The 115012-nt window shown below is 62.8% G+C and carries 102 protein-coding genes, 1 tRNA gene and 2 pseudogenes; 57 read left to right on the top strand and 48 right to left on the bottom strand.

Annotation, left to right across the window (positions count from 1 at the left end; all coding sequences use genetic code 11):
- The coding region (locus tag A3AI_RS43430) for a cbb3-type cytochrome c oxidase subunit I (protein WP_036049552.1) at positions 1-433 on the bottom strand (433 nt) is incomplete at its 3' end.
- Between the two features lie 57 nt (positions 434-490).
- Here A3AI_RS43430 and A3AI_RS0125430 point away from each other — a divergent pair.
- Both A3AI_RS0125430 and A3AI_RS50290 read left to right on the top strand, forming a co-directional pair.
- Positions 491-1069, top strand: a complete 579-nt coding sequence (locus tag A3AI_RS0125430; RefSeq protein ID WP_156927936.1) for a hypothetical protein — start codon at positions 491-493, stop codon at positions 1067-1069.
- A 125-nt stretch (positions 1070-1194) separates the two neighbouring features.
- On the top strand, positions 1195-1452 hold the full coding sequence (locus A3AI_RS50290; RefSeq protein ID WP_502685765.1) for a ubiquitination-like system serine protease family protein: 258 nt from the start codon (positions 1195-1197) through the stop codon (positions 1450-1452).
- Positions 1453-2259: 807 nt separating this feature from the next.
- Here the strand turns inward: A3AI_RS50290 and A3AI_RS0125435 are convergent.
- On the bottom strand, positions 2260-3591 hold the full coding sequence (locus A3AI_RS0125435) for a tyrosine-type recombinase/integrase (RefSeq protein ID WP_024518297.1): 1332 nt from the start codon (positions 3589-3591) through the stop codon (positions 2260-2262).
- Positions 3592-4193: 602 nt separating this feature from the next.
- Between A3AI_RS0125435 and A3AI_RS0125440 the strand changes: the two genes are divergently transcribed.
- From A3AI_RS0125440 to A3AI_RS0125455, 3 genes are all read left to right on the top strand, one after another.
- Positions 4194-4490, top strand: a complete 297-nt coding sequence (locus A3AI_RS0125440) for a type II toxin-antitoxin system RelE/ParE family toxin (protein WP_024518298.1) — start codon at positions 4194-4196, stop codon at positions 4488-4490.
- A gap of 1 nt (position 4491) precedes the next feature.
- On the top strand, positions 4492-4800 hold the full coding sequence (locus A3AI_RS0125445; RefSeq protein WP_024518299.1) for an addiction module antidote protein: 309 nt from the start codon (positions 4492-4494) through the stop codon (positions 4798-4800).
- A 447-nt stretch (positions 4801-5247) separates the two neighbouring features.
- Positions 5248-6954 (top strand): hypothetical protein, encoded by a 1707-nt coding sequence (locus A3AI_RS0125455; RefSeq protein WP_024518301.1) that lies wholly within the window; start codon positions 5248-5250, stop codon positions 6952-6954.
- 105 nt (positions 6955-7059) lie between these two features.
- Here A3AI_RS0125455 and A3AI_RS48840 read toward each other — a convergent pair whose 3' ends face one another.
- Entirely contained in the window at positions 7060-7200 is a 141-nt protein-coding gene (locus tag A3AI_RS48840; protein WP_198030206.1) for a hypothetical protein, read from the bottom strand.
- A gap of 204 nt (positions 7201-7404) precedes the next feature.
- Between A3AI_RS48840 and A3AI_RS0125465 the strand changes: the two genes are divergently transcribed.
- On the top strand, positions 7405-7614 hold the full coding sequence (locus tag A3AI_RS0125465; protein WP_024518302.1) for a hypothetical protein: 210 nt from the start codon (positions 7405-7407) through the stop codon (positions 7612-7614).
- Between the two features lie 78 nt (positions 7615-7692).
- On the opposite strand, the gene A3AI_RS0125470 is transcribed toward A3AI_RS0125465, so the two are convergent.
- A complete protein-coding gene (locus A3AI_RS0125470) occupies positions 7693-8208 on the bottom strand; it encodes a hypothetical protein (RefSeq protein WP_024518303.1) in 516 nt (171 codons plus the stop codon).
- Positions 8209-8418: 210 nt separating this feature from the next.
- Positions 8419-9966, bottom strand: a complete 1548-nt coding sequence (locus A3AI_RS0125475; RefSeq protein WP_024518304.1) for an acetolactate synthase large subunit — start codon at positions 9964-9966, stop codon at positions 8419-8421.
- A 252-nt stretch (positions 9967-10218) separates the two neighbouring features.
- Between A3AI_RS0125475 and A3AI_RS0125480 the strand changes: the two genes are divergently transcribed.
- The 3 genes from A3AI_RS0125480 to A3AI_RS0125490 all read left to right on the top strand — a co-directional run bounded on the left by A3AI_RS0125480 (position 10219) and on the right by A3AI_RS0125490 (position 12962).
- Entirely contained in the window at positions 10219-10797 is a 579-nt protein-coding gene (locus tag A3AI_RS0125480; protein WP_156927938.1) for a L,D-transpeptidase, read from the top strand.
- Between the two features lie 41 nt (positions 10798-10838).
- Positions 10839-11597 carry a DUF2927 domain-containing protein gene (locus A3AI_RS0125485; RefSeq protein ID WP_024518306.1) on the top strand — a complete coding sequence of 253 codons (759 nt, stop codon included), beginning with the start codon at positions 10839-10841 and terminating at the stop codon, positions 11595-11597.
- Positions 11598-11831: 234 nt separating this feature from the next.
- Positions 11832-12962: a patatin-like phospholipase family protein gene (locus A3AI_RS0125490; RefSeq protein WP_024518307.1), complete on the top strand. Its 1131-nt coding sequence runs from the start codon at positions 11832-11834 to the stop codon at positions 12960-12962.
- Between the two features lie 231 nt (positions 12963-13193).
- Here A3AI_RS0125490 and A3AI_RS0125500 read toward each other — a convergent pair whose 3' ends face one another.
- The gene (locus A3AI_RS0125500; protein WP_024518308.1) at positions 13194-14366 is read right to left on the bottom strand and encodes an isovaleryl-CoA dehydrogenase; all 1173 of its coding nucleotides are present in this window, start codon (positions 14364-14366) and stop codon (positions 13194-13196) included.
- Positions 14367-14676: 310 nt separating this feature from the next.
- On the opposite strand from A3AI_RS0125500, the gene A3AI_RS0125505 reads away from it, so the two are divergent.
- The 4 genes from A3AI_RS0125505 (at position 14677) to A3AI_RS0125520 (ending at position 18590) form a co-directional block, all read left to right on the top strand.
- Positions 14677-15948 carry a cytochrome P450 gene (locus A3AI_RS0125505; protein ID WP_024518309.1) on the top strand — a complete coding sequence of 424 codons (1272 nt, stop codon included), beginning with the start codon at positions 14677-14679 and terminating at the stop codon, positions 15946-15948.
- A gap of 24 nt (positions 15949-15972) precedes the next feature.
- Positions 15973-17247: a cytochrome P450 gene (locus A3AI_RS0125510; protein ID WP_024518310.1), complete on the top strand. Its 1275-nt coding sequence runs from the start codon at positions 15973-15975 to the stop codon at positions 17245-17247.
- Positions 17248-17451: 204 nt separating this feature from the next.
- Entirely contained in the window at positions 17452-18000 is a 549-nt protein-coding gene (locus A3AI_RS0125515; protein ID WP_024518311.1) for a thiamine pyrophosphate-binding protein, read from the top strand.
- Positions 18000-18590 carry a thiamine pyrophosphate-dependent enzyme gene (locus A3AI_RS0125520; protein ID WP_036049557.1) on the top strand — a complete coding sequence of 197 codons (591 nt, stop codon included), beginning with the start codon at positions 18000-18002 and terminating at the stop codon, positions 18588-18590. Before A3AI_RS0125515 ends, A3AI_RS0125520 begins: the two co-directional genes overlap by 1 nt.
- 1 nt (position 18591) lies before the next feature.
- On the opposite strand, the gene A3AI_RS0125525 is transcribed toward A3AI_RS0125520, so the two are convergent.
- Complete coding sequence (locus A3AI_RS0125525; protein WP_024518313.1) at positions 18592-19515, bottom strand: LysR family transcriptional regulator; 924 nt, start codon at positions 19513-19515, stop codon at positions 18592-18594.
- 99 nt (positions 19516-19614) lie between these two features.
- Here A3AI_RS0125525 and A3AI_RS0125530 point away from each other — a divergent pair, with 99 nt between their 5' ends.
- The 4 genes from A3AI_RS0125530 (at position 19615) to mdlC (ending at position 24511) form a co-directional block, all read left to right on the top strand.
- On the top strand, positions 19615-20790 hold the full coding sequence (locus A3AI_RS0125530; RefSeq protein ID WP_036049560.1) for an acyl-CoA dehydrogenase family protein: 1176 nt from the start codon (positions 19615-19617) through the stop codon (positions 20788-20790).
- Positions 20791-20799: 9 nt separating this feature from the next.
- Positions 20800-21927, top strand: a complete 1128-nt coding sequence (locus tag A3AI_RS0125535; protein ID WP_024518315.1) for a CaiB/BaiF CoA transferase family protein — start codon at positions 20800-20802, stop codon at positions 21925-21927.
- Entirely contained in the window at positions 21924-22778 is an 855-nt protein-coding gene (locus tag A3AI_RS0125540) for an HTD2 family dehydratase (RefSeq protein WP_024518316.1), read from the top strand. Before A3AI_RS0125535 ends, A3AI_RS0125540 begins: the two co-directional genes overlap by 4 nt.
- A 113-nt stretch (positions 22779-22891) precedes the next feature.
- Entirely contained in the window at positions 22892-24511 is a 1620-nt protein-coding gene (mdlC, locus tag A3AI_RS0125545) for a benzoylformate decarboxylase (RefSeq protein WP_024518317.1), read from the top strand.
- A gap of 200 nt (positions 24512-24711) precedes the next feature.
- On the opposite strand, the gene A3AI_RS0125550 is transcribed toward mdlC, so the two are convergent.
- Positions 24712-25098 carry a helix-turn-helix domain-containing protein gene (locus A3AI_RS0125550; protein WP_245286951.1) on the bottom strand — a complete coding sequence of 129 codons (387 nt, stop codon included), beginning with the start codon at positions 25096-25098 and terminating at the stop codon, positions 24712-24714.
- A gap of 444 nt (positions 25099-25542) precedes the next feature.
- Positions 25543-25698 carry a hypothetical protein gene (locus A3AI_RS48845; protein WP_198030207.1) on the bottom strand — a complete coding sequence of 52 codons (156 nt, stop codon included), beginning with the start codon at positions 25696-25698 and terminating at the stop codon, positions 25543-25545.
- A 226-nt stretch (positions 25699-25924) separates the two neighbouring features.
- Here A3AI_RS48845 and A3AI_RS0125560 point away from each other — a divergent pair, with 226 nt between their 5' ends.
- Complete coding sequence (locus A3AI_RS0125560) at positions 25925-27274, top strand: winged helix-turn-helix domain-containing protein (protein ID WP_024518319.1); 1350 nt, start codon at positions 25925-25927, stop codon at positions 27272-27274.
- A gap of 20 nt (positions 27275-27294) precedes the next feature.
- On the opposite strand, the gene A3AI_RS0125565 is transcribed toward A3AI_RS0125560, so the two are convergent.
- The 3 genes from A3AI_RS0125565 to trhA all read right to left on the bottom strand — a co-directional run bounded on the left by A3AI_RS0125565 (position 27295) and on the right by trhA (position 29398).
- Positions 27295-27759: a GNAT family N-acetyltransferase gene (locus A3AI_RS0125565; protein ID WP_024518320.1), complete on the bottom strand. Its 465-nt coding sequence runs from the start codon at positions 27757-27759 to the stop codon at positions 27295-27297.
- A 122-nt stretch (positions 27760-27881) separates the two neighbouring features.
- Positions 27882-28676: an SDR family oxidoreductase gene (locus A3AI_RS0125570; RefSeq protein ID WP_024518321.1), complete on the bottom strand. Its 795-nt coding sequence runs from the start codon at positions 28674-28676 to the stop codon at positions 27882-27884.
- Positions 28677-28702: 26 nt separating this feature from the next.
- On the bottom strand, positions 28703-29398 hold the full coding sequence (gene trhA / locus A3AI_RS0125575; protein WP_024518322.1) for a PAQR family membrane homeostasis protein TrhA: 696 nt from the start codon (positions 29396-29398) through the stop codon (positions 28703-28705).
- Between the two features lie 178 nt (positions 29399-29576).
- On the opposite strand from trhA, the gene A3AI_RS0125580 reads away from it, so the two are divergent.
- Both A3AI_RS0125580 and A3AI_RS0125585 read left to right on the top strand, forming a co-directional pair.
- Positions 29577-31046 (top strand): YcjX family GTP-binding protein, encoded by a 1470-nt coding sequence (locus A3AI_RS0125580; protein WP_024518323.1) that lies wholly within the window; start codon positions 29577-29579, stop codon positions 31044-31046.
- A complete protein-coding gene (locus A3AI_RS0125585) occupies positions 31043-32071 on the top strand; it encodes a YcjF family protein (RefSeq protein WP_024518324.1) in 1029 nt (342 codons plus the stop codon). The genes A3AI_RS0125580 and A3AI_RS0125585 overlap by 4 nt, the downstream gene beginning before the upstream one ends.
- 121 nt (positions 32072-32192) lie before the next feature.
- Here A3AI_RS0125585 and A3AI_RS0125590 read toward each other — a convergent pair whose 3' ends face one another.
- Positions 32193-33701 carry a glycosyltransferase family 39 protein gene (locus A3AI_RS0125590; protein ID WP_051382496.1) on the bottom strand — a complete coding sequence of 503 codons (1509 nt, stop codon included), beginning with the start codon at positions 33699-33701 and terminating at the stop codon, positions 32193-32195.
- 249 nt (positions 33702-33950) lie between these two features.
- Here A3AI_RS0125590 and A3AI_RS0125595 point away from each other — a divergent pair, with 249 nt between their 5' ends.
- The 5 genes from A3AI_RS0125595 (at position 33951) to putA (ending at position 41182) form a co-directional block, all read left to right on the top strand.
- Positions 33951-35687, top strand: a complete 1737-nt coding sequence (locus tag A3AI_RS0125595) for an adenylate/guanylate cyclase domain-containing protein (protein WP_024518326.1) — start codon at positions 33951-33953, stop codon at positions 35685-35687.
- Positions 35688-35832: 145 nt separating this feature from the next.
- The gene (gene sorA, locus A3AI_RS0125600) at positions 35833-37032 is read left to right on the top strand and encodes a SorA family sulfite dehydrogenase catalytic subunit (protein ID WP_024518327.1); all 1200 of its coding nucleotides are present in this window, start codon (positions 35833-35835) and stop codon (positions 37030-37032) included.
- A 12-nt stretch (positions 37033-37044) separates the two neighbouring features.
- Complete coding sequence (gene sorB, locus A3AI_RS0125605; RefSeq protein WP_024518328.1) at positions 37045-37353, top strand: SorB family sulfite dehydrogenase c-type cytochrome subunit; 309 nt, start codon at positions 37045-37047, stop codon at positions 37351-37353.
- A 343-nt stretch (positions 37354-37696) separates the two neighbouring features.
- Positions 37697-37897, top strand: a complete 201-nt coding sequence (locus A3AI_RS0125610; protein WP_024518329.1) for a cold-shock protein — start codon at positions 37697-37699, stop codon at positions 37895-37897.
- Between the two features lie 195 nt (positions 37898-38092).
- Positions 38093-41182, top strand: a complete 3090-nt coding sequence (putA, locus tag A3AI_RS0125615; protein WP_024518330.1) for a bifunctional proline dehydrogenase/L-glutamate gamma-semialdehyde dehydrogenase PutA — start codon at positions 38093-38095, stop codon at positions 41180-41182.
- A 3-nt stretch (positions 41183-41185) separates the two neighbouring features.
- Here the strand turns inward: putA and A3AI_RS0125620 are convergent, their stop codons facing one another.
- Positions 41186-43348 carry a tetratricopeptide repeat protein gene (locus A3AI_RS0125620; protein ID WP_024518331.1) on the bottom strand — a complete coding sequence of 721 codons (2163 nt, stop codon included), beginning with the start codon at positions 43346-43348 and terminating at the stop codon, positions 41186-41188.
- Between the two features lie 324 nt (positions 43349-43672).
- Here A3AI_RS0125620 and A3AI_RS0125625 point away from each other — a divergent pair, with 324 nt between their 5' ends.
- Positions 43673-44878 carry a CaiB/BaiF CoA transferase family protein gene (locus A3AI_RS0125625; RefSeq protein ID WP_024518332.1) on the top strand — a complete coding sequence of 402 codons (1206 nt, stop codon included), beginning with the start codon at positions 43673-43675 and terminating at the stop codon, positions 44876-44878.
- 9 nt (positions 44879-44887) lie between these two features.
- On the top strand, positions 44888-45532 hold the full coding sequence (locus A3AI_RS0125630; RefSeq protein WP_024518333.1) for a glutathione S-transferase family protein: 645 nt from the start codon (positions 44888-44890) through the stop codon (positions 45530-45532).
- Between the two features lie 107 nt (positions 45533-45639).
- Here the strand turns inward: A3AI_RS0125630 and A3AI_RS48850 are convergent, their stop codons facing one another.
- The 4 genes from A3AI_RS48850 to A3AI_RS0125650 form a co-directional block, all read right to left on the bottom strand.
- Entirely contained in the window at positions 45640-45810 is a 171-nt protein-coding gene (locus A3AI_RS48850) for a hypothetical protein (protein ID WP_198030209.1), read from the bottom strand.
- A gap of 16 nt (positions 45811-45826) precedes the next feature.
- A complete protein-coding gene (locus A3AI_RS0125640; RefSeq protein WP_024518334.1) occupies positions 45827-47224 on the bottom strand; it encodes an MFS transporter in 1398 nt (465 codons plus the stop codon).
- 118 nt (positions 47225-47342) lie between these two features.
- On the bottom strand, positions 47343-48914 hold the full coding sequence (locus A3AI_RS0125645) for a hypothetical protein (RefSeq protein WP_024518335.1): 1572 nt from the start codon (positions 48912-48914) through the stop codon (positions 47343-47345).
- A 100-nt stretch (positions 48915-49014) separates the two neighbouring features.
- The gene (locus tag A3AI_RS0125650) at positions 49015-50283 is read right to left on the bottom strand and encodes a superantigen-like protein SSL4 (RefSeq protein WP_245286952.1); all 1269 of its coding nucleotides are present in this window, start codon (positions 50281-50283) and stop codon (positions 49015-49017) included.
- A 285-nt stretch (positions 50284-50568) separates the two neighbouring features.
- Here A3AI_RS0125650 and A3AI_RS0125655 point away from each other — a divergent pair, with 285 nt between their 5' ends.
- From A3AI_RS0125655 to A3AI_RS47910, 6 genes are all read left to right on the top strand, one after another.
- On the top strand, positions 50569-50943 hold the full coding sequence (locus A3AI_RS0125655; RefSeq protein ID WP_024518337.1) for a Crp/Fnr family transcriptional regulator: 375 nt from the start codon (positions 50569-50571) through the stop codon (positions 50941-50943).
- Positions 50940-51755 (top strand): MBL fold metallo-hydrolase, encoded by an 816-nt coding sequence (locus A3AI_RS0125660; RefSeq protein WP_024518338.1) that lies wholly within the window; start codon positions 50940-50942, stop codon positions 51753-51755. The genes A3AI_RS0125655 and A3AI_RS0125660 overlap by 4 nt, the downstream gene beginning before the upstream one ends.
- 111 nt (positions 51756-51866) lie before the next feature.
- Complete coding sequence (locus tag A3AI_RS0125665) at positions 51867-52481, top strand: glutathione S-transferase family protein (RefSeq protein ID WP_024518339.1); 615 nt, start codon at positions 51867-51869, stop codon at positions 52479-52481.
- A gap of 489 nt (positions 52482-52970) precedes the next feature.
- Positions 52971-54296, top strand: coding sequence for an MFS transporter (locus A3AI_RS0125670; RefSeq protein ID WP_024518340.1), 1326 nt, complete (start codon positions 52971-52973; stop codon positions 54294-54296).
- Between the two features lie 371 nt (positions 54297-54667).
- The gene (locus A3AI_RS0125675; protein ID WP_024518341.1) at positions 54668-55717 is read left to right on the top strand and encodes an alpha/beta fold hydrolase; all 1050 of its coding nucleotides are present in this window, start codon (positions 54668-54670) and stop codon (positions 55715-55717) included.
- Positions 55718-55726: 9 nt separating this feature from the next.
- On the top strand, positions 55727-55876 hold the full coding sequence (locus A3AI_RS47910) for a hypothetical protein (RefSeq protein WP_156927941.1): 150 nt from the start codon (positions 55727-55729) through the stop codon (positions 55874-55876).
- Positions 55877-55930: 54 nt separating this feature from the next.
- On the opposite strand, the gene A3AI_RS0125685 is transcribed toward A3AI_RS47910, so the two are convergent.
- The 7 genes from A3AI_RS0125685 to A3AI_RS0125715 form a co-directional block, all read right to left on the bottom strand.
- On the bottom strand, positions 55931-56788 hold the full coding sequence (locus A3AI_RS0125685; protein WP_024518342.1) for a D-amino-acid transaminase: 858 nt from the start codon (positions 56786-56788) through the stop codon (positions 55931-55933).
- Between the two features lie 170 nt (positions 56789-56958).
- Positions 56959-57690, bottom strand: coding sequence for an amino acid ABC transporter ATP-binding protein (locus A3AI_RS0125690; protein ID WP_024518343.1), 732 nt, complete (start codon positions 57688-57690; stop codon positions 56959-56961).
- 10 nt (positions 57691-57700) lie between these two features.
- The gene (locus A3AI_RS0125695) at positions 57701-58393 is read right to left on the bottom strand and encodes an amino acid ABC transporter permease (RefSeq protein WP_024518344.1); all 693 of its coding nucleotides are present in this window, start codon (positions 58391-58393) and stop codon (positions 57701-57703) included.
- A gap of 2 nt (positions 58394-58395) precedes the next feature.
- Entirely contained in the window at positions 58396-59127 is a 732-nt protein-coding gene (locus A3AI_RS0125700; RefSeq protein WP_024518345.1) for an amino acid ABC transporter permease, read from the bottom strand.
- A gap of 94 nt (positions 59128-59221) precedes the next feature.
- Positions 59222-60139 (bottom strand): amino acid ABC transporter substrate-binding protein, encoded by a 918-nt coding sequence (locus A3AI_RS0125705; RefSeq protein ID WP_024518346.1) that lies wholly within the window; start codon positions 60137-60139, stop codon positions 59222-59224.
- 95 nt (positions 60140-60234) lie between these two features.
- Positions 60235-61539: an MFS transporter gene (locus A3AI_RS0125710; RefSeq protein WP_024518347.1), complete on the bottom strand. Its 1305-nt coding sequence runs from the start codon at positions 61537-61539 to the stop codon at positions 60235-60237.
- A gap of 2 nt (positions 61540-61541) precedes the next feature.
- Entirely contained in the window at positions 61542-62936 is a 1395-nt protein-coding gene (locus tag A3AI_RS0125715) for a M20 family metallopeptidase (protein ID WP_024518348.1), read from the bottom strand.
- Between the two features lie 153 nt (positions 62937-63089).
- Here A3AI_RS0125715 and A3AI_RS0125720 point away from each other — a divergent pair, with 153 nt between their 5' ends.
- The gene (locus tag A3AI_RS0125720) at positions 63090-64475 is read left to right on the top strand and encodes an LLM class flavin-dependent oxidoreductase (RefSeq protein WP_024518349.1); all 1386 of its coding nucleotides are present in this window, start codon (positions 63090-63092) and stop codon (positions 64473-64475) included.
- Positions 64476-64768: 293 nt separating this feature from the next.
- Here the strand turns inward: A3AI_RS0125720 and A3AI_RS47915 are convergent, their stop codons facing one another.
- The 4 genes from A3AI_RS47915 to A3AI_RS0125735 all read right to left on the bottom strand — a co-directional run bounded on the left by A3AI_RS47915 (position 64769) and on the right by A3AI_RS0125735 (position 69334).
- Positions 64769-64984, bottom strand: coding sequence for a hypothetical protein (locus tag A3AI_RS47915; protein ID WP_156927942.1), 216 nt, complete (start codon positions 64982-64984; stop codon positions 64769-64771).
- Between the two features lie 353 nt (positions 64985-65337).
- Entirely contained in the window at positions 65338-66999 is a 1662-nt protein-coding gene (locus A3AI_RS0125725; protein WP_024518350.1) for a thiamine pyrophosphate-binding protein, read from the bottom strand.
- Between the two features lie 109 nt (positions 67000-67108).
- The gene (locus A3AI_RS0125730; RefSeq protein WP_502685766.1) at positions 67109-67624 is read right to left on the bottom strand and encodes a GFA family protein; all 516 of its coding nucleotides are present in this window, start codon (positions 67622-67624) and stop codon (positions 67109-67111) included.
- A 213-nt stretch (positions 67625-67837) separates the two neighbouring features.
- Entirely contained in the window at positions 67838-69334 is a 1497-nt protein-coding gene (locus A3AI_RS0125735; protein WP_024518352.1) for an aldehyde dehydrogenase family protein, read from the bottom strand.
- Between the two features lie 191 nt (positions 69335-69525).
- On the opposite strand from A3AI_RS0125735, the gene A3AI_RS0125740 reads away from it, so the two are divergent.
- Positions 69526-70377: an SDR family NAD(P)-dependent oxidoreductase gene (locus A3AI_RS0125740; RefSeq protein ID WP_024518353.1), complete on the top strand. Its 852-nt coding sequence runs from the start codon at positions 69526-69528 to the stop codon at positions 70375-70377.
- Between the two features lie 54 nt (positions 70378-70431).
- Here the strand turns inward: A3AI_RS0125740 and A3AI_RS0125745 are convergent, their stop codons facing one another.
- The 3 genes from A3AI_RS0125745 to A3AI_RS0125755 all read right to left on the bottom strand — a co-directional run bounded on the left by A3AI_RS0125745 (position 70432) and on the right by A3AI_RS0125755 (position 73257).
- Positions 70432-70845, bottom strand: a complete 414-nt coding sequence (locus tag A3AI_RS0125745; RefSeq protein WP_024518354.1) for a Rieske (2Fe-2S) protein — start codon at positions 70843-70845, stop codon at positions 70432-70434.
- Positions 70846-71060: 215 nt separating this feature from the next.
- Positions 71061-72173: an amidohydrolase family protein gene (locus A3AI_RS0125750; protein WP_024518355.1), complete on the bottom strand. Its 1113-nt coding sequence runs from the start codon at positions 72171-72173 to the stop codon at positions 71061-71063.
- A 22-nt stretch (positions 72174-72195) separates the two neighbouring features.
- Positions 72196-73257, bottom strand: coding sequence for an amidohydrolase family protein (locus A3AI_RS0125755; protein WP_024518356.1), 1062 nt, complete (start codon positions 73255-73257; stop codon positions 72196-72198).
- 275 nt (positions 73258-73532) lie between these two features.
- Here A3AI_RS0125755 and A3AI_RS0125760 point away from each other — a divergent pair, with 275 nt between their 5' ends.
- From A3AI_RS0125760 to A3AI_RS0125790, 8 genes and pseudogenes are all read left to right on the top strand, one after another.
- The gene (locus A3AI_RS0125760) at positions 73533-74018 is read left to right on the top strand and encodes a hypothetical protein (protein WP_024518357.1); all 486 of its coding nucleotides are present in this window, start codon (positions 73533-73535) and stop codon (positions 74016-74018) included.
- Between the two features lie 248 nt (positions 74019-74266).
- Positions 74267-74656: a MarR family winged helix-turn-helix transcriptional regulator gene (locus A3AI_RS0125765; protein WP_349509697.1), complete on the top strand. Its 390-nt coding sequence runs from the start codon at positions 74267-74269 to the stop codon at positions 74654-74656.
- 100 nt (positions 74657-74756) lie between these two features.
- Positions 74757-74966, top strand: a pseudogene (locus tag A3AI_RS50120) (isochorismatase family protein); the annotation flags it as partial.
- Positions 74897-75235: an isochorismatase family protein gene (locus A3AI_RS50125; RefSeq protein ID WP_349509699.1), complete on the top strand. Its 339-nt coding sequence runs from the start codon at positions 74897-74899 to the stop codon at positions 75233-75235. The pseudogene A3AI_RS50120 and the gene A3AI_RS50125, both read left to right, overlap by 70 nt.
- 27 nt (positions 75236-75262) lie before the next feature.
- A complete protein-coding gene (locus tag A3AI_RS0125775) occupies positions 75263-75592 on the top strand; it encodes a hypothetical protein (RefSeq protein WP_024518359.1) in 330 nt (109 codons plus the stop codon).
- A 5-nt stretch (positions 75593-75597) separates the two neighbouring features.
- Positions 75598-76821: an MFS transporter gene (locus A3AI_RS0125780; protein ID WP_024518360.1), complete on the top strand. Its 1224-nt coding sequence runs from the start codon at positions 75598-75600 to the stop codon at positions 76819-76821.
- A gap of 107 nt (positions 76822-76928) precedes the next feature.
- The gene (locus A3AI_RS0125785) at positions 76929-77504 is read left to right on the top strand and encodes an alpha-ketoglutarate-dependent dioxygenase AlkB (protein WP_024518361.1); all 576 of its coding nucleotides are present in this window, start codon (positions 76929-76931) and stop codon (positions 77502-77504) included.
- A gap of 90 nt (positions 77505-77594) precedes the next feature.
- Complete coding sequence (locus A3AI_RS0125790; protein WP_024518362.1) at positions 77595-79196, top strand: EAL domain-containing protein; 1602 nt, start codon at positions 77595-77597, stop codon at positions 79194-79196.
- A gap of 9 nt (positions 79197-79205) precedes the next feature.
- Here A3AI_RS0125790 and A3AI_RS0125795 read toward each other — a convergent pair whose 3' ends face one another.
- The 5 genes from A3AI_RS0125795 to A3AI_RS0125815 form a co-directional block, all read right to left on the bottom strand.
- A complete protein-coding gene (locus tag A3AI_RS0125795; RefSeq protein WP_156927943.1) occupies positions 79206-79640 on the bottom strand; it encodes a CHRD domain-containing protein in 435 nt (144 codons plus the stop codon).
- 133 nt (positions 79641-79773) lie between these two features.
- Positions 79774-80334 carry a DUF488 domain-containing protein gene (locus A3AI_RS0125800; protein ID WP_024518364.1) on the bottom strand — a complete coding sequence of 187 codons (561 nt, stop codon included), beginning with the start codon at positions 80332-80334 and terminating at the stop codon, positions 79774-79776.
- 9 nt (positions 80335-80343) lie between these two features.
- The gene (locus A3AI_RS0125805) at positions 80344-80559 is read right to left on the bottom strand and encodes a hypervirulence associated TUDOR domain-containing protein (protein WP_024518365.1); all 216 of its coding nucleotides are present in this window, start codon (positions 80557-80559) and stop codon (positions 80344-80346) included.
- Positions 80560-80685: 126 nt separating this feature from the next.
- Positions 80686-81411, bottom strand: coding sequence for a nitroreductase (locus A3AI_RS0125810; RefSeq protein ID WP_036049565.1), 726 nt, complete (start codon positions 81409-81411; stop codon positions 80686-80688).
- Positions 81390-82616 carry an ABC transporter substrate-binding protein gene (locus A3AI_RS0125815; protein WP_024518367.1) on the bottom strand — a complete coding sequence of 409 codons (1227 nt, stop codon included), beginning with the start codon at positions 82614-82616 and terminating at the stop codon, positions 81390-81392. The genes A3AI_RS0125810 and A3AI_RS0125815 overlap by 22 nt, the downstream gene beginning before the upstream one ends.
- 490 nt (positions 82617-83106) lie before the next feature.
- On the opposite strand from A3AI_RS0125815, the gene A3AI_RS47920 reads away from it, so the two are divergent.
- Both A3AI_RS47920 and A3AI_RS46420 read left to right on the top strand, forming a co-directional pair.
- The gene (locus tag A3AI_RS47920; protein ID WP_156927944.1) at positions 83107-83265 is read left to right on the top strand and encodes a hypothetical protein; all 159 of its coding nucleotides are present in this window, start codon (positions 83107-83109) and stop codon (positions 83263-83265) included.
- 1189 nt (positions 83266-84454) lie between these two features.
- Positions 84455-84688 (top strand): annotated as a pseudogene (locus A3AI_RS46420) (DUF3551 domain-containing protein); the annotation flags it as partial.
- 353 nt (positions 84689-85041) lie between these two features.
- On the opposite strand, the gene A3AI_RS0125840 reads toward A3AI_RS46420, so the two are convergent.
- Positions 85042-85305 carry a hypothetical protein gene (locus A3AI_RS0125840; RefSeq protein WP_156927945.1) on the bottom strand — a complete coding sequence of 88 codons (264 nt, stop codon included), beginning with the start codon at positions 85303-85305 and terminating at the stop codon, positions 85042-85044.
- A gap of 453 nt (positions 85306-85758) precedes the next feature.
- On the opposite strand from A3AI_RS0125840, the gene A3AI_RS0125845 reads away from it, so the two are divergent.
- A complete protein-coding gene (locus A3AI_RS0125845; RefSeq protein WP_024518370.1) occupies positions 85759-86808 on the top strand; it encodes a hypothetical protein in 1050 nt (349 codons plus the stop codon).
- A 203-nt stretch (positions 86809-87011) separates the two neighbouring features.
- Here A3AI_RS0125845 and A3AI_RS0125850 read toward each other — a convergent pair whose 3' ends face one another.
- Positions 87012-87794, bottom strand: coding sequence for a hypothetical protein (locus A3AI_RS0125850; protein ID WP_156927946.1), 783 nt, complete (start codon positions 87792-87794; stop codon positions 87012-87014).
- An 895-nt stretch (positions 87795-88689) separates the two neighbouring features.
- Between A3AI_RS0125850 and A3AI_RS0125860 the strand changes: the two genes are divergently transcribed.
- Positions 88690-91926 (top strand): adenylate/guanylate cyclase domain-containing protein, encoded by a 3237-nt coding sequence (locus A3AI_RS0125860; protein ID WP_024518373.1) that lies wholly within the window; start codon positions 88690-88692, stop codon positions 91924-91926.
- 461 nt (positions 91927-92387) lie between these two features.
- Here the strand turns inward: A3AI_RS0125860 and A3AI_RS0125865 are convergent.
- Positions 92388-92462: transfer RNA gene (locus A3AI_RS0125865), tRNA-Val, on the bottom strand.
- Between the two features lie 117 nt (positions 92463-92579).
- A complete protein-coding gene (cpdR, locus tag A3AI_RS0125870) occupies positions 92580-92939 on the bottom strand; it encodes a cell cycle two-component system response regulator CpdR (protein WP_024518374.1) in 360 nt (119 codons plus the stop codon).
- Between the two features lie 290 nt (positions 92940-93229).
- Between cpdR and A3AI_RS0125875 the strand changes: the two genes are divergently transcribed.
- The 3 genes from A3AI_RS0125875 to A3AI_RS0125885 all read left to right on the top strand — a co-directional run bounded on the left by A3AI_RS0125875 (position 93230) and on the right by A3AI_RS0125885 (position 96496).
- Complete coding sequence (locus A3AI_RS0125875) at positions 93230-94117, top strand: N-formylglutamate amidohydrolase (RefSeq protein WP_024518375.1); 888 nt, start codon at positions 93230-93232, stop codon at positions 94115-94117.
- A gap of 569 nt (positions 94118-94686) precedes the next feature.
- A complete protein-coding gene (gene hisN, locus A3AI_RS0125880; RefSeq protein ID WP_024518376.1) occupies positions 94687-95469 on the top strand; it encodes a histidinol-phosphatase in 783 nt (260 codons plus the stop codon).
- Positions 95470-95527: 58 nt separating this feature from the next.
- Positions 95528-96496, top strand: coding sequence for a Bug family tripartite tricarboxylate transporter substrate binding protein (locus A3AI_RS0125885; RefSeq protein WP_024518377.1), 969 nt, complete (start codon positions 95528-95530; stop codon positions 96494-96496).
- Between the two features lie 9 nt (positions 96497-96505).
- On the opposite strand, the gene A3AI_RS0125890 is transcribed toward A3AI_RS0125885, so the two are convergent.
- Positions 96506-97396: a LysR substrate-binding domain-containing protein gene (locus tag A3AI_RS0125890; protein WP_024518378.1), complete on the bottom strand. Its 891-nt coding sequence runs from the start codon at positions 97394-97396 to the stop codon at positions 96506-96508.
- Between the two features lie 87 nt (positions 97397-97483).
- On the opposite strand from A3AI_RS0125890, the gene A3AI_RS0125895 reads away from it, so the two are divergent.
- Positions 97484-98239, top strand: coding sequence for a sulfite exporter TauE/SafE family protein (locus A3AI_RS0125895; RefSeq protein WP_024518379.1), 756 nt, complete (start codon positions 97484-97486; stop codon positions 98237-98239).
- A gap of 201 nt (positions 98240-98440) precedes the next feature.
- Entirely contained in the window at positions 98441-100240 is a 1800-nt protein-coding gene (locus A3AI_RS0125900; RefSeq protein WP_024518380.1) for a tetratricopeptide repeat protein, read from the top strand.
- Positions 100241-100253: 13 nt separating this feature from the next.
- Here A3AI_RS0125900 and A3AI_RS0125905 read toward each other — a convergent pair whose 3' ends face one another.
- Both A3AI_RS0125905 and A3AI_RS0125910 read right to left on the bottom strand, forming a co-directional pair.
- Positions 100254-100898: a LysE family translocator gene (locus A3AI_RS0125905; RefSeq protein ID WP_024518381.1), complete on the bottom strand. Its 645-nt coding sequence runs from the start codon at positions 100896-100898 to the stop codon at positions 100254-100256.
- Between the two features lie 6 nt (positions 100899-100904).
- Positions 100905-101852 (bottom strand): alpha/beta fold hydrolase, encoded by a 948-nt coding sequence (locus A3AI_RS0125910; protein WP_024518382.1) that lies wholly within the window; start codon positions 101850-101852, stop codon positions 100905-100907.
- Positions 101853-102095: 243 nt separating this feature from the next.
- Here A3AI_RS0125910 and A3AI_RS0125915 point away from each other — a divergent pair, with 243 nt between their 5' ends.
- On the top strand, positions 102096-102563 hold the full coding sequence (locus A3AI_RS0125915; RefSeq protein ID WP_024518383.1) for an Hsp20 family protein: 468 nt from the start codon (positions 102096-102098) through the stop codon (positions 102561-102563).
- Positions 102564-102712: 149 nt separating this feature from the next.
- Here A3AI_RS0125915 and A3AI_RS0125920 read toward each other — a convergent pair whose 3' ends face one another.
- A complete protein-coding gene (locus tag A3AI_RS0125920; RefSeq protein ID WP_024518384.1) occupies positions 102713-103438 on the bottom strand; it encodes a hypothetical protein in 726 nt (241 codons plus the stop codon).
- Between the two features lie 442 nt (positions 103439-103880).
- Here A3AI_RS0125920 and gltB point away from each other — a divergent pair, with 442 nt between their 5' ends.
- Both gltB and A3AI_RS0125930 read left to right on the top strand, forming a co-directional pair.
- Entirely contained in the window at positions 103881-108614 is a 4734-nt protein-coding gene (gene gltB, locus A3AI_RS0125925; protein ID WP_024518385.1) for a glutamate synthase large subunit, read from the top strand.
- 129 nt (positions 108615-108743) lie between these two features.
- Positions 108744-110198 carry a glutamate synthase subunit beta gene (locus A3AI_RS0125930; protein WP_024518386.1) on the top strand — a complete coding sequence of 485 codons (1455 nt, stop codon included), beginning with the start codon at positions 108744-108746 and terminating at the stop codon, positions 110196-110198.
- Between the two features lie 191 nt (positions 110199-110389).
- Here A3AI_RS0125930 and A3AI_RS0125935 read toward each other — a convergent pair whose 3' ends face one another.
- A complete protein-coding gene (locus A3AI_RS0125935; protein WP_024518387.1) occupies positions 110390-112129 on the bottom strand; it encodes an outer membrane beta-barrel protein in 1740 nt (579 codons plus the stop codon).
- Between the two features lie 202 nt (positions 112130-112331).
- Between A3AI_RS0125935 and A3AI_RS0125940 the strand changes: the two genes are divergently transcribed.
- Positions 112332-113339 carry a KpsF/GutQ family sugar-phosphate isomerase gene (locus tag A3AI_RS0125940; RefSeq protein ID WP_024518388.1) on the top strand — a complete coding sequence of 336 codons (1008 nt, stop codon included), beginning with the start codon at positions 112332-112334 and terminating at the stop codon, positions 113337-113339.
- Positions 113340-113561: 222 nt separating this feature from the next.
- Here A3AI_RS0125940 and A3AI_RS0125945 read toward each other — a convergent pair whose 3' ends face one another.
- Positions 113562-114104 (bottom strand): carboxymuconolactone decarboxylase family protein, encoded by a 543-nt coding sequence (locus A3AI_RS0125945; RefSeq protein WP_024518389.1) that lies wholly within the window; start codon positions 114102-114104, stop codon positions 113562-113564.
- Between the two features lie 72 nt (positions 114105-114176).
- On the opposite strand from A3AI_RS0125945, the gene A3AI_RS0125950 reads away from it, so the two are divergent.
- Entirely contained in the window at positions 114177-114503 is a 327-nt protein-coding gene (locus A3AI_RS0125950) for a winged helix-turn-helix transcriptional regulator (RefSeq protein ID WP_024518390.1), read from the top strand.
- 8 nt (positions 114504-114511) lie between these two features.
- Here the strand turns inward: A3AI_RS0125950 and A3AI_RS0125955 are convergent, their stop codons facing one another.
- The gene (locus tag A3AI_RS0125955) at positions 114512-114958 is read right to left on the bottom strand and encodes an NfeD family protein (protein WP_024518391.1); all 447 of its coding nucleotides are present in this window, start codon (positions 114956-114958) and stop codon (positions 114512-114514) included.
- Positions 114959-115012 lie beyond the last annotated feature (54 nt).

The raw sequence follows: 115012 nt of genomic DNA on the forward strand, positions 1-115012 counted from the left end.
CCAGGACATTGCCGCCGAAGGCAAAGATCACCGCCGAGGTGTGTAGCGGGCGCAGCCGGCCAAAGCTGATCCATGGCAGGTCGAAGTTGAGCGCGGGCCACGCCAGCTGCGAGGCGATCACGAGGCCGGCCAGGAATCCGGCAATGCCCCAGAACATCGCCATGACNGTCGCGAATTTGATCGGCCCCAGATTGTAATTCGGCCGGCCGTTGATCTCCTTCGGCGGCAGCGCGGCGGGCCGATCGAAATAGCGGTTGAGGATGGCGAACACTGCCGCGACGCTGGCGGCGGCGGCAAGGGAAGCATGGAAGGCAAAGGGCGCATCGACTGCCTTGGCCGCGCCGATCAGGCAAAGAAAGGCGGTGGCGGCGAAGATGAGCGCCAGACCGCTTTCACCGATGGTCATCGCTTTTGAACTCGAGGGCTGGCTCATGCGGATTCTCGCTGGAAAGACACGCTGGCCAACAACCACGCTGCGACAATATGCTCATTGATCGAGATCAACCGTGCTTTGCGCAGTGGACAAATCGCACAACCATCTCGCGCAGGCTCCATTTGCAGGCGTCATCTTTTGAATCGGCTTGCCGCATTCTGTGTGCTGCCGTACTTCGACGTTGGCGTAAAACTGGAGGCAGACGGTCAGGGCGGCATTCAGGAAGCCTGCGGGGCGGTTCACTACGTCCGTCCCGACGGCGCGACACTCCAAGATCGCAAGGTCTATACCCTCGGCCAGTTGAAAGCCGCCGGCTTGCGCCGCACGGATCCAAAGGCTTACCGCGAGCAGGTGAAGGCCGGATATATTCGCGGAGTAGCAGAGGACCGTCCTGCGGTGATTAGCATCAAAATGCAAATGGCGAGCACCGCCGTGAACGAGTTTCTCGCGCGACTTCATCCCTATCATTACGACGACAACGCTGATTCGGCGGTCATCAGAACGAGTTTCATCCAAGGTGTTCAGTACCGAGAGGCCGAGAGCGTCGCGTCTGGCACATTCTCGATGCACGTCGGAAAGGCCGATGTCCGCTTTTTTCTTTCTATGCCTGAAAGCGAACCGGAGGACACGGAGTGAACTGGTCGGTCACACTCCCAATTCTGTCCGTTCTCCTTGTTCTACTCGGGGCTGCGGTTGCGCTTCGGGTGCGGTCGGGAGTGCTTTGGCCCTGGAGCAAACCACGCCCGTTTCGCTCCGCCAGAGTGGAGGAGTTCGCCGACAAGCTTCAGAAGGCAATCATCTTTCTGGCTGGAGAAGGTGAAAATCTGTGGGCCGCTGCGATGATATGCCCCTGCGGCTGTGGTGAAGTCATCGAGCTGAACTTGTTGAGGCAAGCGCGCCCATGCTGGAGCGCGGTGGAGCACCCCGATCGAACGGTCACGCTCACTCCGTCAGTCTGGCGCCAAAAGGGCTGTCGAAGCCACTTCATCGTCCGACACAGAGAAATTGTCTGGTGTTAGGCGGAGCGCAGATCTGGATGCCGGCGTGCGGCAACGACTCCCAAACCCAGAGACTGTGTAAATATCGGCCGGTTTGTAGCGTGAACAAAACCGGTTTTGCGCGCGATTTTTTGTGCCAGTTTTGTGCCATGGAGCTTCTTGCAATTCTTGGAAATCGCGCACCGAATTCGGGTAACAGATTGATAAAGAACGTGTTCTCTTGGGAAGGTCTGGTAAGCAATAAAAAAGCCCGCCAGAGGCGGGCTAATTCATTGATCCAACTCATAAAAGGTTGGTTGCGGGGCAAGATTTGAACTTGCGACCGTCAGGTTATGAGGCGCAAGGCCGGAATGATATCGGATAAAGGCTCTTGGCCGCGTCCCGAGTCAACCGAACCGATACGTCCTATTTGTACGCCACAGATACCTGGCGGCCATACCCGCGGACCTGATCTCTTTCTTGCCGGAGAAGCCCACTATCTTATTGCCCAACCAATGGTGGTTTGGGGTAGAGGCATGCGTGGCAACGACGAAAAGACTCGGATTGAGTCATTGGGGTCGGCAGACAGTCGGGAAATGCCGCGTGCGATGAAGTGCCATCGGAAGAACCGTAGCGTCCCGCCGCCCGCGACGTTCGATATCGATACGCTGCCAAGCAGCTCTAATTTAACGGCATTAGAGGCGGCCGCGGTCATCCGGCGTACGCCCGGAGCGCTGGAACAGTGGCGGCGCAATCCGAACCACCCCCTGAAATGGCGCTACGTCGATGGCCGCCCCCTCTATCGTGTCGATGCCGTGCGCAACTATCTGGCCGGGTGCGATCAGTCCACTAAGCGCCCTCAGCCGCGTAATGCTCGCGAAGACGGCCGAGCAGCTCGGCCTTGATGGGGTCGAGCGGATTCGTCCGCTGCAGGCGCACGACCTTGCCGGCCCGTTTCGCGCCGACCAACTCCGCGATGTAGTCATGAGCAGCTTCGAACGCCATCTTGCGGATGATCCACTGTTCGTCGTGATTGTAGACCTGATCGATTCCGCTTGGCTTTTGTCCGACACATACCCGCTGGATTTCGTTGTCGTAGCCGCAGCGCGACATGACCGTGCGCAAGCTGCGCCTTAGGTCATGCATGGTAAACTTGGCGACACCCGCTTCCTTGACCAGGCGGTTTACCATCTTGGTGAAGCCCGACATCTGGTCGCCGGTCTTCGGCGACGGGAAGACATAGTCAGACGTCGCACGCTGGAAATGTTTCGCGGCCGCGAGTACCTCGTCAACGAGGTGAGTGCGCGGTACGTCGTGGTGCAGGCCCATCTTAGTCCATGCCGCGTCGAAGGTGATGCGGTCCTCCATGACGTGCCTCGACCACTTGATCATGGTGGGCTCGCTGCGACGCGGGCCGCCCAGCAGGCACATACGCGTCAGAAGCCCGAAGGCACCGAGCTTGCCAGACGCCTGCCAGACCTTGATGACCTCGTCATCGGTCAGCGCGCGTCCCTTGGTGCGGCGCCGGACCCGCTGCGCTCGGGTTTCCTTGGGCTCGCGATAGCCAGCGAGCACATTGTGGTCGACATAGCCCTCGCCGACGCACCATTCGAGGAAGGTGTGAGTGTGCTTGCGCAGGTCCTTGGCCGCCCCACGCTTGCCCGTCTTGATAATCTTGTCGACGGCCGCCATGATCTGCCGCCGCGTCAGGTCCCCCACGCTGCTCTCGGCGTGTTCCTTGAGCCCGCGCCGCAGCGCCGACATTGCTGGCTTCCAGTTGACGACTTGGCGTCCGGTCAAGGACGTCTGGTAGGGACCATCTTCAACAATGAGGGTGACCAGCGTGGCGCGCTGCTTCTCGGCTGCCTGTTGCCGCCTCGCCTCGCGCTTGGCGTCGTTCGGATCCACGCCCTTGAAGACCTCGCCTGCGGCGATGGTGGCGGCCTTGCGCGCTGCCTTCTCATTATATTTGGGCCACGCACCGAGGGTCTTGCGTTGGGTCCCCCTCACCCCCGGTTTGGTGAAAAGATAGACCCAGGTCCGGCCGCCGGTGGCGCGCATGCGCAGGGCGAGGCCGGGCAGCTTGTCGTCGTGCAGATAATGCTGCGCCTTCCCCGCCGGCAACGTGGCGTTGCGGATCACCGCATCGGTGAGTGTCAGCTGGTTGGTCGGCTCCGGCATGATCCCTGCGCTCCCTGTCGCGGTGTGCCCCGCAGCCGCCCGGATCATCGAAGCAAGGGGAAAGTGGTCATTGACTTTCCTTCGCTTTTGCCGCCTCGGGCACACCAGCGTGGAAGGACGGCCCTTGAAGAACAGAGGGGGCACAGACCCTCCCCGATTTGTGTGCCCCAAGGGAAGATGGCGCGGGGGCACAATGGGGGCATACAAAATGTAGTTAGGTCAGCTATGGTCTATTGTGGCCACATATGGAGAAAACCACTGTACTGCAGTGGCCTACCCCCTTTTTACTATGGTTGGCTCAGGTTGGCTAGGGACTATGGATTGTGATTCACACGGGAGAGGTCCAAGGTTCGATCCCTTGTGCGCCCACCATATAATTCACTGAAATCACTGACAAATTTCCCATCGCTCTGAATGCCAAAGGCCGCCGAAAGGCCTTAAAGGGGCAGAACGGAGTAAGAATATCCGTGCAAAATCCGTGCATGGCTCGTGCATTCTGTTTCCCCCATGTTCACAGAAGTAAGGTCTCGGCGACACTGAATTTGTAATCCATGGATTACATTTTTGCTTGCGAATTGTAATCTATGGATTACATATGACCGGTGATCGAAGTTCGCGAAACACCCGAGTTCACCCGCTGGCTTGCAGCCCTGAGAGATCAGCGCGCCGTCCTTCACATTGTCCGCCGGCTCAGCCGCGTGGCTGCTGGGAACACCGGGGATGCGAAATCAGTCGGCGGGCCGGTATCTGAACTTCGGATCGACTACGGTCCTGGATACCGCGTCTACTTCACCCGACGCGGGCAGGCCCTCGTTATCCTGCTCTGCGGTGGCGACAAGCGCTCTAAGAACCGGGACATTCGGAAAGCAATGGAGATCGCGGACAAATTGGAGGACTGAGATGAAAGTCAGCAAACTAAAGAAATTCGATGCCGCCGAGCACCTTCGCACTCCGGAGGCGCGCGCGGAGTACCTAAGCCTCGTTCTTGCCGATGGCGACCCTGCCGAGGTCCGCGACGCCCTGAATGTCGTCGCCAGAGCACAGGGCATGAGCGAAGTCGCTAAGGCCGCAGGCGTGACCCGTGAGGGTCTTTACAAGACGCTCGGCGAAGGTGGGAACCCGGAGTTCGCGACCATCCTGCGAGTCATCGGAGCCTTGGGAATCCGCCTTTCAGCGCAGGCCAAGGAGAAGAAAAAAAAGATAGCGTGATTGGTCCATGGCGACGGCAGCAAAAAGCCCGCTCGGTTTCCCCTCCGCCTCAACGGCAGATGCCATCAGAGTACCCATTCAGAGCTCGCTGACATGACCATTCGAGTAGCCCTTGCCGCCGTTGTCCTGAGCCCGGGATCGCGTCCGCGCAGGCTGATCGATTGGAGAGCGAGCAAAGCGGGGTTCTTACAGCGACCGTACTGGCCTGCCCCACGCGCGAAGGGCTGGCGAATGTATTGAAGACCGCAGACAGCATTTTTGACACTGGTATCTCCGAAGGCGCAGTCGGGGCGCTACTGAGGTCAGCGCTTAACCCCTGCTTTGGTTTGAACAAGCTGTATATGCCTCTGGCGATTTCGCTTGCCGTTACAGATGTAGTCTTGATAGCCGCGACAGACGGGTCTGCGCCAATCTACAGTATCGTCCATCTGAAGATGGAGTATCCTCATGGCGGGAATTGGCGGAATCGATTCTGATATCGAAGCTGACGTTGAGGGTTCGCTCACGCCACACGGGACGTCAGTCGCGAATTCGGAATTCGAAGAACATGCGCTGGGTATCAGCGCAGGCAATTCAGCCGCGGCTGAGGACCAGAGGTTGCCTCACAAGATATTCCCTCGCGAGATAATCGAGGACGAGATCCTGCGCCGGCTCGGGACGGACGAACTCCGGGACGTGCAAGGCGTATCCAGCGGTTGGGACAGCATGATCGCGAGCCTTATCGACAAGCGACGTGGCGAGATCGAGAGTTTCATAGCCAAAATAAACACTGTGACCAATGGCTCAGATCATCAGCGGGCACCCGCAGCTCTGATGTTATTGGGCGCCATTCGCGAAAGGCTTGATGACCTAAGCAAGACGGAACGTACCAAGCTTGCATCCTTCCTGATGGGCCTGCCAGATGATCAGATTTTTGCCGCATCGCTCAACGTCATCGGACCCGGCGTGCGACACTTCAGCGTCGCAGACCAGACTCGCCTGATCGACAAAGCACAACAGATTTCGAGCGAGTCAGACTTCTTTTCCGCGATGTCGGCGCAGCAGGCAACGATGCGGCTCGTGCCCCACCTCTCCGACGGGCCCCGGCAGAGGGCATTCGATGCCTCCCTTAGTCAGGTACCGCCTTATTCGCGTGGGATTGCGCTCAAAACAGTCGCCGAGCGATCCCAACTGATGTCTGAGAGCGAATTGGATAAAGCGATCAACATCGTGATCAACCCTGATGATCACTACTATCGAATCATGAGGCCGGAGCAGGCAACCGCGATCGAAGCTCTCGGGCGCGGCCAGGGACTATCCGGTCGACAGAGAGACGTCCTACTCCGGACTGCGCTGGCGTTTGAAGACGACGCACATGTCAGTCGGGCGTCCGCCGGCATCCTGGATGGTGCTTCATCGACTGCCGGCTGGCCCGCCCCTAAGCTCCTCGGGGCGCTCGTAGCTCGCGCCAAGCGTATGCGAATGCCCGCCGACAAGGCGAAATTGATGACTGCCATTTCCAGCGCAGCAACGCACCCGCCACAAGACGCCGTCGATGCCATCAAGGGCCTCACGGCCGATCCGGCAGACGAGGCGCTGTACATGTACCTGTTCGAGAGTCTGAACAACTTGCGTGTGTCTCCGATGGCGAAGATGTCCGAGGACGACAGGGAGCATGTGATCACAAGCATCTTAGACTATAATGCCCGCTTGCATCCGTCTGTCGCCTTGATCCGCAACCGATCGATTGCGAAAAGTGTGAGCCAACTCGATCCCTTGTCGTTGACGCCGATCGACAAGCGTCTTTACGACGCGGCTATCAACCTGCCTGATGAGGTGGACAGAGCCCTTGCACTCAGCGAAGCAGCCCCGCCGATCGCCGAGCGCATGCGGGATGCGACACCGTCTACGCGTACAGAGTTGGCACGACGTGCGGACGACCTGGTCAAGCGGGCGCTCGAGCTGCGTAACGACACTTTTCGCAAGAGCCTTTGGGGGTTGAGCTCGGTGCTGCCCTACGTCTCGGATCAGCGACGCGAGGCCCTTGTCGAGCGTGTCCTGGAGTGGCCGCAGGACGATCCGAACCGCGTACCGGCTATCGCGTTCCTGTTGCGGAGCCGGACCGCCCTGGGTGAGGACCTGACCAACCGCCTGATCGAGGGAACAGGAATATAACCCGTCGGGCTCTGGGCGGCGCTGGCAAGGTCGAGGTTCCGCCTGCAATTATCGAGCAATCTACACAAGCTTGGCGGGGTAAGTCGGCCATATCAGCCGACTCAATCAGATCGCAAACAGCCACACCGCGATAATGGTGCCGAGTGTCGCCAGGCCGCTGATGGTCCAGCCGGCGGCGTAGGCCGCCTCTTCCTCGCGCGTGACCGGCGGTGATTCGACACGAATCATGTCCGTTCGCCAATCCATGGTCGCTCTCCGAACGCTTTGTCCCAACAAGGGAATTAGCGAAGGACCTAACCGGAACGACCGCGCTTTGGTTCCACTTCATTCGAAAAAGACAAATGCATGGCCTACGCTCTCACAAATATCTGATTGTCGAGGAGGAACCGTTCGGGGTCGGGTTCCATTATGGTGCTGCGACAAACCAGCACACCTACGGAGGTTCTCCCAATGCGCAAACTGATCATCGCCACGGCCGCTCTCGCCTTCCTGTCCTCGACTGCCATGGCCCAGGACAAGGCTGGGAGCACCTCCACGGCGCCCGCGGCCACGAGCGGTGACACCATGAGCAAGGGCGAGATGTCCAAGACGAGCAAGGCCAAGAAGTCGAAGAAGTCGGCTGCAAAGAAGACCGGCGACGACGCCATGCAGAAGCAGTAAGGCGCGGCTCTCTCGCCAACGACCCGGCCGCCTCTCGCAGGCGGCCTTTTCGTTTGGGCTTGTTGTTCGGGGTCGAAGCTACGGCGCGCCCAGCTTCTCGTCGGCCAGCCGCGCGGCGAGCCACCGCGTCAGGTCCGGCTCGAGCTTGCCGGCGACATAGACCTCGCACATTGCGACATTCTGTTTTGCAAGCGTCAGCAGCACACCGATCCCCCAGGCGAACCAGACCAGCGGATCGGTCATCGCCTTGAGCTTCTGCTGGTCATGCTCGATCGGCTGGTGGTTGGTGGCCTTCCTGACCTCGACCGCGAGCAAATTATCGGGAACGGCGCGCTGATGAACGACGATGTCGGGGAAGATCGATTTGCCGAGCGCGTCGTCGGTCGAGACGATCGTGCCGTGCGGCAGGCGCAGCATGCGCTCGCCCAGCCGGTTATAGTCGCAATCGACCTGCCATCCCGGATACTGCTTCTCCAGATAGACCGCGAGCCGATGGGTCAGCGCGCGCTCGCCGGCGTCCTTGTCAAGGAGAAAGGCCTCCCGGGCATAAAACTCCTGCAGTGCGGCGACTAGCTTGTTCAGTTCGGTCTGCATCCGCCCTCCGACTGTAGACCGTCATTTCACTCCGTCCCTCGTCATTCCACGGCGCCTCGAAACGGCGAACACGGAATCTCCGGGTTCGATGCTTGGCATCGCCCCGGAGTGACTCAAATACGGTTTGTGATTCTGGATCGCTTCGCTGGCGCTCGCAATGTCGTTCTTGTCGCGCACACCACGTCGACAACCACAATGGTGCCGTGGCCCTTAGAACTGCACCTCGATCAGGCGCGGCCCCTTCTCGCGCACGGCTTCTTCCAGCGCCTTGTTGAACTCGTCGGCGGTGGTGACCGCGCGACCCGGCACACCCATGCCCTTGGCCATCGCGACGAAGTCCAGCGTCGGGCGGTCGAGCTTGAGCATGTCCTGGGCGCGCTTGCCCGGCTCGCCGGCGCCGACGCCGTCGAACTCGCCGCGCAGGATCTGATAGATCTTGTTGGCGAAAACAATGGTAACCACGTCGAGGCCCTCGCGCGCCTGCGTCCACAGCGACTGGATCGTATACATGGCGCTGCCGTCGCCGACCATGCACATGACTTTTCGGTCGGGACAGGCAACTGCGGCGCCGGTGGCGATAGGGGTCGAGAAACCGATCGAACCGCCCATGTTCTGCAGCCAGTCATGCGGCGCAGAGGCCGCCGTCGGCGGAAAAAAGCCGCGGCCGGTGGTGATGGATTCATCGACCACGATGGCGTTTTCCGGAATCGCGCACGCGATCGCCTGCGCGATCGAGGTGAGATTGAGCGCGCCGGTCGGCTTGTTGAGTTCGATAAGTTTCTGCGGCTTGACGTCGGACGGTTTGGCGCCGACCGCGCCCGCAAGCGCCTCCAGCGCCGCGACCGAGTTCTCGCCCCAGGAGGTCATGCGATGCACGTCGCAGCCCTCGGGCTTTAGCATGCTCGGCTTGTTCGGATAGGCGAAGAAGGCGATCGGATCGTTGGCCTCGACCAGCACGATGTGCTTGAAGTCTTTCAGGATCGGCAGCGCCTGCTCGATCACGTAAGGGATACGGTTGATGGAGAAACGACCACGGCCGCGCGCCATCCGGGGGTGAAAGGTCTGGCCCATCACGGTGCACCCGGTCTTCCCGGCGATCTGCTGGGCCAGCGCCAGGGCCTGCTCGGTCAGCGCATTTCCGGTAACAAGCAGCAGCGTATGAGCGGCATCCTCATGCAGTATGCGCGCGGTCTTCTCCACCGCCTGCGGCGAATAGCTGATGCGCTGGTTGCTCTCGGGAACCTGCGCAATGCCGTCGGCCTCGTTCCAGGCGGTGTCGGCGGGCAGGATCAGGGTCGCGATCTGCGGCGGCGCGCTTTTGGCGGCAGCGATCGCAGCGGCGCCGTCGGCGGCGACCGACCGGGCATCCGGCGAGGTGCGCACCCAGGCCGACATCGGTCGCGCCAGCCCCTCGATGTCGGAGGTCAGCGGCGCATTGTAGCCGATGTGATAGGTCGCGTGCTGACCGACGATGTTGACGATGCCGGAATGGGCCTTCTTGGCGTTGTGCAAATTGGCAAGGCCGTTGGCGAGGCCGGGGCCGAGATGCAGAAGCGTCGAGGCAGGCTTTCCCTTCATACGGAAATAGCCGTCGGCTGCCCCGGTCACCACGCCCTCGAACAGACCAAGCACACAGCGCATGCCCTCGACCCGGTCGAGCGCCGCGACGAAGTGCATCTCTGACGTGCCCGGGTTGGTGAAGCAGACGTCGACGCCGCCTGCAACCAGGGTTCTGACCAGACTTTCCGCGCCGTTCATTCGTTCCGCTCCGCTTGCCAAAAAAGTTTTTGAGTACAATGACGATCAACCATTGTTCACAGCATTCGTCAAAGGCCACCACGGCATTGCTGCCATCGCCGGCGCCCCCGCCCTCGACCTCGCGCGGTCATGGTGCGAATTCGGTAACTCCAATGGGTGAATTTTCCGCTGTCACAAGGCCGTGGCTTGCACAAAATACCAAGCTGTGGCTCCTGTTGCAGATCGGGTCCGTTTTAGCTGAGGAAACCAGTGATGCGGGTGATTGCCGGAATAGTTGCAGTGCTGCTGTTGGCCGTGACGAGCCAGGCTCAGGCCCAGTTTCAAACCCCGTTTTACGATAGCCGTGACATCATGGGCGGCGGCCCGAATTTCTTCGGCGGCGGCGCGAGCCCAATCCCCCGCCAGACCGTGATGTATCCGACCAGCTATGCCCCCGGCACCATCGTGATCAACACCGCCGAGCGGCGGCTGTATCTCGTGCAGGGAGGCGGAGAAGCGCTGCGCTACGGCATCGGCGTGGGACGTGACGGCTTCCGCTGGGGCGGGGTGCACCGCGTCTCGGCGAAGCGCGAGTGGCCGGACTGGACGCCGCCGCGGGAGATGCTGGCGCGCCGGCCTGACCTGCCGCGCCACATGAGAGGCGGTATCGAAAACCCGCTCGGGGCCCGGGCGCTCTATCTCGGCTCGACGCTCTATCGCATTCACGGCTCCAACGAGCCGGAGACGATTGGACAGGCCGTCTCCTCCGGCTGCTTCCGCATGACCAATGAGGACGTGGTCGATCTTTATAACCGGGTCTCCGTCGGCGCCACGGTGGTGGTGATGAACTGAACCAGCATCTGCAGCGGCCGCTCGTCGCGGCCATCGCGGTGCTGGTCGCGGTCCTCGCTGTGCCGACGCTGCGAGCGGCATCGGCCGAGAATGCCACCGTCGCCGCCAAGCAGCGTGCCGAGCGAAAGACCTTCACCGACGCCGAGATCGCTGAGGGCTTTCTGAAGACGACCTTCGGTACCGAATTCCACCTCGCAGGCCGGGTCGACCGCATCCGCAAATATGCGGTGCCGGTGCGCGTATTCGCTGAGGGCGGGAGCCGCGAGCGCAAGGCTCAGCTTGCGCGCGTCGTCGCCGACATCGCGACGCATGTTCAGCATCTCGACATCGGAATGACGACAAGCCGGGCGGCCGCGACTATCGAGGTGCGGCTGGTGCGCGACCGCGACCTCTATCCAACCATCAAGAAACTCTATGGCAGCGAGCGGGCGCGCGAGATCAAGGCCTCGCTTGACCCGCAATGCCTGTCGGGCTTCCGCAAGAACGATGCCTACGAAATCCAGCATTCCGACGTGATCCTCGCGACCGACGTCAGCGATTTCACCTTCCTCGATTGCGCCTATGAGGAACTGTTGCAGGCGCTGGGCCCGATCAACGATACGGATACGGTGCCCTGGACCATGTTCAACGACGAGGTCTCGATGGGCTTCTTCGATGTCTACGACCAGTACATCCTCAATCTGCTCTACGATCCACGCGTCACGCCGGGCATGACTGTCGAGCAGATCAAGGCCGTGCTGCCTGAAGCGCTCGCGGACGCGCGCGCCTTCGTGCGCAAGGTCAACGATCTGCCGGAATAGTCGATCATTTCGATCAGACGACGCGGCCGGGCCGCGACCGGCGATGGTGGCGGAAATGCGACGCTGAACAAAATGTGATCTGGCGCTCCAGTCTTCCCTTAATCAAAACGAAACAGTATAGTTCTATTCCCCCTTGATAGTGTCCCGGGGCCGCCGCGACGGTCAGCAATGATCCTAGCCGCGGCCCCGGCAGCTCGGTCTGCCTCTCCCTTCTTGAAAGCGCGCGTAGCGGCAATGAGTTTTCGCCTGGTCCGGTGGATCGCGTTGGCCTGTGCCCTGGCGCTGACGCTCGTGGGCTGCACGACGCTGCCGCGCACGCCCTATACCACGTCCGACGCGAGCGCCTCCCGCGTGCTCGATGTCGACGGCTTGCGGCGCTACGCGGACGAGCCGGCGTCGAAATTCCTGGCCGACAAGGACGACACCGCACCCATCAGGACCTATCTCGCGCTGTCCGGCGGCGGCGCCGACGGCGCCTATGGCGCGGGCATCCTCAACGGCTGGACCGCCGCCGGCAGCCGCCCCAACTTCTCCATCGTCTCAGGCGTGAGCACCGGCGCCATCATCGCGCCCTTTGCCTTTCTCGGCCCGCAATATGACGACACGCTGCGCGAGATCTACACCTCGGGCATAGCCGAAAGCCTGCTCGAGAGTCCAAAAATCTTCCAGGCGGTGTTCGGCTCCGGCCTGTTCGGCAATGCCCGCCTGCGCGAATTGGTCGCGCGCTATGTCGGCTCCGACCTGTTGGCGCAGATCGCGCGCGAACATGCCAAAGGTCGTCGGCTGCTCGTCGTCACGACCGATCTCGATACGCAGCGCACCGCGATCTGGGACATGGGCAAGATCGCCGCCATCGGCACGCCCGAGGCGTTGAAGCTGTTTCGCGACGTCGTCGCCGCCTCCGCCAGCATTCCCCTGGTGTTTCCGCCGATCCTCATCGAGGCCGAGGCGGAAGGCAGACGGTTTCAGGAGATGCATGTCGACGGCGGTGTGATGACCCCGGTGCTGACGCTGCCGGACGCGATCCTGTTCCAGGGGCACGCGCTGCCGAAGAACAGCCGGTTCGACATCTATATCCTGGTCAACAACAAGCTCGAGCGCGATTTCGAGGTGGTCCCGAACGGCACGATCGACGTGGCCTCACGCAGCCTCGGATCGATCACGAAAGCACAGACGCGCTCCGTCGTGCTATCGACCTACGAGTTCGCTCGGCGCAATCGCGTGGGCTTCAACCTGTCCTATATTTCCCGCGACTATCCCGCAGCGGACTCCGACGGCTTCAACACGGCCTATATGCGCAGGCTCTACCAGTTTGGCTTTGAGAAAGCCTCCGGCGGGCATGCCTGGACGGGAACGCCGCCCTAACACGACGCGCCTCAAATCTTCGAATTGCAGATCGCCTTGAGTGCCTTCCATTCCGCGGCCGTCAAGAGCGGCGGGCCGCTCGGCGAGATGTCCGCTTCGCTCATGCGCTTCAACCGCTCCTCGGTGAGCGCATGGCTCGCCAGAACCTGTTGTCGCCGCGAAGGCAATCCCCGTTCGAGCGCTAACGAAGTGCTGGCGGACTCGTGATGAACCGCCGGCTCCGATTAACGGTCAGGCGGTCTTCTCGAACAGCTCCCGCCCGATCAGCATCCGCCGGATTTCGCTGGTGCCGGCGCCGATCTCGTAGAGCTTGGCGTCGCGCAACAGCCGCCCGGTCGGATAGTCGTTGATATAGCCGTTGCCACCGAGCAGCTGGATCGCATCCAGCGCGCATTGGGTGGCCTTTTCCGCCGCGTACAGGATGGCGCCGGCGGCGTCCTCGCGAGTGGTCTCGCCCCGGTCGCAGGCTTTTGCGACCGCATAGACATAGGCGCGCGAGGCGTTCATCGTGGTGTACATGTCGGCGAGCTTGCCCTGCACGAGCTGGAAGGCGCCGATCGGCTGGCCAAACTGCTTGCGCTCATGCACATAAGGCAGCACCGCGTCCATGCAGGCCTGCATGATGCCGAGCGGACCTGCCGCCAGCACCGCGCGCTCATAATCGAGGCCCGACATCAGGACGTTCACGCCGCGGCCGACCTCGCCCAGCACGTTCTCCTCCGGCACCTCGCAATCCTCGAACACGAGCTCGCACGTGTCGGAGCCGCGCATACCGAGTTTGTCGAGCTTCTGCGCGGTGGAAAATCCCTTCATGCCCTTTTCGATGATGAAGGCGGTGATGCCGCGCGGGCCGGCCTCCGGATCGGTCTTGGCATAGACCACCAGCGTCTCCGCCACGGGCCCGTTGGTGATCCACATCTTGGAGCCGTTGAGCACGTAGCGGTCGCCCTTCTTGTCGGCGCGCGTCTTCATCGACACCACGTCCGAGCCCGAGCCCGGCTCGGACATTGCGAGCGACCCGACATGGTCGCCGGAAATCAGCTTGGGCAGATATTTGCGCTTCTGCGCCTCGTTACCGTTGCGGCGGATTTGGTTGACGCAGAGGTTGGAATGGGCGCCGTAGGACAGCCCGACGGCAGCGGAGGCGCGCGAGATCTCCTCCACCGCGATGCAATGCTCGAGATAGCCGAGCCCCGCCCCGCCATATTCCTCTTCGACCGTGATGCCGTGCAGGCCGAGCGCGCCGATCCTGGGCCAGAGATCGCGGGGGAATTGGTTGGACTTGTCGATCTCGGCCGCGCGCGGCGCGATTTCGTGGCTCGCGAAACTGTGCACGGTCTCGCGGATGGCATCCGCCGTCTCGCCAAGATCGAAATTGAAAATGCGATGGGCGTTGGGGATCATGGCGGCCTTCTCTCCCGGCAAAATTCCTGAGGCATTGCCACAGGCTTATTCCCTGCGTAAGCGCTTGTCACGGGCTGAAATTCCGCCCCAAGCGAGGTTTCGTGATGGTTTCGCGCCCTAAAGCGCGTTGGCTTCGGGCCTTTGAAGGAGCATGATCTTTCCGGAAATCCGCTACACGCTTTTCCAGATCGTGCACAGCGCCTAAACGCAACCCGTTGCGGCCAAATGCAGCTTGCCCCGGCGCACGCAACGGGCTGTAATCGCGAAAAATACCGCCCTGAATCGCGGATGAACCGGAGGGAGCTAGCACATGCACGGAGCGATGGATCTCGCGCGACCGATGAGCCTGGACGCAGCGCGCGAACGCGCAATGTCGTTGCCGCTTGCGGATTTCGATCCCGGCGACCCCGAATTGTTCCGCGCCGACACGCACTGGCCGTATTTCGACCGGCTGCGCAAGGAAGACCCGGTCCATTACTGCAAGGACAGCATGTTCGGCCCGTACTGGTCGGTGACCCGGTACAACGACATCATGGACATCGAGACCAACCACGCGGTGTTCTCCTCGGCGGCCTCGCTCGGCGGCATTACCATCCGCGATGTTCCAACGGACTTGCGCCGCGAAAGCTTCATTGCCATGGACCAGCCGCGCCACAGTGCGCAGCGCAAGACCGTGGCGCCGATGTTCACGCCGACCCATCTCGACCAGCTCGCGATCAGCATTCGCAAGCGCTCGGCCGAATGCCTCGACAACCTGCCGGCAGGAGAGGTGTTCGACTGGGTGGACAAGGTCTCGATCGAGCTCACCACCCAGATGCTGGCCGTGCTGTTCGACTTCCCCTGGGAGGACCGGCGCAAGCTGACGCGCTGGTCGGATATCGCAACCACCCTCCCCGGCGTCGGCGGCCTGGTTGCGACCGAGGACGAGCGGCAGGCCGAACTCATGGACTGCGCGAGCTATTTCGCAAGGCTCTGGAAGGAGCGCATCGACCAGCCGCCAAAGAGCGACCTGTTGTCGATGATGGCGCATGGCGAGGCCACGCGCGACATGGACCCGAAGAATTTTCTCGGCAATCTGATCCTTCTGATCGTCGGCGGCAACGATACCACGCGCAACACCATGTCGGGCAGCATCTTTGCCCTGAACCAGCATCCCGACCAATACCAGAAGCTGCGCGACAACCCGGCGCTGATCGACAGCTTTGTCTCCGAGGTGATCCGCTGGCAGACGCCGCTGGCGCATATGCGGCGCACGGCGCTCGACGACATCGAATTCCGCGGGCGCAAGATCAAAAAGGGCGACAAGGTCGTGATGTGGTACGTCTCGGGCAATCGCGACGAGCAGGCGATCGAACGTCCCTACGACTTCCTGATCGACCGCGCGCGGCCGCGGCAGCATCTGTCGTTCGGCTTCGGCATTCACCGCTGCGTGGGCCTCAGGCTGGCCGAGCTGCAGCTGAAGATCATCTGGGAAGAAATCCTCAAGCGTTTTGAGCATATCGAGGTGGTGGGCGAACCTAAGCGGGTTTATTCGAGCTTTGTGAAGGGCTACGAGACCTTGCCGGTCCGTATCAATGCGTAAGTCCGACCGAACAGGATATCGAGAATGAACGTCCAGGCTCCCGTCAAGGCCGATATGGCCGAGCGCCTGCGCCTCGCGCGGCGAGAGGCCTATGCCACACCGCTGAAGGATTTCCATCCCGGCGCTCCGCGACTGTTCCGTGACGACACGCTGTGGCCGTGGTTCGAGCGACTGCGCAAGGAGGAGCCGGTGCATTACTGCACCAATGCGCCGATCGAGCCCTATTGGTCCGTGGTGAAATACAACGACATCATGCACGTCGACACCAATCATGGCATCTTCTCCTCCGATGCAAGGCTTGGCGGCATTTCGATCAAGGACAACCCGCCCGGCTATGACTGGCCGAGCTTCATCGCGATGGACCAGCCCAGGCACGCCGAGCAACGCAAGACGGTGTCGCCGATGTTCACGCCGACGCATCTCGACGAGCTTGCGGTCCTGATCCGCCAGCGCTCGGCCAAGGTGCTGGACAGCCTGCCGCGCAACGAGACCTTCAATTTCGTCGAGAAGGTCTCGATTGAGCTCACCACGCAGATGCTGGCGACGCTGTTCGATTTCCCTTTCGAGGAACGGCGCAAGCTGACCCGCTGGTCGGACGTGTCGACCGCGCTGCCCAAGAGCGGCATCGTGGAGTCGCGGGAGCAGCGCCGCCGGGAAATGGACGAGTGTCGCGAATATTTCGCGCGTCTGTGGAATGAGCGCATCAATAGCGAGCCGCGCAACGATCTCCTGTCGATGATGGCCCACAGCGAGGCCACGCGGCACATGGACCCGGACAATCTGATGGGCAACATCATCCTGCTCGTCGTCGGTGGCAACGATACCACCCGCAACACCATGAGCGGCTCGGTGCTCGCGCTGAACGAGAATCCGGGCGAGTACGACAAGCTGCGTGCCAATCCCAAGCTGATCGATTCCATGGTACCGGAGGTGATCCGCTGGCAGACGCCGCTCGCCCATATGCGGCGCACCGCGCTGGAAGACACCGAGCTCGGCGGCAAGACAATCAGGAAGGGCGACCGCGTCGTGATGTGGTACGTCTCGGGCAACCGCGACGAGGACGCGATCGACCGTCCTGACGAATTCATCATCGACCGGCCGCGGCCGCGCACGCATCTGTCGTTCGGCTTCGGCATCCACCGCTGCGTCGGCATGCGGCTCGCCGAGCTGCAGCTGCGCATCGTCTGGGAAGAGATCCTAAAGCGCTTCGAGCGTATCGAGGTGGTCGGCGAGCCGAGGCGGCTCTATTCCAGCTTCGTGCGCGGCATCGAATATCTGCCGGTGCGCATTCCCGGCTGAGGCGGAGCACCTTCTTCGTCTCTCCAATCGGGAGCGGTCGGATCGCATCGATGGATGCGATCCGGGTAAGGTGTCAGGGTCCCTCGCGAGGGCACCGCCCCTATAAAATTCCGGCATGGCAGCCTGAACCAGATAAGAAGGGCAATGCGCCGCCTTTTCGCCTAAAGCCTTGGGGCATACACGACCGAGAGTCCCGAGGAGACGATGGCAGTTTCGACAGCAGACGACGTGACCAGCCGCGACTGGCCGCTCGACATCTATCATTCACTGAAAACGGCCGGCGTCTCGCAGCTTTGCTACGTGCCCGACGCCGGCCATTCCCGCCTGATCCAGCTGTCGCACGCCGATCGCGACATCAAGACCACGGTGCTGACCACCGAGGAGGAAGGCGTCGCACTGGCCGCCGGCGCCTGGCTCGGAGGCGACCGCGCGGTGCTGTTGATGCAGTCGAGCGGCGTCGGCAATTGCATCAACATGCTATCGCTGCTCGCAAGCTGCCGCCTGCCCTTCCTCACCTTCGTGACCATGCGCGGCGAATGGGCCGAGTTCAATCCCTGGCAGATCCCCATGGGCAAGGCGACGCAACAGGCGCTGGAAATCATGGGCGTCACGGTGTTCCGGCTCGAGAAGCCTGATGACGCAGCCGAGCTCGCCTCCGCCGCGGCGTCGCTCGCCTTCGATAGCGATCAGCAGATCGCGGTCCTGATCTCGCAACGCATGATCGGCCGCAAGAAGTGGACGGAGACGAAGTGATGCAAAAGAATTTCGGTTCGCTCGATCGCCGCGAGGCGGTGAAGATGCTGCTTGCCGACCGCGGCGATCTGCTTGTGATCAGCGGCCTCGGCTCATCGTCCTATGACTTGTTCGACGCCGGCGAGAACGCAGGCAATTTCTATCTCTGGGGCGCCATGGGCGGCGCCGCCATGGTCGGCCTCGGGCTGGCATTGGCGCAGCCGAAGCGGCCTGTCGCGGTCGTCACCGGGGATGGCGAGCAGCTGATGGGGCTCGGCAGCCTCCTGACCGTGGCCGCCAAGAAGCCCGGCAATCTCTCGATCGTCGTGCTCGACAACGGCCATTTCGGCGAGACCGGTATGCAGCAGAGCCATTCCGGCCTGGGTGCCCGGCTAGAGGTGATCGCGGGCGGCGCCGGCTTCCACTCGGTCACGGAGATCGGCGATCTCGAAAGCATCGCAGCGTTCCGCCGCAAGATGCGGAATTTCGACGGCCCGCATTTTGCGCGCATCCACATCAGCTCCGACCATGTCCCGCGTGCCTTGCCGCCGCGTGACGGCGTGTTCCTGAAGAACCGTTTTCGTGAGCATCTTGGGTTTGCGGTGACCTGATTCAGGCGAGCTTGATGTCCCACGTTCCTTCATTGCGACAGGCGGCCGTCTCGTTGCGCAACAGCGCGGTGACGGCGGCGATCGCGGCGGAGCCGGGATGGTCGATTGGAGACGCGATGATCAACTCGCGCATCGGGCCGTCCTTGGCAATGGACGCGATCTCGAGCTTGCCGGCTTGGACCTCGTCGCGCACCGAGGAAGGCGGCAACAGTGCAAAGCCGAGCCCTTCCTCGACGAGGCTCGTGAGCACTCGGAACGAATCCGCTTCCACCTGGATATCGAGCTTGACCTTCTTCTGCGCCGCCGCGTGTTCGATCAGCGTCCGAAGGCCGTGGGAATGACTGGGCAGCACCAGCTTCTGGCGCAACAGCCAGTCCATCTCGACCCGCTTCTTGCGCGAGAGCCCCGAGCCACGCCGGCCGACTGCCACCACCGCATCCCGCCCGAGATTTTGCACCGAGAGGTGCAGATCGGCGGACGGACCGTAGATCACGGCCAGGTCCATCTCGCCACGGTGCAGCCATTCGATCAGGTGGCCGCTGTAGCTTTCGACGATGCACAAGGAAATTCCGGGGTAGCTTTCCACCGTCCGGCGCGCCAGCCGCGCCGAGAGCACGCAGCTCACGGTCGGAACCAGACCCAGCACCACCCGTCCGCTCGGCGCGCCCGCATGGGATTGGATATCGTCGCGGATCTGGTCGATCTGGCGGACGATACCGGAGGTGCGCGCGAGCAGCAGCCTGCCGGCCTCGGTCAGCACCATGCCCCTGCCGTTCCGGGTGAACAGCTCTGCGCGCAGCTCATGCTCCAGAAGCTTGATCTGGCGGCTGAGCGCAGGCTGCGCTATCCGCAAGGTGTCGGAAGCCTTGGAGAGGCTGCCGAGCTCGGCCACGCAACTGAAGGTCTTGAGCTGGCGGAAATCCATACTTGCCAATCTTGGAATGCTACTTCATAGGCTATAACAATTCAGCATAGGGAGCTCGCGGCGGTTTCTCAAATCAAAAGCCCGTCGCCATCGATCAAAATGATCCAGGAACAAGCACACGAACAGGACGAACACGCCGAGATCCGCGATGCGGTGGCAAAGCTTTGCGCGCAATATCCCGGCGAATATTGGCGCAAGCTCGATCGCGAGATGGCCTACCCGTCGGCCTTTGTCGATGCGCTGACGCAGGCTGGCTATCTCTCGGTGCTGATCCCCGAGGAATATGGCGGCGCGGGTCTGAAGCTGTCCGCGGCCGCGGCGATCCTGGAGGAGGTCCAGCGCGCGGGCTGCAATGGCGGCGGCTGCCACGCCCAGATGTACACCATGGGCACGGTGCTGCGGCACGGCAATGCCGAGCAGAAGGCAAAATGGTTGCCGAAGATCGCGAGCGGCGAACTGCGCTTGCAGGCCTTCGGCGTCACCGAGCCGACCAGCGGCACCGACACCTCCTCGCTGAAGACGTTTGCACGGCGCGAAGGCAATGACAGCTATATCGTCAACGGCCAGAAGATCTGGACCAGCCGCGCCGAATATTCCGACCTGATGATCCTGCTCGCGCGCACCACGCCGAAGGAGCAGGCGAGGAAACGCACCGACGGGCTCTCAGTGTTCATCGTCGACATGCGGGAGGCAAAGAAGGCCGGGCTCTCGATCCGTCCGATCCGCACCATGATGAACCACTCCACCACGGAAGTGTTCTTCACTGACATGCGGGTGCCCGCGGAGAATTTGATCGGCGAGGAAGGCAAGGGTTTTCGCTACATCCTTTCCGGCATGAATGCCGAGCGCATCCTCATCGCGGCCGAATGCATCGGCGACGCCAAATGGTTCATCGCGAAGGCGACCAATTACGCCAAGGAGCGCGCGGTGTTCGGCCGTCCGATCGGCCAAAACCAAGGCATCCAGTTCCCGATTGCGAAGGCCTACGCCTCGATGCGCGCGGCGGAATTGATGGTGAAGGAAGCCACGCGCAAATATGAGGCCGGGCTCGATTGCGGCGCCGAGGCCAACATGGCCAAGATGCTCGCGGCCGACGCCTCCTGGGAAGCGGCCAACGCCTGCATCCAGACCCATGGCGGCTTCGGCTTTGCCGAGGAATACGACGTCGAGCGCAAATTCCGCGAGACCCGGCTCTACCAGGTGGCGCCGATCTCCACCAACCTGATCCTGTCCTATGTCGCCGAGCATGTGCTCGGCATGCCCCGCTCCTATTGAGGCACGACCATGCTGCCGCTTGAGGGAATCAAGGTCATATCAGTCGAACAGGCGGTCGCCGCCCCTTTCTGCTCCTCGCGTCTCGCCGACGCCGGCGCTGAAGTGATCAAGATCGAGCGCCCCGAGGGCGATTTTGCCCGCGGCTATGACGCCGCCGCCAAGGGCCAGAGCAGCTATTTCGTCTGGCTCAACCGCGGCAAGGAGTCGGCGGTGGTCGATCTCGCGACCAAGGAAGGACGCGCCGAGCTCGAGGCGCTGATCGCGAGCGCCGATGTGCTGCTGCAGAATTTGAAGCCGGGCGCGATGGACAAGCTCGGCTTTTCGCTGGAGCGGCTGCGCAAGGACTATCCGAAGCTGATCTGCTGCACCATTACCGGCTATGGCGACACCGGGCCTTATGCGCATCGCAAGGCCTACGATCTCCTGATCCAGGCCGAGAGCGGGCTTGCCTCCATCACCGGCGGTCCGGAGAGCGCGTCGCGCGTCGGGCTCTCGATCGTCGATATCGCGACCGGCGCCACCGCGCATGCATCGATCCTCGAAGCCCTGATCGGGCGCGGCCGCACCGGACAAGGCGCCGACATCAGGATTTCGATGTTCGACGTGATGGCCGACTGGCTCACGGTGCCTCTGCTCAACTCGGAGGCCGGCAATCCGCCCAAGCGCATGGGCCTCGCCCATCCCTCGATCGCGCCTTACGGCGTGTTCCGTTCCAGCGACGGCAAGGAAATTCTCATCTCGATCCAGAGCGAGCGCGAGTGGAAGAAGCTCTGCGCCGAAGTGCTGGACAAGCCCGAGCTGCCGAACGATCCGCGCTTTGCCAATATGGTCGAGCGTGTGCGCAACCGCGTCCTCACCGACAAGACCGTCGGCGACATCTTTGCGACGCTCACGCGCGACCAGTTGCTCAAGCGCCTGGCGGATTCCGATATCGCCTTTGCCGAGGTCAACACCATGGCCGACCTCACCGTGCACCCGCATTTGCGCCGCATCGAGGTCGAGACGCCGAACGGCGTCGTGGCCTATCCGGCGCCAGCCGCGATCTTTGTCGGCGAGGCGCGGCACTACGGCGCGGTGCCCGCGATCGGCGAAAGCAAGGCGACTTCAAAAGCTCCCGCACGGGCCAAATCGTCATGACCGAAAAGCTCGACCTCGATCATTTGCGGCAATGGATCGGCCGCACCCAGGAAGCCACCGACATCGTCACCGCGCAGCTCGTGAAAGGTCTGCGCGCGACGCTGTTTCAGGAGGTCGGCGAGCCGAAGACCGGCGATGCCGCGCCCTTCACGGCACATTGGTGCCTGGCGCAGCCGGTGTTTCCGATGGCGATGCTCGGCCCCGACGGCCATCCGACCCGCGGCGGCTTCCTGCCGCCGGTGCCGCTGCCGCGGCGCATGTGGGCCGGCGGCGAGATCGAATTTCTCGACGCCTTGCGCGTCGGCGATGAGTCGACGCGCACATCGCGGATATCGGATGTGACGATGAAGACCGGCTCGACTGGGCAGCTCTGCTTCGTCTCCGTCGAACACACCGTCACCTCTTCGCGCGGCGTTGCCATCCGCGAGCGCCAGGACATTGTCTATCGCGAAATGGGTGGCACACCGGCCGCGGCGCCGGCCAAGCCCACGCCTCCGCCGCCGGCGGCACAGCATCGCGAGACTCACGTCTCCGATCCGGTGCTGCTGTTCCGCTATTCGGCGCTGACCTTCAATGGCCACCGCATCCACTACGACCGCGATTATGTCACCAAGGTGGAGGGCTATCCCGGGCTGATCTTCCATGGCCCGCTGCAGGCGGCGTTCATAGTCGAGATGGCGGCAAAGCTGCGCGGCGGCAAGCCGCCGAAGACATTCACCTATCGCGGCGTGCAGCCGCTGTTCGAGGGCGGCGAGTTCTCCATCAACGCCAACGACAAGGGCGCGAGCATGGAGCTGTGGACCGCGAATGATGCGGGCCAGCCCACGATGAAGGGGACGGCGGTGTGGTAGTGTGGCCTTCGTCATTCCGGGGCGATGCGAAGCATCGAACCCGGAATCTCGAGATTCCGGGTTCGGTCCTGAGGACCGCCCCGGAATGACGTCCCCCGGAGGATAAAGAAGCGATGCCCCCGAAAAACGCCACCTCCCTCACCGTCAAGCAGGCCACTCTCGAGCTCTTGCGCAGCTTCGGCATCAAAAAAGTCTTCGGCAACCCCGGCTCGACCGAATTGCCGTTCCTCAGCGACTGGCCCGACGACATCGATTATGTGCTCGCGCTGCAGGAAGCCTCCGCCGTCGGTATGGCTGACGGCTATGCCCAGGCGACGCGCAATGCCGGCTTCGTCAACCTGCATTCGGCGGCCGGCGTCGGCAATGCACTTGGCAACATCTATACTGCCCATCGCAACCAGACCCCGCTCGTGATCACAGCGGGCCAGCAGGCGCGCTCGATCCTGCCGCTGCAGGCCTTCCTCTATGCCGAGCGCGCGTCGGAATTTCCGCGGCCTTATGTCAAATTCAGCGTCGAGCCGGCCCGCGCCGAGGATGTTCCGGCCGCGATCGCGCGGGCCTATCATATGGCGATGCAGCCACCCTGCGGGCCGACCTTCGTCTCGATTCCGATCGACGACTGGACGCATCAGGCGCAACCGCTGCAGGCACGCCAGGTGAGCCGCGAGCTCGGGCCCGCGCCGGAAGCCATGCGTACCCTCGCCGCGGCGCTGGAAAAAAGCGAGCGTCCGGCTTTCGTCGTCGGTCCTGCTGTCGATCGCGCCGCGGCCGTCGAGCTGATGGTGCGGGTGGCGGAGAAGGCAAAAGCGTCGGTCTGGGTCAGCCCGTTCTCGGCGCGCTGCTCCTTTCCCGAACGCCATCCGCAGTTTTCGGGTTTCCTGCCCGCTTCCCCCGGTCAACTGTCGGAAACGCTACGTAGCTACGACCTCGTGGTCGTGATCGGCGCACCGGTCTTCACCTTCCATGTCGAGGGCCACGCCTCGATCTTCGACGGCGCGACCACGCTGTTCCAGATCACCGACGATCCTGATGCCGCCGCGGTAACACCGGTCGGCAACAGCATCGTGGCCACCACGAAGCCCGCGCTCGCTATGCTGCTCGAGCTGCTCGGCGAGACCAAGCGCGCGACGCCTGCGGGTCGCCAATTGCCGCCGCCGCCTGCGGCCGCCGATCCAATCCCCGTTGCATTCCTGCTGCACACGATCTCCACCGCAATGGGCGAGAAAGCCGCACTTGTCGAGGAAGTGCCCTCACACCGCCCGATCATGCACCAGTTCATGCCAATGCCCGGCGCGGACAGTTTTTACACCATGGCAAGCGGCGGGTTGGGCTTCAGCCTGCCCGCCTCGGTCGGCATGGCACTCGGCTGGCCCGACCGGCGCACCGTCTGCCTGATCGGCGACGGCTCGGCGATGTACTCGATCCAGGCGCTGTGGACCGCCGCGCAGCGCAAGCTGCCGCTGACCGTGGTTGTGATCAATAATGCGGGCTACGGCGCGATGCGCTCGTTCAGCCAGGTGATGCAGGTGCGGAACGTCCCCGGCCTCGACCTGCCCGGCATCGATTTCGTCAAGATCGCCGAAGGCCAGGGCTGCCACGCAGTGCGCGTGAGTAAAGCGGCCGAACTGGCGCCGGCGCTGAAGCACGCGCTGGCGCATGACGGCGCCAGCCTGGTTGAGGTGATCGTGGATTCTGCCGTGCCGCTGCTCTACGCGCAGCGAGGACGGACGTGAGGCACGGACGTAAGGCTCTGCTGCCCTCGCCACGCCCGGCGAGCCACGGCGATCCATGCCGGTAGCCCCGGCGGCTCGAGATCTGACGGGATCGGCGAGCTAAAGCATGATCCGGAAAAGTGTGTAGCGGTTTTCCGAAAAGATCATGCTCGATCAAAGAGCTAAAGCGCGATGACGCTTCAACCAAATCTCATCGCGCTTTAGATTCGCCCGAAGCTCTTGCCGTGAAAGGCGCCCGTCATGTGCTCTTCGGCTTTCGCCTTCTCGAGCAGCAAGTCCATCACGATTCGCCGCAGCCGCTCGTTCTCGGCCCGCACGTCGTTGATCCCCTTTTCATCCGCGATGTCGCTCTGACTGGCCGATCCGCCGACAAGAACGTTTGTCTCGATCCCCACCGGATCATGATCATGCTTTGCACGATAGAGCTTACGCCAACGATGATAAGTCATCACACTTACGCCGAGCTCTTTGCAGGCCTCGGCTTGCGTCTGACCGCGTGCCATCAACTGCTGCGCGTGGCGTAGCTTGGTTCCGATTTCTTCTTCTGAATGACGCTTCATGGGTGTTTTCCGTTCGGATAACGGCAACCCCCACCCCGTTACGAATGAAATGGCTTCCTTAACATTGCATTCGATAGTTGCCGTTCGCGTTGAGCCTCTGAGTGATGTCAGCCACATTTGTAGGACAACTACACATTTATCGATTTTGAATGTGAAAGCTTATCCCATCTTACAATTTAGTCACAATCCCGAGGCAGCGAATACCGATCAGAATCGCGTTCTGGTTGTATCCTTTGCGCGATTGACAACACGCGTTTTTGCGATTCGAGCGGCTCAAGCATCATGCTTGCGGTCACATTGTCGTGCGAAGCCACCGGCGGATAATGCGGGCATCCTACGACATCTTGGATGGCTCCCTTTCCGGTAGAGTCGACGTCAAGGGAACCCATGGCTTCATAAAGCAGGGCGGAAGCGAGACCGCTGCGCCGTAACGATCGATAGCGCCAGCCTCAAACCAACGTCCCGATCCGATCAGAAAAATCCGGTGCTTAAATCGAGGCCATAGGCTTCAATGGCGAATAACGAGATGACTAAACCGAGACCGGAAAAGACGAGGATCCCTTCGAGAGACTCAATATCAACCGGAGCTCCGGTCACGCGGGAAATTGCACGAGCGAGCGTAGCCATCGGAACCTCCAGAATCGGGAGCAGGTCAGCTCTTAAATCGACTAGCGGGCGGCGCGCGCAGGCGGCACGTTCGCCCCAATGAATCAGCACCGCCGAGCATGCCCGGAAGCGGCCTCGGGCGCCTTCAGGACTCCTTATTTTGTGCTTACGAAGCCCTTGATTTTCATTTTGCGAAGCTACTCAAGCGCCGTCCGAGCTGACCGTTCCAAGCGACGGGAGCATAGATTTGCTTTATGTTTTTGATGATTACCTGCTGGACACCGACAGGTGCGAGCTGCGCCATGGCTCGAGCTCGGTTGCCATCGAACCGCAAGCCTTCGACTTGCTTCAGTATCTCATCCGTCACCGAGAGCGCGTGGTCAGCCGGGACGAGTTGATCGAGTCGATTTGGGCCGGGCGCCTTGTATCCGAATCGGCGCTGAGCACGCGCATCAATGCCGTACGAAGTGCCATCGGCGACAGCGGAACCCGGCAACGCCTGATCAAAACCCTGCCGCGCCGGGGTATCCGCTTCGTCGGCGACGTCCGCGAGGAACGGCAGGCGGCGGAGGAGCCGCCTTCTGGCGCACCGGAAAGCCGCGCCGTCGAGACCAGGAAACTGGACGAGACCGACAGGCAGTCGGACTGGCAAGCGCCTGAGGGCCGTTCGGGGACGTTGCCACAACTGATGGCTTCCCCTTCCAAACCGCCGCGCCGTTTTTTCCCGCGATTAACTGTGGGCGTCTTTGCGGCAGTCAGCCTGGCATGTGTCGGCGTATTGACGTGGAGCTATCTCGCGCGGTCCGCGCAATCGGAACGCACCAGAGCGAATATCCAGACCGCGGCGAAGCTCACGCACATCTCCGAACAGATCAACATGGTTTCACGCGAGGACTATGAATCCGTCCGCGCGCTCCAGCAATGGGCGGTTGACCTCGACCCTCACAACGCCACGGCTCTTGCCCGCCTGACCTCTGCAATCGTGACCGGCGTGCTGAATCATTGGTCGGATGATGTTGTCGCCGACCTTCATACCGCCGATCTTGCGCTGCAGGACGCCATCCGTATTGCCCCAGACAGCATGGTTGTGCACGGCGCCCAATGTCACATCCTTCGCGCGATGCGGCAGTTCGAGGCCGCCATCAAACTATGCAGCGAAGTCGCCCAGAGGTTTCCAAACCACCCATTTCCTCACAAGGAGATCGGATACAACAAGCTCATGCTGGGTCGGCTCGATGAAGCTCTGGCCGAATTCCGCGAGGCCGACCGCCTGGCACCGGATTCGCGGATGCGCTGGACCTGGAATCAGGGAATGGGGCTTGTCTATCTCATGCGAGGGCAGGATCAGGACGCACTTGAGCGGTTGTCGCGCGCGGCGCTCGAGGCGCCCAATGCCGGACACACGGCAGCCTACCTGGCTTCGGCATACGCCTTGGTCGGTCGCGAGCAGGAGGCACGTGACGCGCTGGACCATTACTTGAAGGTGTGGCCGAACACGTCGCTGAACAATTTCGGGCCGATGGTCGGAACGGCCGCATTCAACAGCCAGATGAAACGCGTGCTGGAAGGCTTGCACCTCGCAGGACTGCCCGACTGAGATTCAGTTCAGCGAAGCGGTCAAAGAAGTCCGCGATAGATGCCCGGCTGCGACCCCTCGATCGCGACAGCACCAACGGACTTTGCGTAGAACTCGGCGGGGCCCACGCCGCCGATGATGGCGTAGCCAAAGCCCTGCTGTCGCATGGCTTCGAGACAGGCGAGCAGCAGCGCCGCGCCAATTCCCTTGCCTCGTGCATTCGGGTCGACGCCGGTCGGGCCGAAAAAGTTCCGGCATGTCGCGTCATGGCATGCAAAGCCAAGCAAACGCTTGTGCTGGATGGCAATGAAGCAAGATACGGGCTGACGTGCAAAGGCCACGTCGGTTTCGCTGGCCCATGCTTCGCTGAAATGGCCTCGTACCCAGTCGAGAACCTTGTGTTTCTCGGGAGGCAAGGCGCGGCGGATTGATATTCCATCAGCGGCCAGGCGGCTCATCGTGTCATCGGAAGCCGGCAGGTCATACAGCTTCACCAGCATATCCATGCGGCCCAGTTCCCCTCGTCGACAAACGGCAAAATCAACCTGCATTCGAAGCTTCAGGCCGGTGCGCCGGTTCTCCCGATGGAAGCTTCCGCATTCCTGATAAAGCGAGATGCCCCAGAGTGCTACTTCCCGAACTCTTCCCGCATCTTGGCCTGGATCTTGGCCATACCGCCGATCCAGCGGTCGTAATTCTCGGTCTTCTTGCGCATATAGCCGAGCACCTGCGGGTGCGGCAGGATCAGGAATGTCTCCTGCTCGATACCGGCGAGCGCGTCGCGCGCGACCTGCTCCGGTGAGAGGTCGCCATCGCCGGATTGCGGGCCCTTTGGAATTGAGCGCAGCATGTTGGTATCGACGCCCTGCGGGCAGAGGATCGAGACCTTGATGCCGTCGGCGCGGTGGGAGATCGCGAGATTTTCGGCAAAGCCCACCGCCGCATGCTTGGTAGCGGAGTAAGCGGGACTGCCGACTTGCGACAACAGACCGGCGGCCGAAATCGTGTTGAGGAAATAGCCGCCGCCGCGGGCCTTGTAACGCGGGATCAGATGCCGCGCGGCATAGACATGGGCCATCACATGGATCGCCCAGCTCCGGGCAAACGGCTCGTCGGAGGTGCCGCCGGCATTCACCGACATCGGATCGAAGCCGCCGCCGATGCCGGCATTGGAGCAGAACAGCGCGATCGGGCCGAACTGCCGCTCGGTCTCATCGATGACGTGCAGCACGTTCTTTTCTTGCGCGACGTCGCATTTGAAGGCCGCGCCGTTGATGGGGCCGGCCACGTCGCGAGCGCTGTGCACGTCGAGATCGGCGACGATGACCCTGGCAGCACCGGCGCCATGGAAGACCTCGCACAGTGCCTTGCCGATCCCGTTGCCGCCGCCGGTGACAACCACGACTTTGCCGGTCACCTGCATCGCGCGCACTCCCGTAGTCAAAATCGTCAGTTCAGAACCAGGTCGAGCACTGCGGTGTAGTGGCAGGCCGCACCCAGCAGTACGAAACCATGCCAGATCGCGTTCTGGAAGCGCAACCTTCGCCAGGCGTGAAAGATCACGCCAAAGCTATAGAGCGCGCCCCCCGCAAGCACGAACCACAGCGCAATACTCGGCAGTGCCTCGACGACGCAATCATAGAGCATGACGCCGCTCCAGCCCAAGGCCAGATAGAGCCCGACCGACAAACGGTCAAAGCGGCCGGGCCATCCGAGTTTCAGCACAATGCCAAATATCGCAACGCACCAGACGCCGACCAGGAGCGCCACCGAGAAGAAGGTTGCCGGCAGCTCCATGATGAACGGCGTGTAGGTGGCTGCAATCAGCACATAGATCGCCGAATGGTCGAAGCGCCGCAGCATCCATTTGGCGCGCGACACCGGCCAGAGATTATAGGTCGCCGACAGCACCAGCATGGTGAGGAGCCCCGCGACATAGATCGAGACGCCCAGAATGTCGAGCGGCGTAGCATAGACGGCGGTGAGCACCACCAGCGTCGTGGCAGCGACCAGCCCGAAGATGATGCCGGTGGCATGAACGATGCCGTCCGCGATCAGTTCCGCGCGGTCATAATCCCAGCCGACAACGCCCACAGCCGCGTGGACGGAGGTCGAGGCCAGCTGCTTCAACTTGAAGATGGTCATGGCTTAAGTCCGGGAATCCTCTGCATCTGCCGCCATTATGGGTCCGGCATAGTCAATGAAGGGTTCAAACCTCATAACCGCAACACCCCGACCAAAATGTGAAGCTTGATTTCGGCCATGCAATGGCCACCTTTGCTGGCGACGCCCGCCAGTTCCACCTCAATTTTCCAAAGACCTGATGGCCTTCAGCCTTTCTGAAATCGTCGAGGAAGCGCGCCTCTCGGCGCGGGCGCTGCTCGACTATGGCGAATATTTTTTCAACCCCACGGTCCGCCTCGGCGTCACCGGCCTGTCGCGCGCCGGCAAGACGGTGTTCATCACCGCGCTGATCCACGGGCTCACGCGCGGCGGGCGTTTTCCGGTATTCGAGGCCTATGCCTCGGGCCGGATCGCCCGCGCCCAACTGGCGCCGCAGCCGGACGACGCGGTGCCGCGCTTTGCCTATGAGAGCCATTTGCGCACACTGATCGAGGAACGGCATTGGCCCAACTCCACGGTCGACATCAGCGAACTGCGGCTTGTCATCGACTACCAGCGGCAAAATAGCGCAGACCGGACCTTGACGCTGGATATTGTGGACTACCCCGGCGAGTGGCTGCTGGATTTGCCACTGCTCAGCAAGAATTTTGAGCAATGGGCGCAGGAGAGCCTGGCGTTGTCGCGCGAGAAACCGCGGGCGCCGCTCGCAGCCAGCTGGCACGCGCAGCTTGCGACGCTCGATCCGCGGGGGAAGGAAGACGAGCAGGCGACGCTGGCCGCGGCAAAGCTCTTCACCGACTATTTACGTGCCTGCCGCGACGAGCGCTTTGCCATGAGCCTGCTGCCGCCCGGCCGCTTCCTGATGCCGGGCAATCTCGCGGGCTCGCCGGCACTGACCTTCGCGCCGCTCGATGTACCCATTGGCGAAAGCGCGCCGGAAGGTTCGCTCTGGGCCATGATGGTGCGCCGCTACGAGGCCTACAAGGACGTCGTGGTGCGGCCCTTCTTCCGCGACCATTTTGCCAGGCTCGACCGCCAGATCGTGCTGGTCGATGCGCTCTCCGCGTTCAATTCCGGGCCCGAAGCGCTGCATGATCTCGAGGCGGCGCTCGCCGGCATCCTCGACTGCTTCCGCGTCGGCCGCTCCACGATCCTGAGCACGCTGTTCCGGCCACGGATCGACCGCATCCTGTTCGCCGCCACCAAGGCCGATCACTTGCATCATGCGAGCCACGACCGGCTGGAAGCGATTCTTCGGCGCGCGGTCGGAGGGGCTGTGGCGAAAGCGGAAAACACCGGCGCCTTGATCGACGTCGTCGCGCTGGCCGCGGTGCGCGCCACCCGCGAAGCCATGGTCGCGCGCGGCCGCGACAAGTTGCCCTCCATCCTCGGCACGCCGCTGCCGGGCGAAACCGACGGCGGCGAGACCTTTGACGGCAACACGGAGGTCGCCACCTTTCCCGGCGACCTGCCGGCCGACCCCGAGGTGCTGTTCAACGGCGAAGGCGCATTCCGCGGGCTGTCCAGCGCCGCGGCCGAAGCGACCGATTTCCGCTTCCTGCGCTTTCGTCCGCCCCCGCTGGAGCATGACGGCAACAACGCACCTGCTCTGCCTCACATCCGCCTTGACCGGGCGCTGCAGTTCCTGATCGGAGACCGGCTGCAATGAGCGAGCGCCCCCCACCTCGCAAGCCCCAAACTTTCCGACTCGACGACCCTGGCGTGGTCGTGATCGATGCCGAGGATGCGTCGCGGACGCTTCGTGGCACAATTCAGATCACGCCCGAGGCGGACCCGGCGCAGCTGCCGGTACCGGTCGAGACGCCTGTCCTGGCACGGCGCGGCTTCCGCTGGGGCGCGGTGTTCTGGGGCGGAATCGCGGGGCTCGTGTTGCTCGGCCTCGGCCTTGGCGTTACCCAGCTGATCGAAAATCTGTTCACGCGCAGCGAAAGCCTCGGCATTCTCGGTCTTGCTTTTGCATTCGCCGCAGCACTTGGGCTCGGCGTCGTCACGGCGCGCGAGGTGCTCGGGCTGATGCGGCTTGCGACCATCGAAAAGCTGCACGCGCGAGCCGCAAGCGTGCTCCTCAGCGATGACCGCACGGAGAGCCGCAGCATCGTGGCCGAGCTCGTGAAGATCGCTCATCAGAACCCGCAGCTGGCCCGCGCGCGGCTGACGCTGCAGGGCCATGTCGACGACATCATCGACGGCGCCGACATGATCCGCCTGGCCGAGCGCGAATTGATGGCACCGCTGGATGCCGAGGCACGCCGCCTTGTGTCGCAGGCTGCGCAGCGCGTGTCGATCGTCACAGCCGTCAGCCCGCGTGCGGTCGTCGACGTGCTGTTCGTGTTCGTGGCCTCGCTGCGGCTGATCCGGCAATTGGCGCGGCTCTATGGCGGGCGGCCCGGCGCGCTCGGCTTGATCCGCCTGCTGCGCCACGTCATCGCGCATCTTGCGATCACCGGGGGGCTGGCCGCCAGCGACAGCCTGGTGCAGCAGATGCTCGGCCATGGCATCGCGGCAAAGCTCTCGCAGCGGCTTGGCGAAGGCGTGCTCAACGGGCTGCTCACCGCGCGTCTCGGACTTGCGGCGATCGAAGTCACTCGGCCGTTGCCGTTCACCGCGCTGCCTCAGCCGGCGCTGGCCGACCTCGCCAAGGATCTCCTGCGCAAGCGTGAGGATGAGGCGTGAGCGCGGTCCGCCCGCTATCCATTTAGTTGCGGATGGGTAGAGCCGTTGAGCCACCGAATTTGGATGGATCGCTGTAGCCGGGACGGCAAAGCCGCCGTGGGACGGCTGGCTCCGCGTTAGGTCAAGCCGCCTCGCGCAGCCCAACATCCCCCGCCAGCACGCGCCACTGAAACAAGGGCGAATCCGCCGGCGGGTTGAGCTCGGGGGTCCATCCCTCGAGCTTTTCCAGTGAATAGGTATCCATCACGCCGCCGCGCCAGACGCGGTTCACGCGCTCCAGCGGCTCGCGCCTGGCTGGAATGACGCTCCAGAGCGCCGAGTGGTTATCGGGCTCGCGCGCAACATAGAGACCAGTGTGCCCCTTGATCTTGTCCATGCCCGGATCGGCAAAACCCAGGAAGCGGCCGCGCTCGTTGATCTGGACCACCGGCGTGTTCGTATCCCTGAAATACCAGCGCATCATCGCATAGGTGCGGTAGTCCGTGGTCGCGATCCAGGTTGCACCGGTCTTGGCGAGTTGCGCCTGTACGCGTGCCGCGACCTGCTCATAGCCGGCCTCGCCGCCGATCGGATCGGCGTTGCCGAAGAAATTCCACGGGCTCGCCACCGAATAGAGAAACACCAGCGCAACCGTGATGATGCCCGACACCACCGCCGTCTTCGCCCACCAGACGGTCGACCTGATCATCCAGGCCGGCCAGCGCTCGCGCGGCAACATCGCCACGTTGATCGCGGCCGCGGCGAAACCGAGCGGCCACATGAACATCGGCCAGGTATCGCCGACCCGAAGCGACAGCGATTTCCAGAGGAAATAGAGGAAGGGAACGAGCACCGCAGTCGAAAGCAGGATCGCCACCGGCTCGCGGCCGAGATAGCCGCGCCGCGCGGTCAGGATCAGGCCGGACAGCACGACCGGCAGCACCACGAAGCCGACCAGCCCGAATTGCAGTCCGATATAGTCGCCGACGGTGCGCAGTGAGATCTCGTGGGTCGCGGTCGCCCGCACCAGCTGGAAGCGGAACGAGGCCCAGTCATGCTGCGCGTTCCAGATCAGCACGGGCGAGAACACGATGAGCGCAATCAGCGCGGCCGCATATGGATACGGGCTCTTCAGCCAGCGCATGCGCCAGTCCGGCACCAGCATAAAGGCGATGACCGCGGGCACGAACATCACTACCGTGAATTTCGACAACAGCGACAGGCCGCCGAACAGCCCCGCGGCCAGCCACCACCGCGGGTTGCCGCTTTCGGCGAGCCGCACCAGCGACCACATCATGGCCACCGAAAACGGGATCACCGCAACGTCCGGCGCAACCTTCGCCGTCAACAGCCCGTAATAGACCGCGGCCTCCGGCAGCAGCAGGGCGAGCACGACGACGCGGACATCGCGCGTCACCCGCCTTGCGATATCGGCGAGGAGACACTGCGTCACCAGCATCCCGAGGATGCCGGCGAACCTGACCCCGAACAGCGTATCGCCGAAGATCGTCGTTCCCAGCCGGATGAACCATGAGAGCATCGGCGGATGATCGAGGAAACACAGCACGTTCTCCTTCGACCAGGTCCAGTAATAGGCCTCGTCGGTGCGCAAATCGATCAGAGAGGCATAGGCGATGCGCAACGCCGTCATCGCGGCGATCACGATGATGGCGAGGATGAGGGGCCGGCGGGCGGAATGATCCGCTTTGGCGCGGGCGAATTCGGGCAGGATCGTTGTCACTGCGCGCTTTTCCACGACGGAGGCGGAGGTGTCAACGTGCCGGACAGCCTTTTGCCGCACCGAATTATCCGTCCGTCAACTTGCCGTAATGACCCATCGAACGGTATTCACTGGCGGGAATAAACCCCGTCAAATCCGGGTCATCATTCGGTGGATCACATGACCATCCTCGACCGCGAAAGAGCCCAGGAGCTGCTGCGCAGCATCAGCGTGCGGCAGGTCAGGCTCGTGTGCGGACTGGTGCTGTTCGGCTATGTGACCAGCCATTTCCTCAATCACGCGCTCGGCAACATCTCGGTCGGGGCGATGCAGATCGGCGTCGTCTATCACACCGCCTTCTGGCAGTTCCTGCCCGTCGCCATCATCTTCTATGCCGCGGCTTTCACGCACACCGGACTCGGCATCTGGGCCCTCTACCAGCGCCGTGAATTCCGCTGGCGGGCGATCGAGCCCTTGCAGCTCGCGCTGGGCTTAAGCATTCCGCTGCTGGTCATGTTCCACATCATCGGCGTGCGGCTGGGCCAGACCCTGTTCGACCATGAGAAGCTCTATCCGCAGGAGCTCTACGCCTTCTGGGTCGCCCGGCCCGAGCGCGCGCTGCAGATCTCGATCGTGCTGCTCGTGGCCTGGGTTCATGGTTGCATCGGCCTGCATTTCTGGCTGCGCCTGAAGGCGTTCTATCGGCGCGCCGCGCCGTACCTGCTGGCGGTGGCGGTGCTGGTGCCGACGCTGGCGCTGCTCGGCCTCTACCAGGGCGGACGCGAGGTGATCGCTGCAAGCCGCGACACCGAATGGCACACGCTCAACCTGTCCGAGCGGCAGATCGGCACGCAGGCCCAGCAGGAGACGCTGGATCGGATCATCGATTATTCGCTTATGTTCTATCTCGGCCTGCTCGGCGCGGCGCTGCTGGCGCGGGGCCTGCGCGAATTGCACGAGCGGCGCGGCGGCATGATCAATTTGTCCTACGGCAACGGCAAGACGGTGCGCGTGCCCAAGGGCTTGAGCGTGCTGGAAGCGAGCCTGCGCCACAACGTGCCGCATGCGAGCGTCTGCGGCGGCCGCGCCCGCTGCTCGACCTGCCGCATCCGCGTGATCGGCGATCACAGCGCGTTGCCGGAGCCCTCGCAGCGCGAAGCCTTCGTGCTCAACCGCGTCGGCAGCGGCGACCCGTCGATCCGGCTCGCCTGCCAGCTGCGCCCGACCGGCGATCTCTCCTTCTTCCAGCTGTTCACGCCGAGCACGGCCTCGGCCAGTGCCCATGCCAGCCAACCTGCACGGATCGGCCAGGAGCGCTATCTCGTCAGCCTGTTCGTGGACATGCGCGGCTCGACCCAGCTCGCCGAGAAGCGGCTGCCCTTCGACACCGTCTTCATCGTCAACCGCTTCCTCGCGGCCGTCTCGCAGGCCGTGATCAGTTGCGGCGGACAGCCAAACCAGTTCGTCGGCGACGGCATGCTGGCGCTGTTCGGGCTCGCGAGCGCGGCGGAAGACGCTTGCCATGGCGCGCTGCGCGCCGCCGGCATGATCGCGACCAATGTCGCCGAGCTCAACGAGTTCCTGTCGCACGATCTGCGCGAGCCGATCCGCTTCGGCATCGGCATCCATGGCGGCGAGGTCATCGTCGGAGACATCGGCTATCGCGACCACATGGTGTTCACCGCGCTGGGCGACGCGGTCAATGTCGCGGCGCGCCTGCAGGACATGACCAAGATCCTCGCCTGCGAGGTGATCGTCTCCGAGGAGGTTTGCGCATCGGCGCAGATCGCATCCGACGATCCCCCGCGGCGGGAGGTAACGATCCGCGGCCGCGACGAGCCGATGATGGTGCGTGTCGTGGCGGACGCGAAGGTGTTGGCTGCGTTGGCCGAGCCGCGGGAGGTGGTCGCCGCCTGAGCGCATTCAATCAACCACGCTGCAGCGCACCGCACCCGATCGTGCCAAAGCATGAATTGACTTGCGGGCTCCCCAACGCGAAACATGGCGCGCCGGTGATGACCGGTGACGTCAAATCAAATTGCTTCGGAGGAAGCGAAATAAAATGCTCGACAGACGAGAACTGATCAAACGCGCCGGCATGGCCGCGATTGCCACCGGTCTTGGCCCGGCAAGCGCCTTCGCGCTCGACACGGTCACCCTGCCCTTAGCCAATGGCGAACGGCCGCTGGTGAAATATCCGCAGAAGCGGCCGATGATCGGCCTGACCAGCCGCCCGCCTCAGCTCGAGACGCCGTTCTCGATTTTCAACGACGGTCCGATCACGCCCAACAACGCCTTCTTCGTGCGCTACCACCTCGCCGACGTGCCGCTCGATATCGATCCCGACAAATTCACCCTACAAGTCAAGGGCAAGGTCGACAAGCCGCTCAATCTTTCGCTCAAGGAGATCAGGAAACTGAAGGCCGTTGACCTCGTCGCCGTCAATCAATGCTCCGGCAACAGCCGCGGCTTCTTCGAGCCACGGGTTGCGGGCGGACAACTCGCCAATGGCGCCATGGGCAATGCGCGCTGGCACGGTGTGCCGCTGAAGGCGGTGCTCGACATGGCGGGCGTCCAGCAGGGCGCGAAGCAGATCACGCTGAACGGGATGGACGGACCCGTCAGCGACAAGACACCGGATTTCGTCAAGGCGCTCGACATCGATCATGCCCGCGACGGCGAGGTGATGCTGGCCTACGGCATGAACGGCGACGACCTGCCGGTGCTCAACGGCTTCCCGTTGCGACTGATCGTGCCCGGCTATTACGGCACCTATTGGGTCAAGCATCTCAACGAGATCACGGTCATCGACAACGAGTTCGACGGCTTCTGGATGAAGAGCGCCTACCGCATCCCGAACACGGATTGCGCCTGTGTCGAGCCGGGCACGGCGCCAAAGGCGACCATCCCGATCAACCGTTTCAACGTTCGATCCTTCATCACCAGCATTGCGGACGGTGCGAGGCTGAAGGCCGGACGCACGACGCTGAAGGGCATCGCCTTCGACGGCGGCAAGGGCATCAAGGACGTTGCGGTCTCGATCGATGGCGGCGCGAGTTGGACATCGGCGAGGCTCGGCCACGACCTCGGCAAATATTCTTTCCGCGAATGGACCCTGCCCGTGAAGCTTGCGGCGGGGCGCCATGAGTTGAAAGTCCGCGCCACCAGCAATGGCGGCGAAACCCAGCCGATGGAGCCGCGCTGGAATCCGGCCGGCTACATGCGCAATGTCGTCGAAACCGTGCGCGTCACGGTAGCCTGAGGGAGCATGAACATGATGCGTTCCATTCTCTCTCTGCTCGCGCTCTGCGCGCTCGGCTTCGTCGCGGCCACGGCGGCGCCAATCTCCTACAGGCTTCCGGAGGAAACCGCGGCGTTCAGGCCGGGGCCCAATCTGGACGTTGTGAAGAACAACTGCACCGGCTGCCACTCTGCCGACTACATCGAGACCCAGCCACGCAACGTGAAATCGAAGAAGGATTTCTGGCAGGCCGAAGTCACCAAGATGATCAAGGTCTACGGCGCGCCGATCGACGATGCCGATGTCGGCAACATCGTCGATTATCTCGCCGCAACCTATTGAAGAGCAGGCTCGTTCAAGAGCAAGAGCAGGCTTGCTCAAGAGCAGGCTTGGCCCAGCCAGCTGGGGTCCTCACTCCCGCGGCCGTCGACGGCGGCCCTGGCCGGGAGCACCGGCCGCACAAGCACACTGACCCGCGCAAGACGTCGCGGGTCGGCCTGGAGATTGATCGAGAAACAGGCAAATTGGTCAAATGTGCCGCGATATCGGACGTTTCCAGTGAAATTCCCGCCGTTGTTTGAGCTACCATCGAAACAATAACCAGCGTATCCTTGCATTGCCGGACACAACGGTCGGCGGGGACCGCTTGTTCGTTTGAATTTTTTTGATCCCGTGGAGACGAGTAATGGCTAAAGGTACGGTCAAGTGGTTCAACCCCACCAAGGGCTATGGATTTATCCAGCCTTCGAGCGGTGGGAAGGACGTGTTTGTTCATATCTCGGCGGTGCAAAAGGCCGGATTGACGACCCTCAATGAAGGACAAACCATCGAATACGAAGAGATCGCCAATCGCGGCAAGAGCTCGGCCGAGAACCTGAAGGTTTAGGTTCGGCCGCCGCGCGAGCCCTCGCGCGGAGAAATCTATTTTCCAAGCACTTTACAATCGGCGGGAGCGGGGTTGCGCTCCTGCGCGAAACAGTCTTTTTCGTCCTGAAGCCGGTCAAAGCGTTTTCGAGCGAAGTGGATACCGGTTCGCGTAAAGAAAACTTATCGAACAAAAAGCGCTAAACTGCTGGCGCCCATGACCGATTCCATTCCCCTTGCACCTTTCGCCCCGGCCTATGCGCCGGACGACACTGCCCTTGCCGCCAAACTCCTTGAAACCGCCCGCCTCTCCCCCGAGCAGGAAAACCACATCGACCACCTTGCCACGCGCCTGATCGAGGCGGTCAGGGCCAGGGACGACCGGCTCGGCGGCGTCGAGGACCTGCTGCGCGAGTTTGCGCTCTCGACCAAGGAGGGGCTGGCACTGATGGTGCTGGCCGAAGCCCTGCTGCGGGTGCCGGATGCGCGGACCGCCGACCAGTTCATCGAGGACAAGCTCGGTGAGGGCGACTTCGTTCATCACGAGACCAAGTCCAGCGCATTCCTGGTCAATGCCTCGGCCTGGGCCCTCGGCATGTCCGCCCGCGTCATCCAGCCCGGCGAAACCCCGCAGGGCACCATCGGGCGGCTGGCCAAACGGCTCGGCCTGCCGGCCGTGCGAGCCGCCACGCGCCAGGCGATGCGGCTGATGGGCAGCCATTTCGTGCTTGGCGAAACCATCGAGGCGGCGCTCGCCCGGGCACACCCCCGTTCGGCGCAACCGGCGCGCTACTCCTTCGACATGCTGGGCGAAGGCGCGCGCACCGCTCTCGATGCCGAGCGCTATTTCAGATCCTATGCGAGCGCGATCGATGCGATCGGCCGCACCGCGCCCAACCGCCACCTGCCCGACCGGCCCGGTATCTCGGTCAAACTGTCAGCACTGCATCCGCGCTTCGAGGCGATAAGCCGCGAGCGCGTGATGACGGAGCTGGTGCCGCAGCTGATCGAGCTGGCCCGCCAGGCCAAGGCGTTCGACCTGAATTTCACCATTGATGCCGAGGAAGCGGACCGGCTTGAATTGTCGCTCGACGTGATCGCGGCGACCTTTGCCGATCCCTCGCTCGCCGGTTGGGACGGTTTCGGGCTCGCGATCCAGGCCTATCAGAAGCGCGCGTCCGCCGTGATCGATTATGTCGATGCCCTGGCGCGCGGCCTCAAGCGTCGGATGATGGTGCGCCTGGTCAAGGGCGCCTATTGGGACACCGAGATCAAGCGCACGCAGGAGCGCGGGCTTGCCGGCTATCCGGTCTTCACCCGCAAGGCGATGACCGACATCAACTACGTCGCCTGCGCGCGGCAATTGCTCGCCTTGCGGCCACGCCTGTTTCCGCAATTCGCCACCCACAACGCGCTGACGGTTGCGACCGTGCTCGAGCTCGCCGGAGATGTCAGCGATTTCGAATTCCAGCGCCTGCACGGCATGGGCGAGGCGCTTTATGAGCGGCTGCGGGGCGACCGTCCTGATATCGCCTACCGCACTTACGCACCGGTCGGCAGCCACCGCGACCTGCTCGCCTATCTGGTCCGGCGGCTGCTCGAGAACGGCGCCAACTCCTCCTTCGTGGCGCTCGCCGCCGACAATGCGATCCCGATCGCCGCGCTGCTCAAGCGCCCCGCCGACACCATCGGTAGTCCCGACAAGGCGCGGCATCCAAATATCCCGTTGCCGCGCGATCTGCTGCTGCCACAGCGAACGAACTCGGGCGGAATCGAATTCGGCGAGCGCGAGGCCCTGCAAGGCTTGCTGGCGGCAATCGGTGCCGAGACCAAGGCCGTGACAGCCGCGTCCCTGATCGACGGCAAGGCCGCGAGCGGGATGGCGCGCTCCCTTGTCAGCCCGATCGATCTCAGAACAGTCGTCGGCACCGTGGTCGATGCTTCACCCGAACAGGTGGACCAGGCAGTCATCGCCGCCCGCACCGGCTTTGCGCGCTGGAGCGAAACGCGTGCGAATGCCCGCGCGACCATCCTGGAGAAGGCGGCGGACCTGTTGGAAAGCCGAGCGGCGCACTTCATAGCGCTGTTGCAGCGCGAGGGCGGCAAGACGCTTGACGACGCATTGTCGGAGCTGCGCGAGGCCGCCGATTTCTGCCGCTATTATGCCGGCCAGGGCCGAAAGCTGTTCGGCGAGTCCGAGGCGATGCCCGGGCCGACCGGCGAGAGCAACACGCTGGTTTTGCGCGGCCGCGGGGCCTTTGTCGCGATCTCGCCCTGGAATTTCCCGCTCGCGATCTTCATCGGCCAGATCAGCGCCGCGCTGATGGCCGGCAACAGCGTGCTGGCAAAGCCCGCCGAGCAGACGCCGCTGGTCGCCATGGAAGCGGTCAGGCTGCTGCACGAAGCAGGCGTTCCCTTGTCTGCCCTGCACCTCGTGCTTGGCGACGGCGCGGTCGGCGCAAGGCTCGTGGCGCATCCTGCCATCGCAGGCGTCGTCTTCACCGGCTCGACCGAGGTCGCCCGCGCCATCAACCGGACACTCGCCGCCAAGGACGGCCCGATCGTACCCCTGATTGCCGAGACCGGCGGCATCAATGCCATGATCGCGGACGCAACCGCGCTGCCCGAGCAGGTCGCCGATGATGTCGTCATGTCCGCCTTCCGCTCTGCCGGCCAGCGCTGCTCGGCGCTGCGGTTGTTGTTCGTGCAGGAGGAAGTCGCCGACCGCATGATCGAGATGATCGCGGGCGCGGCGCGAGAGCTCAAGCTCGGCGACGTCCGCGATGTCGCAACCCATGTCGGACCGGTGATCGATGCGGAAGCCAAGCTGCGACTGGATGCACATATCGCTCGGATGAAGACAAACGCGCGCGTGCATCTTGCAGGCACCGCCCCGCCAGGCAATTACGTCGCGCCGCATATTTTCGAGCTGACAGACGCAAGCAAGTTGACCGAGGAAGTGTTCGGACCGATTCTGCATGTGGTGCGCTACAGCGCCGACCGGCTCGGCGCCGTGCTGCAATCCATTCGCGGCAGCGGCTACGGACTGACGCTCGGCATCCATTCGCGCATCGACGACATGGTCGAGATGGTGATCGACGCGCTTGCCGTCGGCAACATCTATGTCAACCGCAACATGATCGGTGCGGTGGTCGGCATCCAGCCATTCGGCGGCTTCGGCCTGTCGGGCACCGGTCCCAAGGCCGGCGGGCCGCATTACCTCGCACGCTTTGCGACCGAGCAGACAGTGACCATCAACACCGCGGCCGCCGGCGGCAATGCCGCGCTGCTCTCGGGCGAGGAGTAACCCTTACAGGCAGGTGCCCCCGGCGTTGGGGGTGTTGCCGCAAGGCACTTTTTTCGAGAGCTGTTGAATCTTCTGCCGCGCCTCGGTCTGCGCCAGCATGTCGAATACGTTCCCCGGGGCGAACTGCGTCGACCGCCGGTAATCGTCGGTCGCCTTGCCGAAATCGTTCTGCGCCTCGTAGATTTTCGCGCGCGCAAAATAATTCCCGACCGTCTCGCGCTGGGAGATCGCCTTGTTGAGATCGTCCAGAGCCTTGTCCACTTCGTGCATGGCGAGCCAGATCAGGCTGCGCAGCTGCAAGGCGTCCGCATTATTCGGCTGCCTGCCGAGGACGACATTGACGTCGACCAGCGCGCCGGTCGCATCCTTCTGCGCCAGTAGCGCCCTGGCACGAAGCTCCCGCGCCAGCGTGTCATAATTGGTGTTCTTTCCGACCACCTGGTTGAGAGCCACCAGCGCGCGCTCGTTCTGGCCGGACACCAGCATTGCCAGTCCCTGCCCGAGTTCCGCAAGCTGATTGTTCGGGTTGCGATCGAGTGCGGATTTGATGTCGATCGTACCTTCGGCCGTGTTGCCCTTGAGAAGCAGGGTCAAACCCCGCGCGGCCCGCGCGACATCGTTGGTGGGGCTCAGAACAAGCGCCTGATCGAAATCTACCAGCGCCTTGTCGTATTGGTGGACCTCCATGTAGATCTGGCCGCGCTCGCCATAAGGCGGGCTCTCCTTCGGATTGAGGGAAACCGAGCGATCAAGGTCGGCCAGCGCCTCCTGCGTTTTTCCCATGGCATGATAAACCATGCCACGATTGCTATAGGCCACCGCGTTGTTGTGATCGGCGCCGATCGCCAGATTTGCGTCCGCGAGACTCTGGTCGAATTGCCTCAAGCCGAAAGATGCCAGGGCACGGGTCGACAGCATCTGCGAGTCATTCGGCTTTAGCTTGAGCACGGCATCGATGTCCGCGCGGCCATCGGCAAAGCGGCCGACGGCAATCAAGGACACAGCCCGCAGGCGGAGTGCGGCTTCGTTGCCGGGCTCGGCCGCAAGCACCTGGTTGAGCGGCGTCACGGCATCCGCAAACCTCTTCTGGCCAATCAGCTGCACGGCCTGCGCGACCAGCTGGCTCTGTGATTGCGAGGGAGCTGGCACGCCGATGACCGCCGGCACCCTTGCATAGGGAACCGGCGATTGGGCCGGCACGCCAACGATCCCGGGAGTCCGAGTTTGGGGAACGGTCGCGGGCTGCGCCGGCTGCACCGCAGGCGCGGCCGCAGTCTGCTGGGGCCCGGCGGCGGCCGCTGGCTGCGCGTCACGCACCTTGGCAAGCTCGGCCTGCATCGCGACCGCCGCCTGGCGCTGCTGCTGGACCACCTTGTTGTCTGGTACGAACGACAACAGCCTGTCGAAATCCGCGATGGCACGTGCATAGTCGCCCTTGGCGGTGAAGAGCTCGGCGCGGGCGTAATAGGCAGCGCGCTCGGTTTGCGGCGCCTGCGCAATCGCGCGCGAAAAATCATCGATCGCCCGGTCGACATCGCCCTTGCGGCGATAGACCTGGCCGCGCCAGAAGAAGCCGCCCTGCACGGTCGCGTTCATTGACAGCGCAGCATTGAGGTCGCCAAGGGCCTGGTCGAGCTGACCGGTCTCGAAATGGGCCCGTCCGCGCCCGACATAGGCTTGCACAAAGTCCTGTCGCAATGCGATCGCCTGGTCGAAATCGGCGAGCGCCTCGGTCCAGGCCTTCTGGTCGGTGCGCAGGAAACCGCGCGACGTCAACACGGAAGGATTTTTCGGGTCGAGCTCGACCGCGCGATCATAGTCGGCGAGCGCCTGATCCAGTTTGCCGGTGCGTTGGCGCACATAGGCACGCGACACCAGTGCGCCGATCGATTGCGGATTGAGCTGCAGAGCGGTTTCGGCATCGGCGAGACCCGCATCGATCTTGCCGCGGCCGGTGAAGAAGCGCGACCGGCTGAAATAGGCCTTCACCCGATCATCGGCCGAACGCTGCGCGTCGCCGAGGATCGCGGTGCAGGCAGCCTCGACCTTGTCGGTGACTGGCCCGGTGCAATCCTCGAGATCGCCGGCTGTGGCCGCGTCCTGCTCCCAGCACAGCGCGACGAAAACGCATGACGCCAACAACCGGACGCGAAAGGACGACATCATGGTGCCTCTCTTCTTCGCCTTTGTTAGAGGTCTGGATTGCCGAGGCGTGTTGGCGCACGCCCATGACAGCCTGCCTGACCTCTCGCAACTGCGGCGAGCATATTGCCAGATTCAATGCCACTGTCGATGACAGGCTCGAACTTGTGATCAAGAGGTCGAGGATTCGTGGTTCGCCCCGCGTCCTGCCACTTCCATGGCAGGTTCCGGATGAGGCGTTGCATCGGCGCCCAACATGGGTCAAATGCATGTATCCGACCGTCTCCGGCACAATTCCGGTGCGCGGAAACAAACGCGAAAAAACAACAGAGCGGAGCGACGCCAGCGATGGAAAAGGGCATCTTTGAAGGGCTGAAGGTTCTGGATTGCGCGAGTTTCATCGCAGCTCCCGCCGCCGCCACCGTGCTGTCGGACTTCGGCGCCGATGTGATCAAGATCGAGCCGCCAGGTTCGGGCGATCCCTATCGTAACCTGCCGAACCTGCCGGGCTATCCGCACAGCGAGCACAACTTCGCCTGGATGCTGGAGGCGCGGAACAAGAAGAGCCTGGCGCTCGACCTGACCAAGCCGGACGCTCGGGAAGTGCTCTACAAGCTCGTCAGCGAAGCCGATGTCTTCATCACCAATATGCCGCCCGGGGTGCGCGAGAAGCTCGGCATCACGCACGAACATCTGGGACATCTGAACGATCGACTGATCTACGCCTCCTTCACCGGCTATGGCGAGAAGGGCGAGGAAGCCAACAAACCCGGCTTCGACAGCAACGCCTATTGGGCGCGCTCGGGGCTCATGGACCTCGTGCGCGCCGACGAGGACACCACGCCCGCGCGCTCGGTCGCCGGCATGGGCGACCACCCTTGCGCGATGGCGTTCTACAGCGCGATCGTCACCGCCCTCTATCGGCGCGAGCGCACCGGCAAGGGCGGCCACGTCTCGACCAATCTGATGGCGAACGGCATCTGGGCCAATGGCGTGCTGGCGCAGGCAAAACTCTGCGGCGCCAAATTCTCCAAGCGGCGGCCGCGAGAGCACGCGCTCAATGCTGTGACCAATCACTACAAATGCAAGGACGGCCGCTGGATCATCCTTTCGCTTTTGAACGAGGAGCGGCAATGGCCGACCTTGATGCGCTGCCTGGGGCGGGAAGACCTGATCGAGGATTCCCGCTTCGCCACCAAGGCGGACCGGCACTCGCGATCGGTCGAGCTGATCCGGATCTTTGACGAGATCTTTGTGACCAGGCCTCTCGCCGAATGGCGCAGGCTGCTCGACGGCAATGGGCTGGTGTTCGGCGTGGTCGGCATCCTCGACGACATCCCGACTGACCAGCAGATGATCGACAATGACGTGCTGGTTCCGTTCACCAACGACACCATGCTGACGATCAACAGCCCGATCTGGATCGACGGCGCGAACAAGGTGCGGCCGAACAAGCCGCCCGGCATCGGCGAGCACAGCGACGAGATCCTGCGCAAGGCCGGCTATGACGAAGCGACGATCCGGAAGCTGCGTTCGTCAGGTGCGGTCGGTTAGGAGCGCAATATGCCCAGTTACCGGCTGCATTATTTCCCGGAATCCGGCAACAGCTACAAGCTTGCATTGATGCTGACGCTGTGCGGCCAAACGTTCGAGCCGGTGTGGACCGATTTCGGCGGCGGCGTGACTCGGACGGAGGAGTGGCGCAGGACCGTCAACCCTATGGGCGAGATTCCGGTGCTGGAGGAGGACGGCGAACGGCTGACCCAGACCGCGCCGATCCTGCTCGAGCTCGCCGCGCGATATGGCCGGTTCGGTGCAACCAGCAAGGAGGAGCAGTTCGAGCTGCTGCGCTGGCTGTTCTGGGACAATCACAAGCTCACCGGCTACATGGCGACCTACCGCTTCATGCGCACCTTCACGACGTCAGCCGACCCGCAGGTGCTGAAGCATTTCCGCAGACGGCTTGACGATTTTCTCTCGATTCTCGAGCTGCACGTCCAGAGGAATGCGTTCGCGATCGGCGACAAGCCGACCATCGCCGACATCTCCATGATGGCCTATCTGCACTATCCATCCGACGAGCACGGCTATGACTTCGCGACCAGCCATCCGGCGATCGATGGCTGGCTCAAGCGCATGGCCACGCTGCCCGGCTGGCAATCGGCCTATGATCTCCTGCCCGGCAAGCGCCTGACGCATTACGCGTGAACGCGAGATCCGGGCCTAAAGCGCGATGAGATTTGGTTGAATCGTCATCGCGCTTTAGTGAGCATGATCTTTTCGGAAAACCGCTGCAGGCTTTTCCGGATCATGCTTTAGCGGTTGAGCCAGGCCCAGACGATCGCAACCGCGATGACGCCGACGATGATGGCGAAGACGATCGCCCAACCGCTGACCCTTATGTCGCCGGTGGTCTGGCGCTCGGCCTCGTTCTGCGCGATCACGCGGTTGCGCTGCTGCTTGTCATCGTTGCCGGCATCGGTCATCGCCCGCCCTTTGATTTCAGGTTCCGGCTTTCGCCTCGGTTCCAAGCTTAGCGCCAAATGATGTCGGTTGCTCAACGGCCTTTCTGCCGGTGATCCGGCTCAAGCCGAACGCCGCCAGCGCGGCACAGAGCGCGGCTCCGGCCGCGGTGAGGAACACGGCCTCAGTGCTCCATTTTCCGGCCAGCAGCACACCGCCCACCAGGGGACCTACGATCGAGCCGACCCGGCCCATGCCCAGCGCCCAGCCCACGCCGGTCGCCCTCACCGAGGTCGGATAAAAGCCCGCCGCCAGCGCGTTGGCGGCGATCTGGCCGCCGATGACGCAGAAGCCCGCGGCAAAGATCGCGACCGAGACCAGGGTCGCGGACTGGCCGAGCTGGCCGATCGCGCCGACCGCAAACACCGCTGCGAAATAGACCAGCGCCAGTGCGCGGAACGAGAAGCGGTCAATGACGCTTCCCAAAGCAAAGGTTCCGACCACGCCGCCGACCTGCAGCATCGATCCGATCAGGACAGCCTCCGACACCGACGCTCCGAGGTCATTCAGGACGGTCGGCAGCCAGTTCGCCAGGAAATAGATGTCGAGCAGACTCATGAAGAACACGACCCAGAGCAGCAACGTGACCGGTGTCCGCCCCTCGCGGAACAGGTGGGCGACCGGCAGCCCCGCAAGCTGCGGCTCGTGCACCTGGAACTGGACGCCGGGCGCAAACGCCGTATGCGGGCTGATCTGTTTCAGCAGTTCCGCAACCCGCTCCGGCGCGTGACCCCTGGTCGCCAGGAAGCGCACCGATTCCGGCAGGCGCAGGATCAGGATCGGCACTATGACAAGCGGCGCCAGGCCGCCGACGACGAATACCGCCCGCCAGCCGAATTGCGGTATCAGCCATGCGGCAAGCAGGCCGCCCAGCGCGGCTCCGATCGAGAAGCCGCAGAACATGATCATCACCATGGTGGCGCGGCGCCGCTGCGGATTGAACTCCGCCGTCATCGCAACGGCGTTCGGCATGGCGCCGCCGAGCCCGAGGCCGGTCAGGAAGCGGATCATCAGCAGCGCATTGACGTCGCCGGCGAGCGGTGTGGCGAGAGCGCCGAGGCCAAAGGCAAGCGTGCTGGCCACGATGATCGTCTTGCGTCCGATGCGGTCGGCCAGCGGCCCGAAGACGAGCGCGCCGATCATCAGCCCGAACAGCCCGGCGCTGAACACCGGCCCCAGCGCCCCCTTGGTCAGGCCCCATTCCCTGGCAAGCGCGGGCGCGACAAAGCCGATCGCCTGGGTGTCGAAACCGTCGAGGAACAGCACGGCCGCACAGATCAGCAGCAGCCGGAAATGGAAGCCGCCGACCGGCTGTCGATCGATGAAATCGACGAGATCGATGACCGGCGTGCCGGCCTTGGCATCGTGGCCCGCCATCCCTCCCTCCCCTCTCAAGCCCCGCGGTTCTCATCGACCGCTGTTGGGCCAGGAGCGTACCCTGCTTGACTGCGGACGCAAGGCGTCTTTCGGAGAAGTGAGCCGGCGCGTCCCACGCCTATCTGTTCTTCACGAAGCACATGCCCATCCGGCTTGCCGGGCTCATCGCCTGGCAGGCCAGCCCCTCGGCGCAGCTCCAGTTGCGGAAGCTTGCATCGTCTTCAGCTGCCTTGGCGTGTTGCACATAGCAATGCGCGCCCCAGCCATTGTCATATTCGGTCCCGGCGAGTTCGGTCGAGCCGCGCGACTGCGGGCGGCTGGCAAAGCCGCGCGAGAAATCGACCGGCTTGCCCGCGGCGAACGAGGCCAGGATATCGCGTCGCCGCACCTGGTCGCCGAAGAAGTGCGGAGACGCCGGCACCACGACGGTATTGGACGGCTTTGCCGCCATCCAGTCGACACCGGGGAAATGGAAACCGCCGATGCCGCGGGTCTGATGACAACCGGCACAGGTGACGTCGTTCAGCCTGCGCTCGAAGCCGGCGGTCGAGCGAATGTTTTGCATGGCAATGCCGCGAGCCGCTGCCGTCTTCAGCGCACCGACGACATCGTCCTCGCTGAACACCGGATTGTCAGTGCCATCCTCGCCCGCCACCAGGCCGAAGGCCGGCTGCAGGTTCGAGGCCGCAAAGCCCGTCGGGGTCGGCGCGATCGCCGACCTGCTGAGGAATTTTTCCGGGATCAGCACAGTACCGCGATCGAGCTCACTCAGATGCGCGGGATCGAGCAGCCAGGCCTTGAACTCGCGCTGCAGATCATGATCGGCCAACAGCCGCTGCCGATCGATCTGGTCTTCCAGCGGCGCTTCCTCGAAGCTCTTCGACGCGGCGTCGTAGTCGAACACCTTCATCAGATAGTCGGTGCGGAAATCCCGCGATTCCGTTTTCGGCGCATGCGCAATCTGCAGGTTGGTCTCGATGCGGACGATATCGTCGGGCCCGACGGAGGCGAGCGCGCCACCGTCTTGCGTCAGCCGGTCGGCAAGCTCGCTGCCTGTGAGCTTGAGATCTTCGGTCGCAAGCCAGCGCCGTGCAATCTCGGCACAGGTGAGCGGCGTCCCCTTCGCATCGTGATCGCGATCGCCCTTGGCCTTCAGCACCATGTTCAAGGTCATCGGCAGCCGCGGCGACACTGAGGCTTCGCCGATCTCGGCCGCCTTGGTCGGTGTCAGGCGATAGATCAGCCTGATCTCGCCGCAGGAGGCGGGATCGACATAGGCGCGGTCCATGCGGTTGACGATGCCTGACAAAACAAAGCGCGTGTCGGGCGAGTCGAGCGCGGCGCGGTCGAACAGCTGGAACGCAAAAGAGGGCCCGACGCCGATGCTCTCGTTCGGCAATGTCGCCTTGTGGCGGGCGATGTAGCGTTCGAACTCGGCGTCCAGCGCTTTGCGCACGGGCTGCAGCGCAGGCAGCGCGAACAGCTCGCTGCTCGCAAGCGGCGCGGTCGCGGAATTGCTCGGGCCGACCATGCGACCGAGACCAAGGCTGCCGGCATCGAGCGCACGCAAGGTAAAAGGATCCGTGATCGCGGTGCCGCGCGCGAGTGGAGCTTTGTCCGCTGTCTGCGCAAAGGCTGCCTGACCGAGCAGAACGACGAACAGGAGAAGCGATCGTGAGAAACGGTGCATGATCAGGACTAACACCGCAACATCCCGGCCTATTCAAGGACAAAGGCGCTTCACGTTGGGGTGAAGCGCCTTTGCAATCGGGAATATTTTCTTGAGCGTGTTAACGAGCGACGATCAAGCCCTTCGGTGTCACGACCACCCAGCGGCCGTCCTGTTTGCGGATCGCCTCGACCCGGCCGATGCCCGGAATGGGATCTCCGGCAAACACCTCGTAGAGACCGGTGCGACCTTCGATCAGCGCCGAGCCGCGCCCGGCGTCGCGCAGCACCCAGCCCTCGACCGTTGGCAACCGGCCGATCTCGGGCTTTGGCGGAGCACCGGCTGCGGCGGCGGTCGGCGAGGCCTGCGACATCGGCAATGGCTGGGCACCTGCGGGTGCCAACACCGTTCCCGTGACATCCTTCGGCGTGGCGGCCGCGACCGTGACGGGCGCAGCAGCTTGCGCGGGCGCCGCAGCACGCAGCTTGTCGACGGCTTCGCTCAGCTTGGCGAGTTTCGCGGAGGGTTCGGCCTGTGCCTTCTCGATCCGCTCGAGCCGGTCGCTGGTCTTGTTGAACTGGGCAAGACCTGACTTCGTGGTCTGCTCGAGACCCGACTTCAGCGCCACGATGTCGGCATCGATCCGCGCCACCGACGCCTCCAGCGCGCCGGTATTGTTCGGCGGACTCACCGCCGCCCGCTCGGTGAAATGAGAAAGTCCGGCGGTCGCAAACGCGCCACCGGCAGCACCGGCGATCGCGGCAAGCAGCAGCATCGCGGCCATCGCAGCGAAACGACGCCCGCCATTGCGCGCGGGCGGCGCCTCCTTGTCCGTCTTCGGCTCGGCGCTACGGCTTTCGAAGCTTGCCTTTTCGTAGCTTGCCCTTTCGAAGTTTCCCTGGCTGCTCTTCCAGCTGCCCTCACGCGGCGACATGATCAGCAACTCGCGTGGTGCAAGTGGCAGCTCAGCCTTGACCGGCTCGATCCTGACTGGCTCGATCTTGTCGGCCTCGACCTTGGGCGCGTCGCCCTTTGCCGCCTCGTCCTTTGTCGGCTCGTCCTTGGCCGGCTCGTCCTTGGTCGTGTCGGGCTTGGGCGTGTCGAGCTTGGGCGCCTCAGCCGCCGCAGCTTCGATCTTGAACGGCTCGGCCTTCGGCATCTCCGCTTTGGGCATCTCTGCTTTGGCCATCTCCGCCGCCGGCTCAGGGGCCTTGTCGTCAGCTTTGGCCATCTCCTGCGCGGGGGCGGTGCCAGGGGCTTCGACGCTGCGCGCTTCCTGCACCGACGCCATCACCCGGTCGATCAAGGCATCGGAGGAATTGGAAACGGCCGGTCCGGTGCTGAGGGAACCAGTTTCACTGCCACTCTGCTCGGCTTGTTGTTCGCTCACGATCGAGATCTCCAGCAAAGATTGACCATTTGGTAACTTTCATTGCTTGCCAATTCGTTACTGCCACCCCTCCGGGAGGAGACTTACCGAAATTTTAGGGAATTTTACGAGGCGGATTTGGGTCGAGAGCATGGCAGCGCCTGCCGCAATCCGGCGACCATGCTGCCCCGCAGTATCGATCTTACGCCTGCCGGCGGCGTTTGCGTGTCCGGATTTCCCGATTAACATGCATTGGCGACGACCTTGGACAGGGGCCAGAACGGCGGGAATGCCAGCGGGAGTGTCATGGCGATCGAGAAATGCATCAACGAGTTTGATGTCGGCGACGTCATATTCGAGGAAGGCTCCAGGGGCCGCGAACTCTACGTGGTGCTGGACGGCGAGGTCGAGATCGCCAAGATCGATGGCGCGGCCAAGACTGTCATTGTCACCCTCGGCAAGGGCGAGTTCTTCGGCGAGATGGCGGTCATCGACGGCTCCTCGCGCTCGGCAACCGCAATCGCCGCCTCGCCGAAAACCCGTGTCATGCGCATCAATCATGCCCGCTTCGTCTACCTGGTCAGCCAGCAGCCGGCCTTCGCACTTATGATCATGGACGCGCTCTCAAAGCGCCTGCGTGTCTCCAACGATCGCACCTTCCGGACGGCGGCGAGCCAATGAGCGACCGCAGACCCTCGCCCTTCAAGATCCTGCTCGACACCGAGCTCTGCACGCTGATTGCGGCGATGCCCGATGTCTACCAGATCCGCTTCAAGAACCGCGCGGCCAACGCCTATCTCGTGGTCGGATCGAAACGCACGATCATGATCGACGTCGGCCTGTCCTCGAACTTTCCGCATCTCCTCACCTGCCTGAATCATGTCGGCGTCACGCCAGACAAGATCGACATGGTGGTCTTGAGCCACGAGCATCTCGACCATATCGGTGCGGCCTATCATTTCAATGGCAAGCGCACCTATGTCGCGGCCCACAGGCTTGCCGCCAACAAGATCATGCTGCGCGACGACTTCTCCATGCTGCGCAAGATGTTCAATGAGCCGAACGTGCCGATCGATATCGACATTTGGCTCGAAGAGGGCAACATGATCGATCTCGGCAACTTCCGCCTCGAGGTGATGTATACGCCCGGCCACACCTCGGCCTGCATCACCTTGTTCGATCCCGACAAGGGGCTGCTGTTTGCCGCGGACACGCTGATGCCCGGCGGCGTGATGGGCGGCGTATTCGGCTCGGGGTCGATCGCCGACTACATCCAGTCGCTGGAGCGGCTGAAGGGACTGAACTCCAAGATCCTGCTGTCCGGCCACGGCCGCCTCTCCGACACGCCGCAGGAGGACGTGCGGATCGCAATCCAGAGGAGCCACGACCTGCTCTCCGATACCGCGCAATTGTTCGACGCGCTGGATGCGCGCGCCAATTTCGAGCCGATCATGCAATCGGTGCGCGACCTCAACAAGCTCGACGACAATTGATGCGTGGTGCCAATAGTTGATGGCCGGCGTCAATTCGAAACGTTTGACAATGAGCTGAGCCATCTGCTCAAAAGCAGTGCCATCAAACAAGACGCAAAGGGAGGAGGAGACATGAAGCTTTACGATTCGATCGGGCCGAACCCACAGATCGTCCGCATGTTCATGGCGGAGAAGGGCATCGAGATCCCGAAGCAGACCGTGGACCTGCGCGGCGGCGAGAACCGGCAGGAGGCGCATCTCAAGCGCAACCCGATGGGCCAGATGCCCTCGCTCGAGCTCGATGACGGCTTCCATCTCGCCGAGGTGGTGCCGATCTGCGAATATCTCGAGGAAAAATATCCGACCCCGCCCTTGATCGGCGCGACGGCGGAAGAGCGTGCTGAATGCCGGATGTGGACGCGCCGCGTCGACCTCAACATCGCCGAGCCCATGACCAACGGCTTCCGCTTTGGCGAAGGCTTGAAGTTTTTCGAAAAGCGCGTCGTCTGCGTGCCCGAAGCCTCGCCCGGCCTGAAGAAGATCGCCGCTCACCGCCTGCAATGGCTGAACGAGCAGATGGCGGATGGCCGCGACTATCTCTGCGGCAAGCGTTTTACGCTGGCAGACATCCTGCTCTACTGCTTCATCACATTCGCAGGCACGGTTGGCCAGCCGCCCGACCCCGCCAACAAAAACGTGACTGCCTGGCTCGCCCGCATCGGCGCGCGGCCATCGGCCAAGGCGTAGGTGGTCCGCTCGATTCAGTTCCAACTTTCGAGCATCCATTCATTCCGCTGTCAATCGCCCGGCTCGCCCGGGCGATCCAGTATTCCGGAGACCTCGGAGTTTGAGCTCAAATGCCTCTGGGACAGTGGATCGCCAGCCGGAGCTTGTCATCGGGCGGCGCTTCGCACCGACCCGGTGGCGGGGCATGACGACAAGCAACCACGTTCTCGCGGCGCGTTTCGCCCCGCCTCACGTGTCGTGACGATCGCGATACGTCCCTCTGCCAACGAGCGGATAGGTGAAATCATTCGACCGATTCTACCTTTCGAAAAACAGAATTATTTTTGCCAGAGCGCGCCACCGACCGCAGTGCACCATTGCGTGTCGAGATGGACATCAGAAAAATGGGATTTGCACTCATCATCCTCGACCGTCATAGTTTGGCAAAACGCTGCCCGGATTTTTGAACGGGCTCTTCGTCACAACAATTACAAAGCGGGAGGCCTCGCCATGGAAGACGTAGAGAAGCGGGTCATCGGCAAGGTGATGTGGCGGCTCATCCCATTTCTCATCCTGTGCTATTTCGTGGCCTACCTTGATCGCGTCAATGTCGGATTTGCCAAGCTGCACATGAACCAGGCGCTTGGTTTGAGTGAGGCCGCCTTCGGACTGGGCGCCGGCTTGTTCTTCGTCGGCTATTTCGTGTTCGAAGTACCCTCCAACATCTTTTTGGAAAGAGTTGGCGCGCGCGTCTGGATCGCCCGCATCATGATCACCTGGGGGATCGTCTCGGCGGCTTTCGCCTTTATCCCGTCGATTTCGGCGGCGACCGGAATGCCGACAACGGGGGTTTTCTATTCTCTCCGTTTGTTACTCGGCGCCTGCGAGGCGGGCTTCTTTCCGGGCATCATCTTCTACCTGACACTGTGGTTCCCGGCGGTCTACCGCGCCCGGGTCATCAGCCTGTTCATGCTGGCGATCCCGATTTCATCCATCATAGGATCACCCATCTCCGGGCTTCTGCTCGGCCTGACAGGCTGGGGTTTGGAAGGCTGGCAATGGCTGTTCATTCTCGAGGCGTTGCCGTCGGTTCTGGTGGGTATCGGCGTCCTGATCTATCTAACCGATTTCCCGCGCCAGGCCCGCTGGCTGCAACCAGATGAGATTGCGTGGCTTGAGAACGTGCAGGCCACCGAGAAGCGAAACAAGGAGAAAGTCGAACACCTGTCCATGCTACAGGCACTCACGGATCCCCGCATTTTCCTCTGCGCTCTGGTCTATTTCTGCCTGAACGCCGCAAGTTACGGTGTGGCGTTCTTCCTGCCGACCATCATCAAGAGTTTTGGCGTGAGCGACACCCAGACCGGATTGCTCGCCGCACTGCCCTTTGTCTTCGGTGCCGTGGGCATGGTGCTGCTCGGTCGCCATTCCGATCGGACCATGGAACGGAAAGGTCACGTCGCCGCCGCGCTTTTGATGGCCGCGGTCGGAATCGGATTGGCAGGCTTCGTTTCGAACCCCGTCATCGTCATGGCGTTGCTTTGTTTTGCACAGATCGGCGTCTCGGCGGTCCCCCCGATGTTCTGGCCGCTGCCAGCAAGCTTGCTGACGGGGGCGTCGGCCGCCGCCGGTATCGCCGCGATCAATTCGCTTGGAAATCTTTCCGGCTTCGCTGGCCCTTACGCGATGGGCTATCTGAAGGATTTGACCGGCAACTTTACCGCCGGCCTTGTGTTGCTGGCGGGTTGCTCGCTGTTGGGCGCAGTCGTGGTCATGATGCTACGCATCGATGCCAGGCGCGAGCACATGTCGGGTGAAGTCGTCATGGCGCACTAGGCTCACGCGGGTCGCGTGGGCTGAGGCACGGTCGAGACAGGTGAGCACCGCAGCCATACTCTCGGCGGTGAACGCGTTTCGAGCCCATAGCTGCGGCTCGAGCGGGATCTGGTGCTCCCCGCGGCGCAGCTCGCGACGGCTGGAATCCAGCACAAAGCCGTTGAAATAATAGAGCAAACTGCAAACCCTGCCAGCCCATGCCAGCCGCGTGGCGAGTCCATCACATCCGCCCTGCCGCAAAAATCAAAGGGTTCTGAAGCACAAATCCAACCGTTCTGAAAGCGCATGACACTGAATGAGAGTATGGAGGTCGTACTCCCGGTCGCCGTGATGCAAATGACCGCCGGGACGACGGAAATAAGGAGACCAACATGTCCGAGGACATCAATCATCGCCGGCGCGACCTTCTCAGGATCGCCGCGACAGCACTCGCAGCCGCCCAGTTCGGCGCCATCGGTGCGGCAAGTGCGCAGGCTCAGGCGAAGCCAGTGCCCGCGATCACGCCCGGAACCAACACCTCTTTCGCACCGCTGAAGCAGATCGATGCCGGGCTGTTGAACGTCGGCTATGCCGAGGCCGGTCCGGCCAATGGTCCGGCCGTGATTCTGTTGCACGGCTGGCCCTACGACATCTACAGCTTCGTCGACGTGACGCCGCTGCTGGCGGAGGCCGGTTTCCGCGTTATCGTGCCCTATCTGCGCGGCTATGGCACGACGCATTTCCTGTCCAGCGACACGTTCCGCAATGGCCAGCCCGCCGCGGTCGCCGCCGACATCATCGCGCTGATGGATGCACTGAAGATCGAGAAGGCGACGCTGGCCGGCTTCGATTGGGGCGCGCGGACCGCGAACATCATCGCCGCAGCCTATCCCGAGCGCTGCAAGGCCATGGTCTCGGTCAGCGGGTACCTGATCTCGAGCCAGGAGTCCGGCAAGATGCCGTTGCCGCCGTCAGCCGAGTTGCAATGGTGGTACCAGTTCTATTTCGCGACCGAGCGCGGTCGGGAAGGCTATGACAAGTATCGCCATGACTTTTCGAGGCTGATCTGGCAGCTTGCCTCGCCGAAGTGGAAGTTCGATGACGCGACCTACGACCGCAGCGCCAAGGCGTTCGAGAACCCCGACCATGTCGCGATCGTGATCCACAATTACCGCTGGCGGATGGCGCTTGCCGAGGGCGAGGCGCGTTACGCTGATCTCGACAAGATCATCGCCGCAACCCCTGTGATCACCGTGCCGACCATCACCATGGAAGGCGATGCCAATGGCGCGCCGCATCCGCCGCCGGCAGCCTATGCCAAGAAATTCTCCGGCAAGTATGAGCACCGCGACATCAAGGGCGGCATCGGACACAATCTGCCGCAGGAGGCGCCACAAGCTTTCGCGCAAGCCGTCGTCGACGCCGCCGCGCTGGCCGGATGAGGGATCGCGATGCGCAGGATCATTGTCATCGGCGTGCTCGCCGTCATCGCGCTGCTGCTGATCGCGCAGTTCGGCCCCTCACTGGTGCGCGGCGAAACCGTGCGCCAAACGGCTGGTCAAGCCTCGCCGGTCTCCGGCGTCACGCGGTTTGCGCGGTGAGAATCGCGGCGGTCAGGAGACCAGGAGCCTGATCGCCGTAGCAGTCGTTAAAGATCACACCGCGGTTGCGCGGGCGAAATCGACATAGATCTCGCGCAGCCGGCCCGCCATCGGCCCCGGCTTGCCGCTGCCGACTGGCTTGCCGTCGATCGAGACCACCGGCTGCACGAAGGACGAGGCGCTGGTGATGAAAGCTTCCTTAGCGGCGAGCGCTTCGGCGACCGTGAACGCCCGTTCCTCGACGCGCAGCTGGCGCTCCTCGGCGAGCTTGACCACGGCCTTGCGGGTGCAGCCGGGAAGAATCTCGCGACCGTTCTGCCGCGTCACCAGCACGTCGGCCTGTGTCAGAATGAAGGCCGTGGACGAGCCGCCCTCGGTCACCTTGCCGTCCTCGATCATCCACGCTTCCCCCGCTCCGGCCGCAGCGGCCGCCTGCTTGGCGAGCACCTGCGCCAGCAGCGCGACGCTCTTGATGTCGCGCCGTTCCCAGCGGATGTCGGGCACCGTGATCACGGCAATGCCGGTCTTGGCCGCGGGCGCGTTGACGATGTCCTTGACGGACGTGAACATCACGAGCGTCGGCTTGACGCCCTTTGGAAACGGGAAATCGCGACCTGTGTCGGCGCCGCGCGTCACCTCGAGATAGACCAGGCCGCTCTCGAGCTTGTTGCGCGCGACCAGCTCCTTCTGGATTTCCTCGATCCGCTGCAGGCTTTCCGGCAGCTCCAGCGCAATCTCCCCGACCGAGCGCTTCAGCCGCGCCAAGTGCGAGGCGTTATCGACCAGCTTGGCATCCAACACCGCCGCGACCTCGTAGATGCCGTCGGCGAACAGGAAGCCGCGGTCGAGAACCGAGACCTTGGCCTCGGAAAGCGGCACGAAGGATCCGTTGACGTAAGCGATCGAGTCCAAAGCGAGGCTCCTGCCAGTGAGGCTTTAGGGGGAGTTTGAGGTATCGTATAGAGCAATCGGGGACCGCGATAAACCCTTGGCACCGTCATTCCGATCCGTGCGAAGCACCGGACCCGGAAACTCGAGATTCCGGGTTCAGCCCTGCGGGCTGCCCCGGAATGACGGTGCACTTAATGCGACAAGATCTTCGACAGGAACTTCTGCGCGCGGTCGCTGCGGGGTTTGCCGAAGAAGTCCTGCTTCGGCGCGTCCTCGACGATCTCGCCCTTGTCCATGAAGATCACGCGGTGGGCGACCTTGCGGGCAAAACCCATTTCATGGGTCACCACCATCATGGTCATGCCCTCGCGCGCGAGATCGACCATCACGTCCAGCACCTCGCTGATCATTTCGGGGTCGAGCGCCGAGGTCGGCTCGTCGAACAGCATGGCGATCGGGTCCATGGCGAGCGCGCGCGCGATCGCGACGCGCTGCTGCTGGCCGCCGGACAGTTCGGCGGGAAATTTTTGGGCATGGTCCTTCAGGCCGACGCGCTCGAGCAACTTCATGGCCTTGCCGACCGCCTCGTCATGCTTGCGGCCGAGCACCTTCTCCTGCGCAAGGCAGAGATTGTCGATGATCCGCAAGTGCGGAAACAGCTCGAAATGCTGGAACACCATGCCGACGCGGGCGCGAAGCTTCGGCAGATTGGTCTTGCGATCGTTGATCTGGATGCCGTCAATCGAAATGCTGCCCTCCTGGAACGGCTCCAGCGCATTGACGCATTTGATCAGGGTCGACTTGCCCGAGCCCGACGGGCCGCACACCACCACGACCTCGCCCTTGGCAACGCTGGTCGTGCAATCCTTCAGCGCCTGGAAAATCGGCGTGTACCATTTGCTGACGTGACTGATCTCGATCATGCGGTCTCGCTTATCGGACAATGGCGATGCGCGTCTGCAGGCGGCGGACGCCGAAGGACGCGACACAGGAGATGACGAAATAGACCAGCGCCGCGAACAGATACATCTCGACCAGCCGCCCGTCGCGCTGGCCGACGATGCTGGCAGCGCCGAGGAAATCCGGGATCGACACCACATAGACCAGCGAGGTGTCCTGGAACAGCACGATGGTCTGGGTGAGCAGCACCGGCAGCATGTTGCGGAAGGCCTGCGGCAGCACGACATAGCGCATGGTCTGGCTGTAGGTCAGGCCCAGCGCCTGCGCTGCCGCGGGCTGGCCGCGTGAGATCGACTGGATGCCGGCGCGCATGATCTCGGAGAAATAGGCAGCCTCGAACATGATGAAGGTGATGAGCGAGGAAGCAAAGGCGCCGACCTTGATCGGGCGCGGCGAGCCTGTCAGCCACTGTCCGATATAGGGCACCAGGAAATAGAACCAGAAGATCACCAGCACCAGCGGCAGCGATCGGATGAAGTCGACATAGAGCCCGGCGATACGCCCGAGCAGGCGAAAGCCGGATAGCCGCATCAAGGCGATCAGCGTCCCCAGCGTGATTCCGCCGACCGCGGATAGCGCGGTCAATGTCAGTGTGAAGGTCATGCCGTCGAGGAACAGGTAGGGCAGCGCGCGGCGGATGACGTCGAAATCGAAATTGGCGAACATGCTCATTTCCCCGAGATGTAACCGGGGATCGCGACGCGCCGCTCGATGAGGCGCATGGCGACGACGACGACGATATTGATTGCGAGATACATCACGGTCGCGGCGGTAAAGGCCTCGAACACCTGGAAGGAGAACTCCTGCATGGAGCGCGCTTGGCCCGTCAGTTCCAGCAGGCCGATGGTGATGGCGACCGCGGTGTTCTTGATGGTGTTGAGAAATTCCGATGTCAGCGGCGGCAGGATGATGCGATACGCGATCGGCAGCAATACGTAGATGTAAGACTGCGTCGTGGTCAGGCCGAGCGCTGTCGCGGCCTGCTTCTGACCGCGCGGCAGCGAGGTGATGCCGGCTCTGAGCTGCTCGGCAACGCGCGCCGACATGAACAGCCCGATGCCAATCGCCGCGGTATAGAACGGCGCATGCGGCAGCTGCTTCAGCCACAACCCCCAGGCGTTCGGCAACAGCTCCGGCAGCACGAAGAACCAGAGGAAGATCTGCACCAGCAGCGGCATGTTGCGGAAGAATTCCACATAGGCGAAGCCGATCAGGTTGGCAGGCTTTGACGGCAGCGTGCGCATCACGCCGATCATGGAGCCCGTGATCAGCGCGATGATCCAGGCGCAGAGCGAGGTGGCAATCGTCAGCCACAGTCCCGACAGCAGCATGTCGAGATAGGTGCCGGCCCCGGTCGGGTTCGGCTCAAAGAAGATGTGCCAGTTCCAGTGATAGTTCACGGGAGCTTTCCGCCAAAGGGTCAATCGTTGCGCCGCTCATGCAATGGACGGGCCATTGCATGAGCGTATCGCGATCTTTTTGGATGCTGGCTCTTCACATCGCCTTGTACGACGCGGGATCCGGCGAATCCGAGGGCTTTGCGAATTCGGCCTTCAGCTCCGGCGAGATCGGCGTGTTGAGGTTCAGCCCCTTGGGCGGGATCTTGGACATGAACCACTTGTCGTAGAGCTTCTGGCCCTCGCCGCTGGTGTAGACCGCGGCGGTCGCCGCATCGACCACCTTCTTGAAGGCGGGATCATCCTTGCGCAGCATGATGCCGTAGGGCTCGGGCGTGGAGAACGCGTCCGTGGAGATCGCATAGATCGACGGATCCTTCGATCCCGCCACCAGGCTCGCCAGGAGAATATCGTCCATCACGAAAGCCACGGCGCGATCGGTCTCCACCATCAGGAAGGCTTCGGCATGATCCTTGGCGGGAATGATGTTGGCGCCAAGACCGCGGGCGGCATTGGCCTCGGTCAGCTGCTTGATATTGGTGGTGCCGGCGGTGGACACCACCGACTTGCCCTTCAGGTCGGCGATCGACTTGATGCCGCTCGCCTTCTTGAAGACATAGCGGCTTGCGGTGAGAAAATGCGTGTTGGTGAAGGCGATCTGCTTCTGCCGCTCGGCATTGTTGGTGGTCGAGCCGCATTCGAGATCGACGGTGCCGTTGGCGAGCAGCGGGATGCGGTTCGACGAGGTCACCGGCTCGAGCTTGACGTCGAGCTTGTCGAGCTTGAGTTCCTTCTTCACGGCATCGACAATCTTGTAACAAAGGTCCATGGCAAATCCGACCGGTTTCTGATTGTCGTCGAGATAGGAAAACGGAATCGAGGACTCGCGGTAGCCGAGCGTGATGGAGCCGCTATCCTTGATGCTCTTCAGAGTGCCGGTCAGGTCTTCGGCATGAGCCGCGCCGACGCAGAAGGCGGCGGCGACCGCAAGACCGAGAATATCGAAACGTTTCATGTTTGGTTCTCCCCATTTTCGGATTGCCCGGATGCTTGCACAAACCGGGCCAGTTTAGAAATGTGACTTTCGGCGGTCATGGCCTCCACAGGCCTCTATGCGCCCGCTGCATCCGCCGAGGTCCGGCGGATCGTGATCAGCGCGCACAAGCTCAAAATAGCGACCGCAGTCAAGTAGTATCCGGGGGCGAGATCGCCGATCGCCGGGAAGCCGCCGAGCCAGGTCATGGTTGCCGGGCCCATGCCGCCGAAGACGGTGACGCCGATATTGTAGCTCAGGCCGAGCCCGGTCGCCCGTGTCGCCGGCGGGAACAGCTCCGACATCAACGCCGCCAGCGGTCCGTAGTAGAGCCCCTTCAGGATCCCGAGCCACAGCACGCCCGAGACGATGATGACCGGCGTCGGCCGCCCCGTCAGCAGCAGGAAGGTCGGAAAGATGCAGAGGAGCAGCAGCGCGCCGAGCGCGATCATATGCGTGGTGCGACCGATCCGGTCGGAGGCCGCACCGGCAATCGGCGACAGCAGCATGACAGCGGCCTGGCCGACGAGCGCGGCAACGAATCCGACGGACGGCGGCAGGTTCAGCGTCTTCACGACATAGGTCGGCATGAACACGATGAGGTAATTGACCGCGGTCGACACCGCGAGCGCGCCGATCGCAAGGATCACCCGCAACTTCTGCTCGGCAAAGACAAGCCCGACCGGGGAGCCCTCCGTGGTCGCGCCTTGCGTCGCCGGCGACTCCTCGATGTGGTTGCGGATATAGATGCCGACCGGCCCGATCAGCACGCCGAAGAAGAACGGCAGGCGCCAGCCCCATTCCTGCAGATCGGCCGGCGTCAGCACCGCGGTCAAGAGCGCGCCGAAGCCGGCCCCTAGCAGACCGCTGAGGCCCTGGCTTGCGAACTGCCAGCTCGCGACAAAGCCGCGCCGGTGCGGCATGTGCTCGACCAGGAATGCCGTCGATGAGCCGAACTCGCCGCCCGCGGAAAAGCCCTGCACCAGGCGGGCGAGGATGACGAGCAGCGGCGCCAGCACGCCGATGGTCGCAAAGCTCGGCATGACGGCAACCGCAAGCGTGCCGAAGGTCATCATGACGATGGAGGCCATCAGCGAGGCCTTGCGGCCGTAACGGTCGGCATAGGCGCCGAGCATGATGCCGCCGATCGGACGGATCAGGAAGGACAGCCCGAAGGTGCCGAAGGTCAGCAGCAGTGAGGTGGTCGGATCATTGGCCGGAAAGAAGGCCTTTGAGATATAGACGGCGAAGTAGCCGTAGATCGCGATGTCGAACCACTCCAGCGCATTGCCGATGGAGGTTGCGACAATGAGTTTTGTTACGCTCTGCTCGCTGAGCGCCGCGCGTGCGACGTCACGCGTCTCAGCCTGGGCCAGTGCCATAGTCACGCGACCTTCGAGAGCGGGCGCGGCAGCTCGCCGAGATCCCAGAACAGGCCGGCCATGATGCCGAGCGCCTCCTCCGTCACCGAGAGCAGGATGTGCTCGTCGGGCGCGTGCTGCGAGCAGCCGGGATAGGAATGCGGCACCCAGATCGTCGGCAAGCCCAGCGTGTCGGAGAACACGTCGTTCGGCAGCGAACCGCCGAAATTCGGCAGCACGGCCGGCGGCTTTCCCGTGGTCTTCTGCAGGGACTCAGCGGCCCATTTGATCCAGGGGCTGTCGAAATCGGTACGCGACGCGGCAAAACGCTGCGCGCCCGTGACCTCGATCATCGGAAAGCCCTTTGCGTGCAGATGATCGCGGATGGCTTCGATCATGTTGTCGACCTTGGTGCCGACCACGAAACGAAGCTGCAGCACGGCGCGGGCGCGTCCCGGAATGGCATTGGCGGGATTGTCGACGTTGCCGGATGAGATCGCCAGCACCTCCATCGTATTCCAGGCATAGAGCCGCTCCGCCGGGGAGAGGCCGTCTTCGCCCCAATTCTCCGACAGCGCGGGCTCATCGGCCGTGGGCTCGACCTTGACGTCGGCGAGCCAGCTGCGGATCTGGTTCGAAAGCCGCGGCGGCTTGAGCTGCTCCATCAGGAGCCGTCCGCGTCCGTCGATTAGGGTGGCGATCGCATTGGCCAGAATCGTCGCGGGGTTGGCGAGCACGCCGCCCCAATTGCCGGAGTGATGCCCGCCCTCGCGCAGATTCACGTCGAGATGGATGCGGTAGCCGCCGCGGCAGCCGAGGAACAGCGTCGGCCGGTCCGCCGACAGACGCGGCCCGTCGGAGGCAATCAAGAGGTCGGCTTTCAGCTCATCCTTCAGCGACGCGCAGACCGTGTTGAGATCGGGGGACGCGATCTCCTCGCCCATCTCGATGATGAATTTGGCATTGAAGCCGAGCTTGCCGCCGCGCGCCGCGCGCACCGCGCGGAGCGCTGCGAGATTGATCGAATGCTGGCCCTTGTTGTCGGCAGTGCCGCGGCCATAGACGCGGTTGCCGACCGGCGTGGTCTGGAACGGATTCAAGCCGTTGCGCCATTCACCGACCATGCCGTCGACGACGTCGCCATGGCCGTAGGTCAGGACCGTCGGCGCGTCCGCACTCTCGATATGCTGGGCGACCAGGAACGGCGACTTGCCGCTCGGGGATTCGACCACCCGGCTCTCGAAATCGAGCTCGGCGAGAGCCGGCATCAGTTCCTTCTCGAGATAGGCCCGCAAGACATCGCCCCGTCCGGCATTCTGGCTTTCGGTCGGATAGGCCACGCGGCGATCGAGCTCGCGCAGGAAATCCCCGGAGCGAAACTGTTCTCGGACATGGGCGATGGCGTCGGTTCTGGTCATATCTTTCCTTACTGAGGTCGTTCCGTAGGACAACCGTATCGGCAGACGGCGGCGATCGGAAGTGGTGAATTTGCTGAGCAGATTTGGCTTGCCAAGCGCGATCAGCTGCAACAGTTTCGGCCGTCTCGGTGTCTCCTGCTTCGATAGGCTTCCATGCCCAAAGAAATCCGGCTCAACGCCTTTGCCATGAACTGCGTGGCACATCAATCGCCGGGGCTGTGGACCCATCCGCGCGACCGCACCGCCGAATACAACCGCCTGCCCTATTGGCTCGATCTCGCCAGGACGCTGGAGCGCGGCCGCTTCGACGGGCTGTTCCTCGCCGACGTGCTGGGCGTCTACGACGTCTATGGCAACGGCCCCGATGCCGCGCTGCGTCACGCCACGCAGACGCCGGCAAACGAGCCGCTGCTGCTGATCTCGGCCATGGCTGCCGCGACAAACAATCTCGGCTTCGGGGTCACCAGCAATCTCTCCTTCGAGCCGCCCTACCCGTTCGCGCGGCGGATGTCGACGCTGGATCATCTGACCGATGGACGGATCGGCTGGAACGTCGTGACCGGCTATCTCGACAGCGCCGCGCGCGGCGCGGGCAAGGACAAGCAGACCGCGCATGACGACCGCTACGACATCGCCGACGAATACATGGAAGTCGTCTACAAGCTGTGGGAAGGCAGCTGGGAGGACGATGCGGCGGTGCGCGATCGTATCAGGGGTATCTTCGCCGATCCTTCCAAGGTGCATCGCGTCACGCATGAGGGGAAGAATTATCGGCTCAACGCCATTCATCTGAGCGAGCCGTCGCCACAGCGGACCCCGGTGCTCTACCAGGCCGGCACCTCACCGCGCGGGCGGCAGTTCGCGGCGCAGCACGCAGAATGCGTGTTCATGTCGGGCCCGTCGGCCAAGGTGATCGGGCCGCGGGTGAAGGCGATCCGCGAGCTAGCGGCGGAATATGGCCGCGACCCGCGCGAAATCCTGATGTTCAGCATGTTCACGGTGATCCTCGGCCGCACGGAAGCGGAGGCCAAGGCGAAATATGAGGACTACCGCGCGCATATCAGTCCCGAGGGTGCGCTCACGCTGATGTCGGGCTGGACCGGCGTTGACTTCTCGACCTATGCGCTCGACCAGGAGGTGCGTCATGTCACCAATGACGCCGGCCGCAGCGCAATGGACAACATCACCCGCGCCGATCCCGACCGCGTCTGGACCGTGCGCGAGGTCGCCCAGCATGTCGGCATCGGTGGCATCGGGCCCGTGATCGTCGGTACGCCTGAGAAGGTCGCGGACGAGATCGAGGCCTGGTTCGAGGCGACTGATGTCGATGGGCTCAACATGCCCTTCGCGGTATCGCCAGGCGATTTCGAGGACATTGCGGAGATGCTGGTGCCGGAGTTGACGCGGCGCGGGCGCTACAAGAAGGACTATGCACCGGGGACGCTGCGGGAGAAGCTGTTCGGCAAGGGACGTGCGCGACTGACGGGGCCCCATCCGGCGGCACAGTATCGGCCAAGCAAGGCGCGGGGGGCGGAATAGCGACGCTTCGCGTTCTCACGTCATTCCGGGATGGTCCGAAGCACCAGATCCGGCATCTCGAGATTCTCAGATGTGCAATGGCACATCAGAGCTCGATGCCTCGCATCGCCCCGAAGCGAAGTGTAATGTGTGACGCTTTTCGGGATGTCTTTTGTTCACCTTACAGACCGCCCCAATGGAGCAGGTCCTCGGACCCTAACGGAGGGGCACCGCTTAGGGGCGGATTGCAATGTTGATTAGGTATGAAAAAAGCCGGTCCTGTCCCCAGAACCGGCTCTCTTCATAAGATCAGACTACCAAGTTACCCTGCCTGGATCCATTAGTTTCACGCCCTCATTGGGGATGGGATTATGATTTGGAGTCCGCACCATGTACGTCGAGCCTTGGCCCGATTTCATATGCGCCTGCGCTTGCATCACGTCATGATGCCCATGCCGGGATGGTGGTGGTCCAGCAAAAGCTGGAATCGTAATCAATAGAGTAGCGATAGCTATCACAATCTTTTTCATGGTGAATATCCTTTTAGGTACATCCACCCGCACCACGATAAGTAACACTAGCAGGCGGACGCTATAGTTTCTTGGACTTCCGCGCACCGCGTCACGGAAAGCCCGTGCGCGAATTGCAAACAACAGATATCGGCAGTGATGATATCAATCATCCGGCCAATACTGGCGGCGCTGGATGCGGCAATTATTGGAGCAGCGAATCCGGAGAAGGAGCGGCGAGGTAGTTGGCGGAATTGTCCTGCTGTGAGGAGATTACATTGCTGGCAAAATCCGCGAGAGGTTTTCCGCAGATGTGACAGTCCTAAGTTGCTGAAAACGCTTAATTGCGATAGATCGCCCCGGAATGACGAGCCTCACACACTCCCATCCACCACGACTTCAATCAGCTTCGCGCCCGGCCGCTTGAACGCCGACGTGAGCTGCGCCTTCAACTCGGCCGGATCGGTGATCCTTATCGCCTCCAGCCCCAGCGCCTTGCCGATGCCGGCAAAATCCACAGGCGGATCCATGAAATCCATGCCGACATAGTTGCTATCGCCATGGAACGACAGCAGCCGCTGCTTGATGATGCGATAGCCGCCATTGTTGACGATCACGACCGACAACGGCAGCTTGTGATGCGCCGCCGTCCACAGCGCCTGGATCGAATACATCGCGCTGCCGTCGCCGGAATAGCAGACGACCGGACGATCGGGGTTCGCAAGGCTGACACCAACGGAAGCCGGCACGCCCCAGCCGATGCCGCCTGAAGCCAGCGCATGATAGCCGTAGCGATCGCGATGCGGCCGCAGATTGAGAATTTGCCGCGCCGAGGTGAGGCCTTCGTCGACCAGGATCGCATTGTCGGGCATCGCCTCGACGACCTGCAGCGCCAGGTAATCGGGATCGATCGGCGACTTCCTCGCCGCCTTGCCGATCTGCTCCACCACCGCCTTGCGCCTGGTGCTCCAGTTCTTCGGCGCGAGCTCGGAAATTCCCTTTTGCGCCCGCGCTTCAAGCGCGCTGCCGCCGGCCGCCTTCAGCGCCGGCACCAGCGCCTTCAGCGTCTCCTTCACGTCGGCCTTCAGCGCGATCTCTGCGCCAAAGTTCTTGGCGAGATCCCAATCGACAAGTCCGATCTGCGCGATCGACAGGCCGTCGGGCAACGGCTCGACCTCGCTATGCACGGACATGCGCAAGGGATCGGCGCCAAGCACGATCAAGAGGTCGTAAGGCGACAGCACTTCGCGCACCTGCGGCTGCGACCGCGACAATGCTCCCATGAAGCATGGACTCTCCGAGAGAAAATGCGCGCCATAGGGCGCGGATTGCTGATAGGCGGGACAGCCGAGCGTCTCGGCAAGCTCGGCGGCTTCCTTGAGCGCGTCGCTCTTGACGATCTCGTCACCCGCAATGATGACCGGCCGCTGCGCTCTCAGAATACGTTGCGCCAGCGCCTGCACGGCCTCGTCCGACGGGCGAACGCGCGCATCGACGCGGGTCGTGCGGCCAAGCTCGATGCCGGCTTCGGAATTGAGGATGTCGCCGGGCAGCGAGATGAACACCGGTCCGGTTGGCGGGGTGGTCGCGATCTTCGCCGCGCGCCGCACGATACGCGGCAAGTCTTCCAGCCGCGTAACCTCGACCGCCCATTTCACCAGGGGCTCGGCCATGCGCACCAGCGGACCATACAAGAGAGGCTCCATCAGTCCGTGGCCTTGCTCTTGCTGGCCGGCGGTGAGGATCATCGGCGTGCCCGTGAACTGGGCGTTGTAGAGCGAGCCCATCGCGTTCCCGAGCCCCGGCGCGACATGGACATTGCAGGCGACGAGCTTGCCGGAGGCGCGGCTATATCCGTCGGCGATCGCGACCACCAGGCTCTCCTGCATCGCCATTACATAGGTGAGGTCGGGATGGTCCTTCAGCGCATGCATGATCGGCAGCTCGGTGGTGCCGGGATTACCGAACAGATGGGTGATGCCCTCGTCCTTGAGCAGAGCGAGAAAGGCCGAGCGGCCGGTGATCCGATTTTTCATGGTTCCTCCTGGCCCGACTGTTGCCGCGGCTGGAGCACATCACCAAACTTGATCGGCCAGGGCAATGGAAGGGGGGCATGGCTCGCCTGCATGGCGGCCTGTGTCCAGGTCAGACCTCCTCCCGGGCAAGCTCGAACGGATCATCGCCCGCCGAGCGCCGCTTCTTCTTGGTGCGTTGCCAGACCACGCCCGGGTAACCCTTCAGTGGCACCAGCGGCTCGCCGGTATAGGCCCATTCCTGCAGCTCTTCGATTCCGATGTGATAGAGCGGCTGCCGCCCGGTGCGGCCGGTGAACAGCGCGCGCGGCAGGTTGACCATGTGCGGTGAGCGGGCGCGTTCGTAGATCAGCGGCGTGCCGCAGCGCGAGCAGAAACTGCGCGCGGTGCCGTCGGTGTCCTCATAACGCGTGATCGCGCCCTTGCCCTTGGTGATGCGGAAACGCTTGCGCCAGCTGCCGACATAGGTCGCATAGGCGGCACCGTGGGCGCGGCGGCTGGTGGGAGAATGATCATGCCAGGCCCAGCGCGCCGGCACGTCGATCTCGAAGGCAACCGCGCCGCACAGGCATTGGGCTTTTGCGATGCCGGCTGATGCGGTGGGTTTGGTCACTTGCGTCTCCGTCATTGCGAGGAGCGAAGCGACGAGCAATCCAGAGCCCCTGCACGGCCCTGGATTGCTTCGCTTCGCTCGCAATGACGTAACACTACGCCGGCGCGAGTTCGTCATAAACGGGATAATCCGTATAACCTGCCCCCTCCCCGCCATAGAACGTCGCGCGGTTGTACGGCGTGACGCTTCGCGTCGACCTCTCCCCGCAAGTGCGGGGGCGAGGTAAGCCTAGGCCGTCTTGATCCAGACGGCCTTGACATTGAGATATTCCTCGACGTGCTGCTTGCCGGACTCGCGGCCATAGCCGCTCATCTTGTAGCCACCGAACGGCACCGCGGGGTCCATCGCCTGGTAGCAATTGACCCAGACCGAGCCGGCGCGCAGCGATTTCGAGACGTGGACCGCCTTGGAGACATCGCGCGTCCAGACGCCGCTGCCGAGACCAAAAGTGGTCGCGTTCGCACGGCGGATCAGCTCGTCCATATCGGTGAACTTGATCGCCGAGATCACGGGACCAAATATCTCCTCCTGCGCGATCCGCATGTTGTCCTGCACATTGGCAAACACCGTGGGCTGCACGAAATAGCCCTTGGCGAGCGGGCCTTCGGTCACCCGCCCGCCGCCGGCGAGCGCCTTGGCACCCTCCTTCTGGCCGATGGCGAGATAGCCGGTGACGCGCTCGAGCTGCTGTTCGGAGACCAAGGGCCCGATCTGCGTGTTCGGATCGAGGCCGTTGCCGACCTGCAGCTTGCGGCCGAACTCGGCGACACGGCCGACGAACTCGTCATAGACTTTTGCTTCGACAAACAGCCGCGTGCCGGCGCTGCAGATCTGGCCGGAATTGGCGAACACCGCCATCGCCGCACCGGGCACCGCGGCTTCAAGATCCGCATCGGCAAACACGATGTCCGGCGACTTGCCGCCAAGCTCGAGCGAGACGCGCTTCAGATTGCCGGCCGAGGCGCGGATGATGGACTGCCCGGTGACATGCGAGCCGGTGAAGGCGACCTTGTCGACATCGGGATGCGACGCCAGCGCCGCACCCGCGGTCTCGCCGTAGCCCGGCACCACGTTGACCACGCCCGGCGGCACGCCGGCTTCCATCGCAAGCTCGGCGAGCCGAAGCGAGGTGAGCGGCGCTTCCTCGGCCGGCTTGAGCACCACGGTGCAGCCGGTCGCGATCGCGGGGCCGATCTTCCACACTGTTGCGGCCAGCGGACCGTTCCACGGAATGATGGCGCCGACCACGCCGACCGGCTCCTTCAGCGTGTAGGAGAATATCTCGCCGGGCAGTGAATTCTCGATGGTCTCGCCGTGCAGCGCGGTGGCCTGGCCCGCATAGTAACGCAGCATGCCGAGCACGCGCAGCTTGTTGCCGCGGGTGCGGCTGATGGGCGCGCCCATGTCGAGCGTGTCGAGCTGCGACAGCTCCTCGAAATTCTTCTCGACGAGATCGGCGAGCTTCAACAGCAGGGCCTGCCGCTCGAATGGCTTGACCTTGCTCCAGGGGCCCTCGAAGGCGCGGCGGGCGGCGGCGACGGCGCGGTTGATGTCCTCTGCGTCACCCTCGGCAACGGTTGCAAGCAATTCGCCGGTCGCGGGATTGAAGGTCTCGAATGTCTTGCCGGAAGCGGCGTCGATCCATTTGCCGTCGATCAGCATCTTCTTGTAGGAACCATCCGCAAAGGGATGGCGCGTGATCGGAACAGCCTGAGATACGGCCATGGTCTCTCTCCCTCGATGTTGTTGATATTGATCGCTTGGCTCGACCGCCGGAAGGTGAAAATCTACCGCGGCGGTGCTATGGCGTAAAGCGGGTGGGCTGGCGCATCATGCGAAGACCTCCCATGCGGCGGCACAGGTGGTGTGCGTGCCGCGCAAACCAGCTCGATGGTTCAGCTCATTGGAGACTTCGCATGCCACATCCTGTCCTCGCTCCCGATCATGTTGCGGTGATCACAGGCGGTGCCTCCGGCATCGGCTTTGCGGCGGCTCACCGTTTTGCGCGGCTTGGCATGAAGGTCTGCATTGCAGATATCGGCGGCGACAAGTTGGTCGAAGCTGAAACAAAATTGTCATCTGCCGCGCCTCGTGGCAGTGGCAACATCATGGCAGTCGCGACCGACGTCGCCGATCCCGCCAGCGTCAGGGAACTCGAGGCCACCGTGCGCAATCGCTTCGGCGGCGTCGACGTGCTGATGAACAATGCCGGCATCCAGCCCAGCAGCGAGATGTTCGGCCCGCTCGACAACTGGCAGCGCATCCTCGCCGTCAATCTGTGGGGCATCATTCACGGCACGCAAATCTTTGCATCCAACATGATTGCGCGCGGTAAGCCGGGGCTCATCATCAACACCGGCTCCAAGCAGGGTATCACCACGCCTCCCGGCGATCCCGCCTACAACGTCTCCAAGGCCGGCGTGAAGGCGTTCACCGAGGCGCTGGCCCATGAGCTGCGCAACACGCAAGGCTGCCAGATCACCGCGCATCTTTTGATCCCCGGCTTTGTCTTCACCGGCCTGACCGCGAAGGGCCGGCAGGAGAAACCGGCCGCCGCCTGGACGCCGGAGCAGACCGTGGATTTCATGATTGAGAGGCTCGATGCCGACGATTTCTACATCCTCTGCCCGGACAACGACGTGCCGCGCCCGCTCGACGAGCGCCGCATACTCTGGGCCGCCGGCGATATCGTCGAGAACCGCCCCGCGCTGTCGCGCTGGCATCCGGATTATGCGGAGAAGTTCGCGGCGTTTGTGAAGGGGACGTAAGGCTGCGGCGTTCAGCCCCGCTGTCGTCCCGGCGCAGGTCGGAACGACAAAGACCTATGCCTCAACGATCACATAAGAATCCTCGACATGCACCGGGAAGGTCTCGGCGACATAGGGGCCCTTGGCAAGCTCCTCGCCGCTTTCCACCGCGACCGGATAGGACCGCACCTTGACGCGCTTGGGATCGAACCAGGACTGGCCGTTGCGCATGTCGAACTCCCAGCCGTGCCACGGGCAGCGCAGCAGTTCGCCGACCCGGGAGCGCTGGTAGACGCCGGGCTCCGGCGAGGTCAGCCGGGCCACGCAGGCGGCCTTGTCGAGCGGCGCGCCCTCATGCGGGCAGCGGTTGAGCAGCGCAAAGAACGCCCCATTGACATGAAACACCACGATGTCGCGGCCGTCGATCTCGACCACCTTGTTGCGGCCATCAGGGATTTCAGTGGTGCGAGCGACGATGTGACGAGCCATGAACTATCGTGTCCTGAGATCAGCTTGAGTCGGATTGTTCACCTCTCCCAAAGGGAGAGGTCGGATCGCATCGCAAGATGCGATCCGGGTGAGGGGTTTAGATCTCGCGATAGGGCTGCGGCCCCTTACCCGGATTGCTGCGCAATCCGACCTCTCCCCGCTGGGGAGAGGTGGAAGTGTGCGCGGATAGAGCTCCCACACAACCTTCGCCTGCATTATAATTTATACAGCGCACGCGCATTGGCGTTGAAGATCTGGCGGCGTTCCTCTTCGCTCAGCGGAGTCTTGAAGGCGAAGCGCGGATCGTCGAAATCCCAGTGCGGGTAGTCCGACGAGAACAGCAGGCGATCGACGCCGATCCATTCGATCAGCTGGCGCAGGTGCCTTGCGTCGTCCGGCTCGTCGATCGGTTGCGTGGTGAACCAGAAATGCTCGCGCACATATTCCGACGGCTTGCGCTTGAGATGCGGCACCTCGCTGCGGAAGCGCGCGAAATGCTGGTCCATGCGCCACATCGCGGATGCGATCCAGCCGAAGCCGCCTTCGATGAAGACGATCTTCAGTTTCGGGAAGCGCTCGGGGATGCCCTCGATGACGAGGCTGGCGAGCTGTGCCGCCATGGTGTGCGCGTTGGACTGATGCTCCTCGCAATAATAGGACGGCCAGCCGCCGCCGGTCGGCGCATGCCCGCCGTAACCGCCGACATGAATGCCGAGCGGCAGGTCGAGCGCCTGCGCGCGTTCATAGATCGGCCAGTAGCGGCGGCGGCCGAGCGGCTCGTTGGCGCGCGGGCAGATGTTGATCTGCACATATTGGCCGGTCTTGGCGCAGCGATCGATCTCCTCGACCGCGGCAACCGTGTCATCCTGGCCGACAAGAATGGCCGCCTTCAACCGCGGCTCTCGGCTACACCAATGCCCGAGCTGCCATTCATTGACCGCACGCTGGATCGCGGCGCCGAATTCGAGGTTCTGCTGCGAGAAGATGAAGAGATCGAGCACCTGCAACAGCCCGAACTCCACATCGAGCGGATCGAGATGCTGCTTGCGCATGAAGGCAAGATCGGAGCCCGGCGGGCCACCGGTCGGCGGCCAGGCGTCGCGCCGCGCGATCAGCGGCGAGGAGCGCGGATAGGGCGTGGTGCCGATATAGGGCGTGCGCAGATGATCGCCGTAGGTTTTCATATGCTCCTGCCAGCGCTTTGCGAGGTACGGATTCAAATCGCTGCGCGAATGCAGGCTTGGATGGATGTCGCAATCGATGATGCGCAGGCGCGTCTGGTGAGAGGCATCCTGCTGATCGAGCGGACGGTCGAGGACTTCACTCATGCGATCCTCCTTGAAGAGAATGTCAGGCGGCGAGTTTCAGCCGCGGAAAAGTCTCGAGCGGATTCTCCGCGCACATCTTGTCGACGATATGCGCCGGCAGATGCGGCGGGATCGGATCATCGCCGTCGAACTGCCAGTGCGGATAGTCGGAGGCGAACAGGAACATCTTGTCCGAGCCGATCTGGTCGATGATGTCCTCGACGCTGGTGGCATCGTCAGGCGCATCGAAAGGCTGCATGGTGACGCGGACATGGTCGCGGATGATCGCGGCCGGCTCGCGCTCGACCCAGGGCACCTCGACCCGTACGCCGCGCCAGGTCTTGTTGGCGCGCCACATGAACGCGGGCAGCCAGCTCACGCCCGATTCCATCAGCACGACCTTGAGGCCGGGGAATTTGCCGAACGCGCCTTCATAGATCAGGCTCAACAGTTGCGCCTGGAACGCCTGCGCCTCGACGAAATAATATTCATAGCGATGCGAGGGCCAGCCGATCGAACTCGGGGCGAAGCGATAGGCGCTGCCGGCATGGATCGCCAGCGGCAGCCTGTGCTTCTCGGCAGCCTTCAGCACCGGCCAGTAATGCCGGCGGCCGAGCAACATCTCGCCCTGAGCCAGCACCAGGATGGAAACGAAGCGCGGGTCGCCGGCGCGGCGCTCGATTTCCTCGACCGCAAGCTCCGGCGCCTGCAGCGGCACCACGATCGACGCACGCAGTCGCGAATCGCGTGACAGCCATTCGGCCGCCATCCAGTCATTGATCGCCTTGCAGAAGGCGGACGCCATATAGGGATCGTACACGGCCTGCGCGCCATAGAGCACGTTGCAGATTGCGTGGCTCGCACCGAGTTGTTCGAACGCGCCGCGCTGCACCATGCCGAGGTCGCTGCCGGGCTTGCCGCTGTCGGGACGCCAGTCCGGCCGTCCCGACAACGGCATGGTCGGCGGGTAGGAGTTGAGGTCGAGCCCATCGATGGCGCGACTGACCACCTGCTCTTTCCAGTGATCGTCGAGATAGGGCAGCAGCGTCGTACGCGTTCCACCCACCGCGGGGTGAATGTCGCAGTCGATGCGGGTCACTGGCATCAACGTATCCTCGACCGTTTCCTCGTCGCGCAAACTTGCGAGCGCTTCGACATCCGCTGCTGCGCAGCTTGTTTTGGCGGCCTCTTCCGCGCCGCGTGCGAAAGAGTGCTCTCCCCTGCCACGAAGCGCAAGGGTCTTGACCGCAGGGCCGGATTGCGTCCGACTGTGTCCTTCGCTGGCCGGCCTTGCGGCCCGGCAGTCGAACGCGATCGCCGGCTTGTTTTCGTCCCAGGATCTGGCGGGATATCGAGACGAACGGCAAGGAAAGAACGAGAATGGAAAGCATGAAGCATACGATGTCGACGGCTCTGGTGCTGGCGATGGCCCTTGGCGTCTCCGAGGCCTCGGCCGAAACCATCGGCGGTTCGGCGGCGCTCGCTCTCGCCGGCGTGGTCGCGGCCGCCTCGCCCTTGCTGACCTCGGCCGAGCGGAAGGCCGTCGACGAGCTGTTCGCCGGCAGCAGCAATATTTCCTACAAGAAGAAGATCGCAGTCACCGCCGACAAGATCGTCTGCCGCGCCGGCAATGTCGACATCACTGCCCGCTCGTGCGACCTGACCTTCGGCACCAAGACCAAGACCATCAACGGCCGCGCCGCCAATGAGCTCTATTCGACGGAAGCGATGGCCGGCGTGCCCTCCGACGGCGCAGCCGGCAAGATCTTCGAGAGCGTCGCCAAATTGAACTGCACCCTCGATCCGCAAGCGATCAAGCAGAACGACGGCAGCGGGGCGAACTGCACCTACGAGATGCCGAAGTAGCGGCAATACAGATCCTTCTCGAGCCAAGACCATCGGGGCCAAGCAGCGGCTGCGGTCACACCTTGATATCCCGAAAGCAATCCACCGAGGGTCGGGGGCAGCGCCATCAACTTTGCTTGATATGAAGTCTAGCTACACAGTTTATCTTTGAAGTTTAACTTCATAACTGGCATGGTCGCGGCATGACCAAACGGAAGGCGGAACCTGACGCCCCGGCGCCAGCGGCTCTTGCGGACGAACTCGCCGACTTGTTCGGCAAGCTCAAGCGCAAGCTGCGTGCGCAGGCGTCCGCCGGTGACCTCACGCCATCACAAATAGCCGTTTTGTCGCGACTCGACCGCGCCGGCCCCACGACGGTGAGCGGTCTGGCGCGGCTCGAAGGCGTCCGCCCGCAATCCATGGGCGCCACGGTCGCAAGCCTGGAAGAGATGGGGCTCGTCAAGGGCGCGCCGGACCCGAATGACGGCCGCCAGACCATCCTGTCGCTGACGCCAAGGTGCGAAACGATGATCCGCACCGGGCGCGCGGCGCGTCATGAATGGCTGCTGCGCGCCATCACCTCGAAGCTGACCGCGCAGGAACAGGCGCAGCTCAAGGCCGCGCTCGGCCTGCTCAACCGCATTGTCGACACCGAGTAAAGGAGACCATCCCATGGCGATCAGCACGCTCGACCCCACCACGGCACTCGTGGTCGTCGATCTCCAGAAGGGCATCGCGGGACTGCCGACCGCGCATCCCATGAAGGATGTCGTCGGCAACACCGTCGCTCTGCTCGATGCCTTCCGCCGCCGCACGCTTCCCGTCGTGCTCGTCAATGTCGACGCCCGCGCACCGGGCCGCAGCGAGCGCTCGTTTTCGACCACCGGAATGCCGGCTGATTGGACCGAACTCCTGCCGGAGCTGAACCGCCAGGCAAACGATCACACCGTCACCAAGCGGACCTGGGGGGCCTTCACCAAGACCGGTCTCGAGCAATACTTGCGTGGGCGCGGCGTTACACAGGTCGTCGCACCGGTGTCGCGACCTCGGCCGGGGTCGAATCCACGGCTCGCCAGGCGCATGAGCTTGGTTTCAATGTCGCGCTCGCCGTCGATGCGATGACCGACATGGACCCAGCCGCACACGACAACAGCGTGACGCGCATCTTTCCGAAAATGAGCGAGACCGGCACGACAAGCGAGCTGCTCAATCTGATCAACGCGCAGACTCGCACGTAGGCCGCGGCACAACAAGGACCCCCCTCAATGCCATGGTTGCATGATCTCGCTTATTTCGCCGGCGGCCTCGTGCTGACCAACGCCGTGCCGCATTTCGTCAGCGGCACCATGGGTCGGCCGTTTCAGAGCCCGTTCGCCAAGCCGCGCGGGGAAGGCCTGTCCTCCTCGCGTTTGAACGTAGCGTGGGGCTTCTTCAATCTGGTCATCGCCTATCTGTTGATCTGGCGCGTCGGCGATTTCGACCTGCGCGCGACGGAGGACGCCGTCGCGCTCGGCCTGGGCATGCTGCTCGGCGGCCTGTTCCTTGCGGGCCAGTTCGGGCGCTTCAACGGCGGCAACACGCCGCTGAAAGGATAAGCGCGTTGCGCCGCATCTTTCTCTCGCTGTCGAACAGGAATTACCGGATCTGGGCCGCCGGCGCGCTCATTTCCAATATCGGCAGCTGGATGCAGCGCACCGCGCAGGACTGGATCGTGCTGACCGAGCTGACGCACCACAATGCGACCGCGGTCGGCATCGTGATGGGACTGCAGTTCGGCCCGCAAATCCTGCTGCTGCCGCTCACGGGTTATGCTGCCGATCATCTCGACCGGCGCAAGCTGTTGTTCTGCACCCAGGCTGCCATGGGGCTGTTCGCGCTCGGCCTCGGCGTTCTGGTCGTTACGGGGCTCGTACAGCTATGGCACGTCTATGTCTTCGCGTTTCTATTGGGATGCGCCGCCGCTTTCGACTCGCCGGCGCGGCAGACCTTCGTCACCCAGCTCGTCGAGCCCGCGCTGCTCACCAATGCGGTCGGGCTGAACTCCACCACCTTCAACGCCGCGCGCATGGTGGGGCCCGCGATGGCGGGCCTGGTCATCGCCGCCGTTGGCTCGGGCTATGTGTTCCTGATCAATGCGGCGTCCTTTGTCGCGGTGCTCGTGTCTCTAGCGATGCTGCGCCTCGACAGTGCGGCATCCCGCCGAAGGGCGGCTTCCCGCGGCGGACTCACGGAAGGCTTTCGCTATGTGCTGGGGCGGCCGGACCTCAGAGTCATCCTGTCGATGCTTTTCTTGGTAGGCACCTTCGGGCTCAATTTTCCGATCTTCATCTCGACCATGTCGGTCAGCGTGTTCCATGTCGGTGCCGGTCAGTTCGGCCTGTTGACCTCGATGATGGCGGCGGGCTCCGTCACGGGCGCCCTGCTTGCCGCGGGGCGCGCGAGGCCCGGCATCCCCTTGCTCGCATTCGCTGCTGCGATGTTTGGCGTCACCTGCGCGGCTGCCGCATTCGCGCCATTCTACATCGTCTTCGGGCTGATCCTGTTTACGGTCGGCGTCTCCGCTCAGACTTTCACCACGTCGACCAACAGCCTGACACAACTGTCGACCGATCCCGAAATGCGCGGCCGGGTCATCGCCATTCTGCTCGCGATTGCGCTCGGCGGCACCCCGATCGGTGCGCCGATCGTCGGATGGGTGGCCGACCAGTTCGGCCCGCGCTGGGCCCTTGGGGTCGCGGCTGCAGCCGGAATATTGGCGGCGGTCATCGCGGCCTTCTATCTCGCCGAGCGACGACGGCTGCGTCCCGACGCGGGGCCGGCGTGAGGCGCGCACGGGCATCGCAGAAAGGAGGGTCTGATCGAAGCGGCCCTACCGAAGCGGCATGGCGCGCCTATATAAAGGCCGCATTCACGACAAGCCGCAGATTTGTTTTGTCTACCCAGCTCGCACTATTCGACGACACCGAGGCCGGTCCGAGCGGCCTGCACTACGCGCCGGACTTCATCTCCCCTGAAGCCGAGCGCGAACTGATCGCGCATGTCGCGGAGCTGCCCCTGAAGCCGTTTCAGTTCGGCGCGTTCGAAGGCCATCGGCAGGTCAAGTCGTTCGGCTTTCGTTATGACTACGCGGTGCAGCGGATGCTTGAGTCGGAACCGATTCCGGACTGGCTGCAGACGATCGCGCGCGCGGTCGAAGGCTTCGGCCAATTGCCCGACGGCAGCGTGCGGCAGGTGCTGTGCACCGAATATGATGTCGGCGTCGGCATCGGCTGGCATCGCGACAAGCCGCATTTCGATAAAGTGTTCGGCCTGTCGCTGGGCTCACCGTGCAAGTTCCGCTTTCGCCGCCGCATGGGCGACAAATGGGAGCGCTTCACGCTACAGGCCGAGCCTCGCTCGCTCTACCTGATGGACGGCGAGGCCCGCCAAGCCTGGGAGCACTCCATTCCGGGCGTGGACCAGCGGCGCTGGTCCATCACCTTCCGCACGATGCGGCAGCGGCCCTGATCCGGCCGCGGGATCGCCGGGTTGCTAAACGGAATCTTAGAAACTCGCGGTTAAGCTGGGTTTAATTTTCGATTAACCAGCCGACCACCCATGAAAACCTGGTCATGGAAGACCTGGCGATGGAGCCTGCCGTCAGTCGCGATCGTGGCTGCGAGCCTTGCCGCGTTCTGCGCCGGCGGCCATTTTGCCGCCAAGGCACTGATCCAGAGCCAGCAGATGCGGCAGCTCGGCGAGCTGACCGACGTCGTCCTGCGCCGCTCGGAGGTCGCAGTTGATTCCGGCTCCGCCAGCATGGATGAGATCGTCAAGGCCGGCAATATCGACTGTGAGCCCGCAGCGCTGCAGGCCTTTCGACTGCGGGTCTACCAGCGTCCCGGCGTCAAGGACGTGCGCCTGGCCAATTCCGATGGCTCGGTGATCTGCTCGGCCTATTCGGAGACGCTTGAATTCGACAAAGGCTGGGTCGGCCGCTCCGACATGCTGCCTTCGCGCGACAGCAGCCTGCTCCTGTTTCGGGTCGAGCAGTTCGGCGCTGATGCGCTCGGCGTCATGCGCGATCGCGGCGACAGCCGCTCGCTGGTCGCCATCCTCGGCATCAACTCCTACCTGTTCGATATCATGCCGGCCGAGCTGCGGGCGCACAGCACCGTCACGCTGAAGCTGACAAACGGCCAGGCACTCGGCGAGTTCTCGCTCGACGAGATCGCGGTGGTGCATCCGATCGATTTTGTGAGGAGCTCCGCCCGCTATCCCCTGCTGGCGATGATCAGTGTCGATCGTGCCGCACTGGCCCGCTGGAACGGGCAGCTCTATTGGCCCGCAATGCTGCTCGCGGCGCTGCTCGGCCTCGTCTTCGGACTGGTACTGATCCGCACGCGCCGCGTCGAAGGGCCGCTCGCCGAGCTTGACCGCGCCCTGGTCCGCGAGCAGTTCAAGCCCTATTACCAGCCGACCTTTCACTTGAAGAGCGGCGCCATTCTCGGCTGCGAGGTGCTGGCGCGCTGGATCCGCGACGACGGATCGGTGGTGCCGCCGATGAACTTCATTCCGCTTGCCGAATCCACCGGACGCATCCGCCCGATGACCTGGCAGATCCTGAACCAGGCGCTGAAAGACCTGAACGCGCTGTTGCGCGAGCGCAAGGAATTCAAGCTCTCGGTGAATATCGTGCCGAGCCATCTCCTGGATGCGGATTTCGTACCGACCTTGCGGCGCGTCGTCGCCTCGGCAAAAGTCGCGACGCGGCAGATCGTGCTCGAGATCACCGAGCGGGACAAGCTGGACGACATCGCGCGCGCCGCCGAGGTGGTGCGGGAGTTGCGCGATCTCGGCTTCCGCGTCGCGATCGACGATGTCGGCGTCGGCCATAGCGGGCTGTCTCAGCTCAAGGTGCTCGGCGCGACCACCATGAAGATCGACAAATTCTTCGTCGACACCATCACCCGCGACGGCTCGACGACGTCAATCGTCGAGATGCTGGTCCGCCTTGCCAAGGACCTCGCCATGACGGTGATCGCCGAAGGCATCGAGACCGCGGACCAGGTGCAGGCGCTGTGCAGCTGCGGCGTCGAGGAAGGCCAGGGCTACCTGGTCTCGCCGCCGCTGCCGATCGCCAAGTTCGCCGAGCTCGTGGAAGTCCAGCAGGCGAAGTCGGACATCCGCGCCGCACTCGACGCGGCGATGGTGGCGTAGCCTTCTCCGCTACTTCATCATCTGACCGCGCAGCTCGCCGCCGGGGTTCGCTCCGGTATGGATGTTGGCGTACCATTTGCCCGCCAGCAGATCCGCCGCCTGCTCATCAGTCAGCGTGGCGTTGCCTTGAATCGGGCTTTGCACGGTCTTGAACGGAAGCACGATGCCGGCATTCTTGCCGGCTTCGATGGGGCCGTGGAAATGCGCGCCGAGCGCCGGCCCCGACAGGTCCTTGTAGGTGATGGTGTAGGTCAGGAGCTTGCTGGTCGTGTCGAAAGTGGCCTCCGCCGTGCCCGAGGCCGGGCTGTTGTTGGGTGGCACCTCACTGCTTCCCTTCAGATCGGCCTTCAACTTGATCATTTCCGCACTGGCGGTCGTAGCGGACAAGAGCATTGCTGCAATTGCGAACAGAATCGCTCCGTTCAGAAGCCGGGCTTTGTTCATGACGTTTCCCCCAAAAGAAGCGGTGCGCCGCGACGCGAGCTAAACACCTGCCTGTGACACATTTCCACATGGCGTGACTGGGTGAAAGCGTCGCACCCCTAAGTTTACCGGCGCTTTGGGCGGGATGCCGTCCTCAGGGCGCTCGATCGAACAGGTCGCCCTGTCCCGCGGGATAGACCAGTGAGCCGTCGGCCTGCAGTCGTGCCGCCTCGGTCATCGCGGCGGCCTCGATATGGCCTGGGCCGAGCACATGGAGCACGCTGTCGCCGGACGCCAGCAGATAGTCGGTGATGATCCGGCGATGACAGCGCCACCACACCGTCTCCGCACACATGATGGCGCAGGTCTGCGTGTGCCCGCGCTCGCGCAAATGCTTAAGCCCCTCACGAAATACGGCGCTCATGGCGTAGTCGGCATAATTGTGGAAGCTGTCGTTCTGCCAGAACGCGTTGACGGAGAGCGGCACGTTTCGGTCGCGGCTGCGCAGACCGCCAAGCGCGGCGATGTGCTCATAAACGATCCCGGACGGCGCAAGCGATGCCGGCATGACATCGCGGTTATATTGCGGATTGGTGCGCGAGCGCGGCACGGTGCGGACATCGACCAATAGCGTCACCTCGACGCTCTGCAGGAGCTCGATGAACTCCGCAAGTGGTCGGGTGCCGTGGCCGATGGTGTAGAACGGATGCGTCATCGACGGAGCTCAGCGCGACAGATGCCGCAACGCTCGCCCTTTGTGCAGGGCGACATGGTCAGTCTTGTCGCTCTTGATCTCGTATTGCGGCTCGTCCGCGCTCGCATGATGGACATAGCCCTTGTAGTTCAGGTCGCTGGTGTGGACGCGCAGAATCGTACCGCGCACCCGGCCGGCCTCCGAATTCCAGCTCACGTGATCGCCGACCTTGAATGCTTTCGCCATCCGAAACCTCGCAACCCGTCGGAAACAAAAACGGCGTCGGACTATTAAGCGCCCGACGCCCCTCCGGTTGCAAGTGGCTCGCCGCGACCGGGCGTTAGTCGGGAAACCCGCGCGTTTCCGGCTTTTTCATTCGAATCCGACGAACGATGCGAACTCCTCAACCCCGGCTCGCGGCATCAATCGCCCCTCGGGTGCACTCTTCGCGAATCCGATCGAAACCCCGCAGACCACCATTTGCTCTTTTGGTATCGACAGCAGCGGGCGCAAAATCCTGTGGTATTTCGCAAATGTCTCCTGCGGACAGGATTGCAGGCCGCGCCCGGCGGCCGCGAGCATCACGTTCTGCACGAACATGCCGAGATCCAGCCAACTTCCGATCTCGAGCCGCCGGTCGATCGTGACGATCAGCCCAACCGGTGCGCCAAAAAACAAATAGTTCCTGGCCGTCTGGCTGGCTCGTGCCTCCATGTCCTCTTGTGCGATACCAAGCGAGCCGTAGAAGAGGGCTCCGAACTCGCGGCGACGACCGAAATAAGGTTTAGGCAGTTCTGCCGCGTAGTATTTGTATTCGGAAACATGCTCACCGCGGGCTTCGCGGTGCGCTTTCAGGAGAGCCGCCGACACCCTCGTCTTGACCGCTCCGGCCAGTACGTGCACGTGCCACGGCTGAATGTTGGCGCCGCTCGGCGCGAACCGCGCAACGCGCAATATCTCTTCGATCGTGCCTCTCGAAACCGCTCGATCGGAGAAGTCACGACAGGCGAAGCGGCCTGCAATGATGTTGTCGATCGTGTCATGATGGAATCGATCAACCGGATCGGGTGCCGCATTCACTTCTTGAGTAACGGACATTCCCCCTCCTCCATCGGTCGAAATGCTTCATTTCCGGGGATGGTCGCCAGCAGCTTGTAATAGTCGAATTTATATTTTGACTCCTCGGGCGACTTGACCCGGAACAGATACATGTCCCTGACGAGCCGGCCGTCCTCGCGTATCCTGCCGTCACTCGTCATGAAGTCGTTGACCGGCATCTCGCGCATTTTCGCCGCCACGGTCGGCCCGTCGGGCGTACCCGCGGATCCGACCGCCTTGAGGTAGTGCATAACCGCACCATAGGTCCCCGCGTGGATCATGGTCGGGACCTTTTGCGTCTTCTCGATAAAGCGCTTGGCCCAGGCACGCGTATCCTCGTTGAGGTCCCAATAGAATGCAGAACTGAGCAGCAGACCTTGTGCGCTCTGCAGACCGAGGCTGTGGATATCGGCAATGAACACGATCAGCCCGACAAGCTGCTGCTTCCGGGTAATTCCAAACTCGCCTGCCTGCTTGACCGCATTGATGAAATCACCCCCTGCGTTCGCCAGCGCGATGACGTCCGCGTTGGAAGACTGCGCCTGCAGCAGGAACGAGGAAAAATCCGGTGTGTTGGTCGGATGCTTCACCGCGCCGGCCACGCGGCCGCCGGTCGCATCGATGACCTTGCGACTATCCGCCTCCAGTTGGGAGCCGAGGGAATAGTCAGCCGAAACAAAGAACCACTTCTTCGCACCCAGCCGCGAAATTGCCTTCGTCGTTCCTTGCGACAGCGCATAGGTGTCGTAGGTCCAGTGGATACCGGTCGCCGAGCATTCGTCGCCTGTCAGACGAGACGTCGCGGCACCGGTCGCCAGGAAGATTTTCTTCTTCTCGCGCGTGATGGCCTGGACAGCCAAAGCAACCGCCGAGTTGGGCACGTCTAAAATGGCCTGGACATTTTCATGGTCGAGCCACCGCCTGACGATCGCTGATCCTACGTCCGCCTTGTTCTGGTGGTCGGCCACCAAGATCTCGACCTTCCGTCCCAGCACCTCGCCTCCGAAATCATCGACCGCCATCTGTGCTGCGACAACGGAGCCCTGGCCACCATTGTCCGCATACAGCGAGGACATATCGGAGAGAACGCCGAGCTTGATAGGCTCCTGCGCGAGCACCCGTGTCGGGCACAGGACAAAGGCCGCAGCAAAGACGAAGCTGATAGCCCTATGCTGGCCAAGTCCGATCGTCTTCCCGAAGATCATCCGCCACCTCCGCAAACCGGCATTCAATAATGGCCAGACCGTCGTCCGGTGGAAGTGCAAGTATTGCAGCTTTAGAATGAGGGGTATTCAGCCTGCCGTTGGCCAGCCCTTCAGCCACGAGCCTTGCGGATATCCGCGGCACCGCCCGCACCGGCAACGACACGCTTGGCATCGATCGCAGGATCGGCGCCTGTCCGATCCAGGTGCCGTCGATCGAGGTGGGCGCGGCGCCCGCTCGGCGTCGGCAACGCCGGCGTTGCAAATCCTCGCCGCGCGGGTCGTGGTCAGCAAAAGAGTCGCGGGCGGCAAATGAAAGGATGCGGCCCAGTCGAGTACGCGCATCTCCAGGTTGGGCCAAGCGCTGGCAACGCGACCCACACTGCGGCGTGGCTTGACTAGCGCGAAACGACCTTAAGCTGCCTGCTTGAGCGGTTCGTAGACAGTCGGATTATCGGCACAGGCACCGAAGCCGCACTTCAGCAACGAGGAGATGACATTCACCGCCGTCACGGCGATCACCAGCCAAACCGCGGCCTACGCAAAGCCGCCAGCCAAGCCGGCCGGCTTGTGCCGCGCCGTCGTCGAACGGGCGGTCGAACAGCAGGATGGCCGCGAGCAGGACAATGGCCGCGGCGATTGGCGACTGTGATGGCGATGCCCGCTTTACCAGTAGCGCCAGCGCCGCCAGTGGTATCCGTAGTAGTAGGGTCTGTAGTATCCGAAGGCGGAGGCTGCGGGTTCCTGGGTCCACTCCCACGAGCGAGCGAGCCACCAACCTCGATGACGCCAGCCTCCCCAGTATCCCCACCGGACCCGAATCGAACTGTCCGCGACCGCGACCATCGATTTCATGACTGCCACGTTGGTCGGCAATGGTGCCGCATGCAGCGCAGCGACGTTGCTAGCCATCAAGGCTCCGGCGAATGCGCATCCGAAGGCCCATCTCAAGGTATGCATGATGTTGTCCTCCGTCCTCCAGGGGGTCGGATTCGGGCGGCGGACTGCATGGACGCCTGCGAAAAACGAAAGTTTGGCATCCCCCGTCCGACGCCTCGACTTCGGCGCCTGCCAGCCGGCGCCCCGGTCAGGCGGTGTCGGGCGCTGCCTGGCCTTGGCCGAACCAATGGCCCGCCGCGCCCGGCGACCGCGCGAGAGCGCCCGTATCGCGAGTGGGCGCGCTGCGCTAGGTGGAAACGCGGCGAGGTTCGGGTGGTTCCGTGGGTGCGACATTGCGCTCTGGCGCGAGCACCGGCGACGTCCGCATTCCAGGCACGCGGCCACGTCTAGCCGGCCACTGACGCGGCCGCTTAATGCCGCGGCTCTCTCCTGACATAGGGGCCGTAAAGTACATCGCGGCGCCTCTCGACGAGTCTGACCACCAAGCTACCGGCAGCAATCGCGAGGATCGAAAACACAACCAGAATCATCATCGTAAATGCAGTCTGCGGCGCATGCCGCCAGCCCGAGGGGATGGTTTGCGACGAACGCGGGAGAGGGGAGCTCGCAACAAATCGTTGCTGTTAGCGGCTGAAATGTGGGTGTGCTCTGGCGGCAATGCGGCGCTCGCATTGATCGGTGCCTACCGTTGCGCGACGGCGACATATGCGAGTCTGTTCGCTGAGTTACCGACGCAAAGAAGCGCTCAAGCTCGCGGCATTGGTGAGGCCTTGGCGAAGATGGCGAAGAGCTGCGCCGACGGCATCAGCTACGCTGAAAAGGGACGAGGCCCGGGTGGCGGGCTTTTGCTGTTCACGATATCGGGACAAGCCCGCGTAACGAGGAACGCCAAGGCAGGGGCGGCGTTCAGTGTTGCGGAAAACTAGCGAAAGGAGGCCCCCATGCGACGCATTCTCGTCATTACGGCTCTCGCAGTTACTTCCGCTCTCACTCTGACCGCATCAACGTCGCCCGCCTCGGCGGCGCGCTATTGCCTGCAAGGGGCAGGCTGGGGCTATCCCGGCAACTGCCAGTTCAGAACCTTTGCCCAGTGCAGGGCCACCGCTTCCGGCACAAACGCTGGTTGCGGCATCAATCCGCGATATGCGTACAGGTCGGGCGCCAGAACCCAAGGTACGGTCGGCATGGGCGGTGGGCCGTACGGCGGCACTGTGGGCACCCCTTCAGGCGGCTGGTACGGCCCTACAGGTGGCCTGGTCGGTGGCTCGGATAACGGTGTCAACAGGACGACTCGTTAGACATCCGCAAGGAGCGTCGATGGAGCGCATCGCCAAGGCGAAGGAGGCCGGTCCCGCGTCCGCTGACGGGTCGCGGGCCCATGGGGAGACGTTGGCATAGATCGCCCTGTCCTACGGCGTCGACATCTCGATGATCTCGCGCCTTCGACGATCGTTGATGCCATACCTGACGGGCCGCCGGTCGGGCGGCCGTTTCACTGCGGCTCTATGTACCGGCCGGCGTGGCGACCCTACCGCCCGCTGGCAAGACCGGAGTCTTGCTGATTTTTGATATACATCTCGTGGTCGGCGGCGCTCACACCGAAGAAGCTTGGAAACGCACCCGCGACCGGAGCCGGAGCCGCCGGCGCGGCGGCAGCTGGCGCAGCGGCAGCCGGCGCAGCGGCAGCTTGCTTCGCTACATGGCGATGATGAGTAGTCTTATCCGTCGCCGCCAAAGCGGCGGAACTCGCGAGAGTGAGGACAGCAAGACCAACAAGAATGCTTTTGGCCATAGTCGGCTCCTTGAGGCAGCGGCAAAAGAGACGAGACCCGGGTGCGTGATCGGGGAAAACCGGGCCGAGCATTTTCCCTTCCGCCAAGCTCGTTGCTGTTGAGGGCTGAAATGTGGGTGCGCTCTGGCGGCAATGCGGCGCTCGCATTGATCGGTGTCTGCTGTTGCGCGACGGTGACACGATGCGAGTCTATTCGCCGTTCGCCGTCGCAGCTAACAACGAGAGCATCGCAGTAGTCGCGGCCAGCAACGGTCAAAGACTCGTCCGCACGCGATCTTTCGCGAGCACCTCCTGGCATACGCGCTGCGCACGGCTCACGACAATTAATTCGATATGTTGCCATTTGATCACAGCATTCGTCTCCGGCGGGAATAGCCTCTCGTGGGTCGATGCGATTCACGTGGAGGTAGTGGGAATCCGGCCTCGGTCCTACGAACCGCGAGGAGAGAGGAGATGTCAGCGAAATCCTGGTGGAGCGTCGTTTTGACTGGAGCGGCCGCGGTGCTCGGCAGCCTCATCGGAGGTTATTCACCCGCCATCGCGGGCTCCGACAATGACCCAAGAACATATGCGGGAGATTACCAGGGCGGGTCGCTTCCGATCGGGACTTTCATTGCGTTCCAATATGCGAGCTATTCTCGTGCCGATGCCTTCGTTGACCCCACCGGACGCGCGCTGCCGGACTCGCACGCCAATACTTGGGTGGAGTTCACGCGCGTGACCTATTTCGCCGAGTTTGCGAACCGTCCCTTGGTGATCGAGGCGGACTTGCCACTTGCGACATTGACGGACGTGAACATCCCAGGCACTAACAACCAAGTGGCCGGAGGACTGGTGGACCCCGTGGTTCACCTGACCTATTTCTTGATCTCCGACGCGAAGCTGCAGCGCTGGTTCGGCTTCACCAATTTTTTCTGGCTGCCGTGGGGACGCGACTTTGACAACCGCAGTGCGGTCAATGTCTCCACGCCGCGGCAGTTCACCGACACCCCCCAGTTCGGCTACACCGAGGGACTTGGAAAGATTTCGTCAAGTCTGAATGGCTTCTTTTTTGATCTGATCGCCAACGCATCGTTCCATACCGACGGCGACAGTCCTCTCGAGGTGGTCAATCCGCCTGGCGCCCCGCTCTCCGGAGTGCTGACATACGAGACGTTGACGCAACGGCCGTCATACGATGTCAAGGCCTTCCTGCGCTATAATCCGAGCACGTTTCTTTTTGCCGCCGTTGGCATAGAGAAGTCTTGGGGAGGCGAGCAGATAGGCACAAACGGCAGATTTTTCGTCGCCGGACTGCCGGTCGCGATACCTCAACCGAACGTGGCGATCAGCCGGGACGACTTCTTGAGGGGCCATTTCCAATTTCAAATCCCGCTGGCTAAGGATTTTACCATAGCCGGTGACGTGTTTCACGATTTCCAGGCGACCGGCGGGTTCAGGGAGAACATCGGCGTCGAAGTCCGTTTGGCCAAATTCTTCTTCCCCTCGTCGCGCCCGAATTAGAGTGTTTTCGAGCGAAGTGGGGACCGGTTCGCGTGAAGAAAACGCGTCAAAACGAGAATCTAGAGCTCCGGCTCTGATTCAATCAGAACGGGAAATGCTCTAAGTGAACAAGCGCCCATCAGTCGATCCAGGCAACAGCACTCATTAGGGCGAGAAAGAGATCTCGCCCTTTTACAGCGTGCGCAGCGAAAGCAATTTGATTGCTACTGCGGGTCGAGCGGATCCGGAGCAGTCGTCGGCTGCGTCATCAATACGACGTGCAGGTGGTATGCGTCGTCAAATTCCAAGTCGGCGCCAAGCCGCGTCTCGGTGTTAGTTATCACCTTTTGTTGCGTATCCTCGATTGCCTGAAAGGTGATTTTTTTGAAATCCGTGTCTGCAAGAGCCGAGAATATTGCTTGCTTTATTGTCGCGTCATTCTCTGCTCGGAGGTCGTTCTTAAGGTACCAGCGCCAGCGTCTGATCAGCTGTTGATGGCTTCCCACGGCGAAACTCACATAGTCATTGGCAACAGCGGTCGTATTATTGGACAATGTCACATCGAAGGTGCCGCCGGGGCCCGTCGGGGCGGTTACCGTGTTGACCGTAGTGCCACGTAGCATCTTCTTTCTTCCCGTCTTGATCGTGCAACTGACAGCAGAGCCGGCGGCGATAAAGGTTGGACGGGCAGCTATGCCCGCGGGAAGTGTAAACCGAAGCACGTTGGTGCCCCCCGGAAGGACGCTGGTGATCTGCATGGTCGCACTGGGATAAAGTACGTCGTTCCCGCCAACAGGCCACGCTCCTCCGGCATGCTGCTGCTGCGCGATGAAGGCGTCCGATATATCTAACAGGCTGTTTCCAGGTTTCTTGAACGCTTGCAAGAGAGTGTCAGAACCGTTTGTCACAGTTCGCGCAAACGAAAGCCCCGTCGCGCTGTCGTCGAAAGTCGTGTTGAACCACTCTGCAAGTCGCTGCGTGCCCTTAGTGTTAATAAGCCCGCCCATGGTCGCCTCCATCAATCGTTAGGTTTGAAAATCTTTCTTCCAAGTACAGAAGAATCTATTCCGATGAACGACTGTCGTGCGAAATTAATGCGAAAGCCTCTAGCGCGCAGCTTGGCATGTCCAGGCCGAGTGCTCCTGAACGGAAAATAGAGTATCGGCAAACTGGAGACAAATCCGGTTCGTCATCGTCGAATTGGCTCTCCAGCATCCTATGCAATTTCAAGATCTCCCGAGCCGCTCTTAACGTCGCCCCAGATGCCCGTGGCCCCCAAATTCTCGGCATTGCGACGCTGGCGGCCCAATAGTCTGCCTGACCTTGCCAAGTCATCCACGGCATAGCCGGGTCGCGTGGTAGTCCTCCCAAATGGTGCCCCGTCTCGTGCGCCAGCATCAACGCCAGTCCGTATTTTGTGATCGCCGAGTGTCGGACCAAACCTCCATAAACCCGCACGAACTGCACCGACCCAAGCCGCCAAGCCTGGGCATTGATCGTTGGCGACTCCCAAAGCAATTCATAGGTCACTTCGGGAAATGCGCGACGGAATTTCTCGAACAGGTCCGATAACACGCGTCGACGATGTTGCTGAGAACGCCGGCTCGGAAGCACCTCCTCTGTGGGCCAATCCAAGAAGCTCATCAAACAATCATACGGCGAAAAATTCGATACTTCTACTACACATCAAGTGTATATTTGACGCGGACATTGTCGGTCCGGACAACGCGCAAAGGGGCTGACCAAATACTTGGCTGGGATGCCCCAGCTACCGGCTCGTCGAGAGGAAAGCGCCTCTCGAAGGTCGGCAAGCCGTGTTGTTGCAAAGCGGTATGGAATTGATCTGCAAATAAGTTTATAGTTCGACGAGATTTACGGTCCGCTCCCGGTGCAGGGGCCATCATGCAATGTTTGCGTTGCGGTCATCAAAATAAGACCACTAATGATTTTTGCGAAGGCTGCGGGGTCACTCTGGGAATTGAGTGCACCGCCTGTGGGCATCTGAACGGACCGGCGGCACGCTTTTGTGGGCGTTGCAGTGCGGCCCTGAATACAATAGCCGCGGATGTACCCAATCAATCGTGGCAGCAGGTGCTGAAATCGCTGAACACCAAGGGTGGAGAGCGCAAACGACTTACAATTTTGTTTGCGGACGTTCGCAACTCCACCGAGCTTATCGATAGTCTGGGCGATCCCGAAGCTGGAATGAGGCGCCTTCAGCCCGTTCTGGACCTGATGAGAGAGGCCGTCACTCGATACGAGGGCATCGTCAACAAATCCCAAGGCGACGGGGTGATGGCGATCTTTGGCGCTCCACAACCACATGAGGATCATGCCGTCCGCGGCTGCTTGGCGGCCCTTGCAATGCAAGACGGAATAGCCCGCTTGAATGATGCAGATTTGCAGATCCGCGTGGGGGTTCACACGGGCGAAGTCGTCGTTCAAACAATAGAACACGGAATATACCAGACTTACGATGCCGCCGGAGCGAATGTGCATCTTGCCAATCGCCTGGAGCAAATGGCGGACGTCGGATCCATTTTCATTTCGAAAGACACTTACGCCGCTGCCAAGCAATTCGTTGAAGTCGAGCCTCTGGGATCACAAGTCGTCCGGGGGATTGCGGCGCCAGTTGAGATTTTCAAGGTAAGAGGCCTTCTGCATGCGCCCTCAAGCGGCGTTTTTCGAAGCAGAGTTCGGTTAAGCCCTCTCACCGGTCGAACAAGCGAATACGGCGCCCTTCATGAAGAACTCGAAAACACGATCAAGGGTGAAGGTCATATAGTCGGCCTCGTTGGCGAGGCAGGCATTGGCAAGAGTCGCCTTTGCTTTGAATTCGCCGAGAGTTGTCGGGGAAAAGGTATCCGGGTCTTTGAGGCGCGTGTACTGGCTCATGGGCGAGCAACACCCTTTCAGCCCGTGCTGGAATTGATGCGCGATTATTTTGGCCTTCGCTTTAAGCAGGCCGCAGATGTCTCCCGGCGCATCGTCCTTGACCAGTTATCAGCCCTGCCCGTCTCCGAACAGCTCCCGGCCGTGTTGTTAGATTTCTTGGGCCTGTCAGATCCGCACAAGCCAGCAATCAAACTGGATCCGAAAGCGAGAAAAACGCTGCTCCTCGACTTCGTCAGGACTCTGCCGCATTCACCAAGGGAGCCGCTCTCGGTTGTCATTATCGAGGACTTGCATTGGATTGATGCGGCAAGTGAAGAGTTCGTTGAGGCTCTAGCTGACGCAGTCGTAGGAACCACCACACTTCTGGTCGTCAATTTCAGGCCAGGGTTCGGTGCCCCACTGACGCAGCGATCACACTACCGCCAAATCAACATGCGCCCGCTATCGCCTGCGCAATCGGCAACCCTGGTGCAGGATCACGTTGGTACCGACCCCTCACTAGCGTTGCTGAGCAGGAACATTGTCGAGCGGGCGCAGGGAAACCCGTTTTTTCTCGAGGAGCTCATTAATGCGCTGGTGGAGCGTGGTGACTTTGAAGGAGACAGGGGCTCATTCAGACTGAAAGGCGGGATTGATGCAATCCCTCTCCCCTCGACTGTACAGGCTGTCATTGCCGCTCGTATTGACCGTCTGGAAGATAACGCGAAAAAGGTACTGGAGATCGCTTCGATCATTGGCCGCGAAATTTCGCTATTGGTCTTGGATCGAGTAGCGGGCATGGATGAGAACGAGCTGTCGGAAGCGGTCCAACAGCTGAGACAAGCCGAGCTGCTTTACGACGTCCCGCCCTTTGAACAGCGGCTTCTTGCATTTCGTCATCCCCTGATACAAGAGGTTGCATACCGATCACTCCTGCACGAACGTCGTCGCGAGCTGCATTCGAAAGTCGCTCACGCAATCGAGAGTGTCTTTAAGGACCGCGCTGACGAGAGAGCCGCTCTCTTGGCCTATCATTTGGAGCAGGCCGGCGAAAACCTGAAAGCGGCACAACAAAACATGCGCTCTGCCGTTTGGATCGGAACCAACGATCCAAATCAGGCAATGAGAACTTGGAAAAAGATCCGGGAGCTATTGGCCAATCTCCCCTCGTCACAGCCGATAGACTACTTAAAAATGATGGCCGCCGGCCAAATTGTAAATTTTGGTTGGCGGGAAGGAATCTCGGCGGAGGATGCCCGGATCTATTTTGAGGAGGCAAAGCAGCTAGCCGTAGCGTTAGGAGATGTGAGGGCCAATGCGCTGATTCACGCGGCCTATGGAAGAATTTTGGCAAACGGCGGATCGGCGGATGAGTACGTCGAAAAGATCCGCGAAGCGAAGGCAATTGCCGATAGCGGCAGTGATGCAAGCGTACAAATCACACTCAAGGCCGTGCTCTGTCATGCACTTAGAATGTCCGGCTTCATGGCGGAAGCGCTTCAACTGAATATTGAGGCGACAGAGGAGGCGCACAAAATTGCAAAATTCGACAGGCAGATGCTGGGTTTCGATGTCGAGATCTGGCTAACAGTGATGCGCGGCCAAACGCTGGTAATGCTTGGCCGACAAGATGAGGCCCGCCCATTCCTTGATCGCATCATTCAGTTGGAGGACGGCCAAATTGACACTCTCCATCACGTTATCCCAAGCTGGGCCTATGTCGATCTTGCGTGGGTGGAGGGAAACGTCGGACTGGCTCAGGAGCATGCGGAACGAGCCTATCACCTGGCCATAAAAAGCGGGAATCCCTACATGCGAGTTTATGGTCAAGCCTGCCGTGGTCTTTCTCATATCGTAGCAAGAAGAATGACCTCGGCGATCCAGGATTTCTCCGATGCGCTTAACTTCGCTCGATCGCGCAAAGCAGGCCTGGAGGCCGAGCCCAGGATACTCGCCGATCTGGCAAATGCCTACAGACTGAATGGCGACACTAGAACCGCCCTTGCGACGGCTGACGAAGCAATCAAAGTTGCAACCGAGCGTCATGCTCGTATTCCCGAATGCCTTGCACGGATTGTTCGTGCGGATTTGTTGCTCCGATCTCCGACTGGAGATCAGATAGCCGAAGGAAGGGACGAGATAGCCCACTCCAGAGCGCTGATGCGAGAGACTGGGGTCATGCTTTTCAAGCACTTCATCAACGAGCTCGACGTAGACCATGTTAACGCTCGTCAAATTACAAATGATCGAACGGCACTATCCTGAACCAGCTTGCATTTGGAATGACCTGCAGCTTTCTCGTTCAGCTTCGATCTCAGGTTTTCCAGCGGGTTGGTTTTGATTAGCAACTCCCACTTCTGACCGGCAACCTCGAATGCCTTGTGGGTGGGATTGAGCCGACGCTTCAGGGTCGTGGCTTTGACAGTCTTCAGCCGCTCGTCTCGGTATTCAGCAAAATCCTCAGTGCGGAGGTCTGGCAGATCGCCCCTCTCCGCTTGTCGCTCTGCATCTCTCACCCATTCGAGCGCATCCTTACGCAGGAGGTTGACACTCTTAGAGATTGGCCCCTGGGCCCGTCCGACGAATATGGACCTGCCATTTGTCGCCCCGCTTCCGAATTGACGCCATCGTTCCTTCAGCTGCGACCAGGTTGCGGCAAGCCGGGATTTCGGATTTTTCGGAGGGAGACGAGAGCCCGAGAAGCTACGCGCTCTCAATGGCTTGGGTGGTGGGCACGACAGGGATCGAACCTGTGACCCCTACCATGTCAAGGTAGTGCTCTCCCGCTGAGCTACGTGCCCTAGAAGTATTGGATGGGTCGGGGGTCCGTATATCGGCTCAGAGCCGGGCAGGCAAGGACAGTTGCCGGCTAATCCGCGCGATTTTCGACCCCATTTCCCTCGATTCGGCAGCCGGAATCAGGCCGCCAGCATCTTGTTCACTTCACTGACCAGTTCGCGCAGGTGCACCGGCTTGGACAGCACCTTGGCATTCTTGGGCGCCTCCGAATCGGAATTGAGCGCGACGGCCGCGAAACCGGTGATGAACATGATCTTGATATCGGGATCGAGCTCGGAGGCGCGCCGGGCAAGCTCGATGCCGTCCATCTCCGGCATCACGATATCCGTCAACAGCATCTCGAACGGCTCCTCGCGCAGCCTCTGATAGGCCGACATGCCGTTATCATGAGACGAGACCACGAAGCCGGCGTTTTCAAGCGCTTTCACCAGGAAACGCCGCATGTCGTTGTCGTCTTCGGCGAGGAGAATCTTGGGCATGGCGGCCATTGGCTGAGGGACTTCCGGTTCGGCGGATCAATGTACTTACTAAGCCTGACAGACGGTAAATTTCGAGTGAAATTTGCGGCCATCGGCACGACGAGAGCTTACGTCAACCAAACGGAGGATTTGGGCCGTTAAGAGACGTTCCAGCTGCTTGCAAAACTTTTTCACTTGGCAGAACGGCTGTGATTATCGACAATGCCTGCCCATAAAAGCCCGCTTTTCCGGTAGAATCGCTTAACCTTGTGCCGCAAAACGGATCAGAATCGAAGGGACGGCGCCCGCTCATGACCCGGTTTGATGGCGAACTGCCGCCTTCGTTTGAGATCGTCGAGCCCGAACATTGGCGGGCACCGATCATCTTCAATTCCCCGCATTCCGGATCGATGTACCCTGAGGCCTTCCTCAACGCCTCGCGGATCGACCTGCCGACCCTGCGACGTTCCGAAGACTCATTCATGGATGAGCTGATCGACGATCTGAGCGCGCTCGGCTTTCCGGTGGTACGGGTGAATTTCCCCCGCTCTTATGTCGATGTGAACCGCGAGCCTTACGAGCTCGATCCCCGGATGTTTTCCGGGCGACTGCCAAGCTTCGCCAATACCCGCTCCATGCGGGTGGCCGGCGGTCTCGGCACCATTCCGCGGGTGGTCGGCGACGGCCAGGAGATCTATCGCGACCGGCTTTCTGTCGACGAGGCGCTCTCACGCATTGAAACGCTGTACAAGCCCTATCACCGCGCGCTGCGCCGACTTATTGCCAGGGTGCACCAGAGCTTCGGAACGGCGGTGCTGATCGATTGCCATTCCATGCCATCGATCGGCGTGTCGCGGGACGAGCCGCGACGGCCCGACATCGTGATCGGCGACCGCTACGGCACGAGTTGCGCCGCCATCCTGCCCGACATGGTCGAGGACACCATGACGCGGCTTGGCTATTCGGTCGGCCGCAACAAGCCCTATGCGGGCGGCTTCATCACCGAGCATTACGGCAATCCCGCAAGCGGACTGCATGTGGTGCAGCTCGAGCTGAACCGCGCGGTCTATATGGACGAGCGGCGCCGCGAAAAGGGCCCGCGCTTTGCGCAGGTCGCTGCGGACTTCGCCGCGCTCGCCGACGTGCTCGCCAATGTCTCGCTCGGCGACCTCGGCCGGTTCCAGGCCGCGGCGGAATAGCCGGACTTTTCTGGCACCTCTCTCCGCTAGGTCATTCCGGGCGCGCCACAGCGCGACCCCGGAATCTCAAGATTCTGGATTCGGCGCCGCCGCGTACCGCCTCGGAATGACCGTTCGATCAGAGAGTCCGAACAGGCTCAAAAGAAAAAAGGGCCGCTTGCGATGGCAAGCGGCCCAAGTCTAGGGAGGAAACGCCCAAGGAGGGCAGCGATAGCGCAAGCGCTACCGCACCGCAACAATATGCGACCGCGCTGCACAAAGCGCAAGAGTTTTCGGATCATTTTCCATGCAAATTTCGCAAGTCTGGCAGAACTGCAACGGGGCCGTAGCGCTGATTTTATCCTTTTAATTCCAGTTACTTAACGTGAATGTACCGCTCCGCCTGTCGGCCGGTCACAGGAATTCGCGATTTCGTGATCACTTGCGAAAATGCGGAAACCGCGCGCGGAGTGCTCGCGCAGCATTCAAATGCCCCCCGGATAAGTTGCGTCAGGCCGTCGCGTGCGGAGCCGGATTGAGCTACGCAGAAGCGACGATTCCTCGCTCGCCATGAAGTCCAGGAAACTGCCGTGACCGTCATCGATTTCAAAGCCTTCATCGGGCGCTTAGCGACGGCCTCCGGCGAGACCATCCTGCCATTCTTCCGCACCTCGCTGTCGATCGAGGACAAGAGCATCAACCGCGACTTCGATCCCGTCACCGAGGCCGACCGGGCCGCGGAGGCGGTGATGCGGCGGCTGATCAAGGCCAATTTTCCCCAACACGGCATTGTCGGAGAGGAGTTCGGCAATGAGCGCACCGACGCCGACTATGTCTGGGTGCTGGACCCGATCGACGGCACCAAATCCTTCATCGCAGGCTTTCCGATCTGGGGCACATTGATTGCCTTGCTGCACAAGGGCGCGCCGGTGTTCGGGATGATGCACCAGCCCTTCATCGGCGAGCGCTTTTCCGGCGACAATGCTTCCGCCCGTTATCAGGGTCCGTCAGGCGAAAGGCGGCTTGCGGTGCGGCGCTGCGCGTCGGTGAGGGAAGCGACCTGCTACACCACGAGTCCGTTATTGATGAACGAGGCCGACCGCGCGGCCTTTTCCCGCGTCCAGGACGCGGCGCGGCTCGCCCGCTATGGCGGCGACTGCTACTCTTATTGCATGCTGGCGGCCGGCCATCTCGACCTCGTGGTCGAGACGGAGCTGAAGCCCTACGACATCGCCGCCCTGATCCCGATTGTCACCGGCGCTGGCGGCGTGGTCACGACCTGGGACGGCGCGCCCGCCCAGAACGGCGGCCGCATCGTCGCCGCCGGCGATCCCCGCGTGCATGAGGAAGCATTGAAGCTCCTCAACAGCTGAGCTCTTGCTTCCTCACCATGAGGATGACGAGCTAAGCTCCGCGCAAGGGGAGGCTCCAATGAGAACAATCACAAAGTTTGCGCTGACATTGCTGCTGCTAGTGTCGCCCGCCTTGGCGGCGGCCGATGATCTCCCGAAAAAGCCGATCCGGCTGATCGTGCCGTTCCCGCCGGGCGGACCCAACGACATCATCGCCCGGGTGGTCGGACAGCGCGTGTCCGAGATCACAGGCCAGCCGGTCGTGGTCGACAACCGCCCCGGTCAGGGCGGCGTGCTCGGAACTGATGTCGTCGCGAAATCCGCACCCGACGGCACCACGGTCGGCATCGTCAGCGCCGGCGCGCTTGTCATCAGCCCGATCATGGAAAAGGTCGCCTACGACACAGCAAAGGATCTCGCGCCGGTGACGCTGGTCGCGACCGTGCCGGAGATGCTGGTGGTCGCAACTTCGGTGCCCGCGAAAAGCATGAGCGAACTGGTTCAGCTCGCCAAGACGGAGCCCGGCAAGCTCAATTTCGCCTCCTCCGGCCCTGGCAGCCTGCCGCATCTGGCCGGCGAGTTGTTCAAGCTCACCGCAGGTATTGACATCGTCCACGTGCCCTATCGCGGCGCGGCGCCTGCTGTGAACGACCTGCTGGGCCAGCAGGTGCAGATGACATTTCTCGATCTGCCGGTGCTGCTGCCGCAGATCAAGGCTGGCACCCTGCGCCCGATCGCCATCGGCGCGCGCGAGCGTGCCGTCACCGCGCCTGACGTGCCGACCACGGGCGAAGTCGGCCTGCCCGACCTCCTGATCGAGAACTGGTACGGTATGGTCGCGCCCGCGCAGACGCCCGCGCCCATCATCGCCGCGCTGAACCGCATCACCACCCAGGCGATGGCCGACCCGACCGTACAGCAGAAGCTCGCCGAGCAGGGCCTCACCCTCGAGCCCGACACACCCGGGCATTTTCGCGCCTTCATCGAGGCCGAGAGCAAGAAATGGGCGAAGGTGATCATGGACGCCGGCGTGGAAACGGCGAAGTGAATAGCGCACTCAAGCCGCGGCCTTCCGCAAGTGATCCACCAAGAGCTTTGCCGGCCGCGCCAGGCTCTTGAAGTCGCGGGCGCAGATCACGAGCCGGCGGTTGGCCCAGGAATCCCTGATCCGCACCGTCGTGATCGGCATCGTCCGGGCGCAGCGTTTGGCGGCGGCTTCCGGCACCACGGCAACCCCGACGTCGGCGGCGACCATCTGGCAGATGGCGTCGAAATCGCGCAACCGTGCGCGGAAATGCAGGCGCATGCCGAGGCGCGCCGCATGCCGTCCGATATGGACTTGCAGCGCGGTGGCACTGGTCAGCCCGACAAAGGCCTGTTCGCCAGCCTCATGGAAATCGATCTGGCGCCGGCCGGCCAGCGGCGAGCGCTTGGACGTCACCAGCGTCAGCCGGTCCTCGCCGAAGGTGAAGCGCTCGATATTGTCGGGCAGCGCGTGCTCGGCGGCAAAGCCGAGATCAGCGGCGCCGTTGGCGATCGCGGTGGCGATATCGGTGCTTTCGCGCTCCTCCACGTCGACGTTGATATCGGGATGATCGCGCAGGAAAGCCGCGAGCGACCGCGGCAGATGCTCCGAGAGGCCGGACGTATTGGCAAGCAGGTGCACGCTGGCGCGCACGCCTGAGGCAAAGCGGGCGAGATCGCCGCGCATGGCCTCCACATTGTGGATGACGAGGCGGGCATGATCGAGCAGGCTCTCGCCGGCCGCGGTGAGCTCGACGCCGCGGCGGACCCGCTTGAACAGGCTCACGCCGAACGCCTGCTCCAGTCCCTTGATCCGCTCGCTGGCGGAGGCCAGCGCAAGATGCGCGCGGTCGGCGCCGTGGGTGATGCTGCGGGCGTCCGCCACCGCGATGAAAAGCTGCAGATCGACCAGATCAAAACGCATGCGGCTCTCCTTGCCTTCGTTTCATCCGAAGGCTGTCTCCGTAACCTCCAGATTGTGCCGATAGAGCGGATCGGTCAATGTCGCGACATGCTCGAACCCATGCTGTTTCTGATCGCCGCCGTCTTCCTGCTCGCCGGATTCGTCAAGGGCGTGCTCGGCCTTGGGCTGCCCACGGTAGCGATGGGCCTGCTTGTCGTGGCCATGCAGCCGAGCCGGGCGCTCGCCATCGTCATTGCGCCCGCCATCATCACCAATATCTGGCAGACGTTTGGTGGCCCGTATCTGCGCGACATCCTCAGGCGGCTGTGGCCCTTGATGCTGTGCACCGTGATCGGCAGCCTGATGAGCGCAGGCGCGATGAGCGGGCCCTATGCGCGCTACGGTACGATCGCGCTGGGCGCCCTGCTGGTGACCAATGCCGTGATCGGCCTCACCCAGTTTCGCCTGCGCGTGGAACGTCGCAACGAGAAATGGGTCGGCGGCCTCGTTGGTTTCGTCACCGGCGTCATTTCGGCTGCGACAGGCGTGCAGGTCATCCCGTCGGTGCCGTTCATCCAGGCCATTGGCATGGACAAGGACGAATTGGTGCAGGCGCTGGGCGTGTTCTTCACCGTCGCGACACTGGCGCTCTCCGTCAATGTCAGCGCCTCCGGCCTTCTCAACGCTTCCACCGCCATTCACGCGGCGGTCGCGCTCGCCTGCTCCTTCGCCGGCATGTTCTTTGGCCAGATCGTGCGCGCGAGGATGCCGACCGAGGCCTTCCGCCGCTGGTTCCTGATTGGAATGATCCTGCTCGGGATCTATCTGGCCGGCAGCGCAATCTACGAGCTGGCCGCGCCTTAGAATCGTTTTCGGGCGAAATGGACCAGTTGCCGGTACCGCCGGCCTTCGCCCGTAGTTTCGTGTTGCGCAATATCCATTGGTACCAAGGTGCCATACGTTACCGCTTCATCCGGAGGACATCGACGACCAGATGTTTTATGGATGCTGGTGGCAGCCCGCCGAATCATGGGCAGCCGCCGGTCACTGGAGCGCCCAAGGCCCATGGAGAGACGCCTCGCAGCCATCGTTTGCGCCGACGTTGCCGGCTACTCGCGCATGATGGGGGCGGACGAGGCGGGAACGCACGCCACCTTCAAGGCCCATCGCGGTGCCATTCATCCGATCATCCTCAATCACGGCGGCCGCGTCGTCAAAAATACCGGCGACGGCTTCCTGCTGGAGTTTCCGAGCGTCGTCGGGGCGACGGAAGCGTCGATCGCGTTGCAGAGGCTGATGGCGGAGCGCAACAACCATCTGCCCGCAGATCGCGCCATGCGTTTCCGCCTCGGCCTTCATATGGGCGATGTGATCGCCGACGAGGATGAGGTATTCGGCGACGATGTGAACATCGCCGTCCGGCTCGAGCAGGCGGCGCCGCCCGGCGGGATCGCGGTCTCGGCCAAGGCCCATGGCGAGGTCAGCCGGCATCTCGACATCAGCATGGTCAATGCCGGCAACCATCGCTTCAAGAACATCAGCGACGCGATCGAGGTCTGGACATGGGAGCCGACGGGATCGGAGGAGCGGCGCCGGGAGCTTCAGGAGATATCGGCGCTGTCGGCCCAATATCGGCTGGCGATCATCGGCGTTCTCCCGTTTGCCAATCTCAGCGACAGCGCGGACGAATATTTTGCCGATGGGCTGACGGAGGATCTGATCCATGCGCTGTCGCTGCAATCCTTCTATCGCGTGCTGAGCAGGAACTCGACCTTCCCGTTCAAGGGCAAGAATCTCGGCGCGCGCCTGATCGCGCGCGAGATCGACGCCACCTATCTGATCCAGGGCTCGGTTCGCCGCGCCGGCAACAAGATTCGCGTCACCGCCGAGTTGATCGCGCCCGAGACCGGCGCGCAGCTATGGACCGGCCGCTATGACCGGGACATCGGCGAATTGTTCGCGCTGCAGGACGAGATCACGACCAGCCTGTCGGCCGCGATCGCGCCCGAGATTTTCCGCGCGGAAGCGTCCGCGCCGGCCCGATCCTCCGCCGCCGACATCTCCGCCTGGGACTGCTTCCTCCGCGGCCTCTCGCATTATTACCGCCAGACCAAGGCCGACTTCGAAGCCTCGATCGCCTTGTTCAGGGAGGCCATTGCGCTCGATCCTGCGCTCTCGATCGCGCGCGCCTATCTCGCCACCATCATGACGCAGGGCGTGCATTTCGGATGGATCAAGAGCACCCGCGAGTTGTGGGACTCGGTGATGGAGCTTGCGCAAGACAGCGTCCGCCTCGATCCGCGCTCCTCATTCGCCTTCTCGGCTCTGGCCTATCTGCACGCCATGCAAGGGCGCAACGAGGCCGCGCAGGATGCGATCAGGAAGGCCGTCGCGCTGAACCCCTATGACATGGGCGCCCGCGGCGTTCAGGGCATCTGCCATTTGGTCGAAGGCCAGCACCGCGAGGCGATCGAGCTGTTCTCCATGGCGGTCCAGCGCGGCAACAGCGATCCCCGCTATCAATGGCCGGCGCTGCTGGCATTCAGCCATTATCTGCTGGGGCATTATGATGCTGCGCTGTCCTGGGCGCGCGAGGCGCTCTATTCGAATCCCAATCACCTTCAGGTGCTCGCGGTCAGGGCTGCAGCGCAGGCGCAATCCGGGCGTGCCGAGGAGGCAGCAAAGGCCACGGAAGTGTTGCTGAGCAACCATCCCGGCCTGACCGTCGAGCGGCACTTGCGGAATTTCCAGTGGAAGGACCCGGCCGACATCGCCCACTACCGTGAAGGGCTGTTGAAGGCCGGCGTGCCCTTTGCGCGTCTGACGCTGGTCGAATCCAATCCGAAACGCGCGGCGGATTCGTAAACCGCGCGCGCTTTCAGCGTGCCTCCAGCAAGGCGAGGCGTGCACCGAGATAGACGAACATCCCGCCGAGTGCGCGGTTGATCCAGGCCATTGCCTGGCCCGATCGGGCTACGCGGCGCGCGGTCCGCGCGGCAAACGCAGCGATTCCCACGCACCATAGCGTGCCGTTGAAGATGAAGATCGCGCCAAGCAGAAGGAAGGCGAGCGGCTTGTGCGACGAATCCGCCGCCACGAACTGCGGCAGAAAGGCCAGGAAAAACAGCGCCACCTTCGGATTGAGCACATTCGTCAATGCGCCTTGCCAGAACACCCGGCGCAGCGAGATGGTCCCCTCCCCGCTTTGCCTCGTCTCACTTGGCCCAGGGGAACGTTCGCGCGACAGCAGCATCCTGAGGCCGATGAAGCAGAGATAGCCCGCGCCAAGCCATTTCACCGCGGTGAACGCCGCCGAGGAGGCGGCAAGCAGCGCCGAAAGCCCGGCCGCGCAGGCGAAGACATGAACGAGGCAGCCGATGCTGATCCCGATCGCCGCGGCCGAGCCGCCCCGCCAGCCGAGCTGGGCGCTACGCCCGACGATATAGGCCGTATCGGGCCCCGGCGTGATGTTGAGCAGCAGGCCGGAGACGATGAACAGCGGGAGATCATGGATGCCGAGCATGGCGTTTCACCCGAACAGCGGCGTACCCGGTACGAAGGCGTCGAATGCGGCCCAGAACTGCGAGCGGTAGCGGTCCTGCTCCTGCAGGATCTCGTGCTTGGAGCCGGCGATCACCAGATGCGAGCCCGCGCGCAGATGATAGGCGAACTCCTCGATTGCCGCGGTCGACACGATGGTGTCGCTGGAGGCCGCCAGCATCAGGATCGGCTGGCGGATCCGCGAGGGGTAATCATGGGAACGAAACGTCATCATCGCGCGGAAGGCCGCATCGGTCCAGGCGATGGTCGGCGAGGCGATGCCGAGCGTCGGGTCCTCCTCCAGGATCGCGGCATTGCGGGCGTAGCGCACGGGATCGCTGGTCAGGGGATTGTTGATGAATGAATTGGTCCCGGTCAGCCGATCGCTGCCGCCGATAACATAGCTCCCGCCCCGGCCCAGATATCTCAGCGTCCGCACCAGCGTACGCACCGGCAACGAGGTGGTACGGCCCGGCAGGTCGATCATCGGCGCCGAGAGAACGATGCGGTCGAACCAGCGCTTGCCGGCATGCGCAATACGAAGCAGCACCGCGCCGCCCATGGAATGGGCGAGTGCAAAATGCGGCGGCGGGCAGTCCGGCAACACCACCTGCTGTACAAAGGTTTCGGCGTCGACCTCGTAATCGGTGAAATCGCGCACGAAGCCCTTGCGCGGATCGCGCAAGCGCCGCGAGGAATGGCCCTGCCCGCGCCAGTCGATCATCGCAACCGCAAAGCCGCGGTCGCGCAGGTCACGCACGGTCTCGAAATATTTCTCGATCTGCTCGCTGCGCCCGGTGAAAACGCAGACCGTGCCTTTGCGGCCGGCCGGCGGCGCCCAGCGCGCAAAGCGCAGCTCCGCGCCGTCGGGCGTCTTGATGGTGCCGCTGACAACGTCTTCCGGAACGGGATTGGAGGGGATCGAGACCAGCGTCATTTGAGATTGGCTATGGGCGGTTTGCGGGTGGGAGAAGAGTGCAGGAAATCAAGGGTGCGCGGCGCTGCGGGAGGCAAAAAAGGGAGCCGATCGCGCCCCTTGAAGCGAGTTCGAGTCTTCCCATATCACCTTCGTGCAGGCCGCTACCAGTGCTTCGGAACTCCCGAGGCGCCAGGCTGCACAACTAGAGCCCGGCCCGATGGCGGGCGGGTTGAATGCAACAGTCGCTCAATGGAGGACTCCATGCGCACCTACGATCTCACGCCCTTTTACCGTTCCACCGTCGGCTTCGACCGCCTGTTTTCCCTGCTCGACCAGGCAACCGCGGACGGCAGCCCCGGCTATCCACCCTACAATATCGAGCGCACCGGCGATAACGCCTACCGCATCAGTGTCGCGGTCTCCGGCTTTGGCAAGGACGAGCTTTCCATCGTCTCCAAGGAGAACACGCTGACCATCAAGGGCGAGAAAGTCGCGAACGAGAACAACAAGCCCCAGGCCGAAGTGCTGTACCGCGGCATCGCCGCGCGCGCCTTCGAGCGTGTCTTTCAGCTCGCCGATTTCGTGGTGGTGAAGAACGCCTCACTCGAGAATGGGCTGCTCCATGTCGACCTCGTACGCGAGATTCCCGAGGCCAAGAAGCCCCGGCAGATTCCGATCGGTGGCAGCGCACAGTCCGCGCAAGTGACCAACGAGAAGGCAGCCGCCTGATCCGGTGAAATTCAGTTGAATGCGAAACGCCCCGGGAAACCGGGGCGTTTTTTGTGGCCTTGCACTGCGTCACTCCGGGGCGTCGCGCCAGCAACCAACCCGCAATCTCGCAGCCCACAACTTCTGGAATGACGCTCCTTTGGGGCCAGCTACTCTAACCCCTGTACCGCCGGCATGTTCTGGGTTGGCCTGATCGCGGGCGGTGGCGGTTTGACCTCGCCGACCGTGCCGCTCGTGGGCGGCGGCGGCGCGGCTGCGCTCACCTGGGGCGGGGACGTGGCGGCGGCCGTCTGTGCCGGCTTCGGCGCCGGCAATGGAACCGCACGGCTGGCGACATGGGGAATGGGGGCCGGCGGGCGTGGTACGCCGCGCACCGCGATCGGCGGCGGCAGTGCGGCCTGCGCCCCGTAGACGCCGGTCAACTCGGAATCGTGGGTTCTGCCCATCCAATAAGAAGCCGGTGTGAAGCGAATGATTCGCCCATTGCGACCATCGATCAGGAGCCGGCCATCCTCGCCGTCCGGATCCATGGCGGAAATCTCGTAAGCGTAGCCTTGCCGGCGCGGGATTCCGAGCGGCAGGAAGCCGTTGTCGCGCAACACCGCATAGACCTCATGCAACGGCATCAGCGCGGGCTCGTAGCCGTAAGGTGCGCCCCGCGGCGCGTAGTAGGCTGGCGGCGGTGCACCGTAGGGGGGCGGCGGAGCAGCGTAAGGCGGCGGGGCCGGGGGCACGCCGCCATAAGGCTCATCGAAATCAGACACAGCCTGGTAGGGCGACTGTACTGCGCCGTGTGGCGCCAGCATTTGCGCATTGGCCGACCACGCCGCGAGGACCAATCCGGCCGAGACGGCACACCCTGCGAGCAGCTTCATTTACTCTCTTGCTCCACTTGAGCCCCAGTCAGCCCCTAGGGTTGAGGGTCATCGGGGATTTCGGCAGTCCTTTGGCCGGATCGCGGCGCGTTTGCTTCAAATCCGGGGCGCGCCGGAAATGTTGACCTGCGCTCACGTCAGGCGAGCGGCGACTTTCACGCGCTTGTGTGATAGGAAAAAGTTTGGCATGGTCGGTGTTAGGACAGTCTCACTGTCTTAAATTTTGGGGCAATCCCGGCACGGGGATTGCAACGAAGATCCGGCGCTTTTACGCCGGGAAAAGTGCAGGCACGGCCGTTCAAAGGGGACGCTGAACGGGACGCCTGAAAGCGAAAAAATCCGGCTCGCGGAGGACGAGCGGTGGCCCTTCCTGGGGTGCCGCGGGACGCCAAAGGTGCGCCGGACGGTGAGCCACCGCACGAGCCGGACTGAGAGGATCAAGATGAGCGGGTTGGAATTCGAGCGCCAAAACATCTGCAGCGATGCATCGCAGGCGGCTTGCAACTCGAAACCGGCTGACGAGGCACGCGAGCATGACTGGCGTCCGCCGGCCGAAGGCCTGTACGACCTCTCGCTGGAGAAGGACTCCTGCGGCGTCGGCTTCATCGCCAACATCAAGGGCAAGAAGTCGCGCCAGATCGTCGCCGACGCGCTGAGCATTCTCTGCAACCTCGAGCATCGCGGCGCGGTCGGCGCCGACCCGCGTGCCGGCGACGGTGCCGGCATCCTGGTGCAGATCCCGCACGCCTTCTTCCAGCGCAAGGCCGTCGAGATCGGTTTCCAGCTTCCCGAGCCCGGGCAATATGCCATCGGCGCGATGTTCATGCCCAAGGATGCGGCGTGGCGGAAGGTGATCCAGAGCATCATCGCCGACCAGATCAAGGCCGAGGGCCTGATGCTGCTCGGCTGGCGCGACGTGCCGACCGACAACTCCTCGCTCGGCGAGACCGTGAAGCCAACCGAGCCGACCCACATGCAGGTCTTCATCGGCCGCAACGGCGCCGCCAAGACCGAGGACGAGTTCGAGCGCAAGCTTTACATCCTGCGCAAGTCGATCTCGCAGGCGATCTACCAGCGCCGCGACCGCGGCGGCGCCGGCTATTACCCCTGCTCGCTGTCCTGCCGCACGGTGATCTACAAGGGCATGTTCCTCGCCGACCAACTCGGCAAGTACTATCCCGACCTGCACGAGCCGGATTTCGATAGCGCGCTGGCGCTGGTGCATCAGCGCTTCTCGACCAACACTTTCCCGACCTGGTCGCTGGCGCATCCCTACCGGATGATCGCCCATAACGGCGAGATCAACACGCTGCGCGGCAACGTCAACTGGATGGCGGCCCGCCAGGCTTCCGTCTCGTCCGAGCTCTATGGCAAGGACATCAGCCGTCTCTGGCCGATCTCCTATGAGGGCCAGTCTGACACCGCCTGCTTCGACAATGCGCTCGAGTTCCTGGTGCAGGGCGGCTATTCGCTGCCGCATGCCGTGATGATGATGATCCCGGAGGCCTGGGCCGGCAATCCGCTGATGGATCGAGAGCGCCGCTCGTTCTACGAATATCATGCGGCGCTGATGGAGCCGTGGGACGGCCCGGCCGCGATTGCGTTTACCGACGGCCGCCAGATCGGCGCAACGCTCGACCGCAACGGCCTGCGCCCGGCGCGCTACCTCGTCACCAGCGACGACCGCATCGTGATGGCGTCCGAAATGGGCGTGCTCAAAATCCCCGAGAATGAGATCGTCACCAAGTGGCGGCTGCAGCCCGGCAAGATGCTGCTGGTCGACCTCGAGCAGGGCCGGCTGATCCCCGACGACGAGATCAAGGCCGCGCTGTCGAAGAGCCACCCTTATCAGGAGTGGCTCGATCGCACCCAGATCGTGCTGGAAGATCTCAAGGACGCGCCAACCAAGGGCGTCCGCTCCAACCTGCCGCTGCTCGACCGGCAGCAGGCCTTCGGCTACACCCAGGAAGACATCAACATCCTGATGACGCCGATGGCGTCGACCGGCGAAGAGGCGACGGGCTCGATGGGCAACGACACGCCGGTCTCGGCGCTGTCGGACAAGCCCAAGCAGCTCTTCACCTACTTCAAGCAGAACTTCGCGCAGGTGACCAATCCGCCGATCGACCCGATCCGCGAAGAGCTGGTCATGAGCCTGGTCTCCATCATCGGGCCGCGGCCGAACCTGTTCGATCTCCAGGGCCTTGCCTCGACCAAGCGGCTTGAGGTGCGCCAGCCGATCCTGACCGACGGGGATCTGGAGAAGATCCGCTCGATCTCGGAGGTCGGCGACTCCCATTTCAAGTCACGCACGATCGACACCACCTTCCACGCCGGGTTTGGCGCTGCCGGCATGGAGCAGGTGCTCGACGAGCTTTGCGCACGTTCCGAAGCAGCTGTCCGCGAAGGCGTCAACATCATCATCCTCTCCGACCGCATGGTGGGCACCGACCGGATCCCGATTCCCTCGCTGCTCGCCTGCGCCGCCGTGCATCACCATTTGATCCGCGTCGGGCTGCGCACCTCGGTCGGCATCGTCGTCGAATCCGGCGAGCCGCGCGAGGTGCACCACTTCGCCTGCCTCGCCGGCTACGGCGCGGAGGCGATCAACCCCTATCTCGCGTTCGAGACCATCATCGGGATGAAGGAACGGCTGCCGACCGCGCTCGACGACTATGAGCTCGTCAAGCGCTACATCAAGTCGATCGGCAAGGGCCTTCTCAAGGTGATGTCGAAGATGGGCATCTCGACGTATCAGTCCTATTGCGGCGCGCAGATCTTTGATGCCGTGGGCCTGAAGGCCGACTTCGTCGCCAAGTATTTCGCCGGCACCCACACCCGCATCGAGGGCGTGGGGCTGAACGAGATCGCGGAAGAATCCGTGCGCCGGCACAACGACGCCTTTGGCGAGGCGCTGGTCTACAAGAGCGCGCTCGATGTCGGCGGCGAATACGCCTACCGCACCCGCGGCGAGGATCATGCCTGGACCGCGGAATCGGTCGCGACCCTGCAGCACGCCGTGCGCGGCAACTCCAAGGATCGCTACCGTTCGTTTGCAAAGATCCTCAACGAGCAGTCCGAGCGCCTGCTCACGCTGCGCGGCCTGTTCCGCCTCAAGACTGCGGAGGAGGACAAGCGGAAGCCTGTCCCCCTCGACCAGGTCGAGCCGGCCAAGGACATCGTCAAGCGGTTCGCCACTGGCGCGATGAGCTTCGGCTCGATCTCGCGCGAGGCGCACACCACGCTTGCGATCGCCATGAACCGGATCGGTGGCAAGTCGAACACGGGCGAAGGCGGCGAGGAATCCGACCGCTTCAAGCCGCTGCCGAACGGCGACTCGATGCGCTCGGCGATCAAGCAGGTGGCCTCGGGCCGCTTCGGCGTCACGACGGAATATCTCGTCAATTCCGACATGATGCAGATCAAGATGGCGCAGGGTGCCAAGCCCGGCGAAGGCGGCCAACTGCCCGGCCACAAGGTCGACGCGGTGATCGCCCGCGTCCGCCACTCGACGCCGGGCGTCGGCCTGATCTCGCCGCCGCCCCACCACGACATCTATTCCATCGAGGACCTCGCGCAACTGATCTATGACCTGAAGAACGTCAATTCGGACGGTCAGGTCTCGGTCAAGCTCGTCTCCGAAATCGGCGTCGGCACCGTGGCCGCGGGCGTTGCCAAGGCGCGCGCCGACCATGTCACCATCGCGGGCTTCGAGGGCGGAACCGGTGCTTCGCCGCTGACCTCGATCAAGCATGCCGGCTCGCCCTGGGAGATCGGACTGGCCGAAACCCACCAGACGCTGGTGCGCGAACGGCTGCGCAGCCGCATCACGGTGCAGGTCGACGGCGGCTTCCGCACCGGCCGCGACGTCGTGATCGGCGCGCTACTTGGCGCCGACGAGTTCGGCTTCGCCACCGCGCCGCTGATTGCGGCCGGCTGCATCATGATGCGCAAGTGCCATCTCAACACCTGCCCGGTCGGCGTCGCGACGCAGGATCCGGTGCTGCGCAAGCGCTTCACCGGCCAGCCCGAGCACGTGATCAACTACTTCTTCTTCGTCGCCGAAGAGGTGCGGGAGATCATGGCGAGCCTCGGCTACCGTACCTTCAACGAGATGGTGGGTCAGACCCAGATGCTCGACCAGACCTCGCTGGTCGCGCACTGGAAGGCCAAGGGGCTCGACTTCTCGAAGCTGTTCGTGCGCCAGAAGGAAGCGGAGGGCCAGAAGATCTACCACTCCGAGCCGCAGAACCATCACCTCGAGGCCGTGCTCGACCGCGCTCTGATCGAAAAGTCAAAGGCGGCGCTCGACCGCGGCGCGCCGGTGAAATTCGACGCCGAGATCAACAACACCGACCGCTCCGCCGGCGCGATGCTCTCGGGCGCGGTCGCCAAGATCTACGGCCATGCGGGCCTGCCGAACGACACCATCCATGTGTCGTTCAACGGGACTGCGGGCCAGGCCTTCGGTGCGTGGCTCGCGCATGGCGTCACCTTCGAACTCGAAGGCGAAGGCAACGACTATGTCGGCAAGGGCCTCTCCGGCGGCAAGATCATCGTCAAGCCGCCGCGCAACGGCGGCATCGTGCCGGAAGAATCGATCATCGTCGGCAACACCGTGCTGTATGGTGCGATCGAGGGCGAGTGCTACTTCCGCGGCATCGCCGGCGAACGCTTCGCGGTGCGCAACTCCGGCGCGGTCGCCGTGGTCGAGGGCGCGGGCGACCATTGCTGCGAATACATGACCGGCGGCATCGTGGTGGTGCTCGGCAAGACCGGGCGCAACTTCGCGGCCGGCATGTCGGGCGGCATTGCCTATGTGCTGGACGAGACCGGCGACTTCGAGAAGCTGTGCAATCTCTCGATGGTCGAGCTCGAGCCGGTGCTGTCGGAGGAGATGGTCAACGAGAGCATCTACGGTCTCTCCGGCGATCTCGAGGCGCATGGCAAGGTCGACGTTTTCGACAATCTGCTCGACTCCGACGTCGAGCGGCTGCATGTCCTGATCACGCGCCATGCCAAGGCGACGGGCTCAAAGCGCGCCGCCGAGATCCTTGGCAACTGGAAGGAATGGCTGCCGAAGTTCCGCAAGGTGATGCCGGTCGAGTACCGTCGCGCGCTGCGGGAGATGCAGGCCAATGCCGATGCCGAGCCGAAGATCGCGATCGGAGCGTAGTTTCAACGGCGTCATTCCGGGGCGCGAAGCGAACCCGGAATCTCGCAACATAATCTCCAGATTCCGGGTCTGCGCTCGACCGCGCATCCCGGAACGACCGAAAAAATAGGCGCAGGGGTTTTTGGGTTAATGGGCAAGGTCACGGGTTTTCTGGAAGTCGAGCGGCACGATCGCAAGTACACGCCGGTCGTCGAGCGCATCAAGCACTACAACGAATTCGTCATTCCCCTGACGGAGAAGGAAGTGCGCGACCAGGCCGCGCGCTGCATGAATTGCGGCATCCCCTATTGCCACGGCACCGGCTCGGTCGCACCGGGCACACCGGGCTGCCCGGTCAACAACCAGATCCCAGACTGGAACGATCTGGTCTACCAGGGCAACTGGGAAGAGGCCGCGCGCAACCTGCACTCCACCAACAACTTCCCTGAGTTCACCGGCCGGATCTGCCCCGCTCCCTGCGAGGCCTCCTGCACGCTCAACATCGACGACAACCCCGTCACCATCAAGACCATCGAATGCGCGATCGTCGATCGCGCCTGGGAGAGCGGCTGGATCAAGCCGGAGCTGCCGGCGGTCAAGACCGGCAAGAAGGTCGCCGTGATCGGCTCCGGCCCGGCGGGCCTCGCCTGCGCGCAGCAGCTCGCGCGCGCCGGCCACGAGGTGCATGTGTTCGAGAAGTACGCCAAGGCCGGCGGCTTGCTGCGCTATGGCATTCCCGACTTCAAGATGGAGAAGCACTATATCGACCGCCGCATCGTGCAGATGGAAGGCGAAGGCGTGGTGTTCCACTATGGCGCCCATGTCGGCGGCAGCGGCGATGGCGCGGTCGATCCGCGGGCGATGCTCAACGACTATGACGCGCTGGCGCTAACCGGCGGCGCGGAAGCCCCGCGCGACCTGCCCATCCCCGGTCGCGACCTCGCCGGCATCCATTACGCAATGGACTTCCTGCCGCAGCAGAACCGCCGCGTCGGCAAGGAGCCGGTCACCGGCACCGACATTTTCGCCACCGATAAGCATGTGGTGGTCATCGGCGGCGGCGACACCGGAAGCGACTGTATCGGCACCTCGTTCCGGCAGGGCGCCAAGTCCGTCACCCAGCTCGAGATCATGCCGGCGCCGCCCGAGCGGGAGAACAAGGGCCTGACCTGGCCGAACTGGCCGCTGAAGATGCGGACCTCGTCGAGCCAGGCGGAAGGCGCCGCGCGCGACTACGCCGTGCTCACGCAGAGCTTCTCCGGCACCGAGGGCAAGGTAGCCAAGCTGCATTGCGTGCGCGTTGACGACAAGTTCAAGCCGGTGCCGGGCACCGAGTTCGAGCTCGAGGCCGAGCTCATCCTGCTCGCCATGGGTTTTGTGCATCCCGTGCACGAGGGCCTGCTGAAGCTCCTGGGCGTCGAACTCGACCAGCGCGGCAATGTCCGCGCCAACACCTCGGACTACCAGACCTCGCGCCCCAACGTGTTCTCGGCGGGCGACATGCGGCGCGGCCAGTCGCTGGTCGTCTGGGCGATCCGCGAGGGCCGTCTCTGCGCTCAGGCCATCGACCGCTTCCTCACGGGCCGGACGGATCTGCCGCGGTAAAGGCCGCGGCCGCCACACGATGATCGTCGTCACCCGCGAAGACGGGTGACCCCGGTATTCGAGAGACCTGATTGATAGACGGCTGAGCCGCGGCGCACTGGATGTCCCGCCGGAGCCTGACATCGGACCGCGCATCACGCCGGCCCGGTGGCGGGCATCACGACTGACCGGAGCGCCCTCGCCCATGCCTCTCAATTCTGCAGTCTGACTCCCAGCATCACCACCGTCGCCTTCGAACTTGCATTGACAACGTTGGAATCCAGCACGTCGCGCCGTAGCGTCCCCTTGATCCAGACGTTGCGCGTCATCTTGTAGATGACGTCGCCTTCGAGCGAGAAGGTCTGATCGTCCCGGTCCGCGCCCTGGTAGTCGTACGTGCCGTAGGTGAACCTGCCGATTCCCGTGAGCCAGCGGCGGAAGTCGTGATCGACCTCGAACGTATAGGTGTGCACGAGCACGCCCGGTGATCCCGCCAGCGTGGTTTCGGCGATCTGGGTGTCGGAATAGAATTTCGCCGTCGTGAGCGGCGTCGCGGTCCAGACCAGCGAGGACGCAACGAGCATGCCTTCCAGCCGGCTCAGCCGCGGATCGACATAGTTGCGCGCCTCGTAGCCGATCGAGATTTCGCCGGTCACTATTCGCGTGAACTCGATGGACGTTCCAGCCCTGACATAGCCGCCGGTGGAATCGCGCTGATAGCCGTTGCGGTCGAACTGCTCGTCATGCACACGGGTGTCGCCCTCGACTTCGGCGAACGGCTTCAGCCCCGGCATCACCTCATAGGAGACGCGGCCCACGCCACCATATTGGGTGAAGTTGCGATCGCCATTGCTGGTAACCTCGCCGTCGGTGAGCCTCGAGTTCTGGTAGTCGGTGCGGTCGATGGTGGCGCCGCCTGATACGGTGAGGCGATTGAAGCGCTGGTCGAAGCCGATCGTGCTGCCGACCGTGGTGTAGATCGGGTAATCGGCCAGCCCTACCTGCACGTTCGGGCTGCCGGGATTGTCAGTCGCGACGGTCAAGCGGAGCTGCGCGGCGATGTCGGTGTCGTCGGTGACGTCGAGTCGGCCGTCGACATGGCCGATGAAATCCGGGCGGTTGACATTGGTCGGCGCAGGCGACGGCCCACCATCGATGGTCGCCGGCAGCGAGCCGCCATAGCCGGTGAACGAGCCGCGCAGATCAGCAACCAGCGCGTGGCGCTCCCAGTTCGACACCGCGAGAAATTCCGGCGCCACCACCCAGACCGGCAGGCCATGCGACTCGTTGATACGGGCCGGATTGGTGTCGTAGCCGCCGGAAAGCTCCACCGCCGACTTGACCAGGAACGCCCCCCAATAATCGCCGACCGCGCCGAATGGATCGTCATCGACCTTGAGCCGTCGCCGCTGCGGCTGGCCCGGCACGGTGCCGGCCATGGCTGGTGCGACCGGCGGCTTGTTCGCACTGTCCGACGGCGGGATCGACAGGCGCAGATCGCCCATGGCATTGACCTGCGGCGGCTTTGGCGGCGGCGTTCCGGGGCCGGGCGACGGTTTTGGCCTCGCCTGCCCTGGATAATATTTCGGTTGCTTGCGATTGCGGTTGAGCGCGTCGAAGCCGGAATCGCCAATGCTGCTAGGGACCCCGAGCCCGTCATTGGGAACACCGACACGCGAGGGCGCGGGCGCCGCCCGACCGCGCCGCTGGTTGGGATCGAGCGGCGTGCCCGCCGATGCGGCCGCATCGTCGGCGGTGGTGTTGTCGCCGAGCTTACGGAACGGCATGTCCTGCGCCGGCACGAAGGCGCCGCGCTGCGGATTGAACAGGTCGGAGGTGAGCGCCTGGGCTGCGGCCTTCGACGGATCAAGGACGGCGAGCAGCAGGCAGCCCAAAGCTGCGCGAGACAGGCGCGCGCAACTGCTTCGGCCTCGGCCTGGCCTTGCCGTCACAATTTTAAAACTCCAACATATTCATATACTTAAATGACCCGCTCCAGCCCGGCGCGGACGCCTTGCGGAAGGGGTCATTAATGGAGTTAAAACAATTATGGTTAATGACCCGTTGAGGGCTGGCCGACCCGCTTCGCCTCCCGCCGTGGCGCGTGTTAAGGTTTGCGAAACGGCCTCTCGGCCACCTCCCCCTGGAAACGAAATGGCTCATTCGAAACCGTTGATGGCGACATCATCCGACCACGCCAATGCCGCCGTGCAATCGGCGCTGCGTACGCTGGAAGTCGGCAGCGGCGGCATTGCCGCGATCGTCGCTGCGCTGCAGGGCTCGCTCGGCTCGGCGTTCGCGCAAGCCGTCGAGTTGATCCGCGATGCCAAAGGCCGGGTCATCGTCACCGGGCTCGGCAAGTCAGGCCATGTCGCGCGCAAGTTTGCGGCAACCCTGGCTTCGACCGGCACGCCGGCTTTCTTCGTTCACGCGGCCGAGGCCGGTCATGGCGACCTCGGCATGATCACGCCGGACGACGTGATCGTCGCGCTGTCCTGGTCCGGCGAGCAGCCCGAATTGAAGACCCTGGTCAATTACTCGGCGCGGTTTGCGATCCCGATGATCGCGGTAACCTCGAATGCGGAGTCCTCACTGGGCACTGCCGCCCGCATCGTGCTGGAACTGCCCAAAGTGCGCGAGGCCTGCCCGCATAATCTCGCGCCGACCACCTCGACCTTGATGCAGGCCGCGATCGGCGACGCGCTCGCCATTGCGCTGCTGGAAAGCCGCGGCTTCACCGCGCGCCAGTTCGCCAATTTCCATCCCGGCGGCAAGTTAGGGGCGATGCTCAAGCACACCAGCGACCTCATGCACACCGGCGACGAGGTGCCGCTCAAGCCGCTCGGCACCAGGATGGCGGACGCGCTGATGGAGATGACCGCCAAAGGGTTCGGCTGCGTCGCCATCGTCGATGGGCGCGGCGAGATCGCGGGCATCATCACCGACGGCGACCTGCGCCGGAAGATGCGCCCCGACCTGATGACCGCTCTCGTCGACGACATCATGACCGGCAATCCCAAGGTGATCGAAGCCAGCTCGCTTGCCAGCGAAGCGATCGAGCTGCTCAATTCGATGAAGATCACAACACTGATCGTGACGGAAGCGAACAAGCCGGTGGGGATCTTGCATATGCACGATTTGCTGCGAGCGGGCGTGGCGTAGGTCTCGTTAAAGCATGATCCGGAAAAGTGTGTAGCGGTTTTCCGAAAAGATCATGCTCAATCAAAGACCTAAAGCGCGATGACGATTCAACCAAATCTCATCGCGCTTTAGGCTCCGTTATTCCGGGGCCGTGCGAAAGCACGGAACCTCAGCTGCGCAATTGCGCATCGGGGAATTTCGAGGTTCCGGCTTCGCTCGCCGCGCGACCGCCCGCAACGACGATCAGGAACGCGGAAACCGCGCCGCTTTTTCCTCCAGCGGCAGCGCGAGCCCGTTCGCCAGATACGACACCGTGCGATAGAAGCCGCACAGCAGGATGATCTCCAGGATCTTGTCCTCGTCAAAGTGCGCTTTCAGCGCTGCGAATTCCGCGTCGGTCCAGGTTACGCGGTGATGCAGCGCATCGACTGCGGCGATCAGCGCCTGCTCGGCTCCCGACCAGCACGGCGCATCGGCACCCTCCAGCACCGTGGCACGGATTTGCGCCTCGCCGAGTTCCGCCGGCGCGGCAAAGATCGCGACATGCACGCCCCATTCGTACTCGCATCCGTTCAGCGCACAGGTACGATCGATCACGATTTCCCGCTCCCGCAATGACAGCGGCCCGCGATCGAGCAAGCTGCCGGCGCGGAACTTCTCCCAGGCTCGTGCGTGCCCGGCCATGACGCGGAACAGCATCAAGGGCGGCGCGCCACGCATGATGCGGTCGAACTGTTGCTGGATTACTGGCACGTAAGGCGGTTCAAGCGGCGGGATGCGTGACATGGCCGACTCCAATGCTACAATATATGTAGCAGCACGCTACATTATCTGTAGCGATCCGGCAAGGAGGCGAACATGGCAAAACAGGCTCCGAGACGACCTAGCGTACGCGGCTCACGCACGGGACGGCCGATCATGGTGCTGCTCGACCTGTTGAGCCGGCGCTGGACCTTGCGCATCCTGTGGGAACTGCGGAGCGAGCGGTTGACCTCGCGTGCTTTGCGCACAGCCTGCGACGACGCCTCACCGACGATTCTGCAGACGCGCCTCACCGAGCTGCGCGCGGCGGGTTTCGTCGAGTTGTTTCCGGCGGAGGGTTACGGCCTAACCGCGCTCGGCCGTGAACTCTGCGAGACTTTTCTACCGCTGCACCGCTTCGCTGAGCGCTGGCGAAACCGGTGACTTCCTTCCTACACCGCTGCAACTGTCAGATTGGCGCCGTCAGCGTGGACCACGCGCACCCTGCTGCCCGCTGGCGTGTCGGGGCCTGCGACACGCCAAATGGTGTCGTCGACACGCACCGTGCCGGCCCCGTCGACGATTGGCTTCTCCAGCGTGAACACACGCCCGACCAGGGCTTCCGCACGGCGATTGAGGAAGGCGTTGCTATCGTCGGTCTTGCGGGCGCCGAGCGCCAGGCGCCGCCATACCGGCACCGCACAGGCGGCGAAGACGGCAAACATCAGAAGCTGCGTCTGCCAGGACGGATGCAAGCCAAACGACACCAGCCCGACCAATAGCGCCGCAAGTCCGAGCCAGTACAGGAATACGCCGGGCGCGACCAATTCCAGCGCCATCAGGATGAAGCCGAAGATCAGCCAGTTCCAGGTGCCCAACGTGACAAACATGTCGGCCACGACACGACCCTCCATCATCTAAAACATGATCCGGAAAAGTGTGTAGCGGTTTTC

This window comes from Bradyrhizobium sp. Tv2a-2, assembly GCF_000472425.1.
Taxonomy (GTDB): domain Bacteria; phylum Pseudomonadota; class Alphaproteobacteria; order Rhizobiales; family Xanthobacteraceae; genus Bradyrhizobium.

Bases quoted from the DNA above. Each gene is read 5' to 3' on its own strand.
- sorB (WP_024518328.1), top strand. From the start codon at position 37,045: ATGATGCGTTCCATTCTCTCTCTGCTCGCGCTCTGCGCGCTCGGCTTC.
- A3AI_RS0125525 (WP_024518313.1), bottom strand. From the start codon at position 19,515: ATGGATTTCCGCCAGCTCAAGACCTTCAGTTGCGTGGCCGAGCTCGGC.
- A3AI_RS0125800 (WP_024518364.1), bottom strand. From the start codon at position 80,334: ATGACGCATCCGTTCTACACCATCGGCCACGGCACCCGACCACTTGCG.
- A3AI_RS0125660 (WP_024518338.1), top strand. From the start codon at position 50,940: ATGAGCGACCGCAGACCCTCGCCCTTCAAGATCCTGCTCGACACCGAG.
- A3AI_RS0125535 (WP_024518315.1), top strand. From the start codon at position 20,800: ATGCTGCCGCTTGAGGGAATCAAGGTCATATCAGTCGAACAGGCGGTC.
- putA (WP_024518330.1), top strand. From the start codon at position 38,093: ATGACCGATTCCATTCCCCTTGCACCTTTCGCCCCGGCCTATGCGCCG.
- A3AI_RS0125505 (WP_024518309.1), top strand. From the start codon at position 14,677: ATGCACGGAGCGATGGATCTCGCGCGACCGATGAGCCTGGACGCAGCG.
- A3AI_RS0125455 (WP_024518301.1), top strand. From the start codon at position 5,248: ATGGCGGGAATTGGCGGAATCGATTCTGATATCGAAGCTGACGTTGAG.
- A3AI_RS0125480 (WP_156927938.1), top strand. From the start codon at position 10,219: ATGCGGGTGATTGCCGGAATAGTTGCAGTGCTGCTGTTGGCCGTGACG.
- A3AI_RS0125795 (WP_156927943.1), bottom strand. From the start codon at position 79,640: ATGAACAAAGCCCGGCTTCTGAACGGAGCGATTCTGTTCGCAATTGCA.
- A3AI_RS0125500 (WP_024518308.1), bottom strand. From the start codon at position 14,366: ATGATCCCCAACGCCCATCGCATTTTCAATTTCGATCTTGGCGAGACG.
- A3AI_RS0125745 (WP_024518354.1), bottom strand. From the start codon at position 70,845: ATGGCTCGTCACATCGTCGCTCGCACCACTGAAATCCCTGATGGCCGC.
- A3AI_RS0125475 (WP_024518304.1), bottom strand. From the start codon at position 9,966: ATGAACGGCGCGGAAAGTCTGGTCAGAACCCTGGTTGCAGGCGGCGTC.
- A3AI_RS0125850 (WP_156927946.1), bottom strand. From the start codon at position 87,794: ATGGGCGGGCTTATTAACACTAAGGGCACGCAGCGACTTGCAGAGTGG.
- A3AI_RS0125945 (WP_024518389.1), bottom strand. From the start codon at position 114,104: ATGTCACGCATCCCGCCGCTTGAACCGCCTTACGTGCCAGTAATCCAG.
- A3AI_RS0125595 (WP_024518326.1), top strand. From the start codon at position 33,951: ATGACCATCCTCGACCGCGAAAGAGCCCAGGAGCTGCTGCGCAGCATC.
- A3AI_RS0125675 (WP_024518341.1), top strand. From the start codon at position 54,668: ATGTCCGAGGACATCAATCATCGCCGGCGCGACCTTCTCAGGATCGCC.
- A3AI_RS0125610 (WP_024518329.1), top strand. From the start codon at position 37,697: ATGGCTAAAGGTACGGTCAAGTGGTTCAACCCCACCAAGGGCTATGGA.
- A3AI_RS0125905 (WP_024518381.1), bottom strand. From the start codon at position 100,898: ATGCTCGGCATCCATGATCTCCCGCTGTTCATCGTCTCCGGCCTGCTG.
- A3AI_RS0125890 (WP_024518378.1), bottom strand. From the start codon at position 97,396: ATGCGTTTTGATCTGGTCGATCTGCAGCTTTTCATCGCGGTGGCGGAC.
- A3AI_RS0125585 (WP_024518324.1), top strand. From the start codon at position 31,043: ATGAGCGAGCGCCCCCCACCTCGCAAGCCCCAAACTTTCCGACTCGAC.
- sorA (WP_024518327.1), top strand. From the start codon at position 35,833: ATGCTCGACAGACGAGAACTGATCAAACGCGCCGGCATGGCCGCGATT.
- A3AI_RS0125885 (WP_024518377.1), top strand. From the start codon at position 95,528: ATGAGAACAATCACAAAGTTTGCGCTGACATTGCTGCTGCTAGTGTCG.
- gltB (WP_024518385.1), top strand. From the start codon at position 103,881: ATGAGCGGGTTGGAATTCGAGCGCCAAAACATCTGCAGCGATGCATCG.
- A3AI_RS0125490 (WP_024518307.1), top strand. From the start codon at position 11,832: ATGAGTTTTCGCCTGGTCCGGTGGATCGCGTTGGCCTGTGCCCTGGCG.
- A3AI_RS0125465 (WP_024518302.1), top strand. From the start codon at position 7,405: ATGCGCAAACTGATCATCGCCACGGCCGCTCTCGCCTTCCTGTCCTCG.
- A3AI_RS0125950 (WP_024518390.1), top strand. From the start codon at position 114,177: ATGGCAAAACAGGCTCCGAGACGACCTAGCGTACGCGGCTCACGCACG.
- A3AI_RS0125565 (WP_024518320.1), bottom strand. From the start codon at position 27,759: ATGGATATGCTGGTGAAGCTGTATGACCTGCCGGCTTCCGATGACACG.
- A3AI_RS0125725 (WP_024518350.1), bottom strand. From the start codon at position 66,999: ATGAAAAATCGGATCACCGGCCGCTCGGCCTTTCTCGCTCTGCTCAAG.
- mdlC (WP_024518317.1), top strand. From the start codon at position 22,892: ATGCCCCCGAAAAACGCCACCTCCCTCACCGTCAAGCAGGCCACTCTC.
- cpdR (WP_024518374.1), bottom strand. From the start codon at position 92,939: ATGCCCAAGATTCTCCTCGCCGAAGACGACAACGACATGCGGCGTTTC.
- A3AI_RS0125625 (WP_024518332.1), top strand. From the start codon at position 43,673: ATGGAAAAGGGCATCTTTGAAGGGCTGAAGGTTCTGGATTGCGCGAGT.
- A3AI_RS48840 (WP_198030206.1), bottom strand. From the start codon at position 7,200: ATGGATTGGCGAACGGACATGATTCGTGTCGAATCACCGCCGGTCACG.
- A3AI_RS0125840 (WP_156927945.1), bottom strand. From the start codon at position 85,305: ATGGCCAAAAGCATTCTTGTTGGTCTTGCTGTCCTCACTCTCGCGAGT.
- A3AI_RS0125875 (WP_024518375.1), top strand. From the start codon at position 93,230: ATGACCCGGTTTGATGGCGAACTGCCGCCTTCGTTTGAGATCGTCGAG.
- A3AI_RS0125860 (WP_024518373.1), top strand. From the start codon at position 88,690: ATGCAATGTTTGCGTTGCGGTCATCAAAATAAGACCACTAATGATTTT.
- A3AI_RS0125910 (WP_024518382.1), bottom strand. From the start codon at position 101,852: ATGACGCTGGTCTCGATCCCCTCCAATCCCGTTCCGGAAGACGTTGTC.
- A3AI_RS48850 (WP_198030209.1), bottom strand. From the start codon at position 45,810: ATGACCGATGCCGGCAACGATGACAAGCAGCAGCGCAACCGCGTGATC.
- A3AI_RS0125445 (WP_024518299.1), top strand. From the start codon at position 4,492: ATGAAAGTCAGCAAACTAAAGAAATTCGATGCCGCCGAGCACCTTCGC.
- A3AI_RS0125665 (WP_024518339.1), top strand. From the start codon at position 51,867: ATGAAGCTTTACGATTCGATCGGGCCGAACCCACAGATCGTCCGCATG.
- A3AI_RS0125540 (WP_024518316.1), top strand. From the start codon at position 21,924: ATGACCGAAAAGCTCGACCTCGATCATTTGCGGCAATGGATCGGCCGC.
- A3AI_RS0125810 (WP_036049565.1), bottom strand. From the start codon at position 81,411: ATGTCCGTTACTCAAGAAGTGAATGCGGCACCCGATCCGGTTGATCGA.
- A3AI_RS0125895 (WP_024518379.1), top strand. From the start codon at position 97,484: ATGCTCGAACCCATGCTGTTTCTGATCGCCGCCGTCTTCCTGCTCGCC.
- A3AI_RS0125815 (WP_024518367.1), bottom strand. From the start codon at position 82,616: ATGATCTTCGGGAAGACGATCGGACTTGGCCAGCATAGGGCTATCAGC.
- A3AI_RS0125620 (WP_024518331.1), bottom strand. From the start codon at position 43,348: ATGATGTCGTCCTTTCGCGTCCGGTTGTTGGCGTCATGCGTTTTCGTC.
- A3AI_RS0125580 (WP_024518323.1), top strand. From the start codon at position 29,577: ATGGCCTTCAGCCTTTCTGAAATCGTCGAGGAAGCGCGCCTCTCGGCG.
- A3AI_RS0125570 (WP_024518321.1), bottom strand. From the start codon at position 28,676: ATGCAGGTGACCGGCAAAGTCGTGGTTGTCACCGGCGGCGGCAACGGG.
- A3AI_RS0125845 (WP_024518370.1), top strand. From the start codon at position 85,759: ATGTCAGCGAAATCCTGGTGGAGCGTCGTTTTGACTGGAGCGGCCGCG.
- A3AI_RS0125740 (WP_024518353.1), top strand. From the start codon at position 69,526: ATGCCACATCCTGTCCTCGCTCCCGATCATGTTGCGGTGATCACAGGC.
- A3AI_RS0125520 (WP_036049557.1), top strand. From the start codon at position 18,000: ATGCAAAAGAATTTCGGTTCGCTCGATCGCCGCGAGGCGGTGAAGATG.
- A3AI_RS0125705 (WP_024518346.1), bottom strand. From the start codon at position 60,139: ATGAAACGTTTCGATATTCTCGGTCTTGCGGTCGCCGCCGCCTTCTGC.
- A3AI_RS0125940 (WP_024518388.1), top strand. From the start codon at position 112,332: ATGGCTCATTCGAAACCGTTGATGGCGACATCATCCGACCACGCCAAT.
- A3AI_RS0125510 (WP_024518310.1), top strand. From the start codon at position 15,973: ATGAACGTCCAGGCTCCCGTCAAGGCCGATATGGCCGAGCGCCTGCGC.
- A3AI_RS0125755 (WP_024518356.1), bottom strand. From the start codon at position 73,257: ATGCCAGTGACCCGCATCGACTGCGACATTCACCCCGCGGTGGGTGGA.
- A3AI_RS0125730 (WP_502685766.1), bottom strand. From the start codon at position 67,624: ATGACGGAGACGCAAGTGACCAAACCCACCGCATCAGCCGGCATCGCA.
- A3AI_RS0125645 (WP_024518335.1), bottom strand. From the start codon at position 48,914: ATGCACCGTTTCTCACGATCGCTTCTCCTGTTCGTCGTTCTGCTCGGT.
- A3AI_RS47915 (WP_156927942.1), bottom strand. From the start codon at position 64,984: ATGAAAAAGATTGTGATAGCTATCGCTACTCTATTGATTACGATTCCA.
- A3AI_RS0125670 (WP_024518340.1), top strand. From the start codon at position 52,971: ATGGAAGACGTAGAGAAGCGGGTCATCGGCAAGGTGATGTGGCGGCTC.
- A3AI_RS0125690 (WP_024518343.1), bottom strand. From the start codon at position 57,690: ATGATCGAGATCAGTCACGTCAGCAAATGGTACACGCCGATTTTCCAG.
- A3AI_RS0125530 (WP_036049560.1), top strand. From the start codon at position 19,615: ATGATCCAGGAACAAGCACACGAACAGGACGAACACGCCGAGATCCGC.
- A3AI_RS0125790 (WP_024518362.1), top strand. From the start codon at position 77,595: ATGAAAACCTGGTCATGGAAGACCTGGCGATGGAGCCTGCCGTCAGTC.
- A3AI_RS0125695 (WP_024518344.1), bottom strand. From the start codon at position 58,393: ATGTTCGCCAATTTCGATTTCGACGTCATCCGCCGCGCGCTGCCCTAC.
- A3AI_RS0125655 (WP_024518337.1), top strand. From the start codon at position 50,569: ATGGCGATCGAGAAATGCATCAACGAGTTTGATGTCGGCGACGTCATA.
- A3AI_RS0125760 (WP_024518357.1), top strand. From the start codon at position 73,533: ATGGAAAGCATGAAGCATACGATGTCGACGGCTCTGGTGCTGGCGATG.
- A3AI_RS0125735 (WP_024518352.1), bottom strand. From the start codon at position 69,334: ATGGCCGTATCTCAGGCTGTTCCGATCACGCGCCATCCCTTTGCGGAT.
- A3AI_RS0125710 (WP_024518347.1), bottom strand. From the start codon at position 61,539: ATGGCACTGGCCCAGGCTGAGACGCGTGACGTCGCACGCGCGGCGCTC.
- A3AI_RS0125930 (WP_024518386.1), top strand. From the start codon at position 108,744: ATGGGCAAGGTCACGGGTTTTCTGGAAGTCGAGCGGCACGATCGCAAG.
- A3AI_RS0125900 (WP_024518380.1), top strand. From the start codon at position 98,441: ATGGAGAGACGCCTCGCAGCCATCGTTTGCGCCGACGTTGCCGGCTAC.
- A3AI_RS48845 (WP_198030207.1), bottom strand. From the start codon at position 25,698: ATGGCTACGCTCGCTCGTGCAATTTCCCGCGTGACCGGAGCTCCGGTT.
- A3AI_RS0125920 (WP_024518384.1), bottom strand. From the start codon at position 103,438: ATGAAGCTGCTCGCAGGGTGTGCCGTCTCGGCCGGATTGGTCCTCGCG.
- A3AI_RS0125915 (WP_024518383.1), top strand. From the start codon at position 102,096: ATGCGCACCTACGATCTCACGCCCTTTTACCGTTCCACCGTCGGCTTC.
- trhA (WP_024518322.1), bottom strand. From the start codon at position 29,398: ATGACCATCTTCAAGTTGAAGCAGCTGGCCTCGACCTCCGTCCACGCG.
- A3AI_RS0125435 (WP_024518297.1), bottom strand. From the start codon at position 3,591: ATGCCGGAGCCGACCAACCAGCTGACACTCACCGATGCGGTGATCCGC.
- A3AI_RS0125805 (WP_024518365.1), bottom strand. From the start codon at position 80,559: ATGGCGAAAGCATTCAAGGTCGGCGATCACGTGAGCTGGAATTCGGAG.
- A3AI_RS0125590 (WP_051382496.1), bottom strand. From the start codon at position 33,701: ATGACGGCGTTGCGCATCGCCTATGCCTCTCTGATCGATTTGCGCACC.
- A3AI_RS0125515 (WP_024518311.1), top strand. From the start codon at position 17,452: ATGGCAGTTTCGACAGCAGACGACGTGACCAGCCGCGACTGGCCGCTC.
- A3AI_RS0125630 (WP_024518333.1), top strand. From the start codon at position 44,888: ATGCCCAGTTACCGGCTGCATTATTTCCCGGAATCCGGCAACAGCTAC.
- A3AI_RS0125715 (WP_024518348.1), bottom strand. From the start codon at position 62,936: ATGACCAGAACCGACGCCATCGCCCATGTCCGAGAACAGTTTCGCTCC.
- A3AI_RS0125775 (WP_024518359.1), top strand. From the start codon at position 75,263: ATGCCATGGTTGCATGATCTCGCTTATTTCGCCGGCGGCCTCGTGCTG.
- A3AI_RS47920 (WP_156927944.1), top strand. From the start codon at position 83,107: ATGACATTCACCGCCGTCACGGCGATCACCAGCCAAACCGCGGCCTAC.
- A3AI_RS0125470 (WP_024518303.1), bottom strand. From the start codon at position 8,208: ATGCAGACCGAACTGAACAAGCTAGTCGCCGCACTGCAGGAGTTTTAT.
- A3AI_RS0125720 (WP_024518349.1), top strand. From the start codon at position 63,090: ATGCCCAAAGAAATCCGGCTCAACGCCTTTGCCATGAACTGCGTGGCA.
- A3AI_RS0125750 (WP_024518355.1), bottom strand. From the start codon at position 72,173: ATGAGTGAAGTCCTCGACCGTCCGCTCGATCAGCAGGATGCCTCTCAC.
- A3AI_RS47910 (WP_156927941.1), top strand. From the start codon at position 55,727: ATGCGCAGGATCATTGTCATCGGCGTGCTCGCCGTCATCGCGCTGCTG.
- A3AI_RS0125640 (WP_024518334.1), bottom strand. From the start codon at position 47,224: ATGGCGGGCCACGATGCCAAGGCCGGCACGCCGGTCATCGATCTCGTC.